This window comes from Streptomyces sp. NBC_00154, from assembly GCF_026342835.1.
In the GTDB taxonomy this organism is placed as follows: Bacteria; Actinomycetota; Actinomycetes; order Streptomycetales; family Streptomycetaceae; genus Streptomyces.
The window spans coordinates 1,409,301-1,524,643 of sequence record NZ_JAPEMI010000001.1; the positions used below are offsets into that span (position 1 = coordinate 1,409,301).

Here is a 115,343-nt window from a genome sequence, read left to right on the forward strand (position 1 = left end):
CGGCGACCATCGGCCACACCATGGCGTCCTCGTGGACGATGAAGTCGATGACGACCGGGCGGTCGTTGATCGCGTTGGCCTCCGCGATGACCTTGTCCAGATCGGCCGGGTCCTCGCAGCGGATCGCGTAGCAGCCCATGGCCTCGGACAGCTTGACGAAGTCCGGCACGCGGGTGCCCTTCGCCGGGGCGCCCTCGGTGTCGGCGCCGGAGTGCAGCACGGTGTGGGAGTACCGCTGGTTGTAGAACAGGGTCTGCCACTGGCGGACCATCCCGAGCGCGCCGTTGTTGATGATCGCGACCTTGATCGGGATGTTGTTGAGCGCGCAGGTGGTGAGTTCCTGATTGGTCATCTGGAAGCAGCCGTCGCCGTCGATCGCCCAGACCGTACGGTCCGGCATGCCGGCCTTGGCGCCCATCGCGGCCGGGACCGCGTAACCCATCGTTCCGGCGCCGCCGGAGTTCAGCCAGGTGGCGGGCTGCTCGTACTGGATGAAGTGCGAGGCCCACATCTGGTGCTGGCCGACGCCCGCCGCGAAGATCGTGTTCTCGGGGGCGAGCTCGCCGATGCGCTGGATGACCTGCTGCGGGGAGAGGCTGCCGTCCTCGGGGAGGTCGTAGCCGACCGGGTAGGTGTCGCGCCAGCGGTTGAGGTCCTTCCACCAGGCGGAGTAGTCGCCGGTGTGTCCCTCGGTGTGCTCGGCCTGGACGGCCTGGACGAGGTCGGCGATGACCTCGCGGGCGTCACCGACGATCGGCACGTCGGCGGTGCGGTTCTTGCCGATCTCCGCCGGGTCGATGTCGGCGTGGACGATCTTGGCGTACGGGGCGAAGCTGTCCAGCTTGCCGGTGACGCGGTCGTCGAAGCGGGCTCCGAGGGCGACGATCAGGTCGGCCTTCTGCAGCGCGGTGACGGCGGTGACCGAACCGTGCATGCCCGGCATTCCCACGTGCAGCGGGTGGCTGTCGGGGAACGAACCGAGCGCCATCAGAGTGGTGGTGACGGGCGCTCCGGTGAGCTCGGCGAGGACCTTCAGCTCGGCAGTCGCCCCGGCCTTCATGACGCCGCCGCCGACGTACAGCACCGGCCGCTTGGCCTGGGTGATGAGCTTGGCGGCCTCACGGATCTGCTTGGCGTGCGGCTTGGTGACCGGGCGGTAGCCGGGCAGGTCCTGGGTCGGCGGCCAGCTGAACGTGGTCTGCGCCTGCAGGGCGTCCTTGGCGATGTCGACGAGGACGGGGCCCGGACGGCCGGTGGAGGCGATGTGGAAGGCCTCGGCGATCGTGTGCGGGATGTCCTCGGCTCGGGTGACCAGGAAGTTGTGCTTGGTGACCGGCATCGTGATGCCGCAGATGTCGGCTTCCTGGAAGGCGTCCGTGCCGATCGCCTTGGAGGCCACCTGGCCGGTGATCGCGACCAGCGGGACGGAGTCCATGTGCGCGTCGGCGATCGGGGTGACCAGGTTGGTCGCGCCCGGACCGGAGGTGGCCATGCAGACACCGACCTTGCCGGTGGCCTGCGCGTAGCCGGTGGCGGCGTGTCCGGCGCCCTGCTCGTGACGGACCAGCACATGACGGACCCGGGTGGAGTCCATCATCGGGTCGTACGCCGGAAGGATGGCGCCGCCGGGAATGCCGAATACCGTGTCGGCCCCCACCTCCTCAAGAGACCGGATGAGGGACTGCGCACCCGTGACGTGCTCAACGGTGGCGGAGGACGATCCGCCGTTACGGGCCCGCGGCTGGGGATGATGGGCCCCGGTGGCCTGCTCGGTCATCGGCATTCTCTTCTCGAAGCTGAGGGTTTTTGCGGGGTTTTGAGGTGTGCCAGTGCAACAAAAAACCCCTCGTGCCGTGAGGCAAGCGAGGGGAGCGCGCCGGTGCGGTCTGCAGAGTGTCAACGAGGGACTCTGCTTCAGCCGACGCGCTTTCCAAGTACGAGAATTCGGGTGCGCATGGCATTGACCCTCTCTCCGACGCGCACAGCGTGTCAAGTAGGTGGGATAGGCATCTCAGAATGTGGTCCACTGAGCAGCGGAATCGAGCCGCCCGTCAGGACGGGCTGAGCAGTGGGTCCGCCCGGCACCGGGAACTCTCCGCGCACCAGCGTGCGGCGCAGACGGTACTCGTCCAGCGGCCCGGAGAAGGCCATCCCCTGGCCGTGCGTACAGCCCATGGCGCGCAGCGCGAGGACCTGTTCCGGCACGTCGACCCCGTCGGCCACCGACTGCAGGCCCAGATCGCAGGCGATCCTCAGCAGCCCACTGGTGATCTTGTTCAGTCGGGCCGATTCCACGACACCCTCGACGAGACCCCGGTCGAGTTTCAGTACGTCGATGGGGAGCCGGCGCAGCGCATTGATCGCGGCGTAGCCACTGCCGAAGCCGTCGAGCGCGATCCGTACACCGAGCCGACGCAGCGCGACGAGGCGCTGTTCGAGCTCGTCGAAGGAGACCCGGGGGTCGTTGTCGGAGACCTCGATCATCAGCGCCCCCGAGGGCAGGCCGTGCCGGGTGAGGAGCGCCTCGACGGAGCCGAACGGCATCGCCCTGTCCAGCAGTCTGCGGGCGGACAGCCGGACGGCAACGGCGACCTGGTGCCCGGCCATGGCCCGGTCGGCGGCCTGCTCGACGGCCTCTTCCAGGAGCCAGCGGCCGAGCTCCGCGGTGCGGTCGCCGTCCTCGGTGACGCGGAGGAACTCGGCGGGGGTGAACAGGATGCCCTGGGCGGAGCGCCAGCGGGCCTGTGCGGCGACGGCGGCGACGGTGCCGGTGGCGAGATGGACCACGGGCTGATGGAGCAGGGCGAACTCGCCGTCCCGCACGGCGGTGCGCAGCCGGGTCGCCAGTTCGGACCGGCGTACCACTTCGGCCTGCATCTGCGGGGCGTACAGCTCGACACGGTCCTTGCCGGCCGCCTTGGCGCGGTACATGGCGAGGTCGGCATTGCGCATGAGGTCGGTGGGGGTGATGGCGGGCTCGGCGAAGGCGACCCCGATGGAGGCGGCGACGCGGACCTCGCCGCCGCCGATCCGGTAGGGCTGGGAGAGCGTGAGGCGCAGCCGGTCGGCGATCTCGTGTACCTGGTACTCCCGGGCGCCCTGATCACGCGTGCCGTCTCCGAGGATGAGCGCCGCGAACTCGTCGCCGCCGAGACGGGCCGCGGTGTCCCCGGCCCGCACGGACTCCTGGAGACGGCGGGCGGCCTGGACGAGCAGCTCGTCGCCCGCCTGGTGGCCGAGACGGTCGTTGACCGCCTTGAAGCCGTCGAGGTCGATGAAGAGCACCGCGGTGCCGGGGTCACCGGAGCGGCGGCCGCCGAGAGCCTGGCGGACCCGGTCGGTGAACAGGGCGCGGTTGGGCAGGTCGGTCAGCGGGTCGTGCTCGGCGTTGTGCTGCAACTGGGCCTGCAGCCTGACCCGTTCGGTCACGTCCCGGCTGTTGAGGATCAACCCGCCCTGGTGGCGGTTGACGGTTGACTCGACGTTGAGCCAGTCACCGGTGCCGGATCTGAACCGGCACTCGATCCGCGTGGTGGGTTCCTCACTGGGCGGCGCGGCCAGAAACCGCCGCACCTCGTGGACCACGCGCCCCAGGTCCTCGGGATGGATGATCGAGGCGAGCTCGGCGCCGACGAGATCGTCGGCCTCCCGCCCGTAGACTCCGGAAGCGGCGGGGCTGACGTACCGGAGGATGCCGGTGGGGGCGGCGATCATGATGACGTCGCTGGAGCCCTGGACCAGGGAGCGGAAGTGATTCTCCTTCTGCGCCAGCTCCTGGGTGAGCGCGATGTTGTCGACGAGCATGATGCCCTGTCGTACGACCAGGGCGAGCACCACCATGCAGCCCGTGAAGACCACGACGCGGTCCACCCGGCGGCCCTCGATGACGTTGTAGAGAATGCCGAGGGTGCAGACGGCTGCGGCGAGATACGGCGTCAGCGCGGCCAGTGAACCGGCGATCGGACGGCTGGTGGTGCGCGGGGCCGGGCGGGGCTCGACAGCGTTGTCTCCTGTCCGGTTCGCACCCCAGGGGGCGTACGCGAGGAGCAGCGAACCGGCGAACCAGCCGGCGTCCAGCAACTGACCGGAGTGGTAGGTCTGGCGGAGCAGCGGCGAGGTGAACAGCGCGTCGCAGAGGACCGTCAGCGCGAGGGCGGCGATGGCGGTGTTCACCGCGGAGCGGTTGACGTTGGCCCGCCGGAAGTGCAGGGCGAGCACCATGGAGACCAGCACGATGTCGAGCAGCGGATAGGCCAGCGAGAGCGCCGCACGGGCCACGCTCGCCCCTTCGGCGTCCGCGAGATGCGCGGTGTGGGCGAGCGCCAGGCTCCAGGAGAGCGTGAGGAGCGATCCGCCGATCAGCCAGGAGTCCAGCACCAGACAGACCCAACCGGCCCTGGTGACCGGGCGCTTGGCGAGGACGAGCAGCCCGACGATGGCGGGCGGCGCGAAGCAGAGGAAGAAGACGTCGGCCGGCGACGGACTGGGCACATCGACCCCGAGCACGACCTCGTACCAGCCCCAGACGGCGTTCCCCCCGGCGGCCATCAGCGAGGAGAGCGAGAACAGCAGCCAGGCGGGCCGGAACCGGTCGCATGCGAAGCGCGCGTAGAGGAAGCAGGAGACGGCCGCGATGAGGGCAGCGGCACTGAGGCCGAAGTCGCCCATGACGAGCGCCAGCTCGGACGAGCCCCAGCCGAAGGCCGCCCCCACGGCGTAACCGCCGCAGACCAGGCCGAGAAGGATCTGCGAGACCACCCCGGACGCCCCTCCGGCGGTCGACTGCCGGGAGAAGAACGCCCCGAAGGCGCTCGCCGGGGCGCTCACCGAGGTGTCCCCGATGCTGTCGGGCGGGTGAGGGCGCGGCACGATGGGCGCCCAGGTGGTCTCCGTCGACCGCCCTGCCGCGTCGGATCGTTCGCCCATCGGCCCTGCATCGCCCGTCGCCCCCCTCGCGTTCCACTGCCACCCCGCGCCGTCCCTTCCACGGCGCAGCCCCCATTCGGGACGATACACCAGACTCGTCACACAGGGACATAGTTCCTCTACTCTCCGTGACGATATGGGCAGTTGTCGGCACTCTGCGCAGCAGAACGGCTTCGCAGAGTGGTCAGCCGGTGGTGAGTACGACGTTCTGCACCGGCTCCCCCGCGGCGAACCGGGTGAGCTGTCCGGCCAGCAGTCGCTTGGCGCGCGGCAGGAACGCCGAGGTGCTGCCGCCCACATGCGGAGTGATCAGGACGTTCGGAGCATGCCAGAGGGGGTGGCCGGCGGGCAGCGGTTCCGGGTCGGTGACATCGAGTGCCGCGCGCAGCCGCCCGGACTCGAGTTCGGACAGCAGAGCCTTGGTGTCCACGACTCCGCCCCGGGCGACGTTGACGAGCAGCGCGCCGTCCGGCATCGCGGCGAGGAAGTCGCCGCTCACCAGCCCTTGCGTGGAAGGGTTCAGCGGGGTGGACAGAATGACGATGTCGGCTTCGCGCAGCAGTGCGGGCAGGTCGTCGAGTGTGTGTACGGGGCCGCGCGCTGTTGTCCGCGCGGAGCGCGCGACGCGCGCCACCCGCGCACACTCGAAGGGCGCGAGCCGGTCCTCGATGGCGGCGCCGATCGATCCGTACCCCACGATCAGAACGGATTTGTCGGCGAGCGCCGGGTAGAAACCTGCCCGCCACTCCTCCTTGTCCTGACCGTGGACGAAGCCGGGGAAGCCGCGCAGCGAGGCGAGGATCAGAGCGAGGGCGAGCTCCGCCGTCGAGGCCTCGTGAACCCCCTTGGCGTTGCACAGCCGCACCCCGGCGGACAACCGGCCGAGCCCCGGCTGGACATGGTCGATGCCCGCCGAGAGCGTCTGGACGACCTGGACCGCCCCCATCCCGGCGAGCGGGCGGACCGCGATCTCCGGGCCCTTCATGTAGGGAACGACATAGAACGCACAGTCCGCGGGGTCGGCCGGGAAGTCCTGCTCGCCGTCCCAGAAACGGTAGTTGAGCCCCTCGGGGAGCCCTTCGATCTCCTCGGCCGGAATCGGCAGCCATACATCGGGAGTCGTCATAGAAGTCATGGTCAGGAGGCTATGCGAAGTACGGGAGACGGCAGAGGTTACTTTGGGGTGCGGTGCGGGGTCCCGTGACGGCGGGGCCGAGGGAGGGTTCGGGGAGTTGGAGCGCAGGAGTCTCGGTGCGGCGGCGCTCGCCGTGGGTGCGGTCGGGCTCGGCTGCATGCCGATGAGCTGGGCGTACAGCGCGTCGCAGCAGCACGGTGACCGTGCGTTGCGGACGGTGCACGCCGCGCTCGACGCGGGCGTCCAGCTGCTCGACACGGCGGACATGTACGGCCCCTTCACCAACGAGCTGCTGATCGGGAGGGCCCTCAAGGGGCGCCGGACCGATGCCTTCGTCTCCACCAAGTGCGGGCTGCTGGTGGGCGATCAGCACATCGTGGCCAACGGCCGTCCCGGCTATGTGCGCCGAGCCTGTGACGCGTCGCTGCGGCGGCTGCAGACCGATGTGATCGATCTGTACCAGCTGCACCGGGCCGATCCCGAGGTGCCGGTGGAGGAGACCTGGGGCGCGATGGCGGAGCTGGTCACCGCGGGGAAGGTGCGGGCGCTGGGGCTGAGCGCGGTCGGGGCGAGGGCCTCGCGCCGGCCGGGTGCGCGGATGCACGACGAAACGATCCGCCAGCTGGAGCGGGTGCAGCAGGTCTTTCCGGTGAGCGGGGTCCAGGCGGAGCTTTCGGTCTGGTCGCCGGAGGCCCTCGACACGCTGCTGCCGTGGTGCGAGGCGCGGGGTGTGGGGCTGCTGGCGGCGATGCCGCTGGGCAACGGCTATCTGACGGGCACGCTGACGCCGGGCCAGGGCTTCGAGCCGGACGATCTGCGGGCCAGGCATCCGCGGTTCACGGCCGAGATGATGGCGGCGAACCAGCCCGTGGTGGTGGGGCTGCGGCGGATCGCCGAACGGCACGGGGCGACTCCGGCACAGGTGGCGCTGGCGTGGGTGCTGCGCCAGGGCCCCCATGTGGTGCCGGTGCCGGGCACGAAGCGGGAGCGGTGGGCGGTGGAGAACGCGGGGGCGGCCGGGCTGGAGCTGACGGCGCAGGATCTGGCTGAGATTGCCCGGCTGCCGCGGGCGCTGGGTTCGTGGGACTGAGCGCAGAAACTCGGCGGTCATGCGGAACCCGGGGCGGGGCTGCGGTGTAAGAACAGTAGTCAGGCAGCCGTCGAAGGGATCGGTGCTGTGCGCGCTTCTGTATTCGGATCCGTAAGAGCTCTGGTGGAACGGCCACGAGGGTTTCCCGTTGCGCGCCGCGCGATGGTGACCGCGGTCGCGGTGGGCTCACTGATGGTGTCGGCGGGGTGCTCGTCGAGCGACGGTTCAGGGAGCACGGGCGGCGACGCGGCGGGTACGACACACCCACCACCCTCCTCCCCCGCTGCGTCCTCCTCGTCCTCCACCTTGCCGCCGCCGTCCTCGTTGCCGCCCGCAAAGGGCTCGGTGAAGGTGGTGTCGACGCTGACCGAGGGACTCGCCTCACCATGGGGTCTGGCGGAGCTGCCCGGCGGCGATCTTCTGGTGTCGTCGCGCGACGAGAGAACGATCACGCGGGTCGACGGGAGAACGGGGAGCAAGACGCTGCTGGGCACGGTGCCCGGGGTGTCGCCCGCCGGGGAGGGCGGGCTGCTGGGCATCGCGATCTCGCCGACGTATGCCTCGGACCATCTGGTGTACGCGTACTTCACGACCGGGTCCGACAACCGCATCGCCCGCATGCGGTACGACGAGCACGGTGACACCGGCCGGCAGCTGGGCGCGCCGCACACGGTCCTGCGGGGCATCCCGAAGGGCAACATCCACAACGGCGGCCGGATCGCCTTCGGCCCGGACCACATGCTGTATGCGGGGACGGGCGAGACGGGGAACACCGGCCTGGCGCAGGACAAGGCGTCCCTGGCAGGCAAGATCCTGCGGATGACGCCGGACGGCAAACCGGCACCGGGCAACCCCGAACCCGGCCTGCTGATGTATTCGTACGGGCACCGCAATGTTCAGGGGCTGGCCTGGGACAGCCGGAAACAGCTGTGGGCGTCCGAATTCGGGCAGGACACGTGGGACGAGCTGAATCAGATCGTGCCCGGTGGGAATTATGGCTGGCCGAAGTACGAGGGGAAGGTCGGAAAGAAGGGTTTCGTCGACCCCGTGGCACAGTGGAAGACGTCCGAGGCGTCCCCGAGCGGGATCGCCTTCGCCCAGGGCTCGATCTGGATGGCGGGCCTGCGCGGTGAGCGACTCTGGAGGATCCCGCTTTCGGAGAACCCGGACAAGGAACCTCTGGCGGCCCCGCAATCGTTCCTGAAAGGACAGTACGGCCGGCTGCGCACCGTGCTCGCGGCGGGCGGCAACAGACTCTGGCTGGTCACGAGCAACACGGACAACCGCGGCACACCGGAACCGGGAGACGACAGAGCCCTGGTGCTGGAGGTGCGGTAGCGGCTACAGCAGGTGAAAGGGCGCGAGCCGGTGTTCAACTTCTTCGAGGAACTCTTCGCCCCGGGCCGCAAGCACGCCGCGGAGGAGCAGAAGCGCCTGGAACTGTCCCGGGTGGACCTGGGCGTGGGCGATCCCGGCCGCGGCCCGATAGACCTCGCGTCGGGAAAGGTGACGGTCCGCCTTCCTGAGCCGGAGGACGAGGACGGGGACGAGGACGACGACGCCGAGGACGGTCCATCAAGCCCGTCCGGCGATTGAGGACAGACGGGGCGGCAGCCCGGACCGCACCCGCACCCGCACCCGCACCTGGCTATGACACCTCACGGGCACGGTACAGGCGGAGGCGGTGGGCGAGCGCCGCGGCCTCGCCACGGCTGGAGACGCCGAGCTTGGCGAGAATGTTGGAGACGTGCACGCTCGCGGTTTTGGGTGAGATGTAGAGCTCCTCGGCAATCCTCCGGTTCGTGTGCCCGGCGGCGACGAGCCGGTGCACGTCCTGCTCGCGCCGGGTCAGCCCGAACGACTCCACTGCCGCGGCCGCCGCGTCCTGGCGCTGCTCCTCGGCCTGCTCGCGCTCCGCCGTCTTGTCCATGGTGGCGTCGTCGGCCACGACGGTGACGGCGGTCGGGATCTCGTCGACGGAGGTGGCGAGCCTGATGCGGGCGCGGCCGGCCAGCAGCTCGATGGTCTCGGTCAGCGGACGCGCTCCGAGCCGTTCGGCGGTGCTGTGCGCGTCGCGCAGGAGGCCGGTGGCCCTGGCCCGGTCGCCGGAGGCGATGAGGAGGGCTTCGGCCCAGCGGTGGTGGACCTGCGCCAGTTCGTAGGGGCGGTGCAGGGGAGCGAAGGCGGCGGCCGCACGGGACCAGTGGTCGGGGGTGTCGGTGCCCTCGGCGCGGGCCAGCTCGGCGTTGATCAGCAGACCGTAGGCGGCCCAGACCGGGACGAGCATCGGCAGCTGCTTCAGATGCTTACGGATCAGGGCAAGGATCGCCGGACGTCCGGGCTCCGTGGCGGGCAGGCCACGGGCGTCCGCCTCGGCCGTGGCGGCGATCTGGAGCAGGGGCAGCGCGTACCGCTGGGTACCGGGCGGGAAACCCGTTTCCGCCTGAGCCTCGAATGCGGCCCGCGCCTCGGCGAGGCGGCCCTGTTGTACGGCAAGGGTCATGGCGTGACGGACCGGGCTGATGAGGTGCTGGGGCTGCGGATCTCGGGAGCCGAAGTGGCGTTGGCTCAGCGCCAGTTGCACCTCGGCCTCGGCGAGGTCACCGCGAGCGAGGGCCAGCTCGGTGCGACGTGAGGCGACGAGGCCGTGCGCCTTGCGGGACTGGGCGGCCCGGGCGGCCACGTCGATGGTGGCCCGGCTCTCCTCCCAGTGGCCGAGGGAGAAGTACGACATCGCCTGGTTGGAGCGGACCCAGGCCTCCGTGTCGGGGATGCCGTGGCGGTGGCAGACCTCGATCCCGTGGTCCGCGGCGGCCACGGCTTCCAGGGAGCGGCCCATCGATTCGAGTGTGGAGGGGAGGTTGATGCTGGCGCGGCCCATGATGCCGACGAGGTGGAGTTCATCGGCTCGGTCGCGGACGGCGTACATCTCGGCGATGCCCTCGTCGACGGCGCCGGCGTCGGCGGTGAGCCAGCCTCGGGTGAGCCGAGCGTGCAGCTCGATGTACTCGTCGCCGACGAGTTGGGCGTACTCCACGGCCCGGTCGGCGGCGGCGAGTGTCTCGGCGCCGGGGCGGTGCAGGGCGCCCCATCCGGCCACGCTCATGAGGACGTCGGCGTGCACGGCGGACGGCGGCAGACCGCGGACCAGATCCTGGGCGGTGGCCAGTTCCTGCCAGCCGTCACCGCGGGTGAGTGCCTGCACCAAGTGGGAGCGCTGGACCCAGAACCAGGCGGCGCGCAGCGGGTCGGCCTCGCCGTCCACGACCCGCATGGCCTTCTTGGAGATGGCGAGGGCTCGTTCGCGGTCGCCGCCGAAGCGGGCGGCGACAGTGGCTTCGGCCATCAGGTCGAGGTAGCGCAGCGGGGTCGTGTCCGGTTCGCCGCACGCCGGGTACACCTCGGCGTAGTCGATGGGGCGCAGGGTGCTGCGTATCTCGTCGGGGACGTCGTCCCACAGCTCCATGGCCCTTTCCAGCAGCCGCAGTTGCTCGGAGAAGGCGTAGCGGCGGCGGGCCTCGACGGAGGCCTTCAGCACGGCGGGGAGGGCCTTGGCCGCATCGTGTGCGCCGTACCAGTAGCTGGCGAGGCGGGTGGCGCGCTCACCGGCACGCACGAGGGTGGGGTCGGCCTCCAGCGCCTCGGCGTAGCGGCGGTTGAGCCGGGAGCGTTCGCCGGGCAGCAGATCGTCGCTGACGGCTTCGCGGACCAGCGAGTGCCGGAAGCGGTAGCCGTTGCCCTCCGGTGTGGTGAGCAGCAGGTTGGCGCCGACGGCTCCCCGCAGCGCCGCGATGAGGTCGTCCTCGGCGAGGCCGGAGACCGCGGCCAGTAGTTCGTACTCGACGGTGGAGCCGCCCTCGGCGATGATCCGGGCGATCTTCTGGGCGTCCTCCGAGAGCGCTTCGACGCGGACGAGGAGGAGGTCGCGCAGTGAGTCGGAGAGTCCGGAGCTGTCGCCGCACTCCAGGCTGCAGGCGAGCTCTTCGACGAAGAAGGCGTTGCCGTCGGACCGTTCGAATATCTCGTCGACGAGGTCGGGTTCGGGGGTGGCCGCGAGGATACCGGTGAGCTGGCGACCGACCTCGGCGCGGTTGAAGCGGGCGAGTTCGATCCGGCGGACGGTGCGGAGCCGGTCCAGCTCGGCGAGGAGCGGGCGCAAGGGGTGGCGGCGGTGGATGTCGTCGGCCCGGTAGGTGCCGACCACGACGAGGCGGCCGCTGCGCAGCGTGCGGAAGAGATAGGCGAGGAGGTGCCGGGTGGAGGCGTCGGCCCAGTGCAGGTCCTCCAGGACGAGGACGACGGGCCGGTCGGCGGAGATGCGTTCCAGCAGCCGTGCGGTGAGCTCGAAGAGGCGGGCGGTTCCGTGCTCGTCGGTGGCGTCCCGGTCGGCTTCGCCGAGTTCGGGGAGGAGCCTCGCCAGTTCGCCCTCCTGCCCGGCGCAGGCTGCGGCCATTTCGTCGGGCAGGGTGCGGCGCAGGGCGCGCAGCGCCGTGGAGAACGGGGCATACGGCAGCCCGTCGGCGCCGATCTCGACGCAGCCGCCGACGGCGACGACGGCCTCGCGTCGGCCGGCCGCCGTCAGGAATTCCTCGACCAGCCGTGTCTTGCCGACACCCGCCTCGCCACCGATGAGCAGCGCCTGCGGTTCGCCGCCCGGGGCTCCCGGACGGCCGGGGGGCCCGGCGGTGGCGCGGGCGAGCGCATCGGTGAGCGAGGTGAGTTCGCCTGCGCGGCCGACGAACACGGGACTGACGGACCTGGTCTCCACGCCGCCGAGCATCGCACATGGGTCCGACACGGCGGCGGTGGGAAGGGAATCGGCGCTCATCGCACGCTCGTCACGCGGCGCGGACGAACCGATTCCGGAACGTACTCACCGCCCCTTCGTCCTCCTGGCGTCCGGACCGGCGCGCGGCGCGGCGGGCCCGGCGGGCCTGCCGGACGACGCGCTCCAGCTCGGCCCTGCGGAGGAGTTCGGCTTCCTGGATCTTGTGGAGCTCGTACGCGTACATGTGCTTCTCCCGGATGACGACGGCCTGTTGAGGCCTGGTGGAGGGGCAGTCGGTGGCGGGCCCGGATCTTCCGGGCCCGGTTTCTGCCGTGCCTCTACTGTCGTCTCCCAGGGGGTGTCGCCGCATCGGGCGAGTTCCGCATCTCTACGGACCGGGGGCCTTAGGCGCACCCGACGGTTGCCGCATGCGGACCTAGGCCCCCGGAGTGGATGCCTTAGGGCACCGCTGGTAGTTGCGTACTGCTCAGTCGTGGCTCTCAGCCGGCGGCTGCGCTCGCCGCCGGCAGGGCGACGATGAGGTCGAAGTACATGCCGACGGAGATCAGTACGCCGAGGACGCCGAGCGCGATGCCGGCGGTCGCGACGGCGCGGACCCAGCCGGGCTGCGGGTCCTTGCCGGGTGTGCCGAAGGCGGGGCGGACCAGGGCGAAGACGCCGACGAGCACGGCCAGCAGGGCGAAGATGCCGTTGACGAGGGCGGTGGAGTGCCAGGCGTCACCGTAGATCTCGGAGATCTGCCGGGCCACGGAGCCGCCGGAGGCGGTCTTCATCTGTCCCAGCAGGGTCTCGCGCTCGGCGACGACCCGGCCGGTCCAGGCCCCGGTGAGACCGACGACGCCGAGGCCGGTGGCGACAACGGCCGCGGCGGCCGCGGCGAGCCCCGACGGTGCGCGGTCGGAGTCGTCGTCCTCGAGGTCGAGGTCAGGGTCGGAGTCCCGGTCCGCGTCGGCGTCGAGGCCGCTGCCGTCGCTCACCGCGCGCTCGCCCTCGGCTTCGCTGGCCGCCTTGTCGAGGCGGTCCGCCGCCTTCTCCCCGTGGTCGCCTTCGGCGGTGGGAGCTATGGGGGTCTTGGAAGTCGTGAGGTTCATGAGCCGCACGCTAGGCGGCCCGTATGAGAACGCCCTTAACGGCCACGGCCGGTCCGGCAGGCCCGCCCGGTTCCCCGGCCCCGCCTCAGCCCCGCTGTGCGCGCCATTCGGGCGCCAGGACGGACCATATCTCCGAGTCGTGCCTCACTCCGCGGTACGGATAGTTCTCACGCAGCACCCCGTCGCGCGTCATCCCGAGCCGCTTCGCGACCGCCACACTGCGGGTGTTGGCGGAGGACGCCACCCACTCCACACGGTGCATGCCGCGCTCCTCCACCGCCCAGTCGATCAGCTTCCGCACCGCCCGGGTCACCAGGCCGCGCCCCTCCCCCGCCGACTCCAGCCAGCAGCCGACCTCGCAGTTCCCGGACTCGGTGTCGAAGATCCGGAAGAGGACGCCGCCGACGAGGGTGCCGTCCAGCCAGATGCCGTACAGCCGGCCCGTGTCGGCCGCCTGCTTGTCGGCGTACCGCTGCAGCAGGGCGCGCGCCGATTCGAGGTCGGTGGCGAAGGTGGCGAAGGGGATCCACGGGTCGACGAGATCGCGTGCCCGGTCGATGTGGGCGAGGAACTCCTCCGCCTGCCAGATCTCCAGCGGGCGCAGTTCCGCACCGTCGTCACCCAGGGATACCGCGAACATCATGCTCCTTCGATGTCGGTCGATGTCGGTCTCGAGAAGTCGGTCTCAAGAGGTCCGTCCCAAGAGACCGCAATGAGATCTCAGTGGACGCGCTGTGCGACCGATCCGTCGTCGTCGCTGCTGCGCGCCCCGGAAATCCTCGCATGCGGCTCCCAGCACTCGGGCGGCTCGATGCTGATGCGCGGCAGCCGCCGTTCCAGCCAGCGCGGCAGCCACCAGTTCGCACCACCCAGCATGTGCATCAGGGCGGGTACCAGCAGGGTCCGCAGGACGAAGGCGTCGAGCGCCACCGCCGCCGCGAGCGCGATGCCGAACATCGCGATGACCCGGTCCCCGCTGAGCACGAAGGCGAGGAAGACCGAGATCATGATCACCGCGGCGGAGTTGATCACCCGGCTGGTCTCGGCGAGGCCGACCCGGACCGCCCGCCGGTTGTCGCCGGTCTCCAGCCACTCCTCGTACATCCGGCCGACCAGGAACACCTGATAGTCCATGGAGAGCCCGAAGAGCACGGACACCATGATCACCGGCAGGAAGGGTTCGATGGGGCCGGCGCTGCCGAGTCCGAGCAATTCGCTCCCCCACCCCCACTGGAAGATCGCGATGACGACCCCGAACGAGGAGGCGACGGCGGCCACGTTCATCGCGGCCGCCTTCAGGGGAATGCCGATCGACCGGAAGGCCAGCAGGAGAAGCAGACAGCCGAGCCCTATGACGACCCCGATGAAGAGCGGAAGTTTGCCGATGATGATCTGTGCGAAGTCGTCGTAGCCGGCTGTCACCCCGCCGACATGGGCCCGGAGCGAGGTGTTCTCCTCGGCGCGCGGCAGGACGTCCGTGCGCAGCCGGTCGACGAGGGCACTCGTCTGCTGGGACTGCGGCGACGACGTCGGGACGACGGTGACGAACGCCGCGTCGCCGCTGTTGTTGTACGTGACGGGGCTGACCGATGCCACGCCGTCGGTGTCCCGCAATGTGGCGGGCAGTGCGTCCATCGCGAGCCGGTCGTCGGCGCCGTCGAGCTGTGCGGCGATCGTCAGCGGACCGTTGACGCCGGGCCCGAAACCATCGGCCAGCAGGTCGTACGCCTGCCGGGTGGTCGACGACGAGGCGTTGTTGCCCTGGTCGGAGGTGCCCAGATGCAGTGAGAACGTCGGCAGTGCGAGGACCAGCATCACCGCGGCGGCGGCCACGCCGAGCAGCTTGGGGCGACGTTCGACGAAGGCGGACCAGCGCGCGGCGAAGCCGGTGGGCAGTTCGGGCTGCGGTCCCTGCTCGGCGAGCTGTCTGCGTTCGCGCCGGCTCAGTGCCCGCATCCCGATGAACGACAGCAGTGCGGGCAGCAGCGTCACCGAGGCGGCGACGGTCAGCACGACGGTGAGCGACGCGGCGATGGCGACGCCGTTGAGGAACCCGAGCTGCAGGATCAGCATGCCGAGCAGCGCGATACAGACGGTGGCCCCGGCGAAGACGACGGCACGCCCCGTCGTCGTGACGGCGTTCTGCGCCGCCTCGGCGACCGGCAGACCGCGCCGCAGCCCTCTGCGGTGCCGGGTGACGATGAACAGGGCGTAGTCGATGCCGACGCCGAGCCCGATCAGCATGCCCAGCATGGGGGCGAAGTCGGCGACGGTCATCAGGTGCCCGAGCAGCACGATGCCCGCGTACGCCGTTCCGACCGAGACGAGGGCGGTGCCGATGGGCAACAGGCTGGCGGCGAGCGAACCGAAGGCGAGGAAGAGTACGACCGCGGCGACGACCACCCCGATGACCTCGCTGAGGTGGGCGGACGACGCTTCGGTGAGGGCGGCCACGGAGCCACCCACCTCCACCTGGAGCCCGTCACCCGCGGCTGCCTTCGCGGTGTCGACGACGGTCCGGGCCTGCTGCACCGGGATGTCGTCGGCCTGCTGGTCGAAGGTGATCGTGGCGTAGGCGGTGTGTCCGTCCGCGCTGATCTGCCCGACGCCGGAGGCCCCGTAGGGCCCGGTGACGTCTCCGACGCCCGGCACCTCCTCGATCGCGTGCAGTGTCCGCGTCATCGTCTGCACGACGTCGGTGGCCCGGACGGTGGATCCGGTGGTGTGCCAGACGACGGTGTCGGTGTCGCCGCCGAGGTCCGTGAAGCCGCCCTTGAGCAGCTGGGTGGCCCTGCCCGACTCCGTGCCGGGCACCTCGTAGTCGTTGGAGTAAGCGGAACCCGCCGTGCCCGCCGCGATGGCCGCGCCGCCTAGGGCGAGCAACCAGATGAGGACAGCGAGGAGACGGTGCGTGATGCACCAGCGGGCGATGGCAGCCAACGGACGCGCTCCCTGGTGGTTCGTGGATCTTTATCGGGAGATCTAATGAACAGCCCGCAAAGAACACATGACCTGAGAACCGTCACTCTGGCAGCCACTATTGATCATTTGCCCTTTTCGTGGCGATGCTCACAGTGTCTGATTATTCCCTTACATGCCCGGCGCCCCGTCCACCTCCCGCCTCCCGCGCGTCCCCGTCCGGGGGCCCGCCCACGACACCTGTTCCGGTCAGCCGGAGACGCTCGCCCGGCCGTTCTCGATGTGTCCCATCAGCCGACGGCGGAAGACATCGTCGCCGTCGACCGTGACGGCCAGGTCGTACCAGCCGTGCGCGTCGGCCGCCGAGTGGACGACCGTACGGCTCCGCCCCGGCTTGACCTTGATCGTCCTCGTCCAGTCCCGCAGGTCCGCCTCGTCGACGTAGCCCAGCGGCCGGACGGTGTAGGTGAGCGTCCGCCGCCCCGTGTTGCGCAGGGTGAGGTGCAGATCGCGCTCGTGGACGTCGACCCAGGTGGCGACCTCGGGTCCACCTTCGGCGGTTCCGGCGAACTCGCGGCGGAAGCCGTTCGGCCCGGTCACCGTGAACCGGTACGCCTCACCGGCAAGAGGCACCGTCCAGATCGCCGTGCCCCTGATGTCGCGGTGCTGCGGGACGGGGAACTCCCCCGCGTACGGGTAGAGCGCGAAGTGCGCCGACGAACGGCCCGTGTTGCTGAGGGCTACCCGCACCGCCCCGTCCACGATCTTCGCCTGCGCATCCGGCTGGTACGGCAGCGGACGGGCGGGCCGGACACCGGGCTCCTGTACGGGCATCTGCTGGACGGCGGGCGGCTTCGGCGCCCAGCGTCCGCTGAACGGCGGGATGGCGCCCGGCTGCTCCACCTCGGGCCGGCGCCGTCCGCGCGTGAAGTCGAAGGCCGACGTCAGATCACCGGTGACCGTGCGCCGCCAGTCGCTGATGTTCGGTTCCTGCACGCCCGTCCACCGCTCCAGGAAGCGGATCACGGAGGTGTGGTCGAAGACCTCGGAGCAGACGTAGCCGCCCACGGTCCACGGCGACACGACGAGCAGCGGCACGCGCACCCCGAGGCCGGTGGGCTTGGACTCCCACTGCTCGTCGGTCACCTCGGGCGGTGCGACCGGCGGCGGGACATGGTCGAAGAAGCCGTCGTTCTCGTCGTAGTTGATGATGACGGCGGTGTGCCGCCACACATCGGGGTGCCTGCCGAGCGCGTCCAGGACTTTGTAGACGATCGTCGCGCTGTGGATCGGGGAGGAGACGCTCGGATGCTCGGAGTCGACCGCCGACGGCACCAGGTAGGAGACCTCGGGCAGTGTGCCCGCTGCGACGTCCTCGGCGAACGCGTCGGCCAGCGTGCCGGTCTCGACCCGGCGCAGCGCTCGCTCGAAGAGGCTGCGTTCGGCCTCGGTGAGCGTGGCGACCCCGTCCTCCAGCAGTCCGAGCAGCCGCTCGCGCTCCGCCGCGTCGTCCGTGTCACGGACGGCCGCGTAGAAGGACTCCATGTAGGTGTGGCCGCCGGTCTTCGCCAGCGCCTTGCGGGCGATCGCCTTGAACGTGGCGAAGAACTCGATCTGGTTGTCGGTGAAGTTCTCCCACTCGGTGTACGTCTTCCAGCTGTGCCCGGCGTTCTCCAGCCGTTCCGCGTACGTGCTCCAGCCGTATCCCGGGTGGGTGCCCTCGTTGTACGCGTCGTTGCCGACCGCCCGCTTGCCGTTCGCCTCGAAGCCCGTCTTCCCGCTCCACAGGTGGTTCCGGTTGGGGCTGGTGGAGGTGTGGATGGACGAGTGGTAGGCGTCGCAGACCGTGAAGGTGTCGGCCAGTTCGTAGTGCAGCGGGATGTCGCGGCGGTCGTAGTACGCCATGGTGGCGGCCGTCTTCGCGGTCACCCAGCCGTTCATCCAGCCGCCGGCCCATGCCTTGCCGCCGCCGCTCCAGGAGTGGTCGAGGGCGCCTATGTACTGGAGATCCTTCTTCTGTATCGCCGCGGCGTCCCGGACCGGGAACGGCAGCACGGAGGTGCCCGATGCTCCCGGCTGCTCGAAGACGGGCTTGCCGGAGGGCAGTTCGATCGCGTTGCGGTCCCCGAAGCCGCGTACGCCGCGCAGAGTCCCGAAGTAGTGATCGAAGGAACGGTTCTCCTGCATCAGGATCACCACGTGCCTGATGTCCCCGAGCCCGCCGGACCCCGCCGGGCGCACCGGCTGCGCGGCGAGCGCGGACTGCAGCGACGGCGGCAGCAGCGACCCGGCAGCCGCGGCACCGAGAGCGCCGCCGCCGAGCGCGAAGAGTCGTCGCCGTGAGATGTCCGTGGTCAAGTTGAGCCTCCCGAGTCCGGTCCTACAGCCGGGAAGCTAATCAAGCCAGGTGGCGGCAGAAAGACCACCGCGCGGCCCTGCGGTGAACGTCCAGCAGGCCACCTCGAAGAGCCCGGACCTCCTGCCCGGACCGCCCGGCCGCGGTACCGGTCACACCCCGATCGTGTGCAGCGCTCCCCACAGCGCGACCGTCGACACAACCAGTGTCGCCGGTACGGTCAGCAGCCCCAGCCGGGTGAAGTGGCCCAGTTCGGGCGCGGCGCCATGGGCGTGCAGGATGCGGCGCCAGAGCAAAGTGGCGAGCGAGCCGACATAGGTGAGGTTCGGCCCGAGGTTCACCCCGATCAGCGCGGCGAGCAGCGGTCCCGGTCCGGCCGCCGCGACGACCGGGAGCAGGGCCAGGATCGCGGGCAGGTTGTTGATCAGGTTGGCCAGCACCGCCGCCACCGCGGCCACCGCCAGCAGCGCGGGCAGTGACGAACCGTCCGGCAGGAGCGTGCCGATCCCGGCGCCGAGACCGTGATCGACGACCGCCTTGACCACCACGCCGAGGGCGAGCACGAAGAGGCAGAACAGCGGGTGGGCGGCGTGCACCAGCCCCTTGACCGTGGTTCTCCGCTGTCCCAGTGCCCGGATCCCGAGGACGGTCGCTCCGGCCAGCGCGGCCCACAGCGGTTCCGCGCCCGCGAACGACGTGACGACGAAGCCCGCCAGTGTCAGGGCGAGGACGACGAGCGTGAAGACGGGGACACCGGTCGGTTCCTCGTCCGGATCCGGCGGGTGCGCGCCCGCTGCCAGGTCGTCGGCGAAGACACGGCGGAAGATGACGTACTCGACGGCGATGGCAGCCAGCCACGGCAGGCACATCAGCGCGGCGAAGCGAGTGAAGGAGAGGCCGCTCGCGGTGAACGCCAGCAGGTTGGTGAGGTTGGAGACGGGAAGCAGCAGGGACGCCGAGTTGGCGAGATGAGCGCAGGCGTAGACGTACGGGCGGGGGCGGGCGCCGACACGGGCGGCGGTGGCGATGACGACGGGCGTCAGCAGGACCACCGTGGCGTCCAGGCTGAGGACGGCTGTGATCAGCGCCGCCACGACGAAGACCCCGCCGAGCAGCGGCCCGGTCCGCCCCCGGCAGAGGCGGGCGACCATATGGCCGGCGGCTGTGAACAGTCCTTCGTCGGCGCAGAGCTGGGCCAGCACGAGAATGGCCGCGAGGAAGCCGACGACCGGCAGCAGGCTGCCGACCTGGGCCCGTGCGTCCGCGAACGGCACCGCGCCGAGGACCACCACCAGCACGGCGGCGGATACGGCGATCGTCGCCTCGGGCAGCCCCCGGGGGCGTACGACGGCGAACGCCAGCACCGCGAGGAGCAGCGCGACGGAGACGATCTCGGCGGTGACGGTGTTCAGCGGACTCTCTCTCCGGACGTGCAAGGAATCATGAAGGGGCGGTGCACCCGTTGGCCGGGTGCACCGCCCCTTCACCTACGTACGTACGCAGCCGCAGCTGCGCGAAGGACTCAGCCCTCGACGCCGAGCTTCTCCAGGATCAGCTCGCGCACCCGGGCCGCGTCCGCCTGGCCGCGGGTGGCCTTCATGACCGCGCCGACGAGTGCACCCGCCGCCGCGACCTTGCCACCGCGGATCTTGTCCGCGACGGCCGCGTTGGCGGCGATGGCCTCGTCCACGGCCGCGCCCAGGGCGCCCTCGTCCGAGACGACCTTCAGGCCGCGCTTCTCGACGACTGTGTCCGGGTCGCCCTCGCCCGCGAGGACACCCTCGATGACCTGGCGCGCCAGCTTGTCGTTGAGGTCGCCGGAGGCGACGAGCTCGGTCACCCGGGCGACCTGCGCCGGGGTGATCGCCAGCTCGTCCAGGGCGACGCCGGACTCGTTGGAGTTCCGGGCCAGCTCGCCCATCCACCACTTGCGGGCCTGGTCGGACGGGGCACCCGCCGCGGTCGTGGCGACGATCAGGTCGACCGCGCCCGCGTTGAGGATCGACTGCATGTCGAACTCCGAGACGCCCCACTCCTCGCGCAGCCGGTTGCGGCGTACACGCGGCAGCTCGGGAAGCCCCTTGCGCAGCTCCTCGACCCAGTCGCGGGCCGGGGCGACGGGCACCAGGTCCGGCTCCGGGAAGTAGCGGTAGTCCTCGGCGTTGTCCTTGATGCGGCCGGCCGTGGTGGAGCCGTCCTCCTCGTGGAAGTGCCGGGTCTCCTGCACGACCTTGGCGCCGGAGTTCAGCACCGCGGCGTGGCGCTGGATCTCGTAGCGGGCGGCACGCTCGACGGAACGCAGCGAGTTCACGTTCTTCGTCTCGGAGCGGGTACCGAAGGTCTCGGTGCCGTTGGGGCGCAGCGACAGGTTCACGTCGCAGCGCATCTGGCCCTGCTCCATGCGGGCCTCGGAGACGCCGAGCGCCTTGATGAGCTCACGCAGCTCGGCGACGTACGCCTTCGCGACCTCGGGGGCGCGCGCACCCGCTCCCTCGATCGGCTTGGTGACGATCTCGATGAGCGGGATGCCCGCACGGTTGTAGTCCAGCAGGGAGTGGGACGCGCCGTGGATACGGCCGGTGGCACCGCCGACGTGCAGCGACTTACCGGTGTCCTCCTCCATGTGGGCGCGCTCGATCTGCACCCGGAAGATCTCCCCGTCCTCCAGCTGGACGTCCAGATAGCCGTCGAAGGCGATCGGCTCGTCGTACTGCGAGGTCTGGAAGTTCTTCGGCATGTCCGGATAGAAGTAGTTCTTCCGGGCGAAGCGGCACCACTCGGCGATCTCGCAGTTCAGCGCGAGACCGATCTTAATGGCGGACTCGACGCCGATGGCGTTGACGACCGGCAGCGAGCCGGGCATGCCGAGGCAGGTCGGGCACGTCTGCGAGTTCGGCTCCGCGCCCAGCTCGGTGGAGCAGCCGCAGAACATCTTGGTCTTGGTGCCGAGCTCGACATGGACCTCGAGGCCCATGACGGGGTCGTACGTCGCGAGGGCGTCCTCGTACGGCACCAGGTCAGTGACAGTCACGGTGAAACTTTCCCTCTCAACCCAGCAGTACGTCGTCGTCGCCCAGGCGCTTCAGCTCTCGGTAGAGCAGAGCGATGCCGGTGGCGATGGCGGCAGCGGAGACGACGGCGTCGACCAGCCGGAGCGTGTCGTGCTCGGAGCGTGCCTTCTTGGCCTGCTTGAGCACGCTCACCGCACCGAACGCGGTGGTGCCGATGGACAGGTACGTACCGGTCTTGGACTTCTTGAAGCCCTTGGCCTTGGTCAGTGCGCTCACAGTGACGGAGCCTCCTCCAGCAGCGGGTGCCCCCACTTTTCCACGAAGGCGGCCTCGACGGCGGCTCCGACCTTGTACAGCCGGTCGTCCTTCATGGCGGGGGCGATGATCTGCAGACCGACCGGCAGACCGTCCTCCGGTGCCAGACCGCAGGGCAGCGACATCGCGGAGTTGCCTGCCAGGTTGGTCGGAATGGTGCACAGGTCGGCCAGGTACATCGCCATCGGGTCGTCGGCGCGCTCGCCGATCGGGAAGGCGGTGGTCGGCGTCGTCGGGGAGACGATCACGTCGACCTGCTCGAAGGCCTTCTCGAAGTCCCGCGTGATGAGCGTGCGGACCTTCTGCGCCGAGCCGTAGTACGCGTCGTAGTAGCCGGAGCTGAGTGCGTACGTACCGAGGATGATGCGGCGCTTGACCTCGTCGCCGAAGCCGGCCTCGCGGGTGAGCGCGGTGACCTCCTCGGCGGACTTCGTGCCGTCGTCGCCGACCCGGAGGCCGTACCGCATGGCGTCGAAGCGGGCCAGGTTCGAGGAGCACTCGGACGGCGCGATCAGGTAGTACGCCGACAGACCCAGGTCGAAGGACGGGCAGTCCAGCTCGACGACGGTGGCACCGAGCGACTTCAGAAGCTCGACCGACTCGTTGAAACGCTGGACGACACCGGCCTGGTAGCCCTCGCCGGAGAACTGCTTGACGACGCCGATGCGCATGCCGTCGACGCTGCCGTTGCGGGCGGCCTCGACGACCGGCGGGACCGGGGCGTCGATGGAAGTCGAGTCCAGCGGGTCGTGTCCGGCGATCACCTCGTGGAGCAGCGCCGCGTCCAGGACCGTACGGGCGCACGGGCCGCCCTGGTCGAGGGAGGACGAGAAGGCGACCATTCCGTAGCGGGAGACCGCACCGTAGGTGGGCTTGACGCCGACGGTGCCGGTGACGGCGGCGGGCTGGCGGATGGAACCGCCGGTGTCCGTGCCGATGGCGAGCGGCGCCTCGAACGACGCGAGGGCGGCCGAGGAGCCACCTCCGGAGCCGCCCGGGATCCGAGTGAGGTCCCACGGGTTACCGGTCGGGCCGTAGGCGCTGTTCTCGGTGGAGGACCCCATGGCGAACTCGTCCATGTTGGTCTTGCCGAGGATGACGACGTCGGCGGCCTTCAGCTTCTTGGTCAGGGTCGCGTCGTACGGCGGAACCCAGCCCTCGAGGATCTTCGAGCCGACGGTGGTCGGCATGGTCTTCGTGGTGAAGATGTCCTTCAGTGCGAGCGGGACACCGGCCAGCGGGCCGAGCTTCTCGCCCGCGGCCTTCTTCGCGTCGACGGCACGGGCCTGCGCGAGCGCGCCCTCACGGTCGATGTGCAGGAAGGCGTGGACCTTCTCGTCGACCGCGTCGATCCGGGCCAGGTGCGCCTCGGTGACCTCGACGGCCGTGAGCTCGCCGGAAGCGATCTTCGCAGCGATCTCGGCGGCGGTGAGCTTGATGATGGAGCTGTTGTCCGTCATGGCTGTTAGTCCTCCCCCAGGATCTGCGGCACCTTGAAACGCTGCTGCTCCTGGGCCGGGGCGCCGGAGAGCGCCTGCTCGGGGGTGAGCGACGGACGGACCTCGTCCGCGCGCATGACATTGGTCAGCGGCAGCGGGTGGGAGGTCGGCGGTACGTCTTGGTCGGCGACCTCGGAGACGCGGGCGACCGCGCCGATGATGTCGTCGAGCTGACCGGCGAAGTGATCGAGCTCTTCGCCCTTCAGCTCCAGACGCGCCAGCCGGGCGAGGTGGGCGACCTCCTCGCGCGTGATGCCAGGCATGCAGCGATCCTCAGGGGTGAGTGTTGTGGTTTTGGCCCCAATCCTATGGGGTCCGGCGCTGACGGAGCCGCCACCCACCGAACACTCGCCTCCGGTCAGCCTCCGGCCGTGCCCGTATCGGGGGCGATCGGCTCGATTCCGCCGCCGGGATCCGGGCCACCGGGCCGGCTCATGTCGTCGCCGGACGCGACTGCGCGGTCCGCCCCGGCTGCCGCTGCTCCAACTCGGCCACCGCTGCGGTCACGCCCGTCACGCCCGTCACCCCCGTTGCGGCGGCAGCGGCCGCGGCGGCAGCCGCCGCCAGCTCCGCCGGCCGCCGCCAGCCGTGCTCGCCGCGCGCCCGCAGCCACGCCGTCGTCTCCTGCGGCGGCATCGCGGCCGCGACCAGCCACCCCTGCACCGCATCGCAGCGCAGGTCCCGCAGCCGCTCCCACGTCTCGTCGTCCTCGACGCCCTCGGCGACGACCAGCAGGCCGAGCGAGTGGGCCAGGTCGATGGTGCAGCGGACGATCTCCGCGTCCTCGTTGTCGACGGCCAGCCGGGCGACGAAGGACCGGTCGATCTTCAGCTCGCTGACCGGCAGCCGGCGCAGGTGGACCAGCGAGGAGTACCCCGTACCGAAGTCGTCGAGGGACATCTTCACGCCGTGCGCGGTCAGGCCGGCCAGCGTGTCGGCGGCGCGCTGCGGGTCCTCCAGCAGCACGTGTTCCGTTATTTCCAGCTGGAGGGAGCCGGCCGGGACGCCGTGCCGGGCGAGCTGGGCCGCGACGCCGCCCGCGAAGCCCGGGGTGTGGACGTCGCGCGGGGAGACGTTGACCGCGACCGGGACGAACAGCCCCTGCGCCCGCCACCGGGCGACCTGGGCCAGCGCCGTCTCCAGCACGTACTCGGTGAGGTGCGGCATCAGACCCGACGACTCGGCGATGGCGATGAACTCGTCCGGAGGGACCCGGCCGCGCTCCGGGTGTACCCAGCGTACCAGCGCCTCGAGCCCGGCCACCTGGCCGTCGAACCGGACCTTCGGCTGGTAGTGGAGCTCCACCTCGCCGGCGTCCAGCGCGCGCCGCAGGTCCCCGAGGAGTCCGAGCCGGTCCGGGGTGTTGCTGTCCCGCTTCGACTCGTACACCTCGACACCCGTACGGTCCCGCTTGGCCTGGTACATCGCCACGTCCGCCCGTCTGAGCAGCCCTTCGGCGTCCAGCGCGTGGTCGGGGTAGACGGCGACTCCGGCACTGGCCTCCAGCACCAGGGTGAGGCCGTCGAGGTCCAGTGGTGAGGAGAGCTCGGCGACCAGATGACGGGCGACGCGCTGAGCACTGGTGGTGGAGTCCGCGGTCGGCAGCAGTACGGCGAACTCGTCGCCGCCGAGCCGCGCGGCCTCCGCTCCGCGCGGCAGGGCGAGCCGCAGCCGCTCCGCGATCTGCAGCAGCAATCGGTCCCCCGCGAGATGGCCGAGGGTGTCGTTGACCGCACGGAACCGGTCGAGGTCGATCAGGACGAGCGCGGATCTGGCGCCGATGCTCTCGGCGTCCTCCAGCGCTGTCCATGTGCGCTCCAGCAGCCACTGCCGGTTGGGCAGCCCGGTCAGTGGGTCCCGCAGCTGCTCCTCGGCCCGGGCCCGGGCGATCCAGAGAGTGGAGTCCAGGGCGATCAGCGGAACGGCGAACAGCGGCAGCAGTACGGGCGTGGCGATCGCGACGACGCAGATCAGCGGGGCGAGCCCGAGGAGCGCGACCGCGACGAGCCCCTGGCGCAGCAGGGCGGTGCGGGCGATGGTCGGCAGCCCGCCGCCCTGGGGTGCCCGTGCGTACCAGAGGAGGACCCTGGTGACGACGAGATAGGTGGAGGCGACCAGAATGACTTCCGGGACGGCGTCGATGCCCCAGTCGAGTGGCTGCCAGGGCGACTCGACGGTCTGCAGGTCGCCGAACGCGGCGAGGACCAGGGCCGCCGCACCTATCCCCAGGATGTCCACCGCACCATGCAGCAGCCCCTGCCACCAGCGGTGTCTGCGCGCCACTCCGACGAGCACGACGACGACCAGGCTGACCAGGCCGGCGGGCACCCAGCCGTAGAGCAGCAGCACGGCGAGGGCGAGGGCGGCGCCGGATCCGGTACCGCCCCACCAGCGGTCCCGCCCGAGCGCGACGAGATGCCCGACGATGATCCCGGTGAGGACGGCGAGCGACCAGCCTGCCGCACCGTTCGGGAAGAGTGCGTGCCCGGCGCTCAAGGTCCGGTAGAAGCCGGTCGCCAGCTGAACAGCGGCGATCAGTACAACGGCGGCACCCACTTTGGGCATGAGGCCGAGGAAACCTTGCAGCCGTGACACCGGTGCGGCGCTCTCGGTCGGTTTCATTCCGTCCCTCTCACAGCCGGCGGTGCCGATGTCACCTGCTCGTCCCGCTCCCATGCCACCACGAACCCATGACCGTCACGCAGCCGGGATTACCGTCACGCATCCGGGCACGGCAGGCGCACGTCTCAACAGTAGGCCGCGGAACGCCCGTACGGGCAGCGCTCTACAGCTCTTGCCCGAATGCGAACTGACCATCACTCAGCATCTGGTATGCGCCGAACGGGTGAACCGGGCTTACCGGTCGTGCCCCTTGCCCGTCCGGGTCCGCCGCGGCCCGGCTACTCCTCGACCGGTCCGGCGACCGGTACAGCCGCCTCGCGTGCCGCCTCAGGCCCCTGTTCGAGCAGTACGGCGAAGCCCGCCCCGTCCAGGACCGGAACCTTCAGTTGCATAGCCTTGTCGTACTTCGAGCCCGGATTGTCGCCGACCACCACGAACGAGGTCTTCTTCGAAACGGATCCGGTCACCTTTGCCCCACGGCTCTGCAGGGCCTCTTTCGCGCCATCCCTGGTGTGGTCGGCCAGCGTGCCCGTGACGACGACGGTGAGCCCTTCGAGCGGACGTGGCGCCTCGTCCTCACCCGCGCTCTCGTCGGCCATCCGGACCCCGGCCTCCCGCCACTTGCGCACGATCTCCCGGTGCCAGTCCTCCGCGAACCACTGGGTGACCGAGGCGGCGATGATGGGTCCGACACCGTCCGCTGCGGCCAGCTCCTCCTCGGTCGCCGCCTCGATGCGGTCCATCGAACGGAACTGACGGGCCAGCTCCTCGGCCGCGACCGGACCGACATGACGGATCGAGAGCCCGGTGAGGATCCGGGCCAGCGGCGCCTGTTTGGCGGCGGTGATCGATTCGAGCATCGCCACGGCGTTCTTCTTCGGTTCGCCGTTCTGGTTGGCGAAGACCAGGGCGGTCTTCGCCTCGCCGGTCTTCGGATCGTGCTTGGGCAGTCCGCTGTCCATGTCCAGGACGTAGGCCCGGATCGGCAGCAGCTGCTCGATCGTCAGCCCGAAGAGGTCGCTCTCGTCGCGCAGGGGCGGCTCGGTGGGCTCCAGCGGCTTGGTCAGGGCGGCCGCCGCGACATAGCCGAAGTGGTCGATGTCCAGGCACTTGCGGCCCGCGAGATAGGCGACGCGTTCGCGCAACTGCGCGGGGCAGAAGCGCGCGTTGGGACAGCGGACGTCGATGTCGGCCTCCTTCATGGGCCGCAGCTCCGTCCCGCACTCGGGGCAGTGGGTCGGCATCACGAACGCCCGCTCGGTGCCGTCCCGCAGATCGACGACCGGGCCGAGGATCTCCGGGATCACATCGCCCGCCTTGCGGATCACCACCGTGTCCCCGATGAGGACGCCCTTCTCCTTCACCACGTTCTGGTTGTGCAGGGTGGCGAACTCGACCTCGGAGCCCGCCACCTCGACGGGTTCGACCTGTGCGTACGGAGTGACCCGGCCGGTGCGTCCGACACCGACCCGGATGTTCACCAGCTTCGTGTTCACCTCTTCCGGCGGGTACTTCCAGGCGATCGCCCAGCGGGGGGCGCGCGAGGTGGAGCCCAGCCGGCCCTGGAGCGCGATCTCGTCGAGCTTGACGACGACGCCGTCGATCTCGTGCTCCACGGAGTGCCGGTTCTCGCCGAAGTGCGCGATGAACTCCCTGACGCCGTCGAGGGAGTCGACGACCTTGTTGTACTTCGCGGTGGGCAGTCCCCATTCGTGCAGCAGCTCGTAGGCATGCGAGAGCCGGTCGATCTCGAGGCCCTCGCGGGCGCCGATGCCGTGCACCACCATGTGCAGCGGGCGGCCGGCGGTGACCTTCGGATCCTTCTGCCGCAGGGAACCCGCCGCCGCGTTGCGCGGGTTGGCGAACGGTTTGTCGTCGGCCGCCACCAGCCGGGCGTTGAGCTCCTCGAACGCCTCCATCGGGAAGAAGACCTCGCCGCGGATCTCGACCAGCGCCGGGATCCGGTCGCCCTTCAGCCGGTGCGGGATCTCGGCGATGGTGCGGACATTGGGGGTGATGTCCTCGCCGGTGCGGCCGTCGCCGCGGGTCGCGGCGCGGGTCAGCAGCCCCTGCTCGTACGTGAGGTTGACCGCGAGGCCGTCCACCTTGAGCTCGCACAGGAAGTGGTAGGTGCTGGTGCCGACGTCCTTGGCGACGCGCTCGGCCCAGACCGCCAGCCCCTCGTCGTCGAAGGCGTTGTCCAGGGAGAGCATCCGCTCGCGGTGCTCGATCGAGGTGAACTCCGTCCGGTACGGCCCCGCGACCTTCTGGGTCGGCGACTCGGGCGTACGCAACTGCGGGTACTCGTCCTCCAGGTCCTGCAGCGAGCGCATCAGCCGGTCGAACTCGGCGTCGCTGACGACCGGCTGGTCGTTCACGTAGTACCGGAAGCGGTGTTCCTCGATCTGCTCCGCAAGGAGCGCATGGCGCTGCTGCGCCTCCGCGGGCACTTCCGATTTCTGTCCGCCGGCCATCGTCTCGTCCTCCCGTTACCCGATACCCGCTTACTCAGGGTTGTCTGCGAGCGATCTCGCGGCCCGGGCGCAGTGGGCGAGCGCGGCGCGCGCATACGCGGGCGACGCACCTGCGAGCCCGCACGACGGGGTGATCACCAGCGACTCGGCGAGAGTCCCCGGATTCAGCCCCAGCCTGCGCCACAGCGTCCTGACACCCATGACGCTACCGCCCGGGTCCGACAATGCCCCCGAAGCCGGGTCGGTGCCGGGCACCACCCCGAGGAAGAGCTGCGTACCGCCTTCGACCGCTTCGCCGATCGCCTCCTCCTCACGCTCGGTGAGCAGTGAGAAATCGAACGAGATGCCGTCGGCACCGGCCCGGCGCAGCAGCGCGAACGGCACGTCGGGCGCGCAGGTGTGCACGAGCGTCGCCTCTTCCCCGTTCGCCGCCAGGACATCGCGGAGCGTGCCCTCCACCACCTGCCGGTCCACGGCCCGGTAGGTGCGGTAGCCGCTCGCCGTCCTGATGTGCCCGCGCAGTACGCCGGTCAGGGACGGTTCGTCGAGCTGGAGGATCACCCGGGCGCCGGGCATCCTGCGCCGTACCTCCGCGAGATGACCCAGCAGCCCCTCGGCCAGGGAGGCCGCCAGATCACGGCAGGCACCCGGGTCGCCGAGCACGGCCTCGCCGCCCCGCCGTTCCAGCGCGGCGGCGAGCGTCCAGGGACCGACGGCCTGGACCTTGAGCGGGCCCTGGTACCCCTGGGTGAACTCCTCCAGGGCGTCGAGGTCCTCACCCAGCCAGGAGCGGGCCCGCCGGGTGTCGCGACCCGGTCGGTCACTGATGCGCCAGCCGCTGGGCTCGACGTGGCCGTACATGTCGACGAGCAGTCCGATGGTCCGCCCGATCATGTCGGCGCCGGGCCCGCGTGCGGGCAGCTCCGGCAGATACGGCAGGCCCTCACCGTCCGCCAAGGACCCGGTGACGGTCTTCGCCGCCTCCCGCGCGTCTCCCCCGGGCATGGATCCGATCCCGGTCGCGCGGCACCCGCTGAACTTGCTTTTCTCGGTCACGCAGGAAGCCTACGGTCCGGGCCGCCGGCGCCGTCGCGGGCCCGGCCGGCCCGGCGGCCGACGCTCGCGGGCCGGGGCCGGGCTCCACTCGGCGTCGGGGGACCCGGCCTCTGCGGACCCGGCGCCCAGGGCCTCAGTGCCCGGGGCGGACCGTGAGGTCGTTGACCTCGGCGTCGCGAGGCAGGTCGATCGCCATCAGGATCGTGGTCGCCACGGACTCCGGGTCGATGAACCGGGAGGCGTCGTACTCCCTCCCCTCCTGCTGGTGCACCTTGACCTGCATGGGGCTGGCAGTACGTCCGGGGTAGACGGAGCTCACCCGGACACCGTTTCCGTGCTCCTCCTCGCGCAGCGAGTCGGCGAGCGCCTTCAGGCCGTGCTTGCTCGCGGCGTACGCGCTCCACTCGGCGTGTGCGCTGAGCCCGGCGCCCGAGTTCACGAAGACGACATGGCCCTGGGCCACGCGCAGTTGCGGCAGGAAGAGCCGGGTCAGCTCGGCAGGGGCGACCAGGTTGGTGTTGAGCTGGTAGTGCCATGCCTTGGGCGTGAGCTCCCCGACCTGGCCCAGCTCCACGACGCCCGCGATGTGCAGCAGCGAGTCGATCCGCTCCGGGAGCGACTGCTGTGCGAACGCCCAGGAGAGCCGGTCAGGGTTGCCGAGGTCGCCGACGAGCGTGCGGGCTCCGGGGTGGAGCGCGGCCAGTTCCTTGGCGCGGCCCGCGTCACGGGCCAGCAGCACGAGTTCGTCACCGCGCTCCAGGAGACGGCGGGCGACAGCTGCTCCGATGCCGGAGCCGGCGCCGGTGATGAGGTGAGTGGACATGCGCCCATGGTCGCATCCGGCCGCGTGGCTACTGAATGCCGGACCACTCTTCCAGGTAGGCCAGCGCGCCGACCCCGTCCTTTGCGAAGAACACCAGGTCGGTGAGGGGAAGGGGCAGGAAGCCCTCGTCCTCCATGCGCTGGAACTGCAGACGCAGCCCGTCGTAGAAACCCGCCGTGTTCAGCAGGACGACCGGCTTGTCGTGCTTGCCGTGCTTCTTCAGCTCCAGGATCTCGGTGGCCTCGTCGAGCGTCCCCATACCGCCCACCATGATCACGACGGCGTCGGCCTTCTCCAGGAGCAGCGCCTTGCGCTCGGCGAGATCGCGTGCGATCACCATCTCGTCGGCATCGGTCCGGGCCTGGGCGGCCATGAAGTCCACCGACACCCCGACGAGCCGCCCGCCCGACTCCTGCACCCCGTCGGCGACGACCTTCATCAGCCCGCTCTCCGACCCGCCCCAGACCAGTGTGTGCCCGCCGCGGCCCAGCAGCTCGGCGAACTCGCGGGCGGGCCGGGTGTAGCGGTCGTCGAGGTCGGCGGCGGAGAGAAAGACGCAGATGTTCATACAGCAACGGTAGGTGCCCCCACTGACACTCCACGGGACGGGGGGTTGTGAGCTGCTGTCGGTTTACTGAGCTGAAGTGAGTGGTGGCGGACGGGAGTGGGTCCTGGCGGGGGGTTGGCGGGGGCTGAGAACGTAGGTTCTGGGGTCGAATGGGTGACCTTGGTGGCTGTTGTTCGTTGGGCTGGGTGGTAGGTGTCCGGCCGTGAGGGGGTGACGTGGTGGATGGTTTACGGAAGCTGACGGCCTCCTTCGTGGTGCCCGCGCCTGCCGGGGTGGCGATCCGGGACCGTCTCAAGCACCTCACCCCCCAGGACCAGAAAGTCCTGCGTGCGGTCGGTGAGCATCAGGGTGCGCTGGCCTCCCGCGATCTCAAGGCTCGCTGTGCGGATGGTCTGGAGCACGGTGCGGACACCTGGGCGTCGCGTAAGCGGGAACTGACGAAGGAGTCGTCGTCGCGGATCGCGGGTGCGATCACGAAGGCCACGCACGATCAGTGGGCACTCGCCCGGCGTTGCCAGGCGGCGTACATCCGGACGCTGGAAGCCGGGATCAAGACGTTGCGGCACCGCCTGTCCCTCCCGCTCGGGGTGCCCGGAACGAAGCGGGCCGCGGGTGGCTACCGGTCGAAGAACGAGTGGTTCCGCAAGTCCCGCCGGCTCGCGGCACTGGAAGACCGGCATGCTGCTGCTGTTGCCGAGTGGCAGGCCGGGCGGGTGCAGGTGGTACGGGGTGGCAGACGTCTCCTGAACACCCGCCACCATCTCACCCAGGCGGCCGGTCTCACCGAGGAGCGGTGGCGGGAACGGTGGGGGGTGGGACGCTGGTTTCTTGCTGCCGACGGTGAGTCGGGGAAGCGGTTCGGGAACGAGACGATCCGCGTCACCCGGGACGGCCAGGTCAGCATCAAGCTGCCTGCTCCGCTGGCGCACCTGGCCAATGCCCAGCACGGCCGGTACATCCTCGCCTCCACCGTGGCGTTCGCGCACCGGGGCGCGGAGTGGGCCGACCGCATCACCGCGAACCGGGCCGTGGCCTACCGCATCCACCTCATACGGAGCGCGGCCGCTGGTATCTCACGGCCTCGTGGCAGCACCCCGTCGTCCAGACCATCCCGTTGGAGACCGCCCGTGCCCGGGGCATGATCGGGGTCGACACCAACGCCGACCACTTCGCCGCCTACCGGCTCGATGTCCACGGCAACCCCGTCGGCGGGCCCCGGCGGTTCTTCTACGACCTGTCCGGGACCGCAGGTCACCGCGACGCGCAGATCCGGCACGCGCTGACCGGGTTGATCAGCTGGGCGGTGCGTGCCGGTGTCGCTGCGATCGGGATCGAAGACCTCGATTTCACCACCGAGAAGACCCGCGAGAAGCACGGCCGCCGGAAGCGATTCCGGCAGCTCATCTCCGGTATGCCCACCGGGAAACTCAAGGCCCGGCTGGTCTCGATGGCCGCCGAACACGGCCTGAGCATTGTCGCGGTCGACCCGGCCTACACCAGCATGTGGGGTGCCCAGCACTGGCAGAAGCCGCTGGCCACCCCACGCCGAAAGATGTCCCGTCACGATGCCGCGGGCATCGCGATCGGACGACGTGCCCTCGGACACTGGATCCGGCGAAGGACGACACCGCCCCCACACGACCGGAGTGATCGTGCGGGGCATCGGACCGTCCAGGCCGGGTCAGGTGACCAAGGGCGTGAGGGAACCCGCCCACCCACCACGGACCGGCCCCCTGGAGAGCCGTCGCCGAGCGGGAAGCGAAAGCGGGGGACCAGTGCATCCAACACCGTTCGGGATGCGCCCAGAACACAGCAGTGGGTCCAAGACTCACTCACGCACACTGGTCAGGAACGGTTTGATCCGGGGAAGAATCCGGCGCACGGCACGGCTGTACAAGACATGACTTCCACTTCAGGACACGTGATCACCGTCGAGCCCGGCACGGAGCATGTGCGCGTGGTGCGTGACGGTCAGCTGCTCGCCGAGAGCCGCCGTCCGCTCGTACTGCGCGAGACGGGCTCTCCGGTCCGCTACTACCTGCCGCCCGAGGACGTCCGCACGGAACTGCTCACGGCGTCGGACACCCACACCCACTGCCCGTTCAAGGGGGATGCCTCCTACTGGTCACTGCCGGACGCGGCCGATCTCGTCTGGGCCTATCCGGACCCCAAGCCCGAAGTCGCCGCGATCAAGGACCACTTCTGCTTCTACGACGCCGAGACGGTCTCCGGCTGATCACCAGGCACCGTGCTGAGCTGCGGAGTTGAGGAATCTCGAAAAACTTCGTCGCCGCAGCGATGAGTTCTGCGGTCCGCCGCAGTCCATCTGCACATGGACAGGACTCCTTCCCGTGACGGCACTTTGATCGCCCACCGGCGCAGAGGTGACGGGCCGCCCGTGATTCTGGTGGGCGGGGCGCTGAGCACTGCGGCGACCGAGGCACCACTGGCGGAACTTCTGGCGTCGCGGTTCAGCGTCGTGACCTACGACCGGCGCGGCCGCGGCTCCAGCGGCGACGGTGTGCCGTACGCGGTCGAGCGCGAGGTCGAGGATCTGGCGGCGATGATCGATCGGGTCGGTGGCCGGGCCGCGGTGTTCGGGATGTCGTCCGGCGGCGCCCTGGCGCTGGAGGCGCAGGCCTCGGGGGTGCCCGTCGACCTGCTCGCGGTGTACGAACCGCCGTTCGCCCCGGACGCACCGGGCCGCCGGGCCAAGGCGCGCTACGCGACCCGGCTGCACCGCCTGCTGTCCGCCGGGGACCGGGCGGGGGCACTCGAGCTGTTCCTGTCGCTGGCGGGGATGCCGCCCGACACGGTCGCCCGGATGCGGCACGCTCCTCTGTGGCGCGGCCTCGAATCACTGGCGCACACCCTGGCGTACGACGACGCGATCCTCGGCAATGGCACGGTGCCCGCCGAGCGTCTCGGGTCCGTCACCGCGCGCACCATGGTGATCACGGGGGGATTCAGTCCCACCCCGATGCGCACCCTGACCCGCATCCTCGCGGACGCGATCCCACGCGCCCGGCACCGCACGCTGACGGGCCAGACACATGACCTGGCGCCGCAGGTGGTCGCGCCTGTGCTGGCGGAGTTCTTCTCCAAGGACGTGTACGTCAGCCGGGCGTCGTAAGGCCCGCGGCCCACGACGCCTCGGTGCAGCCCGAGCCCGGCCCGCTTCGAAGGAACGGCCCTAGCCCAGGCCGACCGCAGCCTCGGTGCGCCGCACCGTCGTCGCAATCGTCGCCGAGCCGACCACCCGCGTCCCGTCGTACAGCACGACCGCCTGGCCGGGGGCCACACCTCGTACCGGCTCGGTGAAGGTGACGTTCAGCGTGCCGTCCACGAGCTCGGCGGTCACCTCGGTCTCGCCGCCGTGGGCGCGGAGCTGCGCGGTGTACGTGCCGGGGCCGGCCGGGGCCGTGCCGCACCAGCGGGGCTTGATCGCCGTCAGCGCCGTGACGTCTAGGGCCTCCACCGGGCCGACCGTCACCGTGTTGTTCACCGGGGAGATGTCGAGGACGTAGCGCGGCTTGCCGTCGGCGGCGGGGTGGCCGATGCGCAGACCCTTGCGCTGACCGATGGTGAACCCGAAGGCGCCCTCGTGGGTACCGAGCCTGTTGCCGGACTCGTCGAGGATGTCGCCCTCGGCCTTGCCGCCGAGGCGGTCGGCCAGGAAGCCCTGGGTGTCGCCGTCGGCGATGAAGCAGATGTCATGGCTGTCGGGCTTCTTCGCCACGGCCAGGCCACGGGCCTCCGCCTCGGCGCGGATCTCGTCCTTGGTGGTGAGGGTGTCGCCGAGCGGGAACATCGCGTGGGCGAGCTGCCTCTCGTCCAGGACACCGAGGACGTACGACTGGTCCTTGGCCATGTCGGAGGCGCGGTGCAGCTCGCGGCTGCCGTCCTCGTTCAGCACGACGGTGGCGTAGTGGCCGGTGCAGACGGCGTCGAAGCCGAGCGCGAGCGCCTTGTCGAGCAGCGCCGCGAACTTGATCTTCTCGTTGCAGCGCAGACACGGGTTGGGCGTGCGGCCCGCCTCGTACTCCGCGATGAAGTCCTCCACGACGTCCTCGCGGAAGCGTTCCGCCAGGTCCCAGACGTAGAACGGGATGCCGATGACGTCCGCGGCGCGGCGGGCGTCGCGGGAGTCCTCGATGGTGCAACAGCCGCGCGCTCCGGTACGGAACGACTGCGGGTTCGCGGAGAGGGCGAGGTGCACACCGGTCACGTCGTGGCCCGCCTCGGCGGCGCGGGCCGCGGCGACGGCGGAGTCGACACCGCCTGACATGGCGGCGAGCACACGGAGGGGGCGCTGGGAAGTCTGAGTCATAGCTCCACCAGGGTACGGGGCGCCGGGAACCGAAAGCTCGCGGATATGCGTTGTCGATCTCATGGGGACCAAGAAGGCGGCAGGCGCCAGGCAGTCGGCGGGGGCCAAGGCGGAGCACGGCATCAGTCGGCGAGGGTTGCTGATCGGCGCTGCTGTCACGGCGGTGGGCACGGCGGCGCTGGCCCGGGAGAAGCTGGAGCACGCCTGGTGGCGGCTGCCCGGTGTGGAGAAGCCCCGCAAGCCCGGCGAGCTGGATTACGCGCGGGCTCAGTGGACGGCGGCGTCCCCGGCGAACTGGCGGCGGGCGGACCGCCCCGCCGACTACGCCATAGACCGGGTCGTCATCCATGTGACCCAGGGCAGCTTCCGCGGCGCGGTCAAGGTCTTCCAGAACCCCGCCCATGGTGCGGCGGCGCACTACGTGGTGCGCAAGGACGGTCATGTGACGCAGATGATCCGTGAGCTGGATGTGGCGTTCCACGCGGGGAACAAGTCGTACAACGAGCGCAGCGTCGGCATCGAGCACGAGGGGTTCGTGGACCGGCCGCACGACTTCACGGCCGCGATGTACGAGGCGTCGGCGCGGCTGTCGGCGGCGATATGCGGGCGGTACGGGATACCGGTGGACCGGACGCACATCATCGGGCATGTGGAGGTGCCGGGCACGGACCACACCGATCCGGGTCCGCACTGGGACTGGGACCGGTATATCGAGCTGGTGCGGGCAGCGGGCGCCCGGTGATCGCGGGGCCCGCCGCCCGGTTCAGCTGAGGCCCGCCGTCCGCGCGCGCTCGACCGCCGGGCCGATCGCCCGGGCGACGTCCTCGACGTCCTGCTTGGTCGAGGTGTGTCCGAGCGAGAACCGCAGCGTGCCGCGGGCCAGGTCCGGGTCGGTGCCGGTGGCCAGCAGTACATGGCTGGGCTGGGCGATTCCCGCCGTGCAGGCGGAGCCGGTGGAGCATTCGATGCCCTGGGCGTCCAGCAGCAGGAGAAGCGAGTCTCCCTCACAGCCGGGGAAGGTGAAGTGGGCGTTGGCCGGGAGCCGGCCGCCGGGGGCCGGATCGCCACCGAGGATGGCGTCGGGAACGGCCGCGAGCACGGCCGCGACCAGCTGGTCGCGGAGCCCGCCGATCTCCCGGGAGAACTCCTCGCGGCCGTCGGCGGCGAGCCGGCCGGCCACCGCGAAGGCGGCGATGGCGGGCACATCGAGGGTCCCGGAGCGCACATGCCGCTCCTGGCCGCCGCCGTGCAGCACGGGTACGGGGGTGTAGGCGCGGCCGAGCAGCAGCGCGCCGATGCCGAACGGGCCGCCGATCTTGTGCGCGCTGACGGTCATGGCGGCCAGTCCCGACCGGGCGAAGTCGACTTCCAACTGACCGAAGGCCTGCACCGCGTCAGAATGCATCGGCACATCGAACTCACCGGCCACGGCAGCCAGTTCACGTACCGGCATGATGGTGCCGATCTCGTTGTTGGCCCACATCACGGTGACCATCGCGACATCGTCGGGGTCGCGCGCGATCGCCTCGCGCAGCGTGTCCGGGTGGACGCGGCCGTAGGCGTCGACGGGGAGGTATTCGACGGTCGCACCCTCGTGTTCGGCGAGCCAGTCGACGGCGTCCAGCACGGCATGGTGCTCGACGGGACCGGCGAGTACGCGGGTGCGCCGGGGGTCGGCGTCGCGGCGGGCCCAGTAGAGGCCCTTCACGGCGAGGTTGTCGGCCTCGGTACCGCCGGAGGTGAAGACCACCTCGCTGGGGCGTGCGCCGAGGGCGTCGGCGAGGGTCTCTCTCGCCTCCTCGACGGTACGGCGGGCCCGGCGCCCGGCGGCGTGCAGTGAGGACGCGTTACCGGTGACGGCGAGCTGGGCGGTCATCGCCGCGATCGCCTCCGGAAGCATCGGCGTGGTCGCGGCGTGGTCGAGGTAAGCCATGGTGGGCTCGATTCTACGAGCCCGGGGCGGGGCGTATGCCGGGCGCATCGCGGTCCGTACCCGCGCACGGCGGACAGGTGTCGTGTCACCTGCCCGATTCGGAGCCCGAACCGGAGCCCGATCCGGCCGGGGCGGCGGCGCAGGACGCCGTCGGTCAGCTGCCGAAGCTCCAGGAGACGGTGCCGTTTCCGGTGACCAGGAAGGCCAGGACGACGAGGTCGGCGATGCCGAGGGCGAGTCCGAGGAGGGCGCGGCCGCGGCGGGCGGTGGAGCGGGCAAGGGCGATGACCGCCATCACGATGGCGATCGGGCCGAGCACGATGTTCATCACAAGGAGGCCGATCAGCCCGAGCACGAAGGAGGCGACGGCCAGACCGTCGGCGTCCCGGGTGCTCCTCCTGCGGCCGACGGGCCGCGGGGCGTCATCCCCGGCGGTGGCGGCTTCCGTGCCGATGCCGGCTCGGCGGGCGAATGCGGTGAGTGTCATGGTGCGGGCTCCTTCGTCTCTGTCATTGGCTCGAACGTCGGATCGGAACAGGCCGGATCAGTGGGACCGGCGGTGTGCGCCCAGCCGCTCACGGACCGCGAAGATCAGCAGCCAGCAGCCGATCGCGGCGGCGAGGGCGAGGGTCAGCGGGAGCGGGATCTGGACCACCGCCCCGAGGACGACCCCCAGCAGGAGCAGGGCGGCGACGAGGATGATCATGTTTGGCCTTTCCGGGAGTTCTCGGGGCACTCGGACACTCTGCGCACTGTGCGCACTGTGCGCACTGTGCGCCCATTTGAGAGTACGAGTGTTCACTGACTTGTCAGTCTAGACCCATCCACCCCTTCCGCGGCCCGGAGAACAGTTGTTTACTGAATGGCATGAGTCACACCGTCGGCATCCGCCAGACCCAGAAGCTGAAAACCCGTCAGGCACTGCTGGACGCAGCGCTCCAACTGTTGGAGCACCAGAGCCTGAGCAGCCTGGGACTGCGCGAGGTGACGCGGGTGGTGGGCGTCGCGCCGACCGCCTTCTACCGGCACTTCGACGACACCGCCGCGCTCGGCGTGGCACTCGTCGAGGAAGCGCTCGGCAGCCTGCACGGAGTGATCGGCGCGATCCTCGCCGAGACCGGCGACAGTGAGGCCCGGCTGGACCGCAGCGTCGAGCTGATCACCCGTCATGTACGTGAGCAGCCGGCCCACTTCCGCTTCATCGCCCGTGAACAGCACGGCGGCGTCGGTCCGGTCCGCGAGGCCATAGCTGCCCAACTGCGGCGATTCGCCGAGGAGGTGGCCGAAGCGCTCGCCGCGGAGCCGGAGTCGCGGGGCTGGACCGGCGAGGACCTGCTGATGCTGGGCGGTCTCTACGTCGACCACATGGTGATCACGGCCTCCGCGATGCTGGACGCCGGCCCGGCCGGCGAGGCCCAGGTGGCCGAGGTCACCCGCCGGCGGCTGCGGCTCGTCACCCTCGGCAGACGCCACTGGCTGGACGGCGCCGACACCTGAGGGCTCTCCCGTACAGGAGGACACCCCGGCCGAGCCGACCGCCGCGCTCACCCGCTGTCTGCAGGTGGAACAGACGGGTCCGCGCACAGCCGGGCGCCGCATCGAGACCGAGCACGGAGGCTTCGAGGCGCTCGGCATGCTCGGTGGCGGGGACCGGTCCACGGGTCCGGAGCAGCAGGATCGAGAACAGCCGCTCGGATTTCACGCCGCCCGGACTCCTGGAATACCGGACGCCGCAATACCTGACGCCCTCACGTCAGGTATTCCGGCGTCCGGGCACAGTGGCTCAGCTGCGCGGGGCTCGGGCCAACTGGCGGGACTGGGCGACCAACCGGTCGGCGCTGTCCCAGACGTCCGCGTCCTCCTCCAGGAAGCCGCCCGCGAGGTTGCGGGTGCTGATGGAGACACGCAGCGGGCCGGGGGCCGGGCGGCAACGGATGTGGGTGGTGAGCTCGATGGTCGGCGTCCAGCCCTTGAGCCCCAGCTCGAACGAGGTCGGCGGCAGCGCGTCGACGGTGAGCAGCAGGGAGTACGGGTCGGCGTCGCGCCCGTCCGCGAGGCCGAACCAGCCGCGCATCTCGCCCTTGCCGGACGGGGCGCCGATGGCCCAGCCGATGGTCGACGGGTCGAGCTTGATGTTGAGCCGCTCGGTGATCGCGGAGCTGCCGGGGATGGGCGCCGGGCCGTCGCCCGGGCCGAAGCACTGCTCGATCGGCGCCATGGCCGGCGGCTTCGCCGACGTGCGGATGTCGTCGGAGAGCGAGTCCAGGTCGCCGTAGGTGCCCAGCACCCGGATGCGCTCGACCTCGGTGCCGTCCTCCGCGTACTGGAAGAGCGACGCCTGACCGGTGGAGAGGGTACGGCCGGTGCGGACGACCTGCGTTCGGATCAGCGCGGGGCCGGGAACCGACGCGGTGAGGTAGTGCGCGGAGACCGAGAAGGGGTCGGAGTGCGGCAGGGCCTCACCGAGCGCGCGACCGAGCATGGCCAGTAGATACCCGCCGTTGACGGCGTGGATGATCGTCCAGCCCGCGGAGAGCTCGGCGTCGTAGACGCCTTCTTCGCGAAGGGTGACGGCGGTGTCCCTGTCGAACTCGCTGTCGCCGATGAGTGCCTGAGCTGCCTGTGCCATGAGATGCACCGTACACCGATTGTATTACTGAGCGGTAGCTTTTTTGATTCGGTGATGTGTCGGCGCATTGCGACTCGAACCATGGCCGGTCAGGTGGCGGCGGAGCCCTCCTCGGCCGCGGCCGAGGAACGCTTGTACGCGCGGGGCGCCCGCCAGTGGAACCGCATCGCCAGCAGCCGCAGAACAAAGGCGGTGATCACGGCGGTGCCGCTGGTGAAGGCGTTGATCGTGCCGAAGCGGATGCACAGCACGATCATGGCTGCGCCCACCATCGCGGGCACGGCGTACAGATCGCGGTCCCAGCGCAGCAGCGAAGGCGTCTCATTGGCGAGTACGTCACGCAGCACACCACCGCCGACCGCGGTGGCCAGACCCAGGGCCGCCGAAGCGGTGAGGCCCAGGCCGTAGTCGTACGCCTTGACGGTGCCGGTGACACAGAACAGTCCGAGGCCCGCCGCGTCGAAGACGTTGACCGCCACCTGGATCCGCTCGACGTGCGGATGCAGGAAGAAGACCAGGCCGGCGGCGAGCAGCGGGGTGAGGAAGTAGCCGAGATCGGTGAAGGCGGCGGGTGGCACCGCCCCGATGATCAGATCACGGAACAGCCCCCCGCCCAGCGCTGTCACCTCGGCGAGCACCGCGATGCCGAAGACATCGAAGTTCTTGCGTACGGCGAGCAGTGCGCCGGAGATCGCGAAGACAAAAATTCCGACGATGTCGAGCGCATGCTGGACGGAGGGCGTGAACAGTTCGTTGAGCACCGGGCAATTGTGCCGGTACTACTGCTTGGGGCTGTCCTCCGAGGTCCCGGACGCCGTCGCGGCGTCGTCCGAGGACGGCGCGGCGGTGTCGTCGCCGTCGGTCGTGTCGTCGGACACCGAGGTCTCAGCGGCCTCGGTGGCCTCCGCGACCTCAGCCGACTCGGGGGCTTCAGTGGCCTCCGCAACCTCAGCCGACTCAGCCACCTCGGTGGCCTCCGAGGACTCGGTGACCTGAGCAGGCTCCGCGACCTCGGCCGGCGCAACGTCCTCCGAAGGCTCCGCGACCTCGGCCGCCACCGCCTTCGTCACCGAAACCACCTCGATCGCCTCCCGCGCCGCGGCCAGCACCTTCTCGCCCGGCACCTGGTCCGGCGCGTTCTCCGGGTGGTGGCAGGCCACCTGGTGACCGGTCTTCAGCGCGATCAGCGGGGGTTCCTGCGTCTTGCAGATCTGCGTCGCCTTCCAGCACCTCGTGTGGAAGCGGCAGCCGCTCGGCGGCGAGATCGGCGACGGCACATCGCCCTTGAGCAGGATCCGCTCGCTCTTCACCCCGCGGCGCCGCGGGTCCGGCACCGGCACCGCGGACATCAGGGCCTTGGTGTACGGGTGCATGGGCGCCTCGTACAGCGACTTGCGGTCCGCGAGCTCGACGATCTTGCCGAGGTACATCACGGCGATGCGGTCCGAGACATGGCGGATGACCGAGAGGTCGTGCGCGATGATCACGTACGTGAGCCCGAGCTCGTCCTGGAGATCGTCGAGCAGGTTCACGACCTGCGCCTGGATCGACACGTCCAGCGCCGAGACCGGCTCGTCGGCGACGACCAGCTTCGGCCGCAGCGCGAGCGCGCGGGCGATGCCGATGCGCTGGCGCTGACCGCCGGAGAACTCGTGCGGGTAGCGGTTGTAGTGCTCGGGGCTGAGCCCGACCAGCTTCAGCAGCTCCTGGACGTGGTTCTTCAGACCGCCCTCGGGCTGGACGCCCTGGAGCCTGAACGGCGCGCTGACGATCGTGCCGATCGTGTGGCGCGGATTCAGCGAGGAGTACGGGTCCTGGAAGATCATCTGGACGTCACGGCGCATCGGCCGCATCTGCCCCATGGACAGATGGGTGATGTCCCGGCCCTCGAACTCGACCTTGCCGCCGGTCGGTTCCAGCAGCCGGGTGATCAGCCGGCCCATGGTCGACTTGCCGCAGCCGGACTCGCCGACGACACCCAGGGTCTCCCCCGGGTACACCTCGAAGTCGATGCCGTCGACGGCCTTGACCGCGGCGCTCTGCCGGCCGAACAGACCCTTGCGGATCGGGAAGTGCTTGACCAGGCCCTCGACCTTGAGCAGCGGCTCGCGCGGGGCGGTGGCCTGCTCCGGGATCGTCACGTCCTTGTCGAGCACGATGGGATCCTTCTTCTCGCTCACGTCGCTCACCTCATTCGCCTCGCTCACAGCTTCGGCGCAATCTCTTCGGTCCAGATCCGGGTGCGCTCCTCGGGTGCCATGTGGCAGGCCGAGTAGTGCCCGTCGCCGACCAGCTTCAGCTCGGGACGCGTGGTGCGGGTGATGTCACCCTTGGGTACGTCCGCGTACGGGCAGCGCGGGTTGAAGGCGCAGCCGCTCGGGATGTTGATCAGCGACGGCGGCTGGCCCTTGACGGGGATCAGCCGTTCGGTCTGCTCGCGGTCGATGCGCGGCATCGAGGTGAGCAGCCCCCAGGTGTACGGGTGTTGGGCCTCGTAGAAGACCTTCTCCGCGGGGCCGCGCTCGATGCACCGGCCGCCGTACATCACCAGCAGCTCGTCGGCCATCTCGGCGACGACACCCAGGTCGTGGGTGATCATGATGACGGCGGAGCCGAACTCCTTCTGCAGGTCCCGGATCAGGTCCAGGATCTGCGCCTGGACGGTGACGTCCAGGGCGGTGGTCGGCTCGTCGGCGATCAGCAGCTCGGGGTTGTTGACCAGTGCCATCGCGATCATGGCGCGCTGGCGCATACCGCCGGAGAACTCGTGCGGATAGGCGTCGACCCGCTTGTGCGGTTCGGGGATGCCGACCCGGTCGAGCATCTCGATCGCACGCGTACGGGCGATCTTCTTGCTGACCTTGTTGTGGACCCGGTAGGCCTCCACGATCTGCGCGCCGACCGTGTAGTACGGGTGCATCGCGGAGAGCGGGTCCTGGAAGATCATCGCCATCTTGCGGCCGCGCAGTTCGCGCACCCGGTCGGCGGTGGCCCCGATCAGTTCCTCGCCGTCCAGCCAGACCTCGCCGGAGATCCGGGCGTTGGGGGCCGTACGGTGCAGGCCCATCACGCCGAGCGAGGTGACGGACTTGCCGGAGCCGGACTCGCCGACGATGCCGAGGGTCTGCCCCGGCTTCACATCGAAGCTGACGCCGTCGACCGACTTGACCAGGCCGTCGTCCGTCTGGAAGTGGATGCGCAGATCCCGTACGGAGAGGAAGGCCTCGTCGTCGCCGGAACGCCGGCCGACCACCGGCTCGCCCGGCGCCTCGGTCTTGGAAACCTCACTCACGAGAGCCTCACCCTGGGGTCGATGGCGGCGTACACCAGATCCACCAGCAGATTGCAGATGACGATGAAGAAGGCGGCGACGAGCGTCACGCCCATGACGATCGGAAGGTCGTTGTCCTGCACGCTCTTGACGGCGTACTGGCCGAGTCCGGGGAAGGAGAACACGGTCTCGGTGATCACGGCGCCGCCGAGCAGCAGACCGAAGTCCATGCCGAAGATGGTGACGATGGGCGTCAGCGCGGCCCGCAGCCCGTGCTTGCCGATGACCCGGCTCTCCTTGAGGCCCTTGGCGCGGGCCGTACGGATGTAGTCCTCGCCCATGGTCTCCAGCATTCCGGCCCGGGTGAGCCGGGCGTAGAGCGCGGAGTAGAGGAAGGCGAGCGAACACCACGGGATCAGCAGATTCCATGCCCAGTCGGCCGGATTGTCCGTGAATGCGACGTAGTTGACGCCTTCCCAGATCGGCCACTGCACGGTGAAGACGCCGAGCGCCAGCATGCCGGTGAAGAAGATGGGGAGGGAGACGCCGGCCAGGGCGACGCCCATGAAGAAACGGTCCAGCAGCGAACCCCGCTTGAGGGCGGAGACGACACCGATGGCGATGCCGCTGATCAGCCAGATCACGGCGGCACCGACGGCCAGCGAGAGCGTCACCGGGATGCGCTGGGTGAGCTGCGGCCAGACCTCGACGTGACGCTTGAAGGAGTAGCCGAAGCACGGGGCGTGGCACTGCGAGGCGTCGGGGCCGAATTTGTAGGTGGCACCGACGAAGATCTGCTTGATGAAGTGCCAGTACTGCGTGTAGAGCGGCTGGTCGAGACCCAGGTTGTGCTTGACCGCGGCAATGGACTGGGGATTGGCATCCTTGCCCACATACTGCGCGGCGAGCTGGTCCATCGTCTGCCCGGCCAGCCGGGGGACGAGGAAGAAAATCGCGAAGGTGACTGCGCTGACGATCAGCAGCAACAGCACCGCGCCGAAGACGCGTCGAATGATGTACGCAGCCACAGCTGTCCGGCGGCGGTGTCCGCCGGCCGGGCGCTCCGAGGAGCACCCGGTCCGGCGGACACCGAAACCTTCACCTGCCTTTCGAACTTTCGGGGGTACGGGGGTCGCCCCCCGAATGAATCAGCCCGGCGGACAGGCCCGGCAGTTACTTGGAGGAGCCCATCAGCAGGTAGTCGTACATGCCGAGGTATGCCTGCGTGACCGTGACGTTGGTCGCGGAGACCGGACGCAGCAGCAGGTTCTTGCGGTAGACGAGCGGCACGGCGGACGCGTTCTCGGCGACCAGCTTGTCGATGTCGCCCCAGGCCTTCGCACGGGCGGCGTCATCGGTGTTGGCGATGGCCTCGTTGAGCGCCTTGTTGATCGCCGGGTCGTCGAGTTCCTGGACGTTGTTGCCACCGGTCGGCTTGATGGCCGAGCCGTTGATGATCTGGTCCAGGAAGCCGAAGCCGGTCGGCCAGTCGGCGCCCCACGCGGTCATGATCATGCCGAGCTTGTGCTCGTGGACGTAGCTCGGGTTACCGGCGAAGTTCTGGAAGTACTTGCCGCCCGGGAACGTCTTGATGTTGGCGGTGACGCCGATCTTCTTCAGGGACGCCTGGACCGCGGTGACCATCGACATCTCGGCCGGACGGTCGGAGCGGGCGGAGATGTTGGTCTCGAACCCGTTGGGCTGGCCGCACTCCTTCAGCTCGGCCTTGGCCTTCTCGATGTCGCCCTTGTGACCCTCGGTCTCGTACAGGTCGAACTTGCTGTAACCGCTGACGGTCGGCGGCAGCAGCGTCGTCGCGACGTCACCCTTCGGGTCGCCACCCTGGGCGGCCTGGACCGACGCCTTGTCGATACCCCACTGCACGGCCTTGCGGCAGTGGATGTTGTCGAACGGCTTCACGTGCACGTTCAGACCGATGTACGAGGTGGCGCCCGCGTACGCGTTGTCCGTCTGCTTCTTGAGCTTCTGGTCGGTCAGGACCTTGGGCTGCGTGGCCGGGGCCACACCGGTGCCGGCCGCGTCCACCGTGAGGTTGTCCGCGAGAAGGTCGTTGTCGACCGTCTCCTGCTTGACCTTGAAGCGGATGTTGATCTTGTCCGGCAGGGCCGGACGGATCGGGTCCGTCTTCGGGTCCCAGTTCTCGTTACGGACGAGGCTGGCGCTCTTGCCCTCCTCGTACGAAGCGAACTTGTACGGGCCCGAGGACACGATGTGCTGGACGTACTCGGCGCCCTTGTCCTTCGCGGCCGGCACGGGGGACGTCTGCGAGAAGGTCGCGAGGTAGTCGAAGTCCGCGAACGCGTCCTTCAGCTTGAAGACGATGGTGGTGTCGTCCGGGGTCTCGATGGACGCGATCCCGTTCGGGTTCTTGTCCTTGTAGGGACCCTTGTACTTGTCGCCGCCGATGAGGTGCGCCTTGAAGTACGTCGGGCCGTTGGACAGCGCCTCGGGCGAGAAGTTGCTTCGCTCGATGGCGTACTTGATGTCCTTCGAGGTGATCGGCGAACCGTCCTCGTACTTCAGGCCCTTCTTCAGGGTGTACGTCCACGTCTTCGCGTCGGCGCTGGGCTTGCCCAGCGACTCCGCGAGGTCCGGGACGACCTCCAGACCGGCGCCGCCGGCGGCCGGCTTGAAGCTGGTCAGCGTACGGCCGTAGAGGCGCGCGAAGTTCTGCACCCAGCCGTAGTACGTGTTGCCGGGGTCGAGGGAGTCCGGCTCGTCCGACAGTGCGAGGGAGAGCGTTCCACCCTTCTTGTCCGACTTGTTGACTACGGAGGTCAGCGCGGCGTCGGTGGCGCCACTGCTACCACCCTTGCTCTTGCTGTCGCTGTCCGAACCGCCACAGGCGGTTGCCCCCAGCGCGATCGCCACAGCTGTGGCGATCGCAGCTGTCGCTCTTTTGGTCTTCACCTGAGGAATGCCCCCTCGATCGATGGTTGCGGCAGATGATTGGCAGGTGCCGCGGATTACTTGCTGCGCGGGTCGAGGGCATCACGAAGCCCGTCACCCAGCAGATTGAACGCCAGAACGGTGATGAAGATCGCCAGACCCGGCACGATCATGTACTGCGGATCGGCCGTATAGATCTCGGCGGCCGTGGAGAGCATGCCTCCCCAGGAGGCCTGCGGCGGAGCGATTCCGACACCCAGGTAGCTGAGCCCCGCCTCGAAGAGGATGTTCGTCGGGATCAGCAGCGTGGAGTAGACCAGGATCGGCGCGACCAGGTTGGGCAGCAGCTCCCGCAGCAGGATGAACGGGCCGCGGGCGCCCAGGCTTCGGGCCGCCTCCACGAACTCCCGCTCGCGCAGGCTGAGCGTCTGGGCGCGGACGATCCGGCCCATGTACGGCCAGCTGAAGAAGCCGATGACGAAGATCAGCACCGCGATCCTGAGCGGCAGCCCCGACAGTCCGAACGCTCCGTCCTGGAGCGAGGCCGAGATGGAGATCGCGAAGAGGAGCAGCGGGAAGGCGAGGAAGACGTCCATCGTGCGGCTGATGAGGCTGTCGGCCCAGCCTCCGTAGAACCCTGCGGTGACGCCCATGATCACGCCGATGATCACGGAGACCAGGGTCGCGCCGCCCGCGACGAGGAGGGACACCCAGGAGCCCTCGATGATGCGGGACAGGATGTCGCGTCCGTACTGCGGATCGACACCGAGGGGATGATCCCAGCTCATGCCGCCCCAGGCGCCCTTGGGCGACAGCAGGGCCGGGTCGATCAGGTCCTGGTGGAACTCGTTGGGGTCGAGACCGAACATCGCCTGGATCGGCTTGGAGAGCACGGCCAGCAGCACCAGCAGGATGACGATGATGCCGCCGGCGACAGCCACCTTGTCGCGTTTGAAGCGATTCCAGGCGATCCGTCCTAGCGAACGACCCTCGATCTGTGAGGCCTTGACGCCCTTCAGCACAGACTCGGGCTGAGAACCGGCCTGCGATTCAGTGGTCTCTATGGGTGCGGTCATCGTCCCTCGTGCTTGCCCGTGCCGACGGTTGCCGACGATGCTTGGCGGCCGCCCGGGTCGACGGTGCGGTCCGTTGCTGCCGTGTTGCCGGGTGGTTCAGGTGGTGCCGAGGGACGGTGTCCGGTTCCGGAGCGCTCCGCACCGGATCCGATATCCCTCTGTCCGGGGAGTCTTCAACGCGCCTGCGATCACCCGCCAGACCTGACGGGGAATGTTTGCTCAAACGTGATGAGGTCAGAAGGGTTCCGTAATCCGGACAGCGTTGCTCCAGGAGCGGTTTCAGGCTTTCCAACCGCCGCTGTTTTCCGGACAGTTGCCCCGGGATCCACGGGAAGCGCCGGATGCTCCGGTAGGCAGGAAATGCCCGGACTTGGGCTTCGGTGACGGCATTTGCAGGTAGCTCAACCGATTTCGGCAGGATCGGCGCACAGCCCGGGTCAACTCACCGGGCGCGCCTGGCCGTCGGGGCGCGGCACGGGACAATCCCGGGCGTCTCCGGCTCTTCTACCCGAAGGGGTACCCGTAGGCGGAACCGGCTGCGGGCGGCGGACCGGCCTGGGCGTGCGCCTCGCGGTCGTAGAACGGGCGAGCGTTGGCACGCAGCCACATCGCGACCGGGTCGTACTCGTCGGACATGGCGACGGTCGAGACGGGAAGCCCGTCCGGGACCGCGCCGATCGACTGCTGCATCATCGCGCGCACCGCGTCGACGGAGGACTGACTCGTGTCGTAGAGATCCAGACCGATGGCGAGATAGGGGACGCCGAGCGCGGGCTGCACCCAGGCGCGGCGCAACGAGCGGATCGCAGGGGTGCGATGGGCGTTCTGCGAGAGCAGTGCGTAGAACTGCGGGATCTCGACGGCCGGCTCGGTGAGCCGGAGCGGCCCTGCGGGCATCCGGTCGAGGCCGGTGGCGATCCGTCTCAGATCCAGCCAGGGAATGCCGACGCCGCCGCCGGGGGCGTGCGGGTTGAGCCAGATGCCCCAGCGGTCGGGGAAGAGGGCGCGGGCGATGTCGACGCCGGTGACCACCTCATGGGCCCGGTTCCAGCCACTGGCCGCGAGTTCCTGGGCCGAGGTCACACAGGGGGCGTAGCCCAGCCCGTCGATCTCCATGTTCCCGTACTGGGCGTCCGGCGATCCGGCCTGTCCGTGCCAGAGCAGCATCCAGATCCGGTCCTGGGCGAGGGCCCGCAGCAACGCCTCGTACGCGTCGTAGCGCCCGGGCGTCACTTGGCGCAGCATGTGCTCGACCTGCCCGGCCGCCGCGGTGCCTGACGCACTCACCCTGGGTCCCGCCCCTCTTCGATCCACTGTGTCGGCCTGCCGCTCCCGGGGCACACGGGTGCGGCACGGTGGCCGAGGCACTAGCCATCAAACCAGCTTAAGCGGCGTCCCTGACACCGACTTGACGTCACAGGCCGACGCGTCGCGCACTGGCCGCCGGGCTCCGGCAAGGGGGTACCCGCCGCTCAGTGGCCCTGGCGCTGGTAGAACGGCCGGATCCTGGCCCGCATCCAGTCGGCGACCGGGTCCTGCGCCACGTCCAGCAGGACCAGGTTGACCGGCCACGGCACCTCGACACGGCCGAGCGCGCGGCCCAGGGCGTCCATCGGGGCGTTGCGTCCGGCGCCGTCCCAGGTCGAGAACTCCACACCTATGAAGAGCACGGGGTCGCCGCCCTCGATGCTGGCCAGCGTGCGGCGGGCGGTGCGCACGACACCGCTCTCCTCGAATTCACCGGCCGCGGCGGCGAGGAAGTCGACGGGCTCCTCCTGCCAGTCCGGCTCGTACAGCCGGACACGGCCGCCGCTGGCCGGCCCGTCCAGAGAGGTGCGTCCGGCACGGCAGAGCTCGGCGACGGCGGGCGGCGGCAGCGGCATGCCGACGGCGCCACCCGGGTTCACCGCGATGCCGAGCTGCGGGGGCAGTCCGCGGGCGAATTCGCGGGCAGGCGCCACGGTGAAGGACATATGGGTGCCCACGCAGCTCAGGAACTGCTGTTCGGAGCTGAAGACGGGGACGTACGCCGTGCCCTCGATCTCCACCGTGGGCAGATCGAGCGACGGGGCGTCGGGACCGCCGCCGTTGGGGAGCGGCACCCAGAGGTGGCTGCGGCCGAGCACTTCGACGAGCCGGCCGCCCGCCTCCGGGCTGCCGAGCGAGGCCCCGAGCACCTCTTCGAGCTCATTGGCCGGCCATCCGCCCTGCGGATGGGTCTGGACCGGTGCCGGAATGTCCACTGCTTCCCCTTCTCGCCCCATGGCTTGCCGCAGAACAGTAACTCCGGCGCGCCCCTCCGCGCTGACGGGCGGCAGAGCCCTCAGGGGCTGTGGTCGGCGAACGTGATCCGGGTCAGCATCCCGGCCGCCTCCCGGTCCAGCAGCACCGCCGAGCAGCAGCCGGGCGGCAGGATGCCGGCCTCGGTGTCCCGCAGCAGTCTGCCGACGGCCCGGCGGTGCCGGGCGAAGGCGTATCCGGAGACTCCGCGTCCGCGCTCGCGCTGGCCGTCCCTCGCCACCTGCGGGGTGACGTCCAGCAGCACGAGGTGAAGGACACGGCCGCGGCGTCGCGCGTCCCGGGCCAGCCAGCCCCGTACCCACGCCTGGGTGCCGCAGTCGTGGACCACGACCGAGTCACCGGAGCGCAGCGCCCGCCAGAGCCCCCAGTAGTGGGCGACCCGGACCAGCGGGCGGTAGAGGGCGTACGGGAGTAAGCGGGGCACTCGCTGCGCCCAGCGGTCCCGGGTGTCCTGGGAGTCGATGGCCCGTACGGTCACCGCTCGCCGGATGAGCGTCGATTTGCCGCTGCCGGGCAGCCCGGAGACCACCACCACATCGCCCGCGGCGAAGTGCAGGCCCCGCGGGCTGCGCCCGGCCCGCTCGCGCAGATCGCGCACGACGGGTGCGTGCGTGCCGAGCCTTCCCCGCACAGGTGTGCCCGGCTGTGCGGGCATCGCGCCGTGCGCGACCCCCGCGGTCGTCGCGTACCGCTGCAACGTCATTGCCCTCCCCCTGTCGGTCGCCCACGCCTGCCCACGAAGTGTAAAGAAAAGGCAATGCGAGACAACCGTCCCACTGTTCGTTTCCCTCACGGGGTACCGACGCCCCACTCTTCCGCAATGCGTGCGATGATGACCCGGCCAACTGCATAAAGGCCGCTTGAATCCGCGCGGGAGAGTTCCGGCCATTGACTGTGCCGGGCGCCGAAGGAGCAAGATCCTCCCTTGAATCTCTCAGGCCCCGTACCGCGTGGATGAGGCAGATCTGAAAAGCGAGTCGCCACGGCGGCTCCACCCAAGGTGCAAGCCGAACCCGTCAGGGTCTCTCGGCGAACCTCTCAGGTTCCGATGACAGATGGGGAGGGATCGTCCTCGCCGTCATGCCCTGGGAGCCACACCTATGAGCAACGCCCCCCGTCTCACCGCCCTCGACGCCCTGCACCGCTCGCTGGGCGCGACCATGACCGACTTCGCGGGCTGGGACATGCCGCTGCGGTACGCGAGTGAGCGCGACGAGCACAACGCGGTGCGTACGAAGGCCGGCCTCTTCGACCTGTCTCACATGGGCGAGATCACCGTCACCGGCCCGCAGGCGGCGGCATTCCTGAACTTCGCGCTGGTCGGCAACATCGGCACCGTCGCCGTCGGCCGCGCCCGCTACACGATGATCTGCGCCGAGGACGGCGGGATCCTGGACGACCTGATCGTCTACCGCCTCGGTGACACCGAGTACATGGTCGTCGCCAACGCCGGGAACGCCCAGATCGTGCTGGACGCGCTGGCCGCCCGCGCCGACGGGTTCGACGCCGAGGTGCGCGACGACCGCGACGCGTACGCGCTGATCGCCGTCCAGGGCCCCGAGTCCCCCGCCATCCTGGCCTCGGTCACCGACGCCGACCTGGACGGTCTGAAGTACTACGCGGGCCTGCCCGGCACCGTCGCCGGTGTGCCCGCGCTGATCGCCCGTACCGGCTACACCGGCGAGGACGGCTTCGAGCTGTTCGTCGCCCCCGAGCACGCCGAGCAGCTCTGGCAGGCCCTCACCGCGGCGGGCGCCCCGCACGGCCTCATCCCGTGCGGTCTGTCCTGCCGTGACACGCTGCGCCTGGAGGCCGGCATGCCGTTGTACGGGCACGAGCTGACCACCGAGCTGACGCCGTTCGACGCCGGCCTGGGCCGGGTCGTGAAGTTCGAGAAGGAGGGCGACTTCGTCGGCCGCAAGGCGCTGGAGGCCGCCGCCGAGCGCGCCGAGACCGCCCCGCCGCGCAAGCTGGTCGGCCTGATCGCCGAGGGCCGCCGGGTGCCGCGCGCCGGTTTCCCCGTCGTCGCCGAGGGGCAGGTCATCGGCCAGGTCACCTCCGGCGCCCCGTCCCCCACCCTCGGCAAGCCGATCGCCATCGCGTACGTCGACGCCGCGCACGCCGCGCCCGGGACCACGGGCGTCGGAGTGGACATCCGCGGCAGCCACGAGCCGTACGAGGTCGTGACCCTGCCGTTCTACAAGCGGCAGAAGTGACGCAGTCGCGTCTCACCCCGTAAGACCATCGTTCATCAGCACTCCCCCGCGTACAGGAGAATCCAGGTCATGAGCAACCCCCAGCAGCTGCGTTACAGCAAGGAGCACGAGTGGCTGTCGGCCGTCGAGGACGGTGTGGCCACGATCGGTATCACCGAGTTCGCGGCCAACGCGCTCGGTGACGTCGTCTACGCCCAGCTCCCCGAGGTCGGTGACACGGTGACCGAGGGCGAGACCTGCGGTGAGCTGGAGTCGACCAAGTCCGTCAGCGACCTGTACTCGCCGGTGACCGGCGAGGTCACCGCCGCGAACCAGGACGTCGTGGACGACCCGGCGCTGGTGAACTCCGCTCCCTTCGAGGGCGGCTGGCTGTTCAAGGTACGCATCACGGAAGAGCCGAAGGACCTGCTCTCCGCAGACGAGTACTCCGAGTTCTCCGGCAACTAAAGACCCCAAGGGACCACCTGATGTCGCTTCTCAACTCCTCCCTCCACGAGCTGGACCCGGACGTCGCCGCCGCCGTCGACGCCGAGCTCCACCGTCAGCAGTCCACTCTCGAAATGATCGCCTCGGAGAACTTCGCTCCGGTCGCGGTCATGGAGGCCCAGGGCTCCGTCCTCACCAACAAGTACGCCGAGGGCTACCCGGGCCGCCGCTACTACGGCGGCTGCGAGCACGTCGACGTGGTCGAGCAGATCGCCATCGACCGGATCAAGGCGCTGTTCGGCGCCGAGGCCGCGAACGTCCAGCCGCACTCCGGTGCGCAGGCCAACGCCGCCGCGATGTTCGCGCTGCTGAAGCCGGGCGACACGATCATGGGTCTGAACCTGGCCCACGGCGGTCACCTGACCCACGGCATGAAGATCAACTTCTCCGGCAAGCTCTACAACGTGGTCCCGTACCACGTGGACGACACCGGTGTCGTGGACATGGCCGAGGTCGAGCGTCTGGCCAAGGAGTCCAAGCCGAAGCTGATCGTCGCCGGCTGGTCCGCGTACCCCCGCCAGCTGGACTTCGCCGCCTTCCGCCGCATCGCGGACGAGGTCGGCGCGTACCTGATGGTCGACATGGCGCACTTCGCGGGCCTGGTGGCCGCGGGTCTGCACCCCAACCCGGTGCCGCACGCCCATGTCGTCACGACCACCACGCACAAGACCCTCGGCGGTCCGCGCGGTGGCGTCATCCTGTCGACGCAGGAGCTCGCCAAGAAGATCAACTCTGCCGTCTTCCCCGGCCAGCAGGGTGGTCCGCTGGAGCACGTGATCGCGGCCAAGGCGGTCTCGTTCAAGGTTGCGGCGACCGAGGAGTTCAAGGAGCGCCAGCAGCGCACCCTGGACGGCGCCCGCATCCTCGCCGACCGTCTGGTGCAGCCGGACGTCACCGAGGTCGGCGTCTCCGTCCTCTCCGGCGGTACCGACGTCCACCTGGTCCTCGTCGACCTGCGCAACTCCGAGCTGGACGGCCAGCAGGCCGAGGACCGGCTCCACGAGCTCGGCATCACGGTCAACCGCAACGCCATCCCGAACGACCCGCGGCCGCCGATGGTCACCTCCGGTCTGCGGATCGGTACGCCGGCCCTGGCCACCCGCGGCTTCCAGGCCGAGGACTTCACCGAGGTCGCCGAGATCATCGCGTCGGCCCTGAAGCCCTCGTACGACGCGGACGACCTCAAGGCGCGCGTCACCGCGCTGGCCGAGAAGTTCCCGCTGTACCCCGGCCTGAAGTAGTCCGGGAATCGGTTCTGTACGTTTGAGGCGGGGCACCGCGCACACTGGACAGTGAGCGCGGTGCCCCATCCCTTGTCCCGCTGCTCTTCGGACCGACCGGTCCGTACCGCACCACCCGGCAGACAACGACGTCTACCAACCCCTTAGGAGTCACTCGTGGCCATCTCGGTCTTCGACCTGTTCTCGATCGGCATCGGCCCGTCCAGCTCCCATACGGTCGGCCCGATGCGCGCGGCCCATATGTTCGCGCGCCGGCTGAAGAACGAGGGCCTGCTCGCGCACACCGCTTCGATACGCGCCGAGCTGTTCGGCTCGCTCGGCGCCACCGGACACGGCCACGGCACGCCCAAGGCCGTCCTGCTCGGCCTGGAGGGCGAGTCCCCCCGTACCGTCGACGTCGAGTCCGCCGACGACCGGGTGGCCGAGATCCGCGCCTCCGGACGGCTCAACCTCCTCGGCATGCACGAGATCGACTTCGACGCCGACGAGCAGCTGGTCCTGCACCGCCGCAAGGCACTGCCGTACCACGCCAACGGCATGACGATCTTCGCGTACGACCACGAGGGCGCCCCCCTGCTGGAGAAGACGTACTACTCCGTCGGCGGCGGCTTCGTCGTGGACGAGGACGCGGTGGGCGAGGACCGGATCGTTCTCGACGACACCGTCCTCAAGCACCCCTTCCGCACCGGCGACGAACTGCTGCGGCTCGCGAGGGACACCGGACTGTCGATCTCCTCGCTGATGCTGGAGAACGAGCGCGCCTGGCGCACCGAGGACGAGATCCGCTCCGGTCTGCTCGACATCTGGCGCGTCATGCAGGCGTGCGTGTCGCGCGGCATGTCCCGTGAGGGGATCCTGCCCGGCGGCCTCAAGGTCCGCCGCCGCGCCGCGAACACCGCACGCCAGCTGCGCGCCGAGGGCGACCCGCAGGCCCACGCGATGGAGTGGATCACCCTCTACGCGATGGCGGTCAACGAGGAGAACGCCGCGGGCGGCCGCGTCGTCACCGCGCCGACCAACGGCGCCGCGGGCATCATCCCGGCCGTGCTGCACTACTACATGAACTTCGCGGCCGGCGGCGCCACCGAGGCCGAGAAGGAGGACAGCGTCGTCCGCTTCCTCCTCGCGGCGGGTGCCATCGGCATGCTGTTCAAGGAGAACGCCTCGATCTCGGGTGCCGAGGTCGGCTGCCAGGGCGAGGTCGGCTCCGCCTGCTCGATGGCCGCGGGCGCCCTCGCCGAGGTCCTCGGCGGCTCCGCCGAGCAGGTCGAGAACGCCGCCGAGATCGGCATGGAACACAACCTCGGCCTGACCTGCGACCCGGTCGGCGGCCTCGTCCAGATCCCGTGCATCGAGCGCAACGGCATGGCGGCGGTCAAGGCCGTCACCGCGGCGAAGATGGCGCTGCGCGGCGACGGCACGCACAAGGTCTCCCTCGACAAGGTCATCAAGACCATGAAGGAGACCGGCGCGGACATGAGCGTGAAGTACAAGGAGACCGCGCGCGGCGGGCTCGCGGTCAACATCATCGAGTGCTGAGGACAGCGGCCCGACCTGCTCCTTCGCATCTTTCGGAGCTGTCGGGTCCTTCCCTGCCTGCGCAGTGAAAAGCCGCTGCGACGTCCCTGGGAGGCGGGTGGGGCTCGCCCACTGCGGCGGGACCCCTCAGCTCCCGCCGGACCGAAGACCCCGCCGTCGGGTGGCGATGGCCTCGGCGGCGGAGACGTGAGCGACGGTGGGCCTGCCGTGCGCGTGCGTCGGAGCGGTCCTGTCCGTGACGACTCGTCGCCGTGCACGCGCGACCTGCCTCGAAACCCCTTGACCGGGCGGGAATCGCGCTCCTGCGAAACCCTGGTCGAAGGCCGCTCAACATATGCTCAACGGAGGCTCCACAAGCAACGCGCATGATCTGGCTCGGATTAAATCGAGCAAGTGAACGAGGGGGCGCGTTGACCGGGGGTTGGGGAAAAGTCGCCGTCGTCGGGGGCGGGCCCGCAGGGCTGTTCCTGGCGCGATTGATCCGTAGAGCGAGACCTGCTGCATCGGTCGACGTGTACGAGCAGAACGCGCCCGACGAGGCATTCGGCTTCGGCGTGGTCTTCTCGGCCCGCACCATGTCCGAGCTGTGGAAGAACGACCAGGAGACCCATGCGCGCATCGTCGCTGCGAGCGTGGCCGTGTCGGACATGGAATTGCGGCATCCGCGGGCCACGCTGCGGTATGGGGGCTTCGACTTCTCCAGCATTTCCCGCCGGGAGCTGCTGCTGATCCTGCAGGAGCAGGCCGCCGAGGCCGGTGCCACACTCCACTTCGGGCACCCGGCGGCGCCCGGCAGCATCGACGAGGCCGACGTCGTGGTCTACGCGGACGGGGCGAACTCCTCCCACCGGGACGCGCGTCCGGGGCGTTTCGGCACGACCGTCCGGCACGGTGCGTCCCCGTACATGTGGCTGGGGACGCACGCCCCGTTCGACGCGGCGACCTTCTCGTTCGTCGAAACGGAGAACGGGCACTTCGCCGCCCACGCGTACCCCTATGCGGACGGTATGGCGACGGTGGTCATCGAGTGCGATCCCGGCACGTGGAAGGCATCCGGGATGGACCGCACCGGGGACTTCTCGCGGAACTCGGGCGGCAGCGACGAGGAGGCCCTGGGCCATCTCGGTGAGCTCTTCGCCGAACACCTCGGCGGACACGAGCTCATCGGCAACCGGAGCCGGTGGGCCACCTTCCGGACCGTGCACAACGAGCGCTGGTCCGACGGGAATGCGGTCCTGCTGGGCGACGCCGCCCATACCGCGCACTTCACGGTCGGCTCCGGCACCAAGATGGCGATGGAGGATGCGATCGCCCTTGCGGCGGCCCTCCGGCGGAACACCGATCCGGGATCGGCCTTTGCCGAGTACGAGCGGGAACGCCGCGGCCCGGTCGCCCGCACCCAGGAGCTGGCGGAGCCGAGCATGCGCTGGTGGGAGACGTTCGGGCGGCGTCTGCACATGGCGCCCGCCCAGTTCGGCCTGCACTTCATGACCCGGACCTCCGCACTGTCCTACGAGGGGATGCGCCGCCGCTTCCCCGACCGCGTCGACGAGGCCGAGACCGCCTACCGGACGTCAGGAGGCGCTGTCGGGGCGGAGCTCGTGGCAGCGGCCGGGGCCGTCCCGCAGCTGAGCGCGGTCGCGGCGCCCCTTCTGATGGGTTCCGTCCGGCTCCGCAACCGCCTGGTCGAGGTGGTGCCCGAGGCCTGTGGCGACCCGACGGCCGCCGTCCGCGCCGCCGAGGCGCGGGGAGCAGCCCTGGTCCTCGTCCGAGAGGCGCGCCCGGAGGCGGGGCCGCAGGGGCAGCCCGGGCATCGGCCTCCGGTCGCCCTCGGCCGGCTCGTACCGCCTGACCCGCAGGCGGCGGACCTCGAAGCGGTAGGCCTTCCCCCGCTCTTCGCCGAGATGGAGTGCCCACCGGCCGACGAGTGGTCGCCGGCCGGCGACGACCTGATGGCGGCCGTGCGGGCACTGGTGGCCCGCGGGGTGGAGGGCGTACTCCTGACCACGGGCGCCGGGCAGCCCCCCGGGTGGCACAGGCTGCTCGGGCACGCCGGCCGGATCAGGACCGAGGCCGGTGCCGCGGTCGCGGTCACGGCACCCGGTGGGTGGGCGCCGGACCCGCACGGGACGGCGGCTGCCGACTCGTGGCCGACCCGGATCCATCTGGCTCTGATCACCGGACGGATCGATCTGATCGCGTCCGCTCCCCCGGCAGGGACCGGCACGACCGCATAGGCCGTCGTCCGGCCCTTCCCCCATCCCTTCCCACCTGATTCGTCGACGCGGGCCCGCCCCATGCCCTGAGGGTCCGGACTGACGCCCCATGGAATCCGTTTTGACCACATTTCAGCGTAAGGGAGACGAGCGTATGTCCGAGACCAACGCACTGCCTGCCGACGAGGGCAGCGGGACCGAACCGATCGCGATCATCGGCATGGGATGCCGATTCGCCGGTGGCGCCCACTCGCCCGAGGAATTCTGGAACATGCTCATCGAGGGCCGGGACGGCGTCGCGGAGATCCCCGAGGAGCGCTGGGCCGAGTACGTCGAGGCGAGCGCAGAGAACGCCGCGGCACTGCGGAACACGACCCGGGTAGGCGCGTTCCTGGACGACGTGGCGGGATTCGACGCGGGCTTCTTCGGAATCCTGCCCCGCGAGGCCGAGCAGATGGACCCGCAGCACCGCCTCATGCTCGAGGTGGCGTGGGAGGCCCTTGAGCACGCCGGTGTTCCACCGCACCTGCTCGCCGGCGGTGACACCGGTGTCTACGTGGGCATCGGCACCGAGGACTACGGCCGACGGCTGATGGAGGACCTGCCCCGGATCGAGGCATGGACCGGCATCGGCGCGGTCCACTGCGCCGCGGCCAACCGGATCTCGTACCACCTGGACCTGCGCGGACCCAGCATGGCGGTGGACACCGCGTGCTCCGCCTCGCTGGTGGCTCTGCACCTCGCCTGCCAGGCGCTTGCCACGGGTGAGACCTCGCTGGCCATTGCCGGTGGGGTCAACGCGATGGTGCACCCGGCCGTCACGATGATCATGGACGCCGCAGGTGCCTGTTCCTCTGACGGGCGTTCGAAATCCTTCGACTCCACCGCGGACGGCTACGGCCGGGGTGAGGGCGCCGGCGCCCTCGTGCTCAAGCGGCTCTCGGACGCGGTGACCGACGGCGACCGGGTGCTGGCCGTCGTCCGAGGAACCGGCATCATGCAGGACGGCCGCACCAACGGGATCATGCAGCCCAGCCGGGAGGCACAGGCCGACCTGCTGCGGCACACCTACCGGACCGCCGGGATCGCCCCGAGCTCGATCGGGTACGTCGAGGCGCACGGCACCGGGACCAACGTGGGCGACCCCATCGAGGCCGGGGCCCTGTCCGAGGTCCTCAGCACCGACCGGCCCGAGGGACAGCCCCTGCTGATCGGCTCCGTCAAGACCAACATCGGGCATCTGGAAGCGGGCGCGGGCGTCGCCGGCGTCATCAAGGCCGTCCTGGCGCTTCAGCACGGCGAGATCCCGCCAAGCCTGAACTGCACCGACCCGAATCCGGCCATCCCGTGGGACACCAACGGTCTGAAGGTCGTCACCGAGCCCACCGGCTGGCCCGCTTCGGACCGGCCGCGGCGCGCCGGAGTCTCCGGCTACGGCTTCGGCGGCACCATCGGCCACGTCATCCTGGAGGAGCCCGCCCGGACCGCCGCGGGATCGGCGGGAGCGGGCGCGAAGGCGGGCAGCGGCCATCACGCGCCGTGGCTGTTCCCCGTGTCGGGGGCATCCAGGGCCGGGCTGCGGGCCAACGCGTCCCGCCTCGCCGACTGGCTCGACGAAGCCGGCGGCGAGGTGTCACTGGACACCGTCGGCCACACCCTGGCCGCGCGGCGCTCGCACCTGAGCCACCGTGGCGCGGTAGTGGCCGCGGACCGTGCCGGACTCGTCACCTCCCTGCGCTCCCTCGCCGCCGGCGAGGAGATCGCGGGTGTGACCACCGGCATCGTGGAGGGGCATTCGAAGAACGCCGTGTGGGTCTTTGCCGGGCAAGGGGCGCAGTGGATCGGCATGGGCCGTGATCTGCTGGGCGCGGAGCCCGCCTTCGCGAAGGTCATCGACGAACTCGGTCCCGTCTATGAGGAGGAGCTGGGCTTCACCGCCCGCGCGATCCTTGAGGGCGACACCCTGGAGGGCCCCGAGGTCCTGCAGCCGGTGACGTACGCCGTCCAGGTCGGCCTCGCCGCGACGTGGCGCTCCCTCGGTGTGGAACCCGCAGCGGTCATCGGCCACTCGATCGGTGAGCTCGCGGCGGCCGTGACGGCCGGCGGCATGTCCCTGCTCGACGGTGCTCGGCTGGTCTGCCGCCGGGCCCTGATGATGCGTCCGGCAGCCGGCAAGGGTGCGATGGCCCTGGTGAACCTCTCCTTCGAGGAGGCGACGGAGCGCCTCGCCGGCCGATCCGGCGTCACGGCTGCCATCTCCGCGTCGCCCATCTCCACGGTGATCGCCGGAAGCGCCGCCGCCGTCGAGGAGACCGTGCGGACGTGGGAGGCGCAGGGGGAACTGGTCGTCCGCAGGGTCCAGGCCGACATCGCCTTCCACTCCTCGGAGATGGACCCGTTCGCGGCCGAACTGCCCTCCGTGATGCATGACCTGACCGGTGGCAGGCCCGAGGTCACGTTCTACTCCACGTCGCTGGACGACCCTCGGGCGGACGTCGGACTCGGCGCCTCGTACTGGCCGGGGAATCTGCGCAACCCGGTGCGGTTCTCCCAGGCCGTGACCGCGGCGGTCGAGGACGGGCACCGGCACTTCCTGGAGGTGTCGAGCCACCCGATCGTGTCCCACTCCGTCAACGAGACCCTCGGCGAGCTCGGCATCGACGATGCCGTGGCGGTCGGGACGCTCCGCCGCAACACGCCGGACCGGGTCACCCTGCTGGGCAATCTGGCCGCTCTGCACTGCGCCGGTGTGGCCGCCGACCTCGGCGCCCTGTTCACGGGCACGACTCTCGCGGAGCTGCCCTCCGTGGCATGGCAGCACCAGACGTACTGGAAGGACACGCGCCCCGGTAGCGGCCGACGGGTGCTGCAGCACGACCCGAAGGTCAACACCCTGCTCGGCGGCGCGACCAGGATCGCCGGCAGCACTCCGCTGTGGCTGTGGCAGACGCACCTGGACGAGGAGAGCCGCCCGTACCCGGGCCACCATCCGGTCCACAACGTGGAGATCATCCCGGCTGCGGTGCTGATGAACACGTTCCTGGAGGCCCTGGCGCAGACCGGGTTGTCCGCGCCCGGCGGCCGACGCCCCGCGCTGGTCGACGTGGCCCTGAAGGTGCCCGTCGCCGTCTCCGTACCGCGTGACATCCAGATCTCCTATCAGGACTCGACTCTGCGGCTGTCCTCCCGAATCAACGAGGAGGGCACCCAGGAGACCGAGGAATCGTGGCTCACCCACACCACCGCCTCGATCGATCCGGCCGGCGGCGTACTGGAGGATCGCTTCGACCTCGACGAGGCACGGGCCCGTTGCAGCGAACCGGTGAGCACGGACTACGTCCTGGAGCGAGTGGCCCAGATCGGTGTGGCCGGTATGGGTTTCCCCTGGGAGATCCAGGAACTGCGGCGCGGCGGCCCCGACGAGCTGTTCGCCGTGATCGACACCGGCGAACCGGGGACAGCCACCTGGGCCTCGCTGCTCGACGGTGCGATGACGGTCACCTCGGTGCTGTTCCTCGGCGAACCGGTGCTGCGGATGCCCTCGCACATCGCGCGACTCGCGCTGATCGGTGAGCCGCCGCAGCGGGCGAACGTCCAAGTCCGGGCGGGCGAGGGCGAGGCCGGGGCGGACACACTCGACGTGGTCGTCGCCGACATGGACGGCAACGTGATCGCCAATGTCACCGGGATCCGCCTCACCGTCCTGACCGGCGACCCGGGCGCCACTGCCGCGCCCCGCCAAATCGTCCACGAGATCGTCTGGCGTCCGCTCGAACTGCCCGCTGCCCGTCCGCTGGACACCGTGGTCGCCGTCGGCGGGCACCCGGCGTCGGACGAGGCACTTGCACAGGACTGCGCCCGGGCGGGGCTGGAGTTCCTCTCCGTACCCGGTCCGGACGGACTTGAGGCTGTCGGGGCCCGGCTCACCGACACCACCGCGGTCCTGGTGACCCCGGCGGCGCCGGCGGCCGACGACGCCCTGGGCCGGGCTGCCCACGACTCGGCCTGGGAACTCGGGCGTTCGGTACAGCAGATAGTCGCCGTCGCGGCGGGGCGGCCCCGGATCTGGTCCGTCACCACCGGAGTGCGTGAGAGCGCGGACCGCAACGCCCTGGCCCAGTCGCCGGCCTGGGGCATCGGCCGGATCGTCGCGGCCGAGCACCCCGACCTGTGGGGTGGGATCGTCGACCTGGATCCGGCCGAGCCGGAGGCCTTCGGCCCGCTTCTGGAGGTGCTGCGCACCCGTCCCGAAGCCGACGTGATCGCGATCCGCGACGGCCTGGCGACGGCCTCGGTACTCGTGGCCGTGGGCGACAAGCCGGAGCGGAGCGCGGTCGAGTGCCGGCCCGAGGGGACCTATCTGGTGACGGGCGGTCTCGGCGCGCTGGGTCTTGAGGTGTCGCGCTGGCTGGCCGGCCGGGGCGCCCGCCGACTGGTCCTGGCCGGACGCCGCCGCTTCCCGGAGCGTTCGGAATGGGACGCCCAGCAGGATCCGGAGGTCCGTGGCCAGATCGAGGCCGTGCGTGCCCTGGAGGGCCTCGGCGTCACCGTCGCCGTGGTGTCCCTGGACATCTCCGACGCGGAGCAGGCGCGGAAGGTGCTCAGCTCGGCCGAGCTCGGACTGCCACCGATCCGGGGTGTGGTGCACGCGGCCGGTGTCGTCGACGGCCAGATGGTCGTCGACCTGGAGGAGGACTCGCTCCGCAAGGTCCTGCAGCCCAAGGTGGACGGCGCACTGGTGCTCAACGAGCTCTTCCCCGCCGGCAGCGTCGACTTCATGGTCCTGTTCTCCTCCTGCGGCTACCTCTTCCAGTTCCCCGGTCAGGCCTCCTACGGATCGGCGAACGCCTTCCTGGACTCGCTGGCCAGGCATCGGCGAGCCGCCGGCCACGACGACACGGTCAGCTTCGGCTGGACATCCTGGCGGGGCCTGGGCATGTCGGCCTCGTCCGAGTTCATCTCGGCCGAGCTCGCCGCGTTCGGGCACGCCGAGATCTCGGCCACCGAGGCCCTGCGGGCCTGGGAGTACGCCGAGCGGTTCGGGGCCTCGCACTACGCGGTGTTCCGGCAGATCGCGATGGACGGCGGCCCGCGCCGGATCCCGTTGACACAGGAACTCGCCGAGGTGGGCGACAGCGCCGGGACGGACGGGACCGAAGGCCAGGACTGGACGCAGTACGAGGCGCAGGAGCTGCTCGCACTGCTCGTCGACGAGGTGCGCCGACAGGTGGCGGCCGAGATCAAGCTGGCTCCCGAAGAGCTCGATCTGCAACGCCCGCTGCTGGAGATGGGGCTCGACTCGGTGATGACGGTGGCCGTGCGCCGCCGCCTGGAGCGGCTGTTCCGACTGAGCCTGCCGGCGACTCTGCTGTGGAACCGGCCTACGGTCCTCGCGATCGCCGAGTACCTGGTGGAATGCCTCGCTCCGGTCGAGACCGCCGCTGAGGGGGACGCTGCCCCCGAAGCCACCGCCGGAGCAGGAATACCGGCGCCGGTGGTGACCGGCGTATGACGACCGTGGAGGAGGGGGTCGCCGGCACGTCCGGCGGCCGTGCCCCCCGCAGTACTCCGCAGCCCGGGACGGTGCCGTGGCCTGCCGCGTATGCGGCGCGCTACCGGGCGGCAGGACATTGGGCGGACCGGCCGCTCGGCCACTGGACGCGGCGGTGGGCGCAGACGTACGGCAATCGGACCGCGCTGGTGGACGGCGAGATCCGGCTCACCTACCGCGAGCTGGCCGCCCATGCGGACGCGCTGGCCGTGGCCCTGCGCGAGCGGGGCCTGCACCGGGGCGACCGGATCCTCGTCCAGTTGCCCAACTCGTGGGAGTTCGTGGCCCTGATGCTGTCCTGCTTCAGATCCGGAGTCGTACCGGTTCTGGTGCTGACCGCACACCGTGAGCACGAACTCGACTACCTGCTCCGCCATACCGAGGCCAAGCTCATCGTGGTGCCGGACCGCTGGCGGGACTTCGACCACCAGGACCTGGCCGCGCGACTCGCCGAAGCCGTCCCGTGGGAGTGCGGTGTGCTGGTGAAGGGTACGACGGCCGACGCGGCGCATCTGGACCTGGGGCGGATCCTGGCCTGCGGTCCCGGCGCGCCGGAGCGCATCCGTGAGCTCGATGCCGATCCGCCCCACCCCGATGACATCGCGCTCTTCCTGCTGTCCGGCGGGACGACGGGTCTGCCGAAGCTGATAGCCCGTACGCACAACGACTACGGGTACAACGTCCGGCGCAGCGCGGAGGTCTCGGGCTTCGGCTCCACGACAGTGTTCCTGGCCGCACTGCCGGTCGGACACAACGCCGTTCTCGGCTGCCCGGGAATCCTCGGCACCCTGTCCGGCGGCGGCACGGTCGTCCTGGTGCCGTCCCCGCAGCCGCGTACCGCGTTGGCCGCCATGGAGGCGGAACGCGTCACCGATGTGGCGGTCGTGCCGGCGGTCGCCCGGCAATGGGTGGCGGAGGCGGCGGGCGGCGGGTACGACCTCGGCAGCCTCCGGCTGGTGACCATCGGCGGCTCGGTGGTCGACCCGGAACTGGCCCGGCGGGTGCGCGACGGACTCGGTGGGCAACTGCAGCAGCTCTACGGGATGGCGGAGGGCTTGCTCTGCTGCACCCGACCGGACGACCCGGACGACCTGGTGCTCGGTACCCAAGGCCGACCCGTCAGCCCCGACGACGAGCTGCTGGTCGTGGACGAACAGGACCGTCCGGTGCCGCTCGGCGAGGTGGGAGAGCTGCTGACCCGCGGCCCGTACACGCCGCGTGGCTACTACCGGGCGGCCGAACACAACACCCACGCGTTCACACGAGACGGCTGGTTCCGCACCGGGGATCTCGTGCGACTGCACCCCGGCGGCAATCTGACCGTCGAGGGCCGGCGCAAGGAACTGATCAACCGGGGTGGGGAGAAGGTCTCCGCCGAGGAGGTCGAGAACCTCACCCGCCTGCTCGTCGGGGTCGACCGCGTGGTCGCGGTGCCGGTGCCCGACAAACAGTTCGGTGAGCGGGTCTGCCTGGTCGTGGTGCCTGCCCCCGGCGCACAGGCCCCCTCACTCAGCGACGTACGGCAGCGCTTCGTCCGGCACGGAGTGGCGCACTACAAGCTTCCGGAACAGCTGGAGATCCTCACCGACCTGCCGCTGACCCCGGTCGGCAAGGTCGACAAGAAGGCCATCCGCGAACGACTTGCAACAGAGGAGAAGTCATGACCGAACTGCACCCCGGTGGGGGGCTGCGTCTGGGCGGCGTCGACCACATCGCTCTCGTCACCTGGGATCCGGCGGCGACGTGCGACTTCTACACCCAGGTTCTCGGCCTGCCGCTGGTCCACGCCATCACGGCGACGGGCTGGCTCAAGGAGGAGTTCCCCGATTTCGTCCACTTCTTCTTCGAGTTGGGCAAGGGCAACTACCTCGCGTTCTTCTACTTCTTCGGCCTCCCGGAGGAGGAACCGGCCGGTGACCTCATGCACCGGTCCCGGCACCTGGCATTCCACGTGGACACCGAGGAGGAGATGCTCGCCTGGCGGGAGAAGATCAAGTCACACGGTGTGCGGGTGACCCACCCGATGCAGCACGAACTCCTCGAGTCGATCTACTTCGACGACCCCAACGGCATTCAGCTGGAGATCGCCCGGCCGCTCCGCCCGTTCGGCGACGTCGATGCCAGGGACGCCGAGCTCACCCTCGTGGCCCTGGCAGACGTGGCGGGCAAGGCCGATGCCACGGTGCAGGACATGTGGCGCCGCAAGGCGGAGATCGTCCGTACCCACGCGGGAAAGGAGAACAGCTGATGCCTGCCATCTACATACTCGACATCCCCGAGTTCGAACCAATTCTGCGTACCGCCCTGATCGCCGGAATGGAACAGGAGGACCTGGACGGCTATCTCAAGGTCAGCACGTCGGAGTCCGAGATCGTGCTCGAACGCCGGCACACGGACGTCCGCCCCGCTGTCTGGTTCGCCGCGCTGACCGGGGGACTCGAGGGGCGGATCGTGCACTTCGACTTCGACCGGCTGCACCTGGCCGAGGTCGTGCCGTCATGACCGTGCAGCAGGCCGCCGAGCACGTGGCGGCAGATCCCTGGCCCCCCGTGCAGGATCCGGCCCCGCTGCTGCCGGACCGTGCGACAGTACGCATGCTGGGCACACGCGCCGCGGACGGTGTGGACCCCGCTCTGCTGCGGGAGCTCCACAGGCAGCTGGTCATCGGCCGTCGGTTCAACGAGCAGGCGACCGCCCTCACCCGGCAGGGCCGGCTCGCCGTCTACCCGTCGAGCCGGGGACAGGAGGCATGCCAGGTGGCGGCGGCCCTGGCGCTGCGGCCGCAGGACTGGCTCTTCCCCACCTATCGTGACACCGTGTCCGTGATGGCTCGCGGTGTCGATCCGGTGCAGACGCTGACCCTGCTGCGCGGGGACTGGCACACCGGATACGACCCGGTGGAGCACCGGATTGCTCCGCTGTGCACCCCGCTGGCGACGCATCTCCCGCACGCTGTCGGTCTGGCCCACGCGGCCCGGCTCTCCGGTGACGACGTGGTGGCCCTCGCCCTCACCGGCGACGGCGGCACCAGCGAGGGCGACTTCCACGAAGCGCTCAACTTCGCCGGCGTCCTGCGGGCACCCGTGGTGTTCCTCATACAGAACAACGGCTATGCCATCTCGGTGCCGCTGGCAAAGCAGTCCGCCGCTCCGTCCCTTGCGCACAAGGGCGTCGGCTACGGCGTCCCCGCGGTCCAGGTCGACGGCAACGACGTGATTGCCGTCCACAGCGTCCTGTCCGCCGCGCTCGAGAGAGCACGGGCGGGCGGCGGGCCCACGCTCGTCGAGGCGCTGACCTACCGGCTCGACGCGCACACCAATGCCGACGACGCCAGCCGCTACCGGGGGAACGACGAGGTGGAACGGTGGCGGGCGCACGATCCCGTCGTCAACATGGAGGGCTACATGCGGGCGGCCGGTCTGCTCGACGAGGACGGAGAGCGGCAGGCCCGTGCCGCCGCCGAATCCATGGCGGCGCACATGCGGGCCGAACTGGCCGAAGACCCGATCGCCGATCCCATGGAGATGTTCGAGCACGTCTTTGCCGAGCCCACGCCTCAGTTGCGTGACCAGCGGAGCCTGCTCGCCGCCGAACTCAGGGCCGAGGCAGGGCACCGATGAACATACAGAGCTCGCAGACCACCATGGCCGAGGCGCTGAACACCGCGCTGCGCCACGCCCTGCGCGACGACCCGTCCGTACATGTCATGGGTGAGGACGTGGGCGCCCTCGGCGGTGTCTTCCGGATCACCGACGGGCTGGCGGCGGAGTTCGGCGACGACCGGTGCGCGGACACCCCGCTGGCCGAGTCGGGCATCCTCGGGGCCGCGGTCGGCATGGCCATGTACGGCTTGCGCCCGGTGGTCGAAATGCAGTTCGACGCCTTTGCCTACCCCGCGTTCGAGCAACTGGTCAGCCATGTCGCGAAGATGCGCAACCGGACCCGGGGCAAGCTGCCCATGCCGATCACGATCCGCATCCCCTACGGTGGCGGGATCGGCGGGGTGGAACACCACAGCGATTCCTCGGAGGGCTTCTACCTGCACACGCCGGGGCTGCACGTGGTGGCGCCCGCGACCGTCGGCGACGCGTACGGACTTCTCCGGCAGGCCATCGCCTCCGACGATCCGGTGGTCTTTCTGGAGCCGAAGCGCTGTTACTGGTCGAAGGAGAACTGGTCACCGGCCGAGCCGGTCGCTGTGGTGCCGCCCATAGGGCGGGCCGTCCTGCGCCGCACCGGGACCGCGGCCGTCCTCATCACATACGGGCCGAGCCTGGCGGTCTGCCTGGAGGCGGCGGACGCAGCGCGGGAGGAAGGCCTGGACGTCGCCGTCCTGGATCTGCGAAGCCTGGTGCCGTTCGACGACGAGACGGTGTGCGCCGCGGTGCGCGGCACCGGGCGGGCTGTGGTGGTGCACGAGGCCTCCGGATTCGGCGGGGCCGGGGCAGAGATCGCCGCTCGTGTGAGCGAGCGCTGCTTCCATCATCTGGAGGCGCCCGTGCTGCGGGTGGCCGGTCTGGACATCCCCTATCCGGCGCCACTTCTGGAACGGCATCACCTGCCTGGCGTGGACCGGATCCTCGACGCCGTCCGCCGGCTGAACTGGCCGGACACCGGCGTCGGCACCAGGACGGAGAGCGGTGGTGAGTGGTATGCCGTCGGTGCGTGACTTCGTGCTGCCGGACCTCGGCGAGGGACTGCTCGAGGCGGAGATCGTGAGGTGGCTGGTCGCGGACGGGGACCCGGTCGCCGTGGACCAGCCGGTGGTCGAGGTGGAGACGGCGAAGGCCGTCGTGGAACTCCCCTGCCCCTACGCGGGCGTGGTCTCCCACGTGTACGGCGGAGAAGGCGACGTTCTGGCCGTCGGGCATCCGGTGATCTCGGTCAGGGTCGAGGAGAGCGCGGACCTGCCCGGCCGCGGAGCGGAAGAGGCGCAGCCGGCAGGCGGCTCGGGCAGCGTCCTGGTCGGCTACGGCACTCGGGAGACGCCGCGGCGTCCCGGTGCGTCCGCTGCGCGGCTCGGCTCCCGGCCGGCCGCCGTGTCCGCCGCGGCGGCGAACCCCGGCCCAATCCCTGTGATCTCGCCTCTCGTACGGCAGCTGGCCCGTCGGCACGGCCTGGATCTGCGGACCGTGACGGGCACCGGCTCCGACGGCCTGATTCTGCGTTGCGACGTCGATGCGGCGATCCGCCGGAAGGAGGAGGCCGTCCCCGGCGCGCACATCGGCGTCCGGGTGCCGCTGCGCGGCCGACGGGCGGCCGCCGCGGCGCAGTTCACCCGCAGCCGCCGGGAGATCCCCGACGCCACCTGCTGGGTGGAGGCCGATGCCACCGCCCTGGTGGAGGCGAGGGCCGTGCTCGCAGCTCAAGGGGATTCCCCGATCGGGCTGTTCGCCCTGCTGGCCCGGGTCTGTGTCACAGGCCTCGCCCGGTACCCGCAGCTCAACGCGAGCGTCGACACCGAGCGGGGGGAGATCATCCAGTGGCCGCAGGTGCACCTGGGCTTCGCTGCGCAGTCGGACCGGGGACTGACCGTCCCCGTGATGCGGGACGCGCACCTGATGGACACGGCGCGGCTGGCAGGGGAACTGGCCCGGCTGACCAGGGCGGCCCGCGAAGGAGCGCTCACCCCCGCCGAGGTCACGGGCGGGACCTTCACCTTGAACAACTACGGCGTGTTCGGAGTGGACGGCTCGACCCCGATCCTCAACCACCCGGAGGCCGCGATGCTCGGGGTGGGACGGATCACCGACAAGCCGTGGGTCCACAAGGGCGAGCTGGCCGTACGCAAGACCGTCCAGCTTTCCTTCACCTTCGACCACCGGGTGTGCGACGGGGCGGACGCCGGGGGCTTCCTCCGGTACGTCGCCGACTGCGTGGAACAACCCCTGAGGCTGCTGCGGGAGTTCTAGCGATGCGGGTGACGCAGGCGACGTACATGAGGAAAGCGAGCGGACGACAGACATGGTGAACAGCCTCCCCACGACCGGACCGTCCTGGATCAAGCGGTTCCACCCGGCCCCCGAAGCCGCCACCCGTCTGGTGTGCTTTCCGTACGCCGGGGGCTCGGCCGGCTACTACCACGGCATGTCTGCGAGGGTGTCCCCGAAGGTTGAGCTGCTGGCGGTCCAGTATCCGGGGCGTCAGGACCGTTACGCCGAGAAACCCGTGGACGACATCGGGGAACTGGCCGACGAAGTCACCGAAGCCCTGATACCCGGGGCGCTCGAGAAACCGTTGGCCCTGTTCGGGCACAGCATGGGGGCTTCCGTCGCCTTCGAGGTGGCCCGGCGCCTCGAACACCGCGGCGTCATGCCTTCGGCGCTCTTCGTCTCCGCCCGGCCCGGCCCGTCCGCAAACAGGAACGAAACACTCCACCTATCCACCGATGCAGACCTGGAACGCGAGATACGCAGCCTCGGCGGCACGGGCGCCGAGGTCCTGAACGACGAGGAGATTCTGCAGATGGTCCTGCCGGTGGTCCGCAACGACTACCGGGCTGCCGAGACCTACCGCTATGTGCCGGGACCCGATGTGACCTGCCCGGTGGTCGCCTTCGTGGGCGAGGGCGACCCGAAGGCCACGGTCGCGGAGACCGGCGTCTGGGAGCGGCACACCACCGGACCCTTCGATCTGACGGTCTTCCCCGGCGGGCATTTCTATCTGAACGAGCACCAGGCGGCGGTCGTCGGCGCCCTGCTGCGGCACCTCACCCCGGCCGGCACACCACGGCGGTGAGCCGGGCGGCCGGACGGGGGCGCCGAACGCACCCGGCGGGATCGGCGCCGTAGGCACCCCGCTGCCCGCCAAGGCCCGCCGGGCGCACATCCGGGCGGTGATGAAGGGGTGATGAAGGCACGGAGCCTCTCCGGAAACACACCGGTGACTGCCCGTTGTTCCTCGGGAAACAGGACTCCGTCGACCGCGTCCTCGAATGCCTCGGCCCCGCAGACTTCGTCCGGGAGAATTCCGGAAATCAACGCGTGGTTCATGTGGCGGTCAATCCGGAAAACGGTGGCCGGTATCTATTCCTGAACTCCTCGACCTCTGACGGCTATATCCGGCTGGCGACAGTCTTCTTGGTGAGCGCGAGAAATCTGTCCAGGCTGGGCACGCCCTCCCGGCTTCGCCGCCATGTCATGGTGGCGGGGGCGCGGAAGTCCGCGTCCTGAAGCGGGAATGCCAGCAGTTCGCCCCGCTCGACCTCGCTGCGGACCGCCATCTCGGGCAGCAGGGCCAGCCCCATCCCCGCGGCCACGCACGCGCGCAACGGGGCGATGCCGGAGACCTCCACCTCGAGCTTCAAGCTCTCGGGGCCCAGCTCCGCCATGGCCTTGTCGAACATCTCGCGGAATCCGCAGCCGCGTTGGGTGGCCAGGAAGCGCTCACCGTGAAGGTCTGCCGCGTGGACACGCTCCTGCCTGCTGAGCCGGTGGCCGACCGGGGTGGTGACCAGGAGCCGCTCCTGGAAGAGCACCCTGCTCGCGTACTTGTCGTCCTTGGGCGGCGCGTCGAAGGTGAAACAGACATCGAGTTCCCCCCGGCGCACGGACTCGTACAGCTCTCGCCGGTTTCCCACGTCCACGCTGACGTTCACCTTGCCGTACAGCGCCCGGTACTCGGCAAGGACGGGCGGGATCGCATGCGTACAGAAGGTCTCCAACCCGCCGATGGCGAGAGCCCCGGTGGGTTCCTGCATGTCGAGGACGCCCACCGTGGCGGCCTCGTCGATCAGCAGCAGCACCTGGTCCGCGTACTCGCGGAGCCGGATGCCGGCACTGGTGAGGCGCAGCTTCCGGTTCGACCGCTCGAAGAGCTTGGTGCCCAGTTCGGCTTCCAGCGCCTGGATCTGTTCCGTGACGCTGGATTGTGCATAGTGAAGTTCTGCCGCTGCTTTCGTAAAGCTCAGGCTTTGCGCGACGGCACGGAAGGACTTCAGGTGACGGATCTCCATGTGGCCACGATCCCTCCCCCAGTTCTGATGTATCGGGCTCCCCGATACCACGCATCGTAACTGCCCGCTTCCCTCTCGTGCTCGAAACCGTCAGGCTCGGTACAAGAAGCCGTCCCGCATGGACGGATTTTTAATGGTTGACCATCAATTGCGTGATTCACGGGAGTTCTTCATGGCAATTCCGGCCACCCGGCCGAGCACACCGGCAGGTGCGCCCGGCTCGTCAGATGTCGGCGCCGGCCCGGCCCGTTCCCATCGGGGTCTCCTGGTGGGCCTCGCGCTCGGCTACTTCATGGTCCTCATGGACACCACCATCGTCACTGTCGCGCTTCCGGGCATCGGGGAGAGCCTCTCGGCGGGCCTCAGCTCCCTGCAATGGGTGTCCAACGGCTACACCCTGACCTTCGCCGCCTTCCTGCTCACCGCGGGCACCCTCTCCGACCGCTTCGGCGGACGGCGGGTGTTCCTTGTCGGGCTCTGGACCTTCGGTCTCATCTCCGGGGTCTCCGCGCTGGCCAACTCGGTGGAACTGCTCGTGGTCCTGCGCGGTCTGCTGGGTATCTCCGGCGCACTGCTCCTGCCCACTTCGCTGGCCATCGTCGCAAACACGTTCTCCGACCCGGCGGCCCGGGCGAAGGCGCTCGGCAGCTGGGCTGCGATCACCGGCGTCGCGCTCGCGGCCGGCCCCCTCGTCGGCGGCGTACTGACCGACGCCATCGGCTGGCGGGCCATCTTCCTGGTCAACATCCCGATCGCGTTGCTGAGCATCGTCATCACCACCAAGAACGCCGGAGAGACGCGCCGCAATGCGGCGCGCGGCCTCGACCTGCCCGGGCAGCTGACCGCGATCGTGGCCCTGGCGGCCCTGACGTTCGGGCTGATCCAGGCGGGTACGGCAGGCTGGACGGCGCCCGAGGTACTCGGCTCGTTCGCCGCCTTCGTGGTCGCCATGGGGCTCTTCATCGCAGTGGAGCGGCGGGAAGCCACCGAACGGCACACGCCGATGCTGCCGCTGAAGCTGTTCCGCAGCGGCACCTTCTCGGCAGCGCTGTTCGCCGGCCTGCTGATCAACTTCGCACTGTCCGGTGTGCTGTTCACGCTCTCCCTGCTCTTCCAGCAGGGCCGGGGATACTCCGCGTTCCTCGCGGGACTGGCCTTCCTGCCACTGACCCTGCCCACCGCGTTCAACCCGATCTTCACGGGCCGGCTGGTCGCCCGAATCGGCCCGCGCAAGCCGGCCACAGCCGGCTTCGTGCTGATGGGAGTCGGCACCCTGATCCAGGCGGGTACCACCTCGGACTCGGCCGTGTCGGTCGCGGTGAGTTCGTTCGGACTGCTCCTCCTCGGATTCGGTATCTCCTACGCGATGCCTTCGCTCGTCGTGTCCGTCATGGGGTCGGTGCCGCGGGAGCTGTCCGGTATCGGCTCGGGCGCCCTCAACTCGGCCCGTCAGACCGGAGCTGTGGTGGGAGTCGCCATTCTCGGTTCCATCCTGAACGGCGCTTCGTCGATCGAGACCGGCACCAAGGTCGGCGTGATCGTCTCCGGCGTGCTGCTGCTGATCGGAGCCGTCGTAGTCTTCGGCTTCGTAGGACGGGAGCAGAAGACAACTGCATAGTGGCTCCCGTCCCGGGAGCCGGGTGACACAGGAAGAGGTGCCTGCACGGGGCGCCGGGAGTGCGAGGCGGCAAGGGGGCCGCTTCCTTCATGCCTCTCGGTGCGCCGTGCTGGGACATGACACGGGGGTCTTCCGTTGGAAATCGGATTGCTTGGTCCACTTGTGGTGTCTTACGAGGGGAGATCGGTTCAACCGACAGCCGCCAAGCAGCGCACACTTCTGGCACTGCTGGTGCTGCACGCGGGGCAACTGGTGCTCACCGACTCGATCGTGGACGAACTGTGGGGAAACGATCCCTGCCTCAGCGCGGCCACCACAGTCCGGACCTACATATGCCAGATCCGCAAGCTCTTAGGTCATCTCCTGTCCGATCCGCGGCGCGATCCGCAGGAGATCCTGCAGGCCGTCCCGGGCGGATACAGGCTGAAGATGCCCGACGCCGCGTCGGACGCCGACCGGTACGAAAGGTCGGTCGCCGCCGGCCGGGAGGCACTCGCCTCGGGTGACTACGCCGTGGCCGGCACCAGATTCGAGACCGCACTCGGCCTGTGGCGTGGCCCCGCTCTCATGGATGTACGGATGGGAACCCGGCTCCAGGCCGCGGCGCAGCGGCTGGAGGACTCCCGGCTGATCGTCCTGGAGCACCGGCTGGACGCGGACCTGCAGCTGGGCCGCCACCGGGAACTGCTCGGTGAACTCTCCGGCCTGTGCGTGGACCATCCACTGCACGAAGGGCTGCACGCGCAGTACATGCTCGCCCTGTACCGCTCCGACCGGCGGTCCGAGGCGCTCGCGGTGTTCCAGCGGCTGCGTACGGCGATGGTCGAGGATCTGGGCCTTGAGCCGTCGACCCGGGTGCAGAACCTGCAGCAGGACATCCTGCGGTCCGGAAACAACGGGCCCGCGCCCGAGCTGACCGCGTTGCTGCGGGCACAGTCCAGGACGATCGTCGAACTCACTCTGCGCATCGCGGAGATAGAGGACCGGCTCGGCCTGGACAGCCCCCGGGTGCCGGGCAGCCCTTCCCCGCAGAGCGGGCCCCGAGAGAGCAGGCACAGCTATGCGCGCTGAACCGAGATATGCCTATCTGGGGCCGGAGGGCACCTTCACCGAGGCGGCGCTGCGCTTGCTGCCCGAGGCCGCCGGAGCGGTGTGCGAGCCGTTTCCGACCGTGAGCTCGACCCTGGACGCGGTGCGGTCGGGTGGCTGCCTCGCGGCCGTTGTGCCGTTGGAGAACTCGGTCCGCGGTGTGGTGCCCGCGACGCTGGAGGATCTGATATCCGGTGGTGCCACGCTGCAGTTCGACGCAGAGATCGAACTGCCGGTGACCTTCGCGCTGATGGCACGTCCGGGGGCGGCGGTCCAGGACATCCGGCGGGTTCTCAGCCATCCGCATGCCCATGGGCAGTGCCACCGCTGGCTCACCCAGCGGCTGCCCGGGGTGGAGGTCTGCCTCTCCACATCCACCGCCGCGGCAGCCCGGGAGATCGCGGAATCCTCGTCGCCGCACGCGCGGTACGACGCAGCGATCGCAGCGCCCATCGCGGCCGCACGCTACGGGCTGTCGGTGCTCGCCTCGGGCATCGGGGAGCGTCGGGACGCCGTCACCCGGTTCGTCTCCGTGCGGGGCACCGGCCCGTCCCCGGCCCGGACGGGCCGGGACCGTACCTCTCTCGTGGTGACCGCCGACGGCGCGCACTCAGGAGCGCTGGTGGACATTCTGACCGAGTTCTCCGCCCGCGGGGTGGGCCTGACCTGGATCCAGTCCTGGCCGACCGGCACGGCCCTCGGCAGCTACCACTTCTTCCTCGACGTCGAGGGGCACATCGAGGACGGCGCCGTGGGCGACGCGATGATCGCCCTGCGGCGCAGGGCCGTGGAGGTGTCCTTCCTGGGCAGCTACCCGCACGTGGGCGGGAAGCCGGGGCGGCTCGACGGCAGCGGCGGGGATGGCACTGGCGGCAGTCCCGAGGCCTGGCTGAGCGCCCTGCGCGCGGGGGAGGTACTCGTGGGCGGGCGGTGAACGCGGGCGGCGGGGCCGGCCCGGGCACCCGTGCAGCGACCTCGGCAGCCGGGGGGCGACCCACCGTCATGTGCGGCCACGCCCCGGCTGTCGTACCTGGTCTCCGCGAAGACGCGTCCGCCGCCCGGTGCGGGGCGCTGCGTCCGACGGGGCGGAGCATCGCGTCATACGACGCGCAGGTGGTTCCGGTCGGCGTCCTCGACCGAGTCGACGCGGCCCCGCGCGTCATAGTGGCTGGTGGAGACCGTCTGGGCAGACCGGGCTGCCGCTGCTGGGAGGACAGCCGCTGCGTGGAGATCTCGTCACCGAGGACAGGGCAGAACAGCGGACTTCCCTCAGGCCGACGCATGACAGGGACCCGCTGGGGGCCGCTTGCGCTGCGCCGTGCCGAGCACCACGGCATATTGGGTAGGTGGGGCCCCCAGGAACTCCATGTTCCCTGCGGTAGCGGATGACGCCGGTGGGGTGCGACGGGCGCAGTGGACCGGGCGTGGCCGGGAGTGCGTCGAGGTGTTGTCCGTAAGGAGGCACTGGCACGGATGAGTACACGTGAGGACCCCGCCGGTTGCCAGGACGGGTCGGTTGCGGATCAGGGCGCACGGCTGGTGGTGGATGACCACGGGGTCGTGGTCGAGTGGAGCTCGCAGGCCCAGGCCTTGCTCGGCTATTCGGCCGAGGAGGTGCTGGGGCGCCGGGTGGCGGTCCTGCTGACCGGGCCCGGTGAGCAGACGGATCCGGGGGCTTCCGAGGTGAGGAAGTCTGCCCGTGAGCCGGCCGTCCGCCATCGGTCCGGGCAGGGACTCGCGGTCGGCATCCAGGTATGGCCCGTAGTGGGTGAGGGCGATGCCGTGTGGTGGTCTGTGCTTCTGACCCCGGCGGGGGGTTCCGGTCGGCTGAGTATCGACAGCGCGGTATTGCGCGCGGTGCTGACCCAGTCCCCGCTCGGCCTGCAGGTCCTTGATCCCGATCTGCGGCTCATGCGGTTCAACACCGCCGCGCCGGGTGTGCGCGGTCTGCCGGGCGATGAGGTCATCGGCCGGCCGATTCGCGAAGTGGCACCGGGTGTGGTCGACGATGCGTTGGAGCGGATGCTGAGGGACGTCCTGGACACGGGTCGACCCGTGATCGACGTCGAGCATGCCGGGCGGCCACCCTCCGACCCCGATCACGAGCACATCTATTCCGTCTCGCTCTACCGTCTCCAGGACCGCGCCGGGGGCGTTCTCGGCCTGCTGACGGCATCGACCGACATCTCCGAGCGGCATCGGGCTCGCGCGGGCCTGGACCTGCTCCTCGACGCGAGCACCCGCATCGGCACCACCTTGGACGTGGGGACGACGTGCGAGGAACTGGTCGGGGTCGCGGTGCCGAGCCTGGCCGACATCGCCGTCGTGGACATCGTCGACGAAGTGCTGCAGGGGAAGGCTCCGCAACCCGGTCCGGTGAGCTCCCACGCCGTGCTGCGACGTGCGGCCTTCAAGTCCACCGAAGGGGAACTCGCATCGGTCGCCTACCGTGTCGGAGAGGTCAACCTCTCGTATCCCCGGTCCTTCCGGGACTGCCTGGCCGATCTGCAGCCCCGCCTCGTGCAGCACCTGGAGATCGACAGTGAGTGGGCCGTACACGATGCCCGGCGCGCCGAGCTGATCCGCCGGACCGGGGCCCATTCGCTCATGGTCGTACCACTCACCGCCCGCGGGGTCGTCCTCGGCCTGGCCAGCTTCTACCGGACCACGACACCGGACCCGTTCGAGGAGGACATCCTCGCCCTCACGGCGGATCTCGGCGCCCGGGCCGCCCTGTGCATCGACAACGCGCGCCGGTACACCCGTGAACGCACCGCCGCCCTCATCCTGCGCTCCAACCTGCTGCCGGAGGCCCTCCCCGCCCAGAACGCCGTCGAAGTCGCCCTGCACCACGTGTCCGCCGCCGCAGGAGACTGGTACGACGTGATCCCGCTGTCCGGGGCGCGCGTGGCCCTCGTCGTCGGACACGTGCCAGGACACGGCATGCACGCCGCCGCCGCCATGGGCCAACTACGCACCGCCATCAACACCCTGGCCGCCCAGGACCTGGCCCCCGACGAACTGCTCGCGGACCTCGACGACCTGGTGACGGGCGCCGCCGGCCACGGCGCGCCCGCGACCCGCACCCACCCGGCTCGCGAACAGGCGATCGGCGCAACCTGCGTGTACGCGGTCTACGACCCGATCTCCCGGCTCTGCACGCTGGCACGCGCCGGCCATCCCGCCCCCGTCATCGCTTCCCCCGACGGCGTGGTGGGCATACCCGACGTTCCTGCCGGACCGGCACTTGGAAGCGGCCGCCCGCCCTACGAAACGAGCGAGCTGGAAATCCCCGAGGGCAGCACCCTCGCCCTGTTCACCAACAGCCTCATCACATCCCACGACAGCGATCCGCAACAGGGTCTGACACGGCTGCGCCGCATCCTGGGCAACCCGCTCCCCGCACTCCAGGACACCTGCGACGCCATCATCCGTGCACAGCACCCCATCACGCACGACAACGACGTCGTCCTGCTCCTGGCCCGCACCCGCGCCCTCGCCGCCGACCAGGTCGCGTCCTGGACCCTCCCCAACGACCCCTCCGTCGTCACCAACGCCCGCAGCCTCACCAGCCGGCAACTGGCCAGCTGGGGGCTGCAGGAACTCGACTTCACCACCCAACTGTTGGTGAGCGAGCTGGTCACCAACGCCATCCGCTACGCCACCGGACCCGTCCAGCAACGCCTGATCCGGGACCGGACCCTCATCTGCGAAGTCACCGACGACAGCAGCACAGCCCCCCACCTGCGCCAGGCGGATCTCGCCGACGAAGGTGGCCGCGGCCTGTACCTCGTCGCGCAACTGGCCGGCCGCTGGGGTACCCGCTTCACCGCCCGAGGAAAAACCATCTGGGCAGAACAGTCCCTGCCCTGAACCATCGGCCCTGACGCCGGCAGAGCACCGGGTCGGCCGATACACCGTGGCTCTCGACCGGGTCGGCCAGGCGCTCACCGGGCGATGACCTCGGCTTCCCGCGGTTCGGCCGGTACCTCGTTCCGCCGCCCGGTCAGCGTCTCGGTCAGGATCCGCCCCGCGCCCCGCATCAGCCGCGTGCCCGAGCATGCGGACGTACCCGGCCCTGCGGATCGCCCACTGCCCACGGCATGTGCGCCCGGCGCACGCCCTCTGACCGGGTGACAGTGCACATCATCTCTCCATGCCCGTCGTTGATCTTGCGAGTAAATCCACTTCGGGGACCGTCCCGTCGTTCCCCGGCCGACTCGATGGAGAACCATCAAATGAACTCCAGAATGCTCACCGTCGCCGCTGCACTGACCGTCGCAGGTCTCATCGGGGCCGGATCCGCCACGGCGGCGCCCGGAACGGTCTCGGGCGCCGGCGGCAACCGCATCGGAACGGTGCGTGCCAACGGCGACGCCCACGCCAAGGAGGGCGGCCTCAGCGCCGGCTGGAACCTGGAGAGCAGCAGCATCAAGCAGATCGCCCTCTCCGGCGACCGCATCGGCGTCCTCAAGGCCAACGGCGACGCGTACGTGAAGGACGGCGGCCTCGGCGCCACCTGGGTGAAGGAAGCCTCGAACGTCAAGCAGATCGCGCTCTCCGGCAACCGCATCGGCGTCCTCAAGGACAACGGCGACGCGTACGTGAAGGACGGCACCCTCACCGCCGGCTGGGTGCACGAGGCCGCCAAGGTCAAGGAGCTGGAGCTGGCCGGCGACCGCATCGGCATCGTCCAGGGCAACGGCGACGCCTTCGTGAAGGACGGCGGCCTCAGCGCCGGCTGGGTCTATGAGGGAGGCAACATCGTCGACATCGACCTGGCGGGCAACCGGATCGGGGTGTTCACGGGCGACGGCAGGGCGTACGTGAAGGACGGCAGCCTCAAGGCCACGTATGCGAAGGAGGGCAGCGACGTCATTCAGCTCGAACTCTCCGGAGACCGCATCGGCATCCTCAAGGACAACGGCAAGACGTACGTGAAGGACGGCAGCCTCAGCGCCGCCTGGGCCCACCAGGCGGACAACGTCATTCAGATCGCCCTCTCCGGCGACCGCATCGGCATCCTGAAGGGCAACGGCAAGACGTACGTGAAGGACGGCAGTCTGACCGCCGCCTGGGTCCACCAGGCAGACAACGTCACCGAGCTCGCCCTGTCCTGATCCACGGCCCTCGCCCGGGCACGGTGTTGTCCGGACGAGGGCACTCCGCCTGCCGGTCACGGCGGACGGCTCCCGGGCGATCCGGCCAGACCCGACGTTCTGGCCGGCGAGTCGCTCGACTCAACGGTTCACCAACTGCTCATAAGTGAGCAGGCGTTCATGGCGATCAAGCAGTTTCGGTCACGAACTGCTTCCCTCCACCGCTCTCTCAGGGTTCACTGGATGTGACGAGTGGTGACGCGATCGCTGTCCGTGTGCGGTCCGCCGCCGTGGCCTACCGGCCCGGCTCCGATGCCCCGGCCCCGGCGGAGGAAAGAGGACAGCGATGAGCTCTCCCGGAAACGATCGCCCGCGCGCCTGCACTGATTCGTGAAAGCGACTCATTCCCATTCCCTGTTCGCAACGTTCAGACGAGGGGCACCATGAGCAAAATCACGCTTCCAGAATTTCATATGCCGTTCGAGAGCACGGGCTGCAATCCAGGCATTCAGGCAACCAAACAAGCCGCCTGGGAGTGGGCGGCCGACAACGATCTCGTCCTGTCTCCGGTGGCTCGGAAGAAAATGATCCGGACGCGTCCGGAGCTCTGGATATCCCTGATATTCCCGGCGGCCTCGCAGGAACACCTCGATCTGTTCTGCCAGTGGCTCTTCTGGGCGTTCCTGGTGGACGACGAGTTCGACGACGGCCCAGCAGGCCGCGACCCGCACGTGTGCGAGGGGGCCATCGCCCGACTGGTGGACGTGCTCGACGGAACCAGCGCGCCGAACGGCCCCATGGAGCACGCTCTCGACGGTCTGATGGCGCGGACCTGTGAGGGACGGTCGCTGCGCTGGGTCCGGCAGTTCCGCCGGGACACGGTCGGCTGGCTGTGGACGTACTACGCGGAGGCCGTCGACCGGGCCGCGGGCCATGTGCCGAGCACCGCCGACTTCGTGAAGCACCGCCGTGACTCGGTGGCCATGCAGCCGTTCCTCGACCTGCACGAGATCACTGCCGGGACAGATCTCCCGGAATCCGCCCGCTCCCTCCCCGCTTATATCGCACTGCGCAATGCAGTGGCCGATCACTCGGGACTCTGCAACGACATCTGCTCATTCGAGAAAGAAGCCATGCTCGGATACGAGCACAATACGGTCCGGCTCATTCAGCGGGACCGTGGCGGCACGCTCCAGGAGGCCGTCGACGAGGCCGGAATATGGCTGGCGAGGATCGCCGACCGGGTGCAGCGAGCGGAAAAGGAACTCGTCGAGGAGATAGAGGCCGCACGCATCGACGGTCCGGCACGCGCCGCCCTTGAGCGCTGCGTCCAGGACTACCGAGGGCTCGTCCGCGGAGACTTCGACTACCACGCGCGGGCGGAGCGGTACACCCGCCCCGACCTGATGGAAGTCGACGAACAGCACTCCCTGTCCCGGAACTTCGCTGCCTGACCGGCCGGGAGCGGGGCGCCGGGCCAGGCCTGAAACCGGACCGGCCTGATTCGGCCAGATCCGGCCTGATCCGAAAGAAGGCCCTCGCCGAGAAGGCCCTCGCCGAGGCAGTCGTCCAGGGGCGCCGGTTCCGTCACCGGCGCCCGCCGGCGGCCCCCGGCCGACCACGGTCGGGGGTCCTCCCGGCGATCAGCCCTTGTTCTGGGCAGCCCAGAACTCGTCGAAGGTGAGCAGACCGTCACCGTTCGCGTCGTGGGAGTTGATGACGGCCTGGGCCACCGGCTCGGTGACGTAGGGGTCACCCAGCTGAGCCATCACACTCTTGTACTCGGCAGCCGAAATCAGCCCGTCGCCGTTGAGGTCGTACCGCTCGAATGCCTTGCGCGCCGACTCGATGTCCGCCACTGTTCCGCCCCTTCATCATGCCTAACTGACGGGGGCCAGATTAACGGGCGCGACCGGCGCCGATCACGGCGGCCGGTCGTCCATCATGGGTGGGGTGTCCGCGGACTGCGGGCGGGGCCTGGGACCGGGGAGTGGGACGCTTGACGAAGGACGCACTGGCTCGGACCCTGACGGCTGCCGCGCACGGGCGCTTCCCCGCGCCGGACGGGGGCACGACGGTGGTGGCACAGCCGAACGCACGGGACGCCGGGGTGCTGGCCTTCACCGCGCACTCGGTGGTGTTCACCGACGAGGATCCGGCATGGGTACGGGCCACGCTGGCCGCCACCCCCGGCGATCCGCTCGCCGCCACGATGAACCCGTACTTCCTGGGCGCACTGCTGGCCCGTACCGGACGGCACATGAACACCATCGATCTGCTGACGGTCGCGAGCGCGCTGCCGGGTGATCCCGACATCGGGCTCCGGGAGATCGAGGACCCGGAACATCCGCGGGTGGCACGGGCGATGAAGTACCGCGACGAGGTGCGGGCCTGGGCCGCCGACGGCGGTGTGCTGATTCTGGGCCGCGGGGTCGCCGGACGCTGGGAGACGGCGATCGAGGTGGCCGAGGAGGCGCGCGGACGACGGCTCGGGGAGCGACTGGCGCGAGCGGCCCGCCAGTTGGTGCCGGACACGGTGGTCTGGGCGCAGCAGTCGCCGGGGAACGCCCGCAGTGTGCGGACGTTCCAGGCGGCGGGTTACCGGCCGGTGGGCTCGGAGGCGCTGCTGATCGCGGGCTGACCCGCGGCCCCCGGCGGACGGGCCAAGGGCGCCGGGTCGCCGGACGATCAGCGGAAGACTCCGGTGTGGCCGAGCGAGTAGCGGCCCGGCTGCGGATAGACGGCGAGCCCATGAGGTCCGTTGCCCACCGGGATCCGGGCGAGCTGCTTGCCGGTGGCCGTGTCGATCGCGTACACCTCGGCGTTGTAACGCCCGGACAGCCAGAGGACCTTGCCGTCCGCCGAGACGCCGCCCATGTCGGGGCTGCCGCCGTTCGGCAGGTGCCACTTCTTCGTCAGTTTCTTCTTCGCGAAGTCGAAGACGGAGATGGAGCCTTCGCCACGGTTGGTGACGTACATATCCTTGGAGTCGCGGCTGACGTACAGACCGTGGGCGCCCTTGCCGGTGCGCAGCAGCTTCGGTCCGGTGAACTTCTGCCCGTCCAGCACCCAGATGCCGTTCGCGATCATGTCCGCGATGTAGAACGTCCCGCCGTCCGGCGACAGCTTCACATCCTGCGGCATCGCGCCCTTGAGCGGCAGCTTCTGCCGGCCGACGACCTTCATCCTCACCGTGTCGACCTTGAGGAGTTCGGCGGAGAACTCGCAGGAGACGATGAAGTACCGGCCGTCCGTGGAGAAGTCGGCGTGATTGACGCCCGCGCAGTCGACCGGGACGGTCCTGGCCTTCTTCATGGTGTGCGCGTCGCGGAAGACCAGCTGCCGGTCCATCGAGGCCATCACGACGGCGTACTTGCCGTTCGGCGTGAAGTAGAGGTTGTACGGGTCGGAGACCGCGACCGTCCGCCCGGCCTTCCCGGTGGCCGGGTCGATGGCGGTGAGGCTGTCGCCGAGGTCGTTGTTGACCCAGAGCGTCTTCAGGTCCCAGGACGGGACGACATGCTGCGGCTGGTGGCCGACCGGGATGGTCTCGATGACCTTGTACGTCTTCGGGTCGATGACCGACACGGTGTTGGACTTGGTGTTGGGTACGTACACCCGCGCCGGGAAGTTCTTGACGACCGGTGACATCATTCCGGCCCGGTCGGCCGCGTACACATCCTCGGGATCGAGCACCGGCGGCATCCCGGCGAGCCCGGGCGGGGTGGCGCGCTTCGAGGTGGCGTTGTCCGGGACGACGGGCGGCGCGGCGGCCTCGGTGTCGGCGGTCTCGGCCTTCCCCTTCTCGGCGGGGGTGCCGCAGCCCGCGAGTACGGCGATGAGTACGCCCCCGAGCAGGGCCGCGGTGCGCTTGGTGGAGGAAAGCATCAGGTCAGCAGCTCCGTGGTCGTCACCGCACGCAGTTGTCGGCGGTCGATTTCGGCGAGGAGGACATGCAGTGCGGCAACCGTGTCCGCGTAGCCGAAGTGCAGGCTCACCACCGATCCGTTGCGGATCTCCCCGGTGACCTTGCGGGTGACGGCCGCAGCGCCGGGAGAGGTGAAGTCGAGGGAGTCCACGTCGTACGAGAGGACGTGCGGGTAGCCCGCCCTGCGCGCGAGGCGCTGGACGAGCGGAGTGGCGTACCGGCTGCGCGAGGGGCGGAACCAGGTTCCGATGGAGCCGGTGAGCCGGCGCAGCCGCTGGGCGCAGCCGGTGATCTCCGCGTACGCCGCCGCCTCGCCCATTGCCGAGATGTCGACATGGCTCTGGGTGTGGTTGCCGAGGTCGTGCCCCCCGTCGAGGATCCGGCGGGCCATCTCGGGGTGCTCATCGAGCCAGCTGCCGACGGCAAGGACGGTGACCCGGGCGTGGGCACGTTCCGCCTCGGCGAGCACGGCCCGGGCGATGGTCGGGTCACCCTGGCCGTGGAAGGTCAGCGCGACGCGGGGGCGGTTGCGAGGGCCGTGATCGATCTGGACCGGCTGCCCGGGGAAGCGGTGCGCGGCGGGCGCGGAGTGCGGGGGCCGCGCGCTCGCTTCGTTCGTGCCGGTGGTCCGCGCGGGGGCGCTCGCGGGCGTTTCGGCGGAGGTCTTCGTGGAAGTGCCGACGGCGCCGTGTCCTTCCGTACATCCGGCCGCGAGGGCGCCGACCAGGGCTGCCCCTGCGCCCGCGCGCAGTGCGCTGCGGCGGTGCACCGATGTCTCGGAGGCGTTCATGAGCAGAACAGTAGGGGCGCAATGCCAGGAAGATAAAAATTGACCCCATTCATACCTATTCAGGGGAGCCCGGGGTATGCAGCCCGCAACCTGGATGCTCGATGAATCACCCGTCGAATCGCATAGTCATTCATGCATTGCCAGGCCAGTGACTCATCACACCTACGATTCACCGTCGAAGCGTCCGATTATGGCCAGTTTTAAACCGATTAGCACTTTTGGCTCCACGGTCGCCCATCTGGCATAGTCGGTTCCACGACCCCCATCGACCCGGGCCAGGTCGTCTTACGCGGCCGTGAACACACCCCCCATTTCACGGTCCCCACACAGAAGCCCCCGAGGCGCCGTACCACGGCAGACCGGGGGCTTCTGTGCGTCATCCGGACGGGCAGGAGGGGCGGGGACCCGGAAGGCCGGACCGGCTCAGCGGTCGGAGATCCGCATCTCGAACCAGGTGGTCTTGCCGCGCGGCAGCAGATCCACCCCCCACCGGTCGGAGAGCTTGTCGACGAGGAAGAGGCCGCGGCCACTGATGTCCATCTCCTGGACCGGCATGAGACACGGCAGGCCGCGCGAGGGGTCACGCACCTCGATCCTGATCCAGCCGCGGCGGCGCAGCATCCGGAGCCCGAAGACGCGGGCACCGGTGTGCCGTACCGCATTGCCGACGAGTTCCGAAACGAGCAGAACGGCGTGCTCGGCGGTCTGCGGGGAAAGCGCCCACTGACGAAGCACCACGCACGAGGTGAGCCGGCGAGCGGTCGCGGCGGACTCCGGACGGGACGGCAGCCGGACCTCGTCCTCCGTCGGATTTCCGAACAACTCCAGCGCCTTGAACGCCTGTTCGTCCTCGACAGCCGACATCCAGCGTGCCGCAGTCGCACCGCCGCGCTGTCGCGGCTGTTCCACACCCTCCAGGCCCGCCATGCACACCATCATGGCCGCACGACGGGCGCTCCGGGGCCGTTCCAAGGGAATCCCCACCCCGGAGGAAGGCATTCCGTGCAGGTCGGTAGGCATATGCCAGTGGCAGAATGCACCTCTGTACGCCCACTCCGACCTGCACATATATGCCGCCCGAACGGGATTGCCCCGGTCATCGAAGTGCTGAGCCTTAAGGTTGCCTTAAGGCTCAGCTAATCCGCCCACACGGATGAACCCACGGCCGTCTGTACCCAACTGGCTTTCGGTCAGAGGAACTTGGCCTTGCCCGGACCCTCTTCGACAAAGCTGCGCATACCGCGCTCGCGGTCCTCCGTGGCGAACAGACCGGCGAACCAGTTCCGCTCGATCGTGAGCCCGGTGTCGATGTCGGTCTCCAGCCCCGCGTCGATGGACTCCTTCGCGGCGCGCAGTGCCAGGGCAGGCCCCTTGGCCAGCCGCGCGGCCCAGGCGTGCGCCTGCTCGTACACCTCGGCCGCCGGCACCACCCGGTCCACCAGACCGATCGTCAGGGCCTCCTCGGCCTTCACGTGGCGGCCGGTGAAGATCAGGTCCTTGGCCTTGGACGGGCCGACCAGCCGGGCCAGCCGCTGGGTGCCGCCCGCACCGGGGATCAGACCGAGCATGATCTCGGGCTGGCCCAGCTTGGCGTTGTCGGCGGCGATCCGGAAGTCGGCGCAGAGCGCCAGTTCGCAGCCGCCACCGAGCGCATAGCCGGTGACCGCGGCGACGACCGGCTTGGGGATCCGCGCCACCGCGGTGAAGGAGTCCTGCAGCGCCTTGGACCGTACGACCATCGCCGTGTGGTCCATGGCCTGCATCTCCTTGATGTCCGCTCCCGCCGCGAACACCTTCTCGCCGCCGTAGAGGACGACCGCGCGCACATCGTCGCGCCGGGTCGCCTCCTCGGCGAGTTCACGCAGCCGGTCCTGGGTGGCGACATCCAGGGCGTTCATGGGCGGGCGGTCCAGCCGGATCGTGCCGACGCCGTCGCTTGCTTCGAGGGTTACCGTCATGGCAGGCAGGTTAACCGGCGCTAACGACGGCGGGCCCGGTGCTGTTGGTCACAGCACCGGGCCCGCCGTCGTGTCGTACGTCGCGAACTACTTGGTCCACTCCGCCCAGCTCATGTTCCAGCCGTTGAGGCCGTTGTCCGGCTGGATCGTCTTGTCCTGAGAGTTCTTCACGACCACGACGTCGCCGATGATCGAGTGGTTGAAGAACCAGGCCGCCGGGGTCGTCTTGCTCCAGCCACCGCGTACGTCCTGCAGACCGACGCAGCCGTGGCTGGTGTTGGTCGAGCCGAACACGCCGGGCCCGCCCCAGTAGTTGCCGTGGATGAACGTGCCCGACGTGGACAGCCGCATCGCGTTCGGCACGTCCTTGATGTCGTACTCGCCGCCGAATCCGACGGTGTCACCGTTCATCCGGGTCACCTTGAGCTTCTCGCTGATGACCATCTGTCCGTTGTACGTGGTGGTCGCCGGGGCGCCCGCGGAGATCGGGATGTTCCTGAGCTGCTTGCCGTCGCGGACGACCTTCATGCGGTGCGTGCTCGCGTCGACAGTGCTGACCTGGCGGCGGCCGATGGTGAACGAGATCGTCTTGGCCTGCTTGCCGTAGACCCCCGGGCGTCCCTCGACCCCGTCGAGGTTGAGCTTCACGGTCACCTTGGTGCCCGCCGCCCAGTAGTTCTCGGGGCGGAAGTCGAGACGGTCGTTGCCGAACCAGTGGCCCTCGACGGGGACGGACGGCTCCGCCGTCACCTCGATGGCCTTCTCGACGGCGTCCGGGTCGGTGATGCCGCGAGTGAAGTGGATCGAGACCGGCATGCCGACGCCCACAGTGGAGCCGTCCTCCGGCGTGTACTGCCCGATGAAGGTGTTCTTCGGGACCAGTGTGGTGAAGGTGGTGTCCTTCGCCGACTGACGGCCCTTGGAGTCCTTGGCGATCGCGTGGACGCTGTACTTCGTCGCCGCGGCCAGGTGCTGCTCGGGCTCCCAGCTCGTGCCGTCCGCCGCGATCTCGCCCTCGACCTCGACGCCCTTGGGGTCGGCGACCTCGACCGTGGTCAGCTTGCCCTGCTCGGCGGAGATCTTCAGTGCCCCGCTGGTGGCGACGGAGTTGGCGCCGTCCTTCGGCGCGACGGTCACCACCGCCTGCGAGGCGGTCGTGTCCTCGTTCTTGCCCCCACCGGTGTTCTTGCCCTTGCTCCCGGCATCGGTGTCTCCCCCACCGCATGCCGTCACCAGCAACAGCAGCGCTCCCAGTACCAGAGCCAGCAGTCCGGCGGTCCCCCGACCACGTCGCCTGCCGTTCGCCCCGACCGATGCCCCCGATATCGGCTGCCCGTTCAATGTGGTCGTCTCCCCTCACACGGCCTGGCCCCGCCAAGGCCCAGGGAGCCCGCAGGCTCCCACCCCCGCGCGCTGCTCATGCGCGCTCAGCGAAAGGTAACCACACCGACCGTCGGGAGATCGCCCCCCGGATGTCACCGTTCAGTCCCAAGTTGGCGCGGAACTTCCCCAGGTGACGCACGGTTCGGAGTGCTTCGCGGGAGTGTCCGGTGCGAGTCCGGCCGATCCGGGTCAGTGGAGCGCGGAGCCCGCCCGCCACTGGATCCAGTTCAGATTCCAGCCGCCCAGACCGTTGTCCGGAGCGACCTGCTTGTCCTCGGAGTTGACGACCTCGACCACGTCCCCGACGATCGTCCGGTCGAAGAACCAGCCGGCCGGGGTGTCCCCGCTGCCGCCCTTCACATCCTGCAGCCCGACACAGCCGTGGCTGACGTTCGCCGAGCCGAAGACGGCACCGCCCGCCCAGTAGTTGCCGTGCACGAAGGTGCCGGAGTCAGTGATCCGCACGGCGTGCGGAACGTCCTTGATGTCGTACTCACCGCCGAAGCCGACGGTCCGGCCGTCCATCCGGGTCACCTCCTGCATGTCGGTGACCACCATCTTCCCGTTGTACGTGCTCGTAGCCGGGGCGCCCGCAGTGATCGGGACCTTGGACAGCAGCCGGCCGTCGCGGCGTACCTCCATGGTGTGGTCGGCCACGTCCACCCTGGACACCTGCGAGCGGCCCACCGTGAAGGTGACCGTCCTGCGCTGGGTGCCGAACACACCGGGCGCGCCCTCCACATCGTGCAGCGCCACCGCGACAGTGACCTCGGTGCCCGGCTTCCAGTAGGCGGCCGGGCGGAAGTCCAGCCGGTCGCCGCCGAACCAGTGCCCCACCACCTCGACCGCAGGCTCGGCGGTGATCCGGATGGCCCGCTGCACCGCCGCACGGTTCGTGATGACGCGGTCGAACCGGAAGGAAACGATCATGCCGGTGCCGACGGTCGACTGCTCGTCCGGCTCGAAGCTGCTGGTGAAGCGCTGCTGAGGGACCGCGGTGGTGAAGGTGGAGTGGCGGGCCGAGCGGCGCCCCGCACCGTCCACGGCCACCACGTCGACGCTGTACTTGGCGGACAGGCTGAGCCGGCCCGAGGCGCCGCGCGGGGTCCAGGAGAGGCCGTCCTGCGAGATCAGCCCCTGCATCTCGCGCTGTCCTGCGTCCTTGCTCCGCTCTGCGTTCGCGGGCGGCTCCGCGACCTCGATCTGCGTCACCTTGACGTGTTCCAGCCGCCCGTCGGAAACCTTCACCTCGACCCGGGCGTCCGGCCTGATGTCCTTGGCCCCGTCCGTCGGGGTGATCCTGATCGCGTACGGCAACGACCGCGGCTTCCCGTTGATGAATGGTTCCCCGTCGGTGCAACCTGTCAGTACGCCCAGTACGGCCAGTACGGCGAGCAGTCCTGCCCATGTCAGCACGGTGGCCGGGCTCGCTCCTGCCTTCTTCGCGTTGTGGTTCACGTTCCCCCAACGACCGGAGCGGCCGAGGGAAACGTGAGTGCGGGCCCTGCCCTGGGCAGAACAGAGGGAGGACCACACTCGAGGAGCCACGGCCGGGACGCCGTGCGCTCCTCTTCGGTGCCGGGTCCGGACGAGCCGCGGGAGGCTGAGAGTGTCGAGCGCAGCCGAGCAGGAGACAGTGCCAGGGCCGATCAGGGAGGCGGTGGAGCGGACAGCGGAAGAGGCGGGGACCGGCCCGGCGAGCGGGCGGGCCCCCTCCGGCGGGCAGCAGCAGCCGGCCGTGTGGCCCGGTGCCCCGATGCCGCTCGGGGCCCGCTTCCGGGTGGGGCCCGACGGGGTGGCGGGCACCAACTTCGCGCTCTGGGCGGGCGGCGCCGAGGCCGTCGTGCTCTGCCTCTTCGACGAGGAGGGGAACGAGACGCGCCTCCCGCTGACCGAGCTGACCCATGAGGTCTGGCACGGCTTCGTGCCGGGGGTGCGGCCGGGCCAGCGGTACGGCTACCGGGTGCACGGCCGCTGGGACCCGTGGACGGGTGCCCGGTGGAATGCGGCGAAGCTGCTCCTCGATCCGTACGCACGGGCCGTGGACGGCTCATTCACCCTGCCGGCCGAGGCGTACGGCCATGTGAGGGACTGGCCGCAGCAGCAGGTCGCCGACACCGTGCGCGACGAACGGGACTCCGCTCCGTTCGTACCCAAAGGTGTCGTCGTCCACGACGACGACGACTGGGCGGAGGACCGGCGGCCCAAGACCCCGTGGGCGGACTCCGTCATCTACGAGCTGCATGTACGCGGCTTCACCAAGCTGCACCCGGGGATCCCCGAGGAGCTGCGCGGCACGTACGCCGGTCTCGCTCATCCGGCGGCCGTCGGCCACCTGCAGCGGCTCGGCGTGACAGCGGTGGAGCTGCTGCCGGTGCATCAGTTCGCCCATGAGGACCATCTGCTCCGGCGCGGGCTGCACAACTACTGGGGCTACAACTCGATCGGCTACTTCGCCCCGCACGCGGACTACTCGGCCAGCGGTACGGGAGGCCAGCAGGTCGGCGAGTTCAAACGCATGGTGCGGGCGCTGCACGACGCCGGGATCGAGGTGATCCTCGATGTGGTCTACAACCACACGGCGGAGGCGAGCGAACTGGGACCGATGCTGTCGCTGCGCGGCATCGACAACCGCGGCTACTACCGGCTCCAGTCCGACGCACGCAGATACGCCGACTACACCGGCTGCGGCAACACCCTGCACGTGGTGCAGCCGCACGTGCTGCGGCTGATCACGGACTCGCTGCGGTACTGGGTCACGGAGATGGGCGTCGACGGGTTCCGCTTCGATCTGGCGGCGGCGCTGGCCCGCTCGATGCACGACGTCGACATGCTGTCCCCGTTCCTCGCGGTGATCGCCCAGGACCCGGTGCTGCGCCGGGTGAAACTGATCGCCGAACCGTGGGACGTCGGCAACGGCGGCTACCAGGTGGGTGCTTTCCCGCCGCTGTGGACCGAGTGGAACGACCGCTACCGGGACGCCGTGCGGGACTTCTGGCGCGGCGCCCTGCCCGATGTACGGGATCTGGGTTACCGGCTGACCGGATCCAGCGATCTCTACGCATGGGGCGGCCGCCGGCCGTACGCCTCGGTCAACTTCATCACCGCGCACGACGGCTTCACCCTGCGCGATCTGGTCAGTTACGAGCAGAAACACAACGAGGCCAACGGAGAGGGCAACCGGGACGGCACGTCGGACAACCGGACCTGGAACTGCGGCGCCGAGGGCGGGACCGGCGACCCCGGCATCAACGCCCTGCGCCGCCGCCAGCTGCGCAATCTGCTCACCACGCTGCTGCTGTCGACCGGGGTGCCGATGCTGGTCGCGGGCGACGAGATGGGCCGTACGCAGGGCGGCAACAACAACGCGTACTGCCAGGACAACGAGGTCAGCTGGCTGGACTGGTCCCTGCTCGACCAGCCCCAGTGGCGGGAGCTGACCGAGCTGACGGCCCGGCTGCTCGCGCTGCGCCACGCCCATCCGGTGCTGCGCCGCCGGGCGTTCTTCTCCGGCCGGGCGCAGGCCGCGGACGGGCTGCGCGACCTGGCGTGGTTCACCCGGCAGGGTAAGGAGATGACGGAGACGGACTGGTACGCACCGGCCGCGACGATCGGTCTCTATCTCTCCGGGCGCGACATCCCGGGCCGGGACGCACGCGGCGAGCAGGTCACCGACGACAGCTTCCTGGCGATCCTGCACGCTGCCGACCGCCCGATCAGCTTCCGGCTTCCGGGGCCGCCGTGGGCGCAGACGTACGAACTGGTGCTGGACACCTCGCAGGAGGACCAGTCGACCGCGCCGGCGACGGTGCACCGGGGCAACGAGGTACTGACGGTGCCGGCGAGGGCGGTGGTGCTGCTGCGCGTCAGGGAGTGAGCAGGGAGCGAAGGGCGTACGGATACGGACGGCGGGGGCAGGTCAGCCGAGGATGCCGCGGTCGTAGGCGACCGCGACGGCCGCGGCGCGGTCCTTGGCGTCCAGCTTGCCGAAGATGTGCGTGAGATGGGTCTTCACCGTTGCCTCGCTGATGAACAGTTCGGCGGCGATCTCCCGGTTGGAGGTGCCCTTGGCGACGAGTTCGAGCACCTGGCGCTCGCGTGCGGACAGCGACTGGTCGGCGGCGCCGGCGGGCATGCGCACCCGGTTGATCAGCCGGGAGGCGACCGCGGGAGACAGCACGGTGCGACCGTCGGCGGCGGCGCGCACGGCGCTGAACAGTTCGTCGCGGGGCGCGTCCTTGAGCAGGTAGCCGGTGGCTCCCGCTTCGATCGCCGGGAGGGTGTCGGAGTCGGTGTCGTACGTGGTGAGGACGAGCACCTTGGAGCGGGCGCCGCGCCGGGTGAGTTCGGCGATTGCCGCGACTCCGCCGCCGCCCGGCATCCGCAGGTCCATCAGTACGACGTCGGGGTCCAGGCGGGTGGCGAGATCGACTCCCTCGACGCCGTCGGCCGCCTCGCCGAGCACCTCGAAGCCCGGGGCCGACTCGAACATGCCCCGCAGACCGTCCCGTACGACGGGGTGGTCGTCGACGACGACGAGGGTGATGGTGCGTGCGGTTTCGTCAACCATGGCGGTTCCACCGTACGCGGCGTTCGGATAAGCGGTGTTCGGATACGCATAGCTCGGATGCGCGGTGTTCATTGCTGAGGAACCAGTGGGACGCGGGCGCAGACCACCGCTCCGTTGCCCGGTTCCGACTCCACCACGACGGCTCCCGCCATGCGTTCGGCGCGGGCACGCATACCGCCGAGGCCGAAACCGTCCGAGCCCCGGTACGGCGGCAGGGCGACCGGGTCGAAGCCGCAACCGTCGTCCCGTACGTCCAGGGTGACTTCGTCGCCCATGAAAGAGAGCGTGACGCCGACCCTGGTGGCCCCGGAGTGACGGCCGACATTGGCGAGGGCTTCCTCCGCGATCCGGAGCAGGGTGGCGCCGACCTCGTCGTGCAGTGGCTCGGCGGTGCCGGTGACCGTGCACTCGGCGCGTACACCTGTGCGTTCCGCCCAGCTCGCGACGGTCTTCCCGAGCGCCTCGGGGAGGTCGTCATGGGCCAGTGCGGCGGGGACCAGATTGCTCACGGACCGGCGTGCCTCACCGAGGCTGTGGCGGGCGAGCGCGGCGGCGCGGTCGAGGTGTACGCGGGCCGTCGCAGGATCGGACTCGGCGGTGGAGGTGACCACCTGGAGCTGGGCGATGATGCCGGTCAGCCCCTGGGCGATCGTGTCGTGAATCTCCGCGGCGAGCCGGCTCCGTTCGTCGGCGACCCCCGCCTCGCGTGCCTGGACGAGGAGTTGGGCATGCAGGCCGGCGTTCTCCGCCAGGGCCTGTTCGAGACGGGCGTTGGCGGACTCCAGTTCGTCGATGATGTCGAGCTGGGTGCGGGCGTGCTCGGCCTCCCGGGTGCCGATCTGCGCGAAGACAAGGATGAGGGTGCCGTGCAGGGTGAACAGGATGCCGAAGGCCGCCCAGTTCGTCGGCGTGTCCGGCGGGAAGCCGCTGCCGCACTGGGAGCCCGCCATGGTGACGGCATTGGCCAGCATCCCGACCCGTGCGGCCCGCCTGGAGAGGAGGCTCCCCGCGTCGAAGTAGCTGAGGACCGCGTACATCGAGAAGAACGGGCTGCACCAGGACAGTACGAAGGCGAGGAGTGTGCGTACGACGAAGTAGACCGGCGCGGCCCACGACCGTCTGGAGGGCCGGTGCCGGATCCGGCTCCACCAGATCTGGAGTGCCAGCGCCACCGGGACCAACACCCCGGCCACGTACATCCCGGTACGGCTCATGACAAGGTCGGCGGACATGGCCGAGATGACGGTGGCCAGCCCCAGCAGACCGTACGGCCCGTACCGGAAGAACCATTCCCACCACTGCTCGGCCGTCCTGCCTGCTGCGGTATCACCGCCGGTACGCACCGTCCCCATGCGGTCAGTCTGCCCCGGCCCGGCCGGCCGCGTTACTTCCACCGGAACCAACGGGTCGCCGCGGCAGCCGTCAGGGCGGTCCACAGGGCCATCACCCCCAGATGCGCCCAGCTCGGCCAGCCGCCGGAGGCTGCCCTGTCCAGTGCCTGGGAGGCCGCGCCGAAGGGGGTGCACTGGACGATCCGGCGGAGGGTGCCCGGCATCGCCTGGACCGGTACCCAGACCCCGGCCGTGAACATCATCGCGAGGTAGACGACCGAGCCGACGGCGGCGGAGGCCTTGGTGGTGGCGGAGAGGGCGCTGACCATCGCCCCGAGGGAGAGAACGCTCGCGGTCGCCAGGAGCAGGGCCAGCAGATAGCCGACGGGCTGACCGGGCAGCCGCACGTCGAAGGCGATGCGGCCGACGGCCATGACCAGCACGGCCGAACCCAGGGCGGCCGCGCCGTGGAGGGCGACCTGCGCGGTGAGCAGGGCGGACGGCCGCACCGGAGTGGTCGACATACGGCGCAGGATGCCGCGTTCGCGATAACCGGTGAGGACGGGCGGCATGGCCTGCAGCCCGGCCATGATCATGGCGAGCAGTACGGCCACCGGCACATACAGGTCGATGACGCGGCGGCCGCCGAGAGCGTCCTCGGGATGCCGGAAGGACGGGACCAGCCCGAGGATCGTCATCAGGACGGTGGGAAAGACGAGGATCCAGAAGAGACTGCCCGGCTCGCGGAGAAAGAGCCGGGTCTCGCACTTGAGGACGGCGAAAGAGGGGCTGCCGGGGGCCGGAGATGTCGATGCGAGGGAGGTGGTGGGCATCTCAGACCGCCGTTTCCTTGTCTGCTTCGGGTTCTGGCTCTGTCTCGGTGAGATCGAGGAATGCGTCGTCCAAGGTCGCTTCGGTGACACGCAGTTGGTGTGCGGTGATGCGGTGCCGGGCCAGCAGTGAGATCACCGCGTTGACGGTCTCGTCGGTGCCGTTGATGACGATCCGGCCGCCCTTCTGCTCGGCCGACGCCGCTCCGGGGAGCTCCGCCAGATCGCCGGTGGCGAGGGGCTGCGAGGGGGTGAAGGAGATGGCGGTGGTGCTGCCGGCTCTGCTGATCAGGCCGGACGGGGTGTCGAGGGCGACGGCCTTCCCCTTGTGGATCACGGCGATCCGGTCGCAGAGCCGCTGGGCCTCCTCCATGAAGTGGGTCACGAGAAGGACGGTCACGCCACTGTCCCGTACCTCTTCGATCAGTTGCCAGGTGTCACGGCGGGCCCGGGGATCAAGTCCGGTGGTCAGCTCGTCGAGCACCACGACCCGCGGGTTGCCGACCAGGGCGAGGGCGATGGACAGTCGCTGCTTCTGACCGCCCGACAGCTTGGCGAACCGGGTGGTGAGCTTGGTGTGCAGACCGAGCCGTTCGGCCAGGGTCCGCCACTCGGCGGGGTGCGGGTGGAAGGCGCTGTACAGCTCCAGCGCCTCGCGCACCGTCAGCTTGGCCTGCAGCTCGCTCTCCTGGAGCTGGGCTCCCAGCAGGTGCGTCACTCGCCCGTGGTCGGCGACCGGGTCGAGTCCGGCGACCCGGACCGTGCCGGCATCGGGGACCCGCAGTCCCTCGACGCATTCGACGGTCGTGGTCTTGCCCGCGCCGTTGGGGCCGAGGATCCCGAAGATCTCCCCCTCGTCGACGGCGAAGGTCACTCCGTCCACCGCGGGGCGCCCGGCGTAGGCCTTGCGCAACCCGTTCACTTCGATGATGGCCATGGGTACGAGGGTCCTGCCGCGCGGGCCCGCGCGGCATCGTCCATCGCGCTGGAAACGGCATCAGCCGATCGGTTGATGCCGGGTGCGACCACGCAGAAAACCAGATGAGGGATGTCAGTGGTGAACCGTAGGCTCGCCCCTGATGCCCGAAAACCATGTAGAGCCCAAGGACCGGTCCGCCGCGCGCTCCCTGCTGCGGCTGTGGCCTTACGTGAAGCCTGTACGGATCCGCCTGTCCGGCGCGGCTGCCGTGGCGATCATCGCCTCCTGCCTCGGCCTGGTGATACCCCTCGTACTGAAGTGGATCGTGGACGGCCCGGTCGCGCACCACGATCCGGGCGGAGTCTGGCTCGGCGCGCTCTACCTGCTGTTGCTGGGCATCGTCGAGGCGCTGCTCTTCGGACTGCGGCGGTGGCTGGTGGCGCGGCCGCTGGCGGGCGTCGAGGCATCCATGCGGGCCGACCTGTACCGGCATCTGCAGCGGCTGCCGGTGGCCTTCCACGACCGGTGGCCATCGGGTCAGCTGCTGTCGCGCGGCACCACGGATCTGATGCTGCTGCGCATGTTCCTGGCCTTTCCGCTGACGTTCCTCCTGGTCAACGCCACCACGATCCTGGCCGGTTTCATCATTCTGCTGGTGCAGCAGTGGACGCTGGGATTGGTGCTGCTGGCTCCGGTGGTGCCGCTGGTGATCCTCTGCTCGGTCTTCGAGACGAAGTACGCGGTGGTGGCGCGCAAGGCGCAGGACCAGGTCGGCGATCTGACGACTGTTGTCGAGGAGAGTGTGCTCGGCATCCGCATCATCAAGGGTTTCGGCCGGCACCGCAGCCAGGCCCTGGCCTTCCGTGGTCTCTCGCAGCGGCTGCGCGGTACGGAACTCGACAAGGCACGGCTGCTGGCCGGCATCTGGGCGTTCATCACCACCATCCCCGAGCTGGCGATCGGGGCGGCACTGGTGCTCGGCACGATCCAGGTCGCGGACGGCGGACTGTCGGCGGGCACGCTCGTCGCTTTCCTCTCGACGGCGCTGGCGCTGCGGTGGCCGGTCGAGTCGATCGGCTTCCTGCTGGCGATGAGCCAGGAGTCGGCCACGGCGACCGAGCGGTTCTTCGAGGTGATGGACGTGGCGGAGGAACGCGAGACGGCCGGGGAGTTGAACGAGGAACCGTCCGCGGGGACGTCCACGAAGTCATCCCCGGAGTCTTCCGCGGACGGCGGGATGGTCTTCGAAGGCGTCGAGTTCCGCTACCCGGACGCCGAGGCCGGGTCCGTACCCGTACTGACCCGGATCGATCTACGGATCCGCCCCGGCGAGACGATGGCCCTGGTCGGGGCCACCGGGTCCGGGAAGACGACGCTCACCGCACTCGTACCGCGACTGCACGACGTCACCGCCGGGCGGATCACGCTGGACGGTACCGACATCACCACCCTGCCGCGCGAACGGCTGCGTGAGCTGGTGTCCGTGGCGTTCGAGGAGCCGACGCTCTTCTCGGCAAGCGTCGGGGAGAACGTTCTCATGGGCGCCGAGGATGCCGGCGAGGACGAGTTGCGGCGGGCGCTGTCGATCGCGCAGGCCGACTTCGTGTACGACCTGCCGCACGGCATCGACACCCAGGTCGGCGAGCAGGGTCTCAGCCTCTCCGGCGGTCAGCGGCAGCGCCTCGCACTGGCTCGCGCCGTCGTCGGACAGCCGCGCTTCCTGGTGCTCGACGACCCGCTCTCGGCTCTGGATGTGCATACGGAGACGCTGGTGGAGGCCGCCCTGCGGCACGTGCTGGAATCGACCACGGCCGTGGTGGTCGCCCACCGGCCGTCCACCGTGATGCTCGCCGACCGGGTGGCGCTTCTGTCGGAGGGCCGGATCAGCGCAGTCGGCACCCATCAGGAACTGCTGCGCAGCAACGCCGAGTACGCCTGGCTGATGTCCGGCGCCGGAAGCTCGGTGTCCGCCGAGCTCACCGACGACGTGACCGCCGAGGACGCCGGTACCGCATACATGTCCGACGCCGGCGTGCGTGCCATGGACGTCCCTGCCGAGGAGGGCAGTACCCGATGACCAATGCGACGACAGGGTGTCCCACAGGGACGGACGGCGACGACGGGAACCGCCCCGGGGCCGGCCCGGAGTCGACGGCCGCCGCCACGAAGGGCGCAATGACAAAACCGGTCACAAGCCCCGGAGCGGGCACGAACACGGTCGCGGGCACGGCTACGGCCACGGAGATCAAGGCCCGCGACCTGAACGGCACGGGTGCCGGGACGGGTGCCGGCACGGGTGCCGGGACGGGTGCCGGGACGGGTGCCGGGACGGGTGCCGGGACGGGTGCCGGGACGGGTGCCGGGACGGGTGCCGGGAAAGGTGCCGGGAAAGGTCCTGGGCAGGGTGGCGGCCCGCGGCCGAAGGCCGAAGCCACCGGCCTGGAACCCGACCCCGCCGTCGACGCCGGGGCTGGGGCCGGGGACCCCTTCGACCGGGACGACCTGCCCACGCCCCGGGGCGCCACCCGCACCCTGCTGGTGTCCCTGCTCGGCCCGCTCAGGGGCCGGGTGGTGGTCGCCGCGCTGTTCCTGCTGATCCAGCAGGCAGCCGTCCAGGCCGGCCCACTGCTCGTCGCGTACGCGATCGACAGCGGCGTGCCGGCGTTCCGGGACAAGGACTACGGACCGCTGATCGCCGTGGCCATCGGATACGCACTGTGTTCGGCGGCCGCGGGAAGCATGCAGTACACGTTCATCCAGGCCTCCGCCCGGATCAACCAGGACGTGCTGCTCGATCTCCGCGGACGGATCTTCCGCCACGCGCAGGCGCTGAGTGTGGACTTCCATGAGCGCTACACCTCGGGCCGGCTGATCTCCCGCTCCACCACGGATGTGGAGTCGCTGCGGGAACTGCTCAGCGAGGGCCTGCAAGAACTCATCGGTGTCGTGCTCTCCTTCGTGTCCATCTCACTGATGCTCCTGTGGCTGGACTTCGATCTCGGTGCGGTCGCCGTCGTCTCGTTCGTACCGCTGTATGCGCTGGTGCGGCTCTACCAGCGGCGGGCCGGTGTGATCTTCGCTGCGCGGTCGACGGCTATCGCGGCGGTCATCGTGAAGTTCGCGGAGACGATGAACGGAATCCGTCCCGTCCAGGCCTTCCGCCGCGAGCGCACCAACGACGCCGAGTTCGACAGGCTCAACCAGCAGCACTGCCGGACCAACGGCAACGCGCTGCTGGAGATGGCGCGCTACGTCGTCGGCTCCCGGCTGGTCGCCAACACGGCGGTGGCCGGGATCGTGCTGTGGGGTGCGTACCGAGTCGCCTCCGGAGCTCTCGCACTCGGCGTGCTCGCGGCGGCCGTGCTCTATCTGCGACGGCTGTACGACCCGATCGACCGGCTCGGCATGTTCCTCAACTCCTATCAGTCGGCCGCGGCTTCGCTGCAGAAGATCGCAGGCCTGCTGGCCCAGACCCCCACCGTGCCGGAGACCGCGAACCCGCGGGAGCTGCCTGCCCGCACGGGTGAGCAGCCGGGCCGGGACGTCGTCTTCGACTCGGTGAGCTTCGCCTACCGAACGGGCGGCGAAGTGCTGCCCCGCTTCGATCTGACGATCCCGGCAGGCCAGACCGTGGCCGTGGTCGGCTCGACGGGCGCCGGGAAGTCGACGCTCGCGAAGCTGCTGGCCCGGTTCTACGACCCGACCGACGGCCGGGTGCTGCTGGACGGGACCGATCTCCGGGACCTCGCCACGCCCGAACTGCGGCGCGGTGTGGTGATGGTGACCCAGGAAGCCTTCCTGTTCTCCGGGACGGTCGCCGAGAACATCGCCATCGGCCGCCCGAACGCCACTCCCGAGGAGATCGAGCAGGCCGCGAAGGCGATCGGGGCGCACGACTTCATCAGCAGTCTGCCCGACGGATACGACACGGACGTACGGAAGAGGGGCGGGCGGATCTCCGCCGGCCAGCGCCAGTTGGTCGCCTTCGCCCGCGCCCTCCTCGCCGACCCGGCGGTGCTGATTCTCGACGAGGCGACGAGCTCCCTCGACATCCCCGGCGAACGTGCGGTGCAGCGCGCCATGGACACGGTGCTGCACGGCCGTACCGCAGTGGTGATCGCCCACCGGCTGTCGACTGTGGAGATCGCGGACCGGGTGCTGGTGATGGAGCACGGCCGAATCGTGGAGGACGGCTTCCCGTCCGAACTCATCGGTGGAAAAGGCCGGTTCGCAGGGCTCCACCGCGCCTGGCGGGAGAGCCTGGCCTGAGACCGACCGCGGGTGACGGTCTCCCCCGTCGGCCTCCCGCACCGGCGGTCTATGGTGCGTACATGACTGAGCCCGTGGATCGCCCGGTCGGTCCGTATGCGGACCAGGAGACCCCGGAATTCCGCAGCCCCGGGCGGTATCTGTGGTGGCTGGTCACCCGTCAATGGCGCCGCGTTGCCGCCGGGGCCCTGCTCGGCAGCTCCTGGATGATCTGCCTGACCCTGCCGCCGTACCTGCTGTCGCGCGCCATCGACGACGGGCTGCAGCCCGGGGGCCGCTCTGCGCTGGTCGGCTGGGTCGCGGCGCTGGTGGGTGTCGGAGCGCTCAACGCCTGGCTGGCCATCATGCGGCACCGCACGATGACCAGGGTGCGGCTCGACGGTGCCTTCCGTACGGTGCGGGTGGTGGTCGCCCAGGCGACCAGGCTGGGCGCGGCGCTGCCGCGCCGGGCCACGGCCGGCGAGATCGTCACCATCGGGTTCGGTGACGTCGCGGTGATCGCCAATACGCTGACGGTCACCGGGCCCGGCGTCGGCGCCGTCCTCGCCTATGTCGTCGTGGCCGCACTGCTGTTGACCGTCTCGCCGCTGCTCGCAACGGTGGTGCTGCTGGGCGTGCCACTGCTCGCGGTGCTGGTCGGCCCGCTGCTGGGGCGGCTTCAGGGAGCCGAGTCGGCGTACCGCGACCGGCAGGGCAGCCTCGCCGCCCGTTTCGCCGACATCGCCGGCGGTCTGCGGGTCCTCAACGGCATCGGCGGCAAGGACGTCTACGCCGAACGCTACCGGCGCGGTTCGCAGGAGCTGCAGGCGGAGGGGTACCGGGTCGGGGCGGTGACCAGCTGGATCCAGGCACTCGGCGTCGGCCTGCCCACCCTGTTCCTGGGCGCCGTGACCTGGCTGGCGGCCCGGATGGCCGCGCAGGGCGAGATCACCGTCGGCGAACTGGTCGCGGTGTACGGCTATGCGGCGGTTCTCGTCGTGCCCGTCTCCTCCTTCATCGAGGGCGGCTACGACATCAGCCGCGGTCTGGTCGCCGCGCGCAGAGTCATCCACTTCCTGTCCCTGGAGCCCGATTCGGGGTTCCGGGAGGCATCTTCGCCACTTCTGGACGGGCCCGAGTCGCCCTCCGTCCTCCACGATCCTGAGTCCGGGGTCGAGGTGGTCCCCGGAACGCTGACCGCTCTGGTCGGTGCCCGGCCGTCGGACTCCGCGACGGTGATCGACCGTCTCGGCGGCTTTGCCGCGTCGGCAGCGACCTGGGGCACCGCACCACTCGACGAGATCGAGCCGGCCCAGGTCCGCGCGCGGATTCTCGTCGCGGACAACGAGGCCGACCTGTTCGCCGGCACGCTGCGCGATGTCATCTCCGGCAGCCGGGACCGGGACGAGGAGGCGCTCCACCGCGCCGTCCACGCGGCCGTGGCCCAGGACATCGTCCGCGGCCTGCCGGACGGGCTCGGCTCCACCGTCGACGCCCAGGGCCGCAATCTCTCCGGCGGCCAGCGGCAGCGTGTCCGCCTCGTCCGGGCCCTGCTGGCCGATCCCGAGATTCTCCTGGCGGTCGAGCCGACCTCGGCCGTCGATGCGCACACCGAGGCAGCCATGGCGTCCCGGCTGCGCACGGCACGGTCCGGCCGCACCACGGTCGTCACCAGCACCTCCCCTCTCGTGCTGGACCGGGCCGACACCGTGTACTACCTGGTCGACGGCTCCGTCGCGGCCGTCGGCACCCATCGCGACCTGTTGGACGAACACCCCGGTTATCGCCTGCTGGTGTCCCGTGGCACGGACGATGACGGCGCCGATGACGGCGCCGTCCACGTGGGCGACGAAGCCGGCCCTGCGCCCCAGGAGGCCACCTCATGACTGCCTCTTCGTCCGCTGCCCCGGCAGGGTCCCGGCCGCCGTCCGGGGCTCTGCCGGTCGCCGAACCGTTCCGGATCCGCCGCGCGGCGGTCCGGCTCGTCCGGCAGGACGGCCGCGCCTTCGCCGTGCTGCTCGCGCTCAACGCGCTGGCCGCCGGTGCCGGACTCGTCGCCCCGTGGCTGCTCGGCCGTGTCATCGACGAGGTCAGGGCAGGCGGCGGAGTCGGCACCGTGGACCGGCTGGCGTTCACCATCCTGGTCTTCGCCCTGGCGCAGCTCCTGCTGGCCCGCTACGCCGGCCTGGTCGGACACCGTTTCGGCGAACGGACCCTGGCGCGCGTCCGCGAGCAGTTCGCCGACCGCGCACTGGCACTGCCCGCCTCGGTGGTCGAGCGAGCCGGCACGGGTGACCTGACGACCCGCGGCACCACGGATGTCGCGGCGGTCGGCACCACCCTCCGCGACGTCGGCCCCGATGTGTTGATCGCCGCGGTCCAGGCGCTGTTCATCCTCGGGGCGGTCTTCGCGCTCGACCCCTTGCTCGGTGCCTGCGGCGTGCTCGGGCTGCTGGGCATCTGGTTCGCCGTCCGCTGGTACCTGCGCCGGGCGCTCACGGCCTACCTCGCCGAGGGTGCGGCCAATTCGGCACTTGCGGAGCAGCTGGCGGCCACCGCCGCCGGCGCCCGCACCGTCGAGGCGCTCGGGCTGCAGCAGAGCCGTATCGACGCATGTCACCGGGCGATCGAAGAGTGCCGGCGCACCCGGACCCGCACGCTCTTCCTGCGCAGCGTGCTCTTCCCTGCCGTGGACATCTCCTATGTCGTTCCCGTGGCCGGTGTCCTGCTGATCGGTGGTGCGCTGCACAGCCACGGCGCCATGAGCCTGGGTGCGGTGGTCGCCGCGGCCCTGTATCTGCGGCAGCTCTCCCAGCCGCTGGACACCATCCTGCAGCGGGTCGAACAACTGCAGAGCAGCAGTGCGTCCTTTGCCAGGGTCGAGGGGATCGGGGTGGTGCCGCAGGTGCCCTCGGCCCGCTCCCGCACACCGGCGGACGACCGGATCGCGGTGACCGGTGTGCACTACGCCTACGGCGGCCGGGGCGACGACGACGCCGATGTCCTGCACGGAGTCGATCTGACGGTCCGGCCCGGCGAGCACTTGGCGATCGTCGGCCCGTCCGGCGCCGGCAAAACCACGCTGGGCAGGCTGCTGGCCGGAGTGGACGTGCCACGCACCGGCTCGGTGACGGTGGGCGGGGTACCGGTGGCCGGCCTGACGCCCGACCGGTTGCGCCGCCAGGTCGTCCTCGTCACCCAGGAGCACCATGTGTTCCTCGGCACGGTCCGGGACAACCTGCGGATAGCAGCCCCGTCGGCCACCGACGCCGAACTGCGTGCGGCGCTCGCCGCCGTCGGCGCCGAGTGGGCCGGCGAGCTCCCGGACGGCCTGGACACCGATCTGGGCCATGCGGGACACCGCCCGGACGGCGCACAGGCCCAGCAACTCGCGCTGGCACGTGTCGTACTGGCCGACCCCCACACGTTGATACTCGACGAGGCCACCGCGCTCCTGGACCCGAGAACCGCACGGCACACCGAGCGGGCACTGGCCGCCGTCCTCGAAGGCAGAACCGTCATCGCCATCGCGCACCGCCTGCAGACGGCCCATGACGCGGACCGGGTGGCCGTCATGGAGGACGGCCGGATCACCGAACTCGGCGCCCATGACGATCTGGTGGCCGCCGACGGCGCCTACGCGGCGCTCTGGCGTTCCTGGCATGCCGACGGGCCTCACTCGCCGTCGTTGTGAACATGGCGCGGGGCCGGCCCTGCGCGACAGGACCACGGAGAGAGCGGCGGCTGCCGCCATGACCGCGCCGCCGGCCGTCTCGGGCTCGGCAGCGGATGCGGCCGGCAGCATCGTTCGGCGAACGTCCCGGCCGCGGACGGTTCGGAACGAGCCACAGTTCGAGGCCATTTCGACTGACGGGCGCTACCCCGTACCCAGCCCGCTGTTCGAACACGATGCATTCGGGCTCGACTTCGATCGCTCTTCGAATTCGGCCTGCACCGGACCCCGGGATGGCGTCGCGGTGATGATCGGTGAAACGTCCGCTTAACGAACATGACGTTTCTGGCAACGGACGAATTCCGGCCAAGTTGTTGACGCGGTCCTGACAGAGACGTCCATCTGCTGACACTCTTCCCCCGTTCTGCGCACTGCTTGCTCTGCCCGGACGGCTCACCCAGCCGCCGTTACCCCCCTCGCAGAAGGAGTCCGCGTGAGATCCACGCCCAGCCGTCGCGCCACCGCGACCGGCGCTCTGATAGCCGCAGCAGCCCTCCTCGCCGCAGGAATCCAGTCGGGCACGGCAGCCGCCGCGCCCGACAGTTCCGCTGCCGCCCCGGCCGCCACCCGTGTCAATCACGGGGCACTGGCCAAGCAGCTCTCCCCCTCCCAGCGCGCCGAGCTGATCCGCGAGGCCAACGCGAGCAAGGCGGCCACGGCCAAGGAGCTCGGTCTCGGCTCCCAGGAGAAGCTCGTCGTCCGCGATGTCATCCAGGACAACGACGGCACCACGCACACGCGTTACGAGCGCACCTTCGGCGGACTTCCGGTCCTCGGTGGGGACTTGGTCGTCCAGGAGTCCAAGGCCGGTGAGACCGAGAGCGTCACCAAGGCGTCCAAGGCCACCTCTGCCCAGCTGAAGGCCGTCGACACCGCCGCCGATGTCGCCCCGGCCAAGGCCGAGTCGCAGGCTCTCGGTGCAGCCAAGGCCGCCGGCTCCAAGAAGACCGCCGCCGACCGGGCACCGCGCAAGGTGGTCTGGATGGCCCAGGGCAAGCCGCAGCTCGCCTACGAGACCGTCGTCGGTGGGCTCCAGGACGACGGCACCCCCAACGAGCTGCACGTCATCACCGACGCGTCCACCGGCGCGAAGCTGTACGAGTGGCAGGCCATCGAGACCGGCACCGGCAACACCCAGTACAGCGGCCAGGTCACGCTCGGCACCGCACCGTCGTACACGCTGACCGACACGACACGCGGCAACCACAAGACGTACAACCTGAACCACGGCACGTCCGGCACCGGAACGCTCTTCTCCGGATCCGACGACATCTGGGGCAACGGGAATCCGACGAACGTCGAGACGGCCGCGGCGGACGCGCACTACGGCGCGGCCGAGACCTGGGACTACTACAAGAACGTGCAGGGCCGCACCGGTATCCGGGGCGACGGCGTCGGCGCGTACTCCCGCGTCCACTACGGCAACAACTACGTCAACGCCTTCTGGGACGACAGCTGCTTCTGCATGACCTACGGAGACGGCAGCGGCAACGCCGCACCGCTGACCTCCCTGGACGTGGCCGCGCACGAGATGACGCACGGTGTCACCTCCGCCACCGCCGGCCTGGTCTACAGCGGCGAGTCCGGCGGTCTCAACGAGGCGACCAGCGACATCATGGCCGCCGCTGTCGAGTTCTACTCCAACAACGCCACCGACGTGGGCGACTACCTGGTCGGCGAGAAGATCGACATCAACGGCGACGGCACCCCGCTGCGCTACATGGACAAGCCGAGCAAGGACGGCGCGTCCAAGGACGCCTGGTACTCAGGCATCGGCGGAGTGGACGTCCACTACTCCTCAGGTCCTGCGAACCACTTCTTCTACCTCCTCTCCGAGGGCAGCGGCGCCAAGACCATCAACGGCGTCTCGTACAACTCCCCGACCTCCGACGGCCTGCCCGTCACCGGCATCGGCCGCGACAAGGCCGCGCTGATCTGGTTCAAGGCGCTCACCACCAAGTTCAGCTCCACGACGAACTACGCGGCGGCCCGCACCGGCACCCTCGCTGCGGCCGGTGACCTGTACGGCACGACCAGCGCCGAGTACAAGGCGGTGGCCGACGCCTGGGCCGGTGTCAACGTCGGCTCGCGCAGCGGTGGCGGAGGCGGCGGGACCGTCTTCCAGAACACCACCCATGTCGCCATCCCGGACAACGGCGCGGCCGTCACCAGCTCGATCAACGTCACCGGTGTCACGGGCAACGCGCCCAGCACCCTCCAGGTCGGGGTGGACATCACCCACACCTGGCGCGGTGACCTCGTCATCGACCTCGTCGCTCCGGACGGCACGGCGTACCGGCTGAAGAACTCCTCGTCCAGCGACTCGGCGGACAACGTCCAGACGACCTACACCGTCAACGCATCGTCCGAGGTCGCCAACGGCACCTGGAAGCTGAAGGTCCAGGACGTCGCCTCGCAGGACGTCGGCACGATCAACAGCTTCAAGCTGACCTTCTGAACCCAGCAGCACGTTCAGGGCAGTCGATGAGCGGAACCGCCCGGGAGGGACTCTCCTTCCTCCCGGGCGGTTTCGCCATTTCGCGAGACAACCTGCCGCTGAATACAGGTCAGTTGGGGTTGTTCGCGTGAGTCAGGGTCTCCCAGGCGACGAACAGGTTGTTGGATCCGGCGGGCCTCTGCTGTTCGGTGAGGGTCTGGGTGTTGGTCATGGCGATACCCATCCGGTTGTGCAGGGCGTTGAAACCCACTTCGGTGATCGGCCCGAGGTTATCCTTGAGCGTGCCGCCGCACAGCGTCGACGGGACTGCCGCGCCCAGCTGGTACTTGGCGTGCAGGCCCAGTGCGTGACGCAGGCGTTCGGCGATCTCGGGGTAGAGGTCCTGGCCCTGGATACGGCTTGTCTCGGCGATGTGGGAGATGGCGGAGATGCCGTAGCCGGTGTGGGTGAGATCGCGGCAGGTCTCCTGGGAGAGACCGTCCATGAAGGTGGACTGTCCCTGCCAGTAGCCGATGATCTCGTCGCGCGTGTCGAGGCCGCTGCCCGGTGCGGTCTTCGGCAGAGCGCCGTCGGCGGTGATGTAGATGTACGCGGGGACACGTCCGCGGAACTTGGTGACGGCCTTGTCGTAGGCGGTGCGGTCCTCGAGGAAGACCGCGATGCCGATCGCGGCCTCGGTCATGCTCAGTTCCCAGTTGCCGTTGCTGTTGGAGCCGTTGATGACCTTGGGGAGGTAGACGTTGCGCAGCATGGTGGCGAAACGGCCGGAGTTCGGCCAGCTGCCGTACGTGTACTTGATGATCTCGGCGGCCCGGGGCCAGGAGGAGCCGGCCCAGCCGGTCTGAAGCGGGGCGTTGCTGTTGGTGTGGTCCTGGATCACGGCCGACCAGGCGTCCATGATCTCGATGGACTTCTGGGCGTAGCGGCTGTCCTGAGTGATGTACCAGGCCAGCGCGAGGGTGTAGGCGGCTATCGCGTCCTCGCGCTCATCGGTGCAGCCGTAGTTGGGGTTGGAGTACGAGCCGCACTCCACGATGGCGCGTGGCTTTGCGGTGCGGGTGAGCGAGGCGTACTTGCTGGCCAGCATCTGGTCGTACGCGCTCTTCCAGGGCTGGGCTCCGGCCTGCACCTTGGCGCGTACGAAGTCGAGCTGGGGGCGGCTGACGAGCACGCCGGGGTGGGTGAAGGAGGCTGGGGCCGCGACCGTGGCGGCCTTGACCGCTTGCGGGCCGTCGGCGGGTGCGGCTCTGTTTGCCGAGGCCGGGGCCATGAAGACCGCGGTGAGCAGGGCGGCCAGTGCGGTGGCGAGGCCGAGGCCACGCCCGATGGATCCGGTACGCATGTGGGGTGCCTTCCGGTGCGGAGGAGGTTCAGCAACTCTCGTCAGAGCCAGTTAAGTTCACAGACATGAACATCGAGTCGAGTTGTGAACTGTGCAATGAGTGAGGAACCTAAATGCATCGCATGGACACGTCAAGGCGTTGCGTTCAGAGAACGAAGGGGCCCGGCACCTCGCAGGTACCGGGCCCCAGGTGTCGGGACATCAGCGCATCAGCACGCCCGCACCGTCTCCCGTCGCTTCCGTCGGCAGGGCGACCAGGCCCAGTTCCGCGCTGGTCGCGAGCAGCGGGTGGGCAGGAAGTACCCGCACGGTGTAGCCGTAGGGCCCCGTGCGGTCGAGGGCGAGCGGCCCCTCGTACAACCAGCGGCCCTCCAGGTCCTGACCACCGGTCGGCTTCAGCGGGAAGACCTGGGTATCCGAGATCGCGTCGGCGGAGTCGACCCGCCCGGCCACCGCCTGCACCTCCACATCGTCCGGCTCCAGTGCTCCGAGGGCGATCCGGACCCGCAGCGCCAGCGTGGACCCCAGCTCGGCCGAACTGCCCGCAGCGCTCGGTGCCACGGCCTCCACGTGGTCGACGGCGACCCGCGGCCAAGCCGCACGGACCCGGGCCTTCCAGTCCGCGAGTTCCCGCGCCGTGGCGGCGTCCAGGGAGCGGTGGGCCAGCGCGGCCGGTGCGTACAACCTCTCCACGTACTCACGCACCATGCGTCCTGCCAGAACCTTGGGCCCCAGGGAGCCCACCGTGCGGCGGACCATCTCGACCCAGCGCTCGGGCAGCCCTTCGGCGCCCCGGTCGTAGAAGCGTGGTGCGACCCGCTCCTCGATCAGTTCGTAGAGGGCATTCGCCTCCAGCTCGTCGCGCCGGTCCTCATCCATCGCGGACCCGTCCGCGGTCGGGATCGCCCAGCCGAAGTCCGGTTCGAACCACTCGTCCCACCAGCCGTCGAGCACGGACAGATTGAGACAGCCGTTGAGGGCAGCCTTCATCCCGCTCGTGCCGCACGCCTCCAGCGGGCGCAGCGGGTTGTTGAGCCAGACGTCGCAGCCCGGGTAGAGCTTCTGTGCCATCGCCATCCCGTAGTCGGGCAGGAAGACGATGCGATGGCGGACCCTGGGGTCGTCGGAGAACCGCACCAGTTCCTGGACCAGCCGCTTGCCACTGTCGTCGGCAGGGTGTGCCTTGCCTGCGACAACGATCTGAATCGGCCGGGTCGGGTGGAGCAGCAGTTCCATCAGCCGGGGACGGTCGCGCAGCATCAGGGTCAGCCGCTTGTACGAGGGCACGCGGCGGGCGAAGCCGATGGTCAGTACGTCCGGGTCCAGCACACCGTCGATCCAGCCGAGTTCGGCCGGCTCCGCGCCCCGTGTGCGCCACGAGGCGGAGAGCCTTTCGCGGACCTCGGTCACCAGCTGTTCGCGCAGGTTCCGCCGCAGGTCCCAGATCTCCCGGTCCGGGATCCCGGCTGCCGCATCCCAGCGTCCCGGCGTGCCCCCGTACCGGTCCCGGAGTTCGAAGATCTCGGGCGCGACCCACGTGGGCGCGTGCACGCCGTTGGTCACCGAGGTGATCGGCACCTCCGCAGCGTCGAATCCCGGCCACAGTCCCGCGAACATCTTCCGGCTGACCGCTCCGTGCAGGGTGGAGACACCGTTGGCACGCTGGGCCAGCCGCAGGCCCATGACCGCCATGTTGAAGAGACCGGGCTCACCGCCGGGGTAGGTCTCCATGCCCAGCTGCAGGATCCGTTCGACGCCCACGCCCGCCAGTTCACCGTCGTCGCCGAAGTGGCGAGCGATGAGCTCCCGGTCGAAGCGGTCGATTCCGGCAGGCACCGGGGTGTGGGTGGTGAAGACCGTGCCGGCCCGCACCGCCTCGACCGAGGAGTCGAAATCCAGCCCGGTGCCGGAGAGTTCGCGAATGCGTTCCAGCCCGAGGAAGCCGGCGTGTCCCTCGTTGGTGTGGAACACCTCAGGCTCCGTGTGCCCCGTGAGCCGGCAGTACGTCCGTACGGCCCGTACCCCGCCGATGCCGAGCAGCATCTCCTGCAACAGACGGTGCTCGCTGCCGCCGCCGTAGAGCCGGTCGGTGACATCCCGTTCGCCGGGCGCGTTCTCCTCCACGTCGGAGTCGAGCAGGAGCAGCGGGATGCGGCCGACCTGGGCCTGCCAGATGCGGGCGTGGAGCGAGCGGCCGCCGGGAAGGTCCAGTACCACTTGGCTCGGTGTTCCGTCGGCCTCCCGCAACAGGGTGAGCGGCAGTTCGTTCGGGTCGAGGACGGGATAGTGCTCCTGCTGCCAGCCTTCGCGCGACAGGCTCTGGCGGAAGTAGCCGTGCCGGTAGAGCAGCCCCACCCCGACGAGGGGTACGCCCAGGTCGCTGGCGGCCTTCAGATGGTCCCCGGCAAGGATGCCGAGTCCGCCGGAGTACTGGGGAAGGGCTGCGGCCACGCCGAACTCGGGCGAAAAATACGCCACGGCGGCCGGCAGTTCCGTGCCCTGCGCCTGCTGCTCCTGGTACCACCTCGGACCGTCCAGATACTCCTGGAGGGCGCCGGACACCTTGTTGAGCCGGTGCAGGAACTGCTCGTCCCGGGCCAGCTCGGCGAGCCGCCCGGCGGAGACGGCGCCGAGCAGACGTACAGGGTCGGAGTCCGCCGCCCGGCTGCCCTCCGGGGCGACGGCCTGGAAGAGCTCACGTGTCTCGGTGTGCCAGGACCAGCGCAGGTTGCGGGCGAGGTCGCTGAGCGGTTGAAGGGGGTCGGGGAGGACGGGACGCACGGTGAATCGACGAATGGCCTTCACGTATTCCACCTTTACAGGGGACGTACGAATCCGAGGGGACGCACCACGGTGTGCGCCCTCTCCGTCACCCTCGACGGTAGCGGTGTGCCGTACTGCGAAACCACGGCGCGCGACCGGCTCACACCGGGCGACGCCCGGTGAGCCGCCCGCCCCGGCCACGCCCCCGACCGAAGCCCCGCAGGCATGGGTCCCCTCCGTATCACTGCCCCCTCGGAGCAAATCACTGCACATCTGCCACGGGGGTTATGGCCGATTCCACCCCCTCGGGTGGCCTTGTGGCACCTCATCCCACAGGGAAGGCTGCCGTGTGGCGCGTACGGGGTCGGGGCGGACCGGCCGGCCACCGGCGCGACTCCGTGCGGCGAGTTCCACGTCGACAAGGAGGTTTCGGCTCATGGGACGGACACAACGACGCCCGACGCCCGGCACGGCACGCCCGAGCACCGGCAGGACGACCGCGCCGGCCGCCCCGTCACCGGGGACGGAGCCCGGCGCATTCAGACCTTCACAACTACGCCCGAGTAGTTAACAAACCACCGGATTGGCCCCCCGAGAACGATGGGAAGGCTTCTGCGGTACACAGCCCGAATACCACCCGAATGCGGATCATCTGTGATCCAGCAGCGGCTCGTATGCAGTGCGTACGCATCCGGTGTGCATCCGGTCCCCACCCGTACACCACACCCGTGCCCCAGCCATTCGAGTGCCATTCGAGTGAACGCGGACAGGAGCGGCCATGCTCACACCCCATCAGCCGACAACGGAGCAGCTAGAAAGGACGGACCCTCACAGTCGCGGCGTACTCGCTCAGCCCTTCCCGGCCTCGCCGCGCCCCGTGCAGCCCGAGCTCCAGTCCCCAGGTGATTCCATGATCGGTCGCATTCCCGTCCTCGACGTCCGCCCGCTCGTCGACTGCGGCAGAAGGCCCGCGAAGGCCGTTGCCGGTGAGACCTTCCAGGTCACGGCCACCGTGTTCCGTGAAGGCCACGACGCGGTCGCCGCCAATGCGGTTCTGCGGGATCCGAGTGGACGAACCGGCCCGTGGACACCGATGCGCGAGCTCGCCCCCGGCTCCGACCGCTGGGGCGCCGATGTCACCCCCGACTCCGAAGGGCGATGGACGTACACGGTCGAGGCCTGGAGCGATCCAGTGACCACCTGGCGTCAGCATGCCCAGATCAAGATCCCCGCCGGGATCGACTCCGCGCTCGTCCTGGCCGAGGGCGCCGCGCTGTACGAACGGGCCGCCGAGGGCGTACCGAAACGGGACGGGCGTGAGGCGGTGCTGGCCGCGGCCGACGCGCTTCGTGACGAGTCCCGTCCGGCCGCCGCCCGGCTCGCCGCCGCGCTCGCTCCAGAGGCAACCGCCGCACTCGCCCGCCACCCGCTGCGCGAGCTGGTCACCGCGGCCCGGCCGCTGCCCCTCGTCGTCGAGCGCCGACGGGCCCTGTTCGGTTCCTGGTACGAGCTGTTCCCCCGGTCCGAGGGGGCCAGGATCGAACCGGTCGAGCCGGTGAAGGCGACCAAGGCCGCCAAGAAGGGCAGGGCGGGGAAGGCTTCGGCCAGGACGGAGGAGCAACAGCAGGGAAGGATCATCAGCGGCACGTTCCGTACCGCTGCCGAGCGGCTTCCCGCTGTCGCCGCCATGGGGTTCGACGTCGTCTATCTCCCGCCCATCCACCCCATCGGAATCACCCACCGCAAGGGCCCCAACAACTCGTTGTCCCCCGCCGCCCACGATGTCGGGGTGCCGTGGGCGATCGGTTCCGCCGAAGGGGGACACGATGCAGTGCACCCCGAGCTCGGCACGCTCGACGACTTCGACCACTTCGTCGAGACCGCCCGCACCCTGCGTATGGAGATCGCGCTGGACTTCGCGCTCCAGTGCTCCCCCGACCACCCGTGGGTGGAGACGCACCCCGAGTGGTTCCACCACCGGCCGGACGGCACCATCGCCTACGCCGAGAACCCGCCCAAGAAGTATCAGGACATCTATCCGATCGCCTTCGACAAGGATCTGCGCGGCCTGGTCGCGGAGACCCTCCGCATCCTCCGGTTCTGGATGGATCACGGCGTACGGATCTTCCGCGTCGACAATCCGCACACCAAACCGGTGGTCTTCTGGGAGAAGGTGATCGCCGACATCAATCGCACCGACCCCGATGTGATCTTCCTGGCCGAAGCGTTCACCCGCCCCGCGATGATGCACACGCTCGCGACGGTCGGTTTCCAGCAGTCGTACACGTACTTCACCTGGCGCAACACCAAGCAGGAGCTCACGGAGTACATCACCGAGCTGTCGGGGGACGCGGCCTCCTACATGCGGCCCAACTTCTTCGTGAACACTCCGGACATCCTGCCGGGCTATCTCCAGGACGGCGGACGTCCGGCCTTCGAGGCCCGGGCCGTGCTCGCCGCGACGCTCTCGCCGACCTGGGGCGTGTACGCGGGGTACGAGCTGTGCGAGAACACCGCGGTGCGGGCCGGCAGTGAGGAGTACCTGAACTCGGAGAAGTACGAAATCCGGCCCAGGGACTGGGAGTCGGCGGAGCGCGAAGGCCGTTCCCTGGCTCCGCTCATCACCTCGCTCAACCGGATCAGGCGCCGCCACCCCGCCCTGCAGCAGCTGCGCGACGTGCACTTCCACTCCGCCGACAACGACGCGCTGATCGTGTACAGCAAGCGCTCGGGTTCGAACATCGTTCTGGTGGTCGTCAACCTCGACCCTCACCACACCCAGGAGGCCACGGTCTCGTTGGACATGCCGCAACTCGGCCTCGACTGGCACGAGACCGTGCCGGTGCGCGACGAGCTCGCCGGCCACACCTATCACTGGGGCAGGAACTTCTATGTGCGCCTAGAGCCGGGCGTCACGCCCGCGCACGTCGTCGTCCTGCGACCGTCCCCGCCGACCGGAGGGTCACCCACACCATGATTGTCAATGAGCCTGTCCACGACAAGTTCGAGGACACCCCCGCCAAGGACCGGGATCCCGACTGGTTCAAGCGCGCCGTCTTCTACGAGGTCCTCGTCCGGTCCTTCCAGGACTCCAACGGTGACGGCATCGGTGACCTCAAGGGTCTCACCGCCAAGTTGGACTACCTGCAGTGGCTGGGCGTCGACTGCCTCTGGCTGCCGCCGTTCTTCAAGTCGCCGCTGCGCGACGGCGGCTACGACGTCTCCGACTACACCGCGGTACTGCCGGAGTTCGGCGATCTCGCCGACTTCGTGGAGTTCGTCGATGCCGCGCACCAGCGCGGAATGCGCGTGATCATCGACTTCGTCATGAACCACACGAGCGATCAGCACGACTGGTTCCAGCAGTCCCGCAGCGACCCCGACGGCCCGTACGGCGACTACTACGTCTGGGCCGACGACGACAAGCAGTTCCAGGACGCCCGGGTCATCTTCGTCGACACCGAGACGTCCAACTGGACCTTCGACCCGGTGCGCAAGCAGTACTACTGGCACCGGTTCTTCTCCCACCAGCCCGATCTCAACTACGAGAACCCGGCGGTGCAGGAGGAGATCATCTCCGCACTCCGCTTCTGGCTGGATCTCGGTATCGACGGCTTCCGCGTCGACGCCGTGCCGTACCTCTACCAGCGGGAGGGCACCAACTGCGAGAACCTCCCGGAGACCCACCAGTTCCTCAAGCGGCTCCGCAAGGAGATCGACGCGCACTACCCGGACACCGTGCTGCTCGCCGAAGCCAATCAGTGGCCGGAAGACGTCGTCGACTACTTCGGCGACTTCCCGGCCGGCGGCGACGAATGCCATATGGCCTTCCACTTCCCGGTGATGCCGCGGATCTTCATGGCCGTACGGCGCGAGAGCCGCTACCCGGTCTCCGAAATCCTGGCGAAGACCCCGGAGATCCCGTCCGGCTGTCAGTGGGGCATCTTCCTGCGCAACCACGACGAGCTCACGCTCGAGATGGTCACGGACGAAGAGCGCGACTACATGTACGCGGAGTACGCCAAGGATCCTCGGATGCGGGCGAACATCGGCATCCGGCGGCGGCTCGCACCCCTGCTGGACAACGACCGCAACCAGATCGAGCTGTTCACGGCACTGCTCCTGTCCCTGCCGGGCTCCCCGATTCTGTACTACGGGGACGAGATCGGGATGGGCGACAACATCTGGCTGGGCGACCGGGACGCCGTACGGACCCCGATGCAGTGGACGCCCGACCGGAACGCGGGATTCTCCTCCAGCGATCCGGGGCGCCTCTATCTCCCCACGATCATGGATCCGGTCTACGGCTACCAAGTGACCAATGTCGAGGCGTCGATGGCCTCGCCGTCGTCACTGCTGCACTGGACACGGCGGATGATCGAGATCCGTAAGCAGAATCGGGCATTCGGTCTCGGCTCGTACAGCGAACTGCCGTCATCGAACCCCGCCGTGCTCGCCTTCACCCGTGAGTACAAGGACGATCTCGTCCTGTGCGTGCACAACTTCTCGCGGTTCGCGCAGCCGACGGAGCTCGATCTGCGGTTGTTCAACGGGCGTCATCCGGTGGAGCTGATCGGTGGGGTGCGCTTCCCCGCGATCGGTCAGTGGCCCTATCTGCTGACTCTCGCCGGGCACGGGTTCTACTGGTTCCGGTTGCGGAAGGACGCGCCGCCTAGCTGATGCGGGGTCAATTCCCGCCACAGATGGCGGGGCGGTTTCCGCCGCCCCGCACGGGGCAGTCTCCCCCACATCGAGCTCTTCAGGGCTCTTCGGGGTTCTTCAGGGCTCTTCAGACAGTTACAGAACTTCGGGGCCCTTCGGGGCGGCTCTCCCGGAGCAGATCGAGTCCTTCCGGGGCCTCGTGCCTTTTCGAGGCCCTCACGTCGAGTCCGTACGGACCATCCTGACCCGACACGTCCCGCACAGCCGGACAGCTATTGCCGCAATCCGGGACACTCTTCGCATCCTGTGGTGTGCCCGGGGAAAGGACGCGATGCCATGTCGGAGGCTGCATCCACTCGGGTCGCCCTCGCGAACAGCACAGCCCTGCTCCCGTCACTCGCCCCACTGCTGCATGAATGGCTGCCCCGGCAGCGGTGGTTCGCGGGCAAGGGACGGCCGGTCACGGCCTTCTCCCTTGTCTCGGCGACCGAAATACTGCCGGTGGATGCCGATTCCACCGGCTTCGGCCAGGGGACCGGCTCCGGGACGGGGCCGGGACTGCTCCATCTGCTGATCCGGGTCCACCAGCCGTCCCTGCCCGCCCAGTCGCCCGACGACTGCTACCAAATGCTGCTCGGGGTACGGTCCACGCTGCCGCCACGGCTCGCCCCGGCCCTCATCGGCCATGTGGCGGGCGGTCCGCTCGCCGGCCGGACGGTCTACGAGGGGCTGCACGACCCGCGCCTCGCCGAACTCCTGCTGGAACGGCTCCGTACCCCCGGCACCCTCGGCACCCTCCGCTTCGACCGGGGCGCGGCCCCCATCCCTGCCGGGCTCACCCCCCGCGTGCTCGACACCGAGCAGTCCAACTCCTCCCTCGTTTTTGGCAACGCCTATATCTTCAAGATCTTCCGCCGGGTCTTCCCCGGTACGAACCCGGATCTGGAACTGCCGCTCGCTCTCTCCCGGGAGGGCTGCGGGCGGGTGCCGGAACCCGTCGCCTGGTTCGAGGCGACGGCCCCGGAGCCACTCACCCTCGGCGTTCTCCAGCCATTCCTGCGCGGCGCGGAGGACGGCTGGCAGCTGGCGCTGCGCGCGCTGGGCGCGGGCCATGACTTCACCCGCGAGGCCCGCGCCCTGGGACGGGCCACGGCCGAGGTGCACACGGCGCTCGCCACCGCCCTGCCGACGCCCGTGCTGGGCAGCGCCCAGACCGAGCATCTCGCCGCCGGTATGCTGCAGCGGCTGGAGGCGGCCGCCCAGGCCGTGCCGGCTCTCGTGCCCTACGTCCCCGGGCTGCGCACCGCGTTCGACGCCGTTGCCGCGCTGGGCCACAAGGGCCGCAGCTGGGCCGCACAGCGCGTCCACGGCGACCTCCATCTCGGCCAGACGCTGCGCGCGGCCGACGGTTTCTGGTCACTGATCGACTTCGAGGGCGAACCGACGCGCCCGCTCCTGGAACGCCGCCGTCCGCAGCCGCCGGTGCGCGACATCGCGGGCATGCTCCGCTCCTTCGACTACGCGGCCCGCTCGCACCGGCCCTGGAACGCCGAGTGGGCGGCCCGCTGCCGATCGGCGTACTGCGACGGGTATGCGGAGGCAGCGGGCGTCGATCCGCGCAGCGAACCGGAGTTGTTGCGGGCCCATGAGACGGACAAGGCGGTGTACGAGGTGCTGTACGAGGCCCGGCACCGGCCCGACTGGCTGCCGGTCCCGATGGCCGCGATCCACCGCCTGGCCGCCGCCGTCGACTGATGCCCCGCGCGGTGCGCGCCATCTTCGGCCGGGCGGCTCCTTCCCTGCCCGGGCCACCTGATTCCTGCCTCACCAACACCCCTCGAGGAGGCTGTCCCTGTGACCGCCCGCAAGTCGTCCCGCAACGCGCCCGATCCCACCGCGACCCCATCAGCGCCCGCGGCCAAGCCGACCCCGGCGGCCAAGCCGGCCTCCGCAGCCCCAGCGGCCACCACGGCACTCTCAGCCTCCAAGGCCACTGCAGCACCCTCGGCACCCGCGGGCTCGGCGACCTCCCCGGCCAAGCGGAAGAAGACAGCAGAGAAGCGGGCCGATGCCTCTCCCCCGCGGCCGCGGCGTGGCGGTGGCCGCGGCGTCCGGCCGGTGCGGGCCCTCGACGACGCCGACCGGGCGCGGCTGCTCGCCGGTGAGCACCATGCCCCGCACGATCTGCTCGGCGCACACATGGTCCGCGGCGGTGTGGCGATCCGGGTGCTCCGTCCGTACGCGCGATCGGTGACCGTACTCGCCAAGGGGCTGCGGACCGAGCTGCACGACGAC

84 protein-coding genes, 1 pseudogene and 1 riboswitch (2 of these 86 cut by a window edge) are annotated in these 115,343 nt (G+C 69.8%); of the genes and pseudogenes, 38 read left to right on the top strand and 47 right to left on the bottom strand.

Features of this window, described 5'->3' with window-relative positions; all coding sequences use genetic code 11:
• The 3 genes from OHA03_RS06200 to OHA03_RS06210 all read right to left on the bottom strand — a co-directional run.
• Positions 1 to 1,783, bottom strand: partial view of an acetolactate synthase large subunit gene (locus OHA03_RS06200; protein ID WP_267001542.1) — the 5' portion only. It extends 74 nt beyond the left edge of the window; only the first 1,783 of its 1,857 coding nucleotides appear in the window; its start codon is at positions 1,781 to 1,783; the stop codon falls past the left edge of the window.
• Between the two features lie 206 nt (positions 1,784 to 1,989).
• Positions 1,990 to 4,827 carry a bifunctional diguanylate cyclase/phosphodiesterase gene (locus tag OHA03_RS06205; RefSeq protein ID WP_267007940.1) on the bottom strand — a complete coding sequence of 946 codons (2,838 nt, stop codon included), beginning with the start codon at positions 4,825 to 4,827 and terminating at the stop codon, positions 1,990 to 1,992.
• Positions 4,828 to 5,110: 283 nt separating this feature from the next.
• Positions 5,111 to 6,061 carry a 2-hydroxyacid dehydrogenase gene (locus tag OHA03_RS06210; protein WP_267001544.1) on the bottom strand — a complete coding sequence of 317 codons (951 nt, stop codon included), beginning with the start codon at positions 6,059 to 6,061 and terminating at the stop codon, positions 5,111 to 5,113.
• A 133-nt stretch (positions 6,062 to 6,194) separates the two neighbouring features.
• Between OHA03_RS06210 and OHA03_RS06215 the strand changes: the two genes are divergently transcribed.
• From OHA03_RS06215 to OHA03_RS06225, 3 genes are all read left to right on the top strand, one after another.
• Positions 6,195 to 7,151: an aldo/keto reductase gene (locus tag OHA03_RS06215; RefSeq protein ID WP_267007941.1), complete on the top strand. Its 957-nt coding sequence runs from the start codon at positions 6,195 to 6,197 to the stop codon at positions 7,149 to 7,151.
• A gap of 162 nt (positions 7,152 to 7,313) precedes the next feature.
• Entirely contained in the window at positions 7,314 to 8,489 is a 1,176-nt protein-coding gene (locus OHA03_RS06220) for a sorbosone dehydrogenase family protein (protein WP_267001546.1), read from the top strand.
• Positions 8,490 to 8,501: 12 nt separating this feature from the next.
• Entirely contained in the window at positions 8,502 to 8,747 is a 246-nt protein-coding gene (locus OHA03_RS06225; protein WP_267001548.1) for a DUF6191 domain-containing protein, read from the top strand.
• Between the two features lie 52 nt (positions 8,748 to 8,799).
• On the opposite strand, the gene OHA03_RS06230 is transcribed toward OHA03_RS06225, so the two are convergent.
• The 16 genes from OHA03_RS06230 to OHA03_RS06305 all read right to left on the bottom strand — a co-directional run bounded on the left by OHA03_RS06230 (position 8,800) and on the right by OHA03_RS06305 (position 30,674).
• Positions 8,800 to 11,931, bottom strand: a complete 3,132-nt coding sequence (locus OHA03_RS06230; RefSeq protein WP_267007942.1) for a helix-turn-helix transcriptional regulator — start codon at positions 11,929 to 11,931, stop codon at positions 8,800 to 8,802.
• A 58-nt stretch (positions 11,932 to 11,989) separates the two neighbouring features.
• The gene (locus OHA03_RS06235) at positions 11,990 to 12,163 is read right to left on the bottom strand and encodes a hypothetical protein (RefSeq protein WP_267001550.1); all 174 of its coding nucleotides are present in this window, start codon (positions 12,161 to 12,163) and stop codon (positions 11,990 to 11,992) included.
• Between the two features lie 256 nt (positions 12,164 to 12,419).
• Positions 12,420 to 13,031 (bottom strand): hypothetical protein, encoded by a 612-nt coding sequence (locus OHA03_RS06240; RefSeq protein ID WP_267001552.1) that lies wholly within the window; start codon positions 13,029 to 13,031, stop codon positions 12,420 to 12,422.
• Positions 13,032 to 13,116: 85 nt separating this feature from the next.
• Positions 13,117 to 13,671 carry a GNAT family N-acetyltransferase gene (locus OHA03_RS06245; protein ID WP_267007943.1) on the bottom strand — a complete coding sequence of 185 codons (555 nt, stop codon included), beginning with the start codon at positions 13,669 to 13,671 and terminating at the stop codon, positions 13,117 to 13,119.
• An 80-nt stretch (positions 13,672 to 13,751) separates the two neighbouring features.
• Positions 13,752 to 15,971, bottom strand: a complete 2,220-nt coding sequence (locus OHA03_RS06250; protein WP_267001554.1) for an MMPL family transporter — start codon at positions 15,969 to 15,971, stop codon at positions 13,752 to 13,754.
• A 228-nt stretch (positions 15,972 to 16,199) separates the two neighbouring features.
• Positions 16,200 to 18,308 (bottom strand): phosphocholine-specific phospholipase C, encoded by a 2,109-nt coding sequence (locus tag OHA03_RS06255; RefSeq protein WP_267001556.1) that lies wholly within the window; start codon positions 18,306 to 18,308, stop codon positions 16,200 to 16,202.
• Positions 18,309 to 18,458: 150 nt separating this feature from the next.
• Positions 18,459 to 19,718, bottom strand: coding sequence for an SLC13 family permease (locus tag OHA03_RS06260; RefSeq protein WP_267007944.1), 1,260 nt, complete (start codon positions 19,716 to 19,718; stop codon positions 18,459 to 18,461).
• A 110-nt stretch (positions 19,719 to 19,828) separates the two neighbouring features.
• Complete coding sequence (gatB, locus tag OHA03_RS06265; protein ID WP_267001558.1) at positions 19,829 to 21,337, bottom strand: Asp-tRNA(Asn)/Glu-tRNA(Gln) amidotransferase subunit GatB; 1,509 nt, start codon at positions 21,335 to 21,337, stop codon at positions 19,829 to 19,831.
• A 16-nt stretch (positions 21,338 to 21,353) separates the two neighbouring features.
• Complete coding sequence (locus OHA03_RS06270; protein ID WP_030930926.1) at positions 21,354 to 21,593, bottom strand: hypothetical protein; 240 nt, start codon at positions 21,591 to 21,593, stop codon at positions 21,354 to 21,356.
• Positions 21,590 to 23,092 (bottom strand): Asp-tRNA(Asn)/Glu-tRNA(Gln) amidotransferase subunit GatA, encoded by a 1,503-nt coding sequence (gatA, locus tag OHA03_RS06275; protein ID WP_267001562.1) that lies wholly within the window; start codon positions 23,090 to 23,092, stop codon positions 21,590 to 21,592. The genes OHA03_RS06270 and gatA overlap by 4 nt, the downstream gene beginning before the upstream one ends.
• Before the next feature lie 5 nt (positions 23,093 to 23,097).
• Positions 23,098 to 23,394 carry an Asp-tRNA(Asn)/Glu-tRNA(Gln) amidotransferase subunit GatC gene (gatC, locus tag OHA03_RS06280; protein WP_015036350.1) on the bottom strand — a complete coding sequence of 99 codons (297 nt, stop codon included), beginning with the start codon at positions 23,392 to 23,394 and terminating at the stop codon, positions 23,098 to 23,100.
• Between the two features lie 169 nt (positions 23,395 to 23,563).
• Positions 23,564 to 25,753 (bottom strand): bifunctional diguanylate cyclase/phosphodiesterase, encoded by a 2,190-nt coding sequence (locus OHA03_RS06285; protein ID WP_267001564.1) that lies wholly within the window; start codon positions 25,751 to 25,753, stop codon positions 23,564 to 23,566.
• A 278-nt stretch (positions 25,754 to 26,031) separates the two neighbouring features.
• Positions 26,032 to 28,227 (bottom strand): NAD-dependent DNA ligase LigA, encoded by a 2,196-nt coding sequence (gene ligA / locus OHA03_RS06290; RefSeq protein ID WP_267001566.1) that lies wholly within the window; start codon positions 28,225 to 28,227, stop codon positions 26,032 to 26,034.
• 30 nt (positions 28,228 to 28,257) lie between these two features.
• The gene (locus OHA03_RS06295) at positions 28,258 to 29,283 is read right to left on the bottom strand and encodes a methionine synthase (protein ID WP_267001568.1); all 1,026 of its coding nucleotides are present in this window, start codon (positions 29,281 to 29,283) and stop codon (positions 28,258 to 28,260) included.
• Positions 29,284 to 29,416: 133 nt separating this feature from the next.
• A complete protein-coding gene (locus OHA03_RS06300; protein WP_267001571.1) occupies positions 29,417 to 30,106 on the bottom strand; it encodes an SDR family oxidoreductase in 690 nt (229 codons plus the stop codon).
• A gap of 28 nt (positions 30,107 to 30,134) precedes the next feature.
• The gene (locus OHA03_RS06305; protein ID WP_267001573.1) at positions 30,135 to 30,674 is read right to left on the bottom strand and encodes a TIGR00730 family Rossman fold protein; all 540 of its coding nucleotides are present in this window, start codon (positions 30,672 to 30,674) and stop codon (positions 30,135 to 30,137) included.
• A 218-nt stretch (positions 30,675 to 30,892) separates the two neighbouring features.
• Between OHA03_RS06305 and OHA03_RS06310 the strand changes: the two are divergent.
• From OHA03_RS06310 to OHA03_RS06320, 3 genes and pseudogenes are all read left to right on the top strand, one after another.
• Positions 30,893 to 32,508: pseudogene (locus tag OHA03_RS06310) on the top strand (IS200/IS605 family accessory protein TnpB-related protein); the annotation flags it as partial.
• Between the two features lie 66 nt (positions 32,509 to 32,574).
• Positions 32,575 to 32,910 carry a DUF427 domain-containing protein gene (locus OHA03_RS06315; protein ID WP_267007945.1) on the top strand — a complete coding sequence of 112 codons (336 nt, stop codon included), beginning with the start codon at positions 32,575 to 32,577 and terminating at the stop codon, positions 32,908 to 32,910.
• Between the two features lie 96 nt (positions 32,911 to 33,006).
• Complete coding sequence (locus tag OHA03_RS06320) at positions 33,007 to 33,807, top strand: alpha/beta fold hydrolase (protein ID WP_267001575.1); 801 nt, start codon at positions 33,007 to 33,009, stop codon at positions 33,805 to 33,807.
• A 60-nt stretch (positions 33,808 to 33,867) separates the two neighbouring features.
• Here the strand turns inward: OHA03_RS06320 and mnmA are convergent, their stop codons facing one another.
• Entirely contained in the window at positions 33,868 to 35,004 is a 1,137-nt protein-coding gene (mnmA, locus tag OHA03_RS06325; RefSeq protein ID WP_267001577.1) for a tRNA 2-thiouridine(34) synthase MnmA, read from the bottom strand.
• A gap of 61 nt (positions 35,005 to 35,065) precedes the next feature.
• On the opposite strand from mnmA, the gene OHA03_RS06330 reads away from it, so the two are divergent.
• Positions 35,066 to 35,746, top strand: coding sequence for an N-acetylmuramoyl-L-alanine amidase (locus OHA03_RS06330; RefSeq protein ID WP_267001579.1), 681 nt, complete (start codon positions 35,066 to 35,068; stop codon positions 35,744 to 35,746).
• A gap of 21 nt (positions 35,747 to 35,767) precedes the next feature.
• On the opposite strand, the gene OHA03_RS06335 is transcribed toward OHA03_RS06330, so the two are convergent.
• From OHA03_RS06335 to OHA03_RS06345, 3 genes are all read right to left on the bottom strand, one after another.
• Positions 35,768 to 36,937 carry a cysteine desulfurase family protein gene (locus tag OHA03_RS06335; protein WP_267001581.1) on the bottom strand — a complete coding sequence of 390 codons (1,170 nt, stop codon included), beginning with the start codon at positions 36,935 to 36,937 and terminating at the stop codon, positions 35,768 to 35,770.
• A 154-nt stretch (positions 36,938 to 37,091) separates the two neighbouring features.
• Entirely contained in the window at positions 37,092 to 37,424 is a 333-nt protein-coding gene (locus OHA03_RS06340; RefSeq protein ID WP_267001583.1) for a DUF4190 domain-containing protein, read from the bottom strand.
• Positions 37,425 to 37,481: 57 nt separating this feature from the next.
• Entirely contained in the window at positions 37,482 to 37,643 is a 162-nt protein-coding gene (locus OHA03_RS06345) for a hypothetical protein (protein ID WP_267001585.1), read from the bottom strand.
• A gap of 161 nt (positions 37,644 to 37,804) precedes the next feature.
• On the opposite strand from OHA03_RS06345, the gene OHA03_RS06350 reads away from it, so the two are divergent.
• Positions 37,805 to 38,434: a TetR family transcriptional regulator gene (locus OHA03_RS06350; protein ID WP_267001587.1), complete on the top strand. Its 630-nt coding sequence runs from the start codon at positions 37,805 to 37,807 to the stop codon at positions 38,432 to 38,434.
• Positions 38,435 to 38,720: 286 nt separating this feature from the next.
• Here the strand turns inward: OHA03_RS06350 and OHA03_RS06355 are convergent, their stop codons facing one another.
• The 10 genes from OHA03_RS06355 to OHA03_RS06400 form a co-directional block, all read right to left on the bottom strand.
• Positions 38,721 to 39,566, bottom strand: coding sequence for a thioesterase family protein (locus tag OHA03_RS06355; protein WP_267001589.1), 846 nt, complete (start codon positions 39,564 to 39,566; stop codon positions 38,721 to 38,723).
• Positions 39,567 to 39,655: 89 nt separating this feature from the next.
• A complete protein-coding gene (locus OHA03_RS06360) occupies positions 39,656 to 40,327 on the bottom strand; it encodes a trimeric intracellular cation channel family protein (protein WP_267001591.1) in 672 nt (223 codons plus the stop codon).
• Positions 40,328 to 40,345: 18 nt separating this feature from the next.
• The gene (locus OHA03_RS06365; protein ID WP_267007946.1) at positions 40,346 to 41,725 is read right to left on the bottom strand and encodes an ABC transporter ATP-binding protein; all 1,380 of its coding nucleotides are present in this window, start codon (positions 41,723 to 41,725) and stop codon (positions 40,346 to 40,348) included.
• A 44-nt stretch (positions 41,726 to 41,769) separates the two neighbouring features.
• Positions 41,770 to 42,819 carry an ABC transporter ATP-binding protein gene (locus tag OHA03_RS06370; RefSeq protein WP_267007947.1) on the bottom strand — a complete coding sequence of 350 codons (1,050 nt, stop codon included), beginning with the start codon at positions 42,817 to 42,819 and terminating at the stop codon, positions 41,770 to 41,772.
• A gap of 35 nt (positions 42,820 to 42,854) precedes the next feature.
• Positions 42,855 to 43,865 carry an ABC transporter permease gene (locus OHA03_RS06375; RefSeq protein WP_267001593.1) on the bottom strand — a complete coding sequence of 337 codons (1,011 nt, stop codon included), beginning with the start codon at positions 43,863 to 43,865 and terminating at the stop codon, positions 42,855 to 42,857.
• 145 nt (positions 43,866 to 44,010) lie between these two features.
• Positions 44,011 to 45,768 (bottom strand): ABC transporter substrate-binding protein, encoded by a 1,758-nt coding sequence (locus tag OHA03_RS06380; protein WP_267001595.1) that lies wholly within the window; start codon positions 45,766 to 45,768, stop codon positions 44,011 to 44,013.
• A 56-nt stretch (positions 45,769 to 45,824) separates the two neighbouring features.
• The gene (locus tag OHA03_RS06385; RefSeq protein WP_267001597.1) at positions 45,825 to 46,823 is read right to left on the bottom strand and encodes an ABC transporter permease; all 999 of its coding nucleotides are present in this window, start codon (positions 46,821 to 46,823) and stop codon (positions 45,825 to 45,827) included.
• Between the two features lie 504 nt (positions 46,824 to 47,327).
• Positions 47,328 to 48,110: an enhanced serine sensitivity protein SseB C-terminal domain-containing protein gene (locus tag OHA03_RS06390; protein ID WP_267001599.1), complete on the bottom strand. Its 783-nt coding sequence runs from the start codon at positions 48,108 to 48,110 to the stop codon at positions 47,328 to 47,330.
• 185 nt (positions 48,111 to 48,295) lie between these two features.
• A complete protein-coding gene (locus OHA03_RS06395; protein ID WP_267001601.1) occupies positions 48,296 to 49,066 on the bottom strand; it encodes an enhanced serine sensitivity protein SseB in 771 nt (256 codons plus the stop codon).
• Positions 49,067 to 49,146: 80 nt separating this feature from the next.
• Positions 49,147 to 49,827 (bottom strand): AAA family ATPase, encoded by a 681-nt coding sequence (locus OHA03_RS06400; RefSeq protein ID WP_267001603.1) that lies wholly within the window; start codon positions 49,825 to 49,827, stop codon positions 49,147 to 49,149.
• Between the two features lie 158 nt (positions 49,828 to 49,985).
• Positions 49,986 to 50,083: riboswitch (glycine riboswitch) on the top strand.
• Positions 50,084 to 50,224: 141 nt separating this feature from the next.
• Here OHA03_RS06400 and gcvT point away from each other — a divergent pair.
• The 13 genes from gcvT (at position 50,225) to OHA03_RS06465 (ending at position 69,111) form a co-directional block, all read left to right on the top strand.
• The gene (gene gcvT / locus OHA03_RS06405) at positions 50,225 to 51,340 is read left to right on the top strand and encodes a glycine cleavage system aminomethyltransferase GcvT (protein ID WP_267001605.1); all 1,116 of its coding nucleotides are present in this window, start codon (positions 50,225 to 50,227) and stop codon (positions 51,338 to 51,340) included.
• A 69-nt stretch (positions 51,341 to 51,409) separates the two neighbouring features.
• The gene (gcvH, locus tag OHA03_RS06410; protein ID WP_030931004.1) at positions 51,410 to 51,787 is read left to right on the top strand and encodes a glycine cleavage system protein GcvH; all 378 of its coding nucleotides are present in this window, start codon (positions 51,410 to 51,412) and stop codon (positions 51,785 to 51,787) included.
• A gap of 20 nt (positions 51,788 to 51,807) precedes the next feature.
• On the top strand, positions 51,808 to 53,067 hold the full coding sequence (glyA, locus tag OHA03_RS06415) for a serine hydroxymethyltransferase (protein ID WP_030971368.1): 1,260 nt from the start codon (positions 51,808 to 51,810) through the stop codon (positions 53,065 to 53,067).
• A gap of 156 nt (positions 53,068 to 53,223) precedes the next feature.
• Entirely contained in the window at positions 53,224 to 54,606 is a 1,383-nt protein-coding gene (locus tag OHA03_RS06420; RefSeq protein WP_267001610.1) for an L-serine ammonia-lyase, read from the top strand.
• A gap of 512 nt (positions 54,607 to 55,118) precedes the next feature.
• Positions 55,119 to 56,843, top strand: a complete 1,725-nt coding sequence (locus OHA03_RS06425) for an FAD-dependent monooxygenase (RefSeq protein WP_267001612.1) — start codon at positions 55,119 to 55,121, stop codon at positions 56,841 to 56,843.
• Between the two features lie 133 nt (positions 56,844 to 56,976).
• A complete protein-coding gene (locus tag OHA03_RS06430) occupies positions 56,977 to 62,334 on the top strand; it encodes a type I polyketide synthase (RefSeq protein WP_267001614.1) in 5,358 nt (1,785 codons plus the stop codon).
• Positions 62,331 to 64,037, top strand: a complete 1,707-nt coding sequence (locus tag OHA03_RS06435; protein ID WP_267001616.1) for a (2,3-dihydroxybenzoyl)adenylate synthase — start codon at positions 62,331 to 62,333, stop codon at positions 64,035 to 64,037. Before OHA03_RS06430 ends, OHA03_RS06435 begins: the two co-directional genes overlap by 4 nt.
• Positions 64,034 to 64,621, top strand: coding sequence for a VOC family protein (locus tag OHA03_RS06440; RefSeq protein ID WP_267001618.1), 588 nt, complete (start codon positions 64,034 to 64,036; stop codon positions 64,619 to 64,621). Before OHA03_RS06435 ends, OHA03_RS06440 begins: the two co-directional genes overlap by 4 nt.
• A complete protein-coding gene (locus OHA03_RS06445; RefSeq protein ID WP_267001620.1) occupies positions 64,621 to 64,875 on the top strand; it encodes a hypothetical protein in 255 nt (84 codons plus the stop codon). Before OHA03_RS06440 ends, OHA03_RS06445 begins: the two co-directional genes overlap by 1 nt.
• Positions 64,872 to 65,993: a pyruvate dehydrogenase (acetyl-transferring) E1 component subunit alpha gene (pdhA, locus tag OHA03_RS06450; protein ID WP_267001622.1), complete on the top strand. Its 1,122-nt coding sequence runs from the start codon at positions 64,872 to 64,874 to the stop codon at positions 65,991 to 65,993. The genes OHA03_RS06445 and pdhA overlap by 4 nt, the downstream gene beginning before the upstream one ends.
• Positions 65,990 to 67,042 carry an alpha-ketoacid dehydrogenase subunit beta gene (locus tag OHA03_RS06455; RefSeq protein ID WP_267001624.1) on the top strand — a complete coding sequence of 351 codons (1,053 nt, stop codon included), beginning with the start codon at positions 65,990 to 65,992 and terminating at the stop codon, positions 67,040 to 67,042. Before pdhA ends, OHA03_RS06455 begins: the two co-directional genes overlap by 4 nt.
• Positions 67,026 to 68,285, top strand: coding sequence for a dihydrolipoamide acetyltransferase family protein (locus tag OHA03_RS06460; protein ID WP_267007948.1), 1,260 nt, complete (start codon positions 67,026 to 67,028; stop codon positions 68,283 to 68,285). Before OHA03_RS06455 ends, OHA03_RS06460 begins: the two co-directional genes overlap by 17 nt.
• Before the next feature lie 52 nt (positions 68,286 to 68,337).
• Positions 68,338 to 69,111, top strand: coding sequence for a thioesterase II family protein (locus OHA03_RS06465; protein WP_267001626.1), 774 nt, complete (start codon positions 68,338 to 68,340; stop codon positions 69,109 to 69,111).
• 316 nt (positions 69,112 to 69,427) lie between these two features.
• On the opposite strand, the gene OHA03_RS06470 is transcribed toward OHA03_RS06465, so the two are convergent.
• On the bottom strand, positions 69,428 to 70,327 hold the full coding sequence (locus OHA03_RS06470) for a LysR family transcriptional regulator (RefSeq protein ID WP_267001628.1): 900 nt from the start codon (positions 70,325 to 70,327) through the stop codon (positions 69,428 to 69,430).
• A gap of 172 nt (positions 70,328 to 70,499) precedes the next feature.
• Here OHA03_RS06470 and OHA03_RS06475 point away from each other — a divergent pair, with 172 nt between their 5' ends.
• From OHA03_RS06475 to OHA03_RS06500, 6 genes are all read left to right on the top strand, one after another.
• Positions 70,500 to 71,945 (top strand): MFS transporter, encoded by a 1,446-nt coding sequence (locus tag OHA03_RS06475; protein ID WP_267001630.1) that lies wholly within the window; start codon positions 70,500 to 70,502, stop codon positions 71,943 to 71,945.
• Between the two features lie 162 nt (positions 71,946 to 72,107).
• Positions 72,108 to 73,016 (top strand): AfsR/SARP family transcriptional regulator, encoded by a 909-nt coding sequence (locus OHA03_RS06480; RefSeq protein ID WP_267001632.1) that lies wholly within the window; start codon positions 72,108 to 72,110, stop codon positions 73,014 to 73,016.
• Entirely contained in the window at positions 73,006 to 73,968 is a 963-nt protein-coding gene (gene pheA, locus OHA03_RS06485) for a prephenate dehydratase (RefSeq protein ID WP_267001634.1), read from the top strand. Before OHA03_RS06480 ends, pheA begins: the two co-directional genes overlap by 11 nt.
• 539 nt (positions 73,969 to 74,507) lie before the next feature.
• On the top strand, positions 74,508 to 76,907 hold the full coding sequence (locus OHA03_RS06490) for a SpoIIE family protein phosphatase (RefSeq protein WP_267001636.1): 2,400 nt from the start codon (positions 74,508 to 74,510) through the stop codon (positions 76,905 to 76,907).
• 365 nt (positions 76,908 to 77,272) lie between these two features.
• Positions 77,273 to 78,154, top strand: a complete 882-nt coding sequence (locus OHA03_RS06495) for a peptidase S1 (RefSeq protein WP_267001638.1) — start codon at positions 77,273 to 77,275, stop codon at positions 78,152 to 78,154.
• Between the two features lie 452 nt (positions 78,155 to 78,606).
• Positions 78,607 to 79,587, top strand: a complete 981-nt coding sequence (locus OHA03_RS06500; protein WP_267001640.1) for a terpene synthase family protein — start codon at positions 78,607 to 78,609, stop codon at positions 79,585 to 79,587.
• Positions 79,588 to 79,776: 189 nt separating this feature from the next.
• On the opposite strand, the gene OHA03_RS06505 is transcribed toward OHA03_RS06500, so the two are convergent.
• A complete protein-coding gene (locus tag OHA03_RS06505) occupies positions 79,777 to 79,992 on the bottom strand; it encodes an EF-hand domain-containing protein (RefSeq protein WP_018102550.1) in 216 nt (71 codons plus the stop codon).
• Positions 79,993 to 80,132: 140 nt separating this feature from the next.
• Between OHA03_RS06505 and OHA03_RS06510 the strand changes: the two genes are divergently transcribed.
• Complete coding sequence (locus OHA03_RS06510) at positions 80,133 to 80,774, top strand: GNAT family N-acetyltransferase (protein WP_267001643.1); 642 nt, start codon at positions 80,133 to 80,135, stop codon at positions 80,772 to 80,774.
• A gap of 47 nt (positions 80,775 to 80,821) precedes the next feature.
• On the opposite strand, the gene OHA03_RS06515 is transcribed toward OHA03_RS06510, so the two are convergent.
• The 6 genes from OHA03_RS06515 to OHA03_RS06540 form a co-directional block, all read right to left on the bottom strand.
• On the bottom strand, positions 80,822 to 82,021 hold the full coding sequence (locus OHA03_RS06515) for a YncE family protein (protein WP_267001645.1): 1,200 nt from the start codon (positions 82,019 to 82,021) through the stop codon (positions 80,822 to 80,824).
• Positions 82,021 to 82,851 (bottom strand): polysaccharide deacetylase family protein, encoded by an 831-nt coding sequence (locus tag OHA03_RS06520; RefSeq protein WP_267001647.1) that lies wholly within the window; start codon positions 82,849 to 82,851, stop codon positions 82,021 to 82,023. The genes OHA03_RS06515 and OHA03_RS06520 overlap by 1 nt, the downstream gene beginning before the upstream one ends.
• A gap of 423 nt (positions 82,852 to 83,274) precedes the next feature.
• Positions 83,275 to 83,790 carry an ATP-binding protein gene (locus OHA03_RS06525; protein WP_267007949.1) on the bottom strand — a complete coding sequence of 172 codons (516 nt, stop codon included), beginning with the start codon at positions 83,788 to 83,790 and terminating at the stop codon, positions 83,275 to 83,277.
• 251 nt (positions 83,791 to 84,041) lie between these two features.
• A complete protein-coding gene (locus OHA03_RS06530; RefSeq protein ID WP_093772437.1) occupies positions 84,042 to 84,809 on the bottom strand; it encodes an enoyl-CoA hydratase/isomerase family protein in 768 nt (255 codons plus the stop codon).
• A gap of 87 nt (positions 84,810 to 84,896) precedes the next feature.
• A complete protein-coding gene (locus tag OHA03_RS06535) occupies positions 84,897 to 86,150 on the bottom strand; it encodes an Ig-like domain-containing protein (RefSeq protein WP_267001650.1) in 1,254 nt (417 codons plus the stop codon).
• Positions 86,151 to 86,381: 231 nt separating this feature from the next.
• A complete protein-coding gene (locus OHA03_RS06540) occupies positions 86,382 to 87,650 on the bottom strand; it encodes an Ig-like domain-containing protein (RefSeq protein ID WP_267001652.1) in 1,269 nt (422 codons plus the stop codon).
• A gap of 151 nt (positions 87,651 to 87,801) precedes the next feature.
• Here OHA03_RS06540 and glgX point away from each other — a divergent pair, with 151 nt between their 5' ends.
• A complete protein-coding gene (glgX, locus tag OHA03_RS06545; RefSeq protein ID WP_267001654.1) occupies positions 87,802 to 90,069 on the top strand; it encodes a glycogen debranching protein GlgX in 2,268 nt (755 codons plus the stop codon).
• 42 nt (positions 90,070 to 90,111) lie between these two features.
• On the opposite strand, the gene OHA03_RS06550 is transcribed toward glgX, so the two are convergent.
• The 4 genes from OHA03_RS06550 to OHA03_RS06565 form a co-directional block, all read right to left on the bottom strand.
• Positions 90,112 to 90,762 (bottom strand): response regulator transcription factor, encoded by a 651-nt coding sequence (locus OHA03_RS06550; RefSeq protein ID WP_267001656.1) that lies wholly within the window; start codon positions 90,760 to 90,762, stop codon positions 90,112 to 90,114.
• 68 nt (positions 90,763 to 90,830) lie between these two features.
• Complete coding sequence (locus OHA03_RS06555; RefSeq protein WP_267001658.1) at positions 90,831 to 92,114, bottom strand: sensor histidine kinase; 1,284 nt, start codon at positions 92,112 to 92,114, stop codon at positions 90,831 to 90,833.
• A 32-nt stretch (positions 92,115 to 92,146) separates the two neighbouring features.
• Entirely contained in the window at positions 92,147 to 92,926 is a 780-nt protein-coding gene (locus OHA03_RS06560; RefSeq protein WP_267001660.1) for an ABC transporter permease, read from the bottom strand.
• A 1-nt stretch (position 92,927) separates the two neighbouring features.
• On the bottom strand, positions 92,928 to 93,860 hold the full coding sequence (locus OHA03_RS06565) for an ABC transporter ATP-binding protein (RefSeq protein ID WP_267001662.1): 933 nt from the start codon (positions 93,858 to 93,860) through the stop codon (positions 92,928 to 92,930).
• A gap of 142 nt (positions 93,861 to 94,002) precedes the next feature.
• Here OHA03_RS06565 and OHA03_RS06570 point away from each other — a divergent pair, with 142 nt between their 5' ends.
• From OHA03_RS06570 to OHA03_RS06590, 5 genes are all read left to right on the top strand, one after another.
• Entirely contained in the window at positions 94,003 to 95,919 is a 1,917-nt protein-coding gene (locus OHA03_RS06570; protein ID WP_267001664.1) for an ABC transporter ATP-binding protein, read from the top strand.
• On the top strand, positions 95,916 to 98,111 hold the full coding sequence (locus OHA03_RS06575; protein WP_267001666.1) for an ABC transporter ATP-binding protein: 2,196 nt from the start codon (positions 95,916 to 95,918) through the stop codon (positions 98,109 to 98,111). Before OHA03_RS06570 ends, OHA03_RS06575 begins: the two co-directional genes overlap by 4 nt.
• Positions 98,112 to 98,173: 62 nt before the next feature.
• Positions 98,174 to 99,976 (top strand): ABC transporter ATP-binding protein, encoded by a 1,803-nt coding sequence (locus OHA03_RS06580; RefSeq protein ID WP_267001668.1) that lies wholly within the window; start codon positions 98,174 to 98,176, stop codon positions 99,974 to 99,976.
• Positions 99,973 to 101,784 carry an ABC transporter ATP-binding protein gene (locus OHA03_RS06585; protein WP_267001670.1) on the top strand — a complete coding sequence of 604 codons (1,812 nt, stop codon included), beginning with the start codon at positions 99,973 to 99,975 and terminating at the stop codon, positions 101,782 to 101,784. The genes OHA03_RS06580 and OHA03_RS06585 overlap by 4 nt, the downstream gene beginning before the upstream one ends.
• A gap of 472 nt (positions 101,785 to 102,256) precedes the next feature.
• Positions 102,257 to 104,281: a M4 family metallopeptidase gene (locus OHA03_RS06590; protein ID WP_267001672.1), complete on the top strand. Its 2,025-nt coding sequence runs from the start codon at positions 102,257 to 102,259 to the stop codon at positions 104,279 to 104,281.
• 109 nt (positions 104,282 to 104,390) lie between these two features.
• On the opposite strand, the gene OHA03_RS06595 is transcribed toward OHA03_RS06590, so the two are convergent.
• Together OHA03_RS06595 and glgP are read right to left on the bottom strand one after the other, a co-directional pair.
• On the bottom strand, positions 104,391 to 105,623 hold the full coding sequence (locus OHA03_RS06595) for an alginate lyase family protein (RefSeq protein WP_267001674.1): 1,233 nt from the start codon (positions 105,621 to 105,623) through the stop codon (positions 104,391 to 104,393).
• A 201-nt stretch (positions 105,624 to 105,824) separates the two neighbouring features.
• Positions 105,825 to 108,428: an alpha-glucan family phosphorylase gene (gene glgP / locus OHA03_RS06600; protein WP_267001676.1), complete on the bottom strand. Its 2,604-nt coding sequence runs from the start codon at positions 108,426 to 108,428 to the stop codon at positions 105,825 to 105,827.
• An 868-nt stretch (positions 108,429 to 109,296) separates the two neighbouring features.
• On the opposite strand from glgP, the gene OHA03_RS06605 reads away from it, so the two are divergent.
• The 4 genes from OHA03_RS06605 to glgB all read left to right on the top strand — a co-directional run.
• Entirely contained in the window at positions 109,297 to 111,363 is a 2,067-nt protein-coding gene (locus OHA03_RS06605) for an alpha-1,4-glucan--maltose-1-phosphate maltosyltransferase (RefSeq protein WP_267001678.1), read from the top strand.
• Entirely contained in the window at positions 111,360 to 113,066 is a 1,707-nt protein-coding gene (gene treS / locus OHA03_RS06610) for a maltose alpha-D-glucosyltransferase (protein ID WP_030971416.1), read from the top strand. The genes OHA03_RS06605 and treS overlap by 4 nt, the downstream gene beginning before the upstream one ends.
• Positions 113,067 to 113,384: 318 nt before the next feature.
• Positions 113,385 to 114,803 (top strand): phosphotransferase, encoded by a 1,419-nt coding sequence (locus tag OHA03_RS06615; protein WP_267001682.1) that lies wholly within the window; start codon positions 113,385 to 113,387, stop codon positions 114,801 to 114,803.
• Between the two features lie 99 nt (positions 114,804 to 114,902).
• Positions 114,903 to 115,343, top strand: partial view of a 1,4-alpha-glucan branching enzyme gene (gene glgB / locus OHA03_RS06620; RefSeq protein WP_267001684.1) — the beginning only. It continues 2,007 nt past the right edge of the window; 441 of the gene's 2,448 nt are visible here — the first part of the coding sequence; the start codon lies at positions 114,903 to 114,905; its stop codon lies off the right edge, out of view.

Bases quoted from the DNA above. Each gene is read 5' to 3' on its own strand.
- OHA03_RS06530 (WP_093772437.1), bottom strand. From the start codon at position 84,809: ATGACGGTAACCCTCGAAGCAAGCGACGGCGTCGGCACGATCCGGCTG.
- OHA03_RS06515 (WP_267001645.1), bottom strand. From the start codon at position 82,021: ATGCTTTCCTCCACCAAGCGCACCGCGGCCCTGCTCGGGGGCGTACTC.
- OHA03_RS06445 (WP_267001620.1), top strand. From the start codon at position 64,621: ATGCCTGCCATCTACATACTCGACATCCCCGAGTTCGAACCAATTCTG.
- OHA03_RS06475 (WP_267001630.1), top strand. From the start codon at position 70,500: ATGGCAATTCCGGCCACCCGGCCGAGCACACCGGCAGGTGCGCCCGGC.
- ligA (WP_267001566.1), bottom strand. From the start codon at position 28,227: ATGGCCGGCGGACAGAAATCGGAAGTGCCCGCGGAGGCGCAGCAGCGC.
- OHA03_RS06575 (WP_267001666.1), top strand. From the start codon at position 95,916: ATGACCAATGCGACGACAGGGTGTCCCACAGGGACGGACGGCGACGAC.
- OHA03_RS06495 (WP_267001638.1), top strand. From the start codon at position 77,273: ATGAACTCCAGAATGCTCACCGTCGCCGCTGCACTGACCGTCGCAGGT.
- pdhA (WP_267001622.1), top strand. From the start codon at position 64,872: ATGACCGTGCAGCAGGCCGCCGAGCACGTGGCGGCAGATCCCTGGCCC.
- OHA03_RS06550 (WP_267001656.1), bottom strand. From the start codon at position 90,762: ATGGTTGACGAAACCGCACGCACCATCACCCTCGTCGTCGTCGACGAC.
- gatC (WP_015036350.1), bottom strand. From the start codon at position 23,394: ATGCCTGGCATCACGCGCGAGGAGGTCGCCCACCTCGCCCGGCTGGCG.
- OHA03_RS06560 (WP_267001660.1), bottom strand. From the start codon at position 92,926: ATGCCCACCACCTCCCTCGCATCGACATCTCCGGCCCCCGGCAGCCCC.
- OHA03_RS06230 (WP_267007942.1), bottom strand. From the start codon at position 11,931: ATGCTCGGCGGCGTGGAGACCAGGTCCGTCAGTCCCGTGTTCGTCGGC.
- OHA03_RS06615 (WP_267001682.1), top strand. From the start codon at position 113,385: ATGTCGGAGGCTGCATCCACTCGGGTCGCCCTCGCGAACAGCACAGCC.
- OHA03_RS06465 (WP_267001626.1), top strand. From the start codon at position 68,338: ATGGTGAACAGCCTCCCCACGACCGGACCGTCCTGGATCAAGCGGTTC.
- OHA03_RS06240 (WP_267001552.1), bottom strand. From the start codon at position 13,031: ATGAACCTCACGACTTCCAAGACCCCCATAGCTCCCACCGCCGAAGGC.
- OHA03_RS06440 (WP_267001618.1), top strand. From the start codon at position 64,034: ATGACCGAACTGCACCCCGGTGGGGGGCTGCGTCTGGGCGGCGTCGAC.
- pheA (WP_267001634.1), top strand. From the start codon at position 73,006: ATGCGCGCTGAACCGAGATATGCCTATCTGGGGCCGGAGGGCACCTTC.
- OHA03_RS06460 (WP_267007948.1), top strand. From the start codon at position 67,026: ATGCCGTCGGTGCGTGACTTCGTGCTGCCGGACCTCGGCGAGGGACTG.
- gcvT (WP_267001605.1), top strand. From the start codon at position 50,225: ATGAGCAACGCCCCCCGTCTCACCGCCCTCGACGCCCTGCACCGCTCG.
- OHA03_RS06595 (WP_267001674.1), bottom strand. From the start codon at position 105,623: ATGCGTACCGGATCCATCGGGCGTGGCCTCGGCCTCGCCACCGCACTG.
- glyA (WP_030971368.1), top strand. From the start codon at position 51,808: ATGTCGCTTCTCAACTCCTCCCTCCACGAGCTGGACCCGGACGTCGCC.
- OHA03_RS06235 (WP_267001550.1), bottom strand. From the start codon at position 12,163: ATGTACGCGTACGAGCTCCACAAGATCCAGGAAGCCGAACTCCTCCGC.
- treS (WP_030971416.1), top strand. From the start codon at position 111,360: ATGATTGTCAATGAGCCTGTCCACGACAAGTTCGAGGACACCCCCGCC.
- OHA03_RS06355 (WP_267001589.1), bottom strand. From the start codon at position 39,566: ATGGCACAGGCAGCTCAGGCACTCATCGGCGACAGCGAGTTCGACAGG.
- OHA03_RS06585 (WP_267001670.1), top strand. From the start codon at position 99,973: ATGACTGCCTCTTCGTCCGCTGCCCCGGCAGGGTCCCGGCCGCCGTCC.
- mnmA (WP_267001577.1), bottom strand. From the start codon at position 35,004: ATGACTCAGACTTCCCAGCGCCCCCTCCGTGTGCTCGCCGCCATGTCA.
- OHA03_RS06580 (WP_267001668.1), top strand. From the start codon at position 98,174: ATGACTGAGCCCGTGGATCGCCCGGTCGGTCCGTATGCGGACCAGGAG.
- OHA03_RS06385 (WP_267001597.1), bottom strand. From the start codon at position 46,823: ATGACCGCACCCATAGAGACCACTGAATCGCAGGCCGGTTCTCAGCCC.
- OHA03_RS06210 (WP_267001544.1), bottom strand. From the start codon at position 6,061: ATGACTTCTATGACGACTCCCGATGTATGGCTGCCGATTCCGGCCGAG.
- OHA03_RS06350 (WP_267001587.1), top strand. From the start codon at position 37,805: ATGAGTCACACCGTCGGCATCCGCCAGACCCAGAAGCTGAAAACCCGT.
- OHA03_RS06520 (WP_267001647.1), bottom strand. From the start codon at position 82,851: ATGAACGCCTCCGAGACATCGGTGCACCGCCGCAGCGCACTGCGCGCG.
- OHA03_RS06220 (WP_267001546.1), top strand. From the start codon at position 7,314: ATGGTGACCGCGGTCGCGGTGGGCTCACTGATGGTGTCGGCGGGGTGC.
- OHA03_RS06305 (WP_267001573.1), bottom strand. From the start codon at position 30,674: ATGAACATCTGCGTCTTTCTCTCCGCCGCCGACCTCGACGACCGCTAC.
- OHA03_RS06455 (WP_267001624.1), top strand. From the start codon at position 65,990: ATGAACATACAGAGCTCGCAGACCACCATGGCCGAGGCGCTGAACACC.
- OHA03_RS06245 (WP_267007943.1), bottom strand. From the start codon at position 13,671: ATGTTCGCGGTATCCCTGGGTGACGACGGTGCGGAACTGCGCCCGCTG.
- OHA03_RS06565 (WP_267001662.1), bottom strand. From the start codon at position 93,860: ATGGCCATCATCGAAGTGAACGGGTTGCGCAAGGCCTACGCCGGGCGC.
- OHA03_RS06330 (WP_267001579.1), top strand. From the start codon at position 35,066: ATGGGGACCAAGAAGGCGGCAGGCGCCAGGCAGTCGGCGGGGGCCAAG.
- OHA03_RS06335 (WP_267001581.1), bottom strand. From the start codon at position 36,937: ATGGCTTACCTCGACCACGCCGCGACCACGCCGATGCTTCCGGAGGCG.
- OHA03_RS06470 (WP_267001628.1), bottom strand. From the start codon at position 70,327: ATGGAGATCCGTCACCTGAAGTCCTTCCGTGCCGTCGCGCAAAGCCTG.
- OHA03_RS06300 (WP_267001571.1), bottom strand. From the start codon at position 30,106: ATGTCCACTCACCTCATCACCGGCGCCGGCTCCGGCATCGGAGCAGCT.
- gcvH (WP_030931004.1), top strand. From the start codon at position 51,410: ATGAGCAACCCCCAGCAGCTGCGTTACAGCAAGGAGCACGAGTGGCTG.
- OHA03_RS06555 (WP_267001658.1), bottom strand. From the start codon at position 92,114: ATGGGGACGGTGCGTACCGGCGGTGATACCGCAGCAGGCAGGACGGCC.
- OHA03_RS06500 (WP_267001640.1), top strand. From the start codon at position 78,607: ATGCCGTTCGAGAGCACGGGCTGCAATCCAGGCATTCAGGCAACCAAA.
- OHA03_RS06345 (WP_267001585.1), bottom strand. From the start codon at position 37,643: ATGATCATCCTCGTCGCCGCCCTGCTCCTGCTGGGGGTCGTCCTCGGG.
- OHA03_RS06570 (WP_267001664.1), top strand. From the start codon at position 94,003: ATGCCCGAAAACCATGTAGAGCCCAAGGACCGGTCCGCCGCGCGCTCC.
- OHA03_RS06400 (WP_267001603.1), bottom strand. From the start codon at position 49,827: ATGACGTTGCAGCGGTACGCGACGACCGCGGGGGTCGCGCACGGCGCG.
- OHA03_RS06490 (WP_267001636.1), top strand. From the start codon at position 74,508: ATGAGTACACGTGAGGACCCCGCCGGTTGCCAGGACGGGTCGGTTGCG.
- OHA03_RS06605 (WP_267001678.1), top strand. From the start codon at position 109,297: ATGATCGGTCGCATTCCCGTCCTCGACGTCCGCCCGCTCGTCGACTGC.
- OHA03_RS06525 (WP_267007949.1), bottom strand. From the start codon at position 83,790: ATGATGGTGTGCATGGCGGGCCTGGAGGGTGTGGAACAGCCGCGACAG.
- OHA03_RS06320 (WP_267001575.1), top strand. From the start codon at position 33,007: ATGGACAGGACTCCTTCCCGTGACGGCACTTTGATCGCCCACCGGCGC.
- gatA (WP_267001562.1), bottom strand. From the start codon at position 23,092: ATGACGGACAACAGCTCCATCATCAAGCTCACCGCCGCCGAGATCGCT.
- OHA03_RS06430 (WP_267001614.1), top strand. From the start codon at position 56,977: ATGTCCGAGACCAACGCACTGCCTGCCGACGAGGGCAGCGGGACCGAA.
- OHA03_RS06340 (WP_267001583.1), bottom strand. From the start codon at position 37,424: ATGACACTCACCGCATTCGCCCGCCGAGCCGGCATCGGCACGGAAGCC.
- OHA03_RS06285 (WP_267001564.1), bottom strand. From the start codon at position 25,753: ATGAAACCGACCGAGAGCGCCGCACCGGTGTCACGGCTGCAAGGTTTC.
- OHA03_RS06435 (WP_267001616.1), top strand. From the start codon at position 62,331: ATGACGACCGTGGAGGAGGGGGTCGCCGGCACGTCCGGCGGCCGTGCC.
- OHA03_RS06315 (WP_267007945.1), top strand. From the start codon at position 32,575: ATGACTTCCACTTCAGGACACGTGATCACCGTCGAGCCCGGCACGGAG.